94 protein-coding genes, 3 tRNA genes, 5 pseudogenes and 1 riboswitch are annotated in these 110,060 nt (G+C 71.2%); of the genes and pseudogenes, 67 read left to right on the top strand and 35 right to left on the bottom strand.

What is annotated here, in order from left to right; genetic code table 11:
- The 3 genes from ACFWBT_RS02835 to ACFWBT_RS02825 all read right to left on the bottom strand — a co-directional run.
- The coding region (locus ACFWBT_RS02835) for a Tex family protein (RefSeq protein WP_385694992.1) at positions 1-2,313 on the bottom strand (2,313 nt) is incomplete at its 3' end.
- Positions 2,314-2,515: 202 nt separating this feature from the next.
- The gene (locus ACFWBT_RS02830; RefSeq protein ID WP_266764083.1) at positions 2,516-2,647 is read right to left on the bottom strand and encodes an LPFR motif small protein; all 132 of its coding nucleotides are present in this window, start codon (positions 2,645-2,647) and stop codon (positions 2,516-2,518) included.
- An 80-nt stretch (positions 2,648-2,727) separates the two neighbouring features.
- Positions 2,728-3,594 (bottom strand): hypothetical protein, encoded by an 867-nt coding sequence (locus ACFWBT_RS02825; protein ID WP_385694989.1) that lies wholly within the window; start codon positions 3,592-3,594, stop codon positions 2,728-2,730.
- Between the two features lie 112 nt (positions 3,595-3,706).
- Between ACFWBT_RS02825 and ACFWBT_RS02820 the strand changes: the two genes are divergently transcribed.
- Positions 3,707-4,660, top strand: a complete 954-nt coding sequence (locus tag ACFWBT_RS02820; protein WP_385694986.1) for a GlxA family transcriptional regulator — start codon at positions 3,707-3,709, stop codon at positions 4,658-4,660.
- Between the two features lie 137 nt (positions 4,661-4,797).
- The gene (locus ACFWBT_RS02815; protein WP_385694983.1) at positions 4,798-5,433 is read left to right on the top strand and encodes a DJ-1/PfpI family protein; all 636 of its coding nucleotides are present in this window, start codon (positions 4,798-4,800) and stop codon (positions 5,431-5,433) included.
- A gap of 61 nt (positions 5,434-5,494) precedes the next feature.
- Here ACFWBT_RS02815 and ACFWBT_RS02810 read toward each other — a convergent pair whose 3' ends face one another.
- Positions 5,495-6,238 carry an enoyl-CoA hydratase/isomerase family protein gene (locus tag ACFWBT_RS02810; RefSeq protein ID WP_385694980.1) on the bottom strand — a complete coding sequence of 248 codons (744 nt, stop codon included), beginning with the start codon at positions 6,236-6,238 and terminating at the stop codon, positions 5,495-5,497.
- 303 nt (positions 6,239-6,541) lie between these two features.
- On the opposite strand from ACFWBT_RS02810, the gene ACFWBT_RS02805 reads away from it, so the two are divergent.
- Positions 6,542-7,042 carry an ATP-binding protein gene (locus ACFWBT_RS02805; RefSeq protein ID WP_385695013.1) on the top strand — a complete coding sequence of 167 codons (501 nt, stop codon included), beginning with the start codon at positions 6,542-6,544 and terminating at the stop codon, positions 7,040-7,042.
- An 8-nt stretch (positions 7,043-7,050) separates the two neighbouring features.
- Here the strand turns inward: ACFWBT_RS02805 and idi are convergent, their stop codons facing one another.
- The 4 genes from idi to galE form a co-directional block, all read right to left on the bottom strand.
- Positions 7,051-7,644 carry an isopentenyl-diphosphate Delta-isomerase gene (idi, locus tag ACFWBT_RS02800; RefSeq protein ID WP_385694978.1) on the bottom strand — a complete coding sequence of 198 codons (594 nt, stop codon included), beginning with the start codon at positions 7,642-7,644 and terminating at the stop codon, positions 7,051-7,053.
- 124 nt (positions 7,645-7,768) lie between these two features.
- Complete coding sequence (locus ACFWBT_RS02795) at positions 7,769-8,314, bottom strand: GNAT family N-acetyltransferase (RefSeq protein WP_385694976.1); 546 nt, start codon at positions 8,312-8,314, stop codon at positions 7,769-7,771.
- Between the two features lie 187 nt (positions 8,315-8,501).
- On the bottom strand, positions 8,502-9,440 hold the full coding sequence (locus ACFWBT_RS02790) for a cation diffusion facilitator family transporter (protein ID WP_385694974.1): 939 nt from the start codon (positions 9,438-9,440) through the stop codon (positions 8,502-8,504).
- 135 nt (positions 9,441-9,575) lie between these two features.
- Positions 9,576-10,556 (bottom strand): UDP-glucose 4-epimerase GalE, encoded by a 981-nt coding sequence (galE, locus tag ACFWBT_RS02785; protein WP_385694971.1) that lies wholly within the window; start codon positions 10,554-10,556, stop codon positions 9,576-9,578.
- Between the two features lie 319 nt (positions 10,557-10,875).
- Between galE and ACFWBT_RS02780 the strand changes: the two genes are divergently transcribed.
- From ACFWBT_RS02780 to ACFWBT_RS02685, 20 genes are all read left to right on the top strand, one after another.
- On the top strand, positions 10,876-12,672 hold the full coding sequence (locus ACFWBT_RS02780) for a DUF5941 domain-containing protein (protein ID WP_385695010.1): 1,797 nt from the start codon (positions 10,876-10,878) through the stop codon (positions 12,670-12,672).
- On the top strand, positions 12,669-13,421 hold the full coding sequence (locus tag ACFWBT_RS02775; protein ID WP_385694968.1) for a sugar phosphate nucleotidyltransferase: 753 nt from the start codon (positions 12,669-12,671) through the stop codon (positions 13,419-13,421). The genes ACFWBT_RS02780 and ACFWBT_RS02775 overlap by 4 nt, the downstream gene beginning before the upstream one ends.
- The gene (locus tag ACFWBT_RS02770) at positions 13,409-14,470 is read left to right on the top strand and encodes an iron-containing alcohol dehydrogenase family protein (RefSeq protein WP_385694964.1); all 1,062 of its coding nucleotides are present in this window, start codon (positions 13,409-13,411) and stop codon (positions 14,468-14,470) included. Before ACFWBT_RS02775 ends, ACFWBT_RS02770 begins: the two co-directional genes overlap by 13 nt.
- Complete coding sequence (locus ACFWBT_RS02765; RefSeq protein ID WP_385694961.1) at positions 14,448-15,227, top strand: CDP-alcohol phosphatidyltransferase family protein; 780 nt, start codon at positions 14,448-14,450, stop codon at positions 15,225-15,227. The genes ACFWBT_RS02770 and ACFWBT_RS02765 overlap by 23 nt, the downstream gene beginning before the upstream one ends.
- A complete protein-coding gene (locus tag ACFWBT_RS02760; protein WP_385694958.1) occupies positions 15,224-16,108 on the top strand; it encodes a glycosyltransferase family 2 protein in 885 nt (294 codons plus the stop codon). Before ACFWBT_RS02765 ends, ACFWBT_RS02760 begins: the two co-directional genes overlap by 4 nt.
- A gap of 98 nt (positions 16,109-16,206) precedes the next feature.
- Complete coding sequence (locus tag ACFWBT_RS02755; protein ID WP_385694956.1) at positions 16,207-17,136, top strand: ABC transporter permease; 930 nt, start codon at positions 16,207-16,209, stop codon at positions 17,134-17,136.
- Positions 17,129-17,908, top strand: coding sequence for an ABC transporter ATP-binding protein (locus ACFWBT_RS02750; protein ID WP_385694954.1), 780 nt, complete (start codon positions 17,129-17,131; stop codon positions 17,906-17,908). The genes ACFWBT_RS02755 and ACFWBT_RS02750 overlap by 8 nt, the downstream gene beginning before the upstream one ends.
- A gap of 358 nt (positions 17,909-18,266) precedes the next feature.
- Positions 18,267-19,169 (top strand): squalene synthase HpnC, encoded by a 903-nt coding sequence (gene hpnC / locus ACFWBT_RS02745; protein ID WP_385694951.1) that lies wholly within the window; start codon positions 18,267-18,269, stop codon positions 19,167-19,169.
- A complete protein-coding gene (gene hpnD / locus ACFWBT_RS02740; protein WP_385694948.1) occupies positions 19,166-20,116 on the top strand; it encodes a presqualene diphosphate synthase HpnD in 951 nt (316 codons plus the stop codon). Before hpnC ends, hpnD begins: the two co-directional genes overlap by 4 nt.
- Positions 20,116-20,256 (top strand): DUF6380 family protein, encoded by a 141-nt coding sequence (locus tag ACFWBT_RS02735; RefSeq protein WP_385694945.1) that lies wholly within the window; start codon positions 20,116-20,118, stop codon positions 20,254-20,256. Before hpnD ends, ACFWBT_RS02735 begins: the two co-directional genes overlap by 1 nt.
- Positions 20,253-21,659, top strand: a complete 1,407-nt coding sequence (hpnE, locus tag ACFWBT_RS02730; RefSeq protein WP_385694943.1) for a hydroxysqualene dehydroxylase HpnE — start codon at positions 20,253-20,255, stop codon at positions 21,657-21,659. The genes ACFWBT_RS02735 and hpnE overlap by 4 nt, the downstream gene beginning before the upstream one ends.
- The gene (locus ACFWBT_RS02725) at positions 21,656-22,786 is read left to right on the top strand and encodes a polyprenyl synthetase family protein (protein ID WP_385694941.1); all 1,131 of its coding nucleotides are present in this window, start codon (positions 21,656-21,658) and stop codon (positions 22,784-22,786) included. The genes hpnE and ACFWBT_RS02725 overlap by 4 nt, the downstream gene beginning before the upstream one ends.
- A 152-nt stretch (positions 22,787-22,938) precedes the next feature.
- Positions 22,939-24,939, top strand: a complete 2,001-nt coding sequence (gene shc, locus ACFWBT_RS02720; RefSeq protein ID WP_385694939.1) for a squalene--hopene cyclase — start codon at positions 22,939-22,941, stop codon at positions 24,937-24,939.
- Entirely contained in the window at positions 24,939-25,580 is a 642-nt protein-coding gene (locus tag ACFWBT_RS02715; RefSeq protein WP_385694936.1) for a 1-hydroxy-2-methyl-2-butenyl 4-diphosphate reductase, read from the top strand. Before shc ends, ACFWBT_RS02715 begins: the two co-directional genes overlap by 1 nt.
- A gap of 5 nt (positions 25,581-25,585) precedes the next feature.
- Entirely contained in the window at positions 25,586-26,608 is a 1,023-nt protein-coding gene (hpnH, locus tag ACFWBT_RS02710) for an adenosyl-hopene transferase HpnH (RefSeq protein WP_261706226.1), read from the top strand.
- Between the two features lie 4 nt (positions 26,609-26,612).
- Positions 26,613-27,770 carry a flavodoxin-dependent (E)-4-hydroxy-3-methylbut-2-enyl-diphosphate synthase gene (gene ispG, locus ACFWBT_RS02705; protein WP_385694933.1) on the top strand — a complete coding sequence of 386 codons (1,158 nt, stop codon included), beginning with the start codon at positions 26,613-26,615 and terminating at the stop codon, positions 27,768-27,770.
- A 27-nt stretch (positions 27,771-27,797) separates the two neighbouring features.
- The gene (dxs, locus tag ACFWBT_RS02700; protein ID WP_385694930.1) at positions 27,798-29,750 is read left to right on the top strand and encodes a 1-deoxy-D-xylulose-5-phosphate synthase; all 1,953 of its coding nucleotides are present in this window, start codon (positions 27,798-27,800) and stop codon (positions 29,748-29,750) included.
- Complete coding sequence (locus ACFWBT_RS02695; protein WP_385694927.1) at positions 29,747-31,147, top strand: aspartate aminotransferase family protein; 1,401 nt, start codon at positions 29,747-29,749, stop codon at positions 31,145-31,147. The genes dxs and ACFWBT_RS02695 overlap by 4 nt, the downstream gene beginning before the upstream one ends.
- Positions 31,148-31,255: 108 nt before the next feature.
- Positions 31,256-31,891: a helix-turn-helix domain-containing protein gene (locus tag ACFWBT_RS02690; protein WP_385694924.1), complete on the top strand. Its 636-nt coding sequence runs from the start codon at positions 31,256-31,258 to the stop codon at positions 31,889-31,891.
- A gap of 29 nt (positions 31,892-31,920) precedes the next feature.
- A complete protein-coding gene (locus ACFWBT_RS02685; protein WP_356166334.1) occupies positions 31,921-32,037 on the top strand; it encodes a DUF6126 family protein in 117 nt (38 codons plus the stop codon).
- Between the two features lie 83 nt (positions 32,038-32,120).
- Here the strand turns inward: ACFWBT_RS02685 and ACFWBT_RS02680 are convergent, their stop codons facing one another.
- Positions 32,121-32,918, bottom strand: a complete 798-nt coding sequence (locus ACFWBT_RS02680) for a tyrosine-protein phosphatase (protein ID WP_385694922.1) — start codon at positions 32,916-32,918, stop codon at positions 32,121-32,123.
- Positions 32,919-33,767: 849 nt separating this feature from the next.
- Positions 33,768-33,925, top strand: a riboswitch (cyclic di-AMP (ydaO/yuaA leader).
- Between the two features lie 4 nt (positions 33,926-33,929).
- On the opposite strand from ACFWBT_RS02680, the gene ACFWBT_RS02675 reads away from it, so the two are divergent.
- Together ACFWBT_RS02675 and ACFWBT_RS02670 are read left to right on the top strand one after the other, a co-directional pair.
- Complete coding sequence (locus ACFWBT_RS02675; protein ID WP_385694919.1) at positions 33,930-34,838, top strand: peptidoglycan DD-metalloendopeptidase family protein; 909 nt, start codon at positions 33,930-33,932, stop codon at positions 34,836-34,838.
- A gap of 325 nt (positions 34,839-35,163) precedes the next feature.
- Positions 35,164-35,949 carry an SGNH/GDSL hydrolase family protein gene (locus tag ACFWBT_RS02670; protein WP_266765948.1) on the top strand — a complete coding sequence of 262 codons (786 nt, stop codon included), beginning with the start codon at positions 35,164-35,166 and terminating at the stop codon, positions 35,947-35,949.
- A 337-nt stretch (positions 35,950-36,286) separates the two neighbouring features.
- On the opposite strand, the gene ACFWBT_RS02665 is transcribed toward ACFWBT_RS02670, so the two are convergent.
- The 3 genes from ACFWBT_RS02665 to ACFWBT_RS02655 form a co-directional block, all read right to left on the bottom strand.
- Positions 36,287-36,907 carry a TetR/AcrR family transcriptional regulator gene (locus ACFWBT_RS02665; RefSeq protein ID WP_385694916.1) on the bottom strand — a complete coding sequence of 207 codons (621 nt, stop codon included), beginning with the start codon at positions 36,905-36,907 and terminating at the stop codon, positions 36,287-36,289.
- A gap of 427 nt (positions 36,908-37,334) precedes the next feature.
- Entirely contained in the window at positions 37,335-38,513 is a 1,179-nt protein-coding gene (locus ACFWBT_RS02660; protein WP_385694914.1) for a Glu/Leu/Phe/Val dehydrogenase dimerization domain-containing protein, read from the bottom strand.
- Entirely contained in the window at positions 38,510-40,129 is a 1,620-nt protein-coding gene (locus ACFWBT_RS02655; RefSeq protein ID WP_385694911.1) for a thiamine pyrophosphate-dependent enzyme, read from the bottom strand. The genes ACFWBT_RS02660 and ACFWBT_RS02655 overlap by 4 nt, the downstream gene beginning before the upstream one ends.
- 400 nt (positions 40,130-40,529) lie before the next feature.
- Here ACFWBT_RS02655 and ACFWBT_RS02650 point away from each other — a divergent pair, with 400 nt between their 5' ends.
- From ACFWBT_RS02650 to ACFWBT_RS02585, 14 genes and pseudogenes are all read left to right on the top strand, one after another.
- A complete protein-coding gene (locus tag ACFWBT_RS02650) occupies positions 40,530-41,747 on the top strand; it encodes an MBL fold metallo-hydrolase (protein WP_385694908.1) in 1,218 nt (405 codons plus the stop codon).
- A 346-nt stretch (positions 41,748-42,093) separates the two neighbouring features.
- Positions 42,094-44,172 (top strand): ATP-binding protein, encoded by a 2,079-nt coding sequence (locus tag ACFWBT_RS02645; protein WP_385694905.1) that lies wholly within the window; start codon positions 42,094-42,096, stop codon positions 44,170-44,172.
- 68 nt (positions 44,173-44,240) lie between these two features.
- A complete protein-coding gene (locus ACFWBT_RS02640; protein ID WP_266847992.1) occupies positions 44,241-44,675 on the top strand; it encodes a roadblock/LC7 domain-containing protein in 435 nt (144 codons plus the stop codon).
- 2 nt (positions 44,676-44,677) lie between these two features.
- Positions 44,678-45,049, top strand: a complete 372-nt coding sequence (locus ACFWBT_RS02635) for a DUF742 domain-containing protein (RefSeq protein ID WP_385695007.1) — start codon at positions 44,678-44,680, stop codon at positions 45,047-45,049.
- Positions 45,027-45,626 (top strand): ATP/GTP-binding protein, encoded by a 600-nt coding sequence (locus ACFWBT_RS02630; RefSeq protein WP_385694901.1) that lies wholly within the window; start codon positions 45,027-45,029, stop codon positions 45,624-45,626. Before ACFWBT_RS02635 ends, ACFWBT_RS02630 begins: the two co-directional genes overlap by 23 nt.
- Positions 45,623-46,210 (top strand): GAF domain-containing protein, encoded by a 588-nt coding sequence (locus ACFWBT_RS02625; RefSeq protein WP_385694900.1) that lies wholly within the window; start codon positions 45,623-45,625, stop codon positions 46,208-46,210. The genes ACFWBT_RS02630 and ACFWBT_RS02625 overlap by 4 nt, the downstream gene beginning before the upstream one ends.
- Positions 46,211-46,548: 338 nt before the next feature.
- On the top strand, positions 46,549-47,577 hold the full coding sequence (tdh, locus tag ACFWBT_RS02620) for an L-threonine 3-dehydrogenase (protein WP_266764120.1): 1,029 nt from the start codon (positions 46,549-46,551) through the stop codon (positions 47,575-47,577).
- Between the two features lie 19 nt (positions 47,578-47,596).
- Positions 47,597-48,790, top strand: a complete 1,194-nt coding sequence (locus ACFWBT_RS02615; protein WP_266765949.1) for a glycine C-acetyltransferase — start codon at positions 47,597-47,599, stop codon at positions 48,788-48,790.
- 180 nt (positions 48,791-48,970) lie between these two features.
- On the top strand, positions 48,971-49,876 hold the full coding sequence (locus ACFWBT_RS02610; protein WP_266764121.1) for a LysR family transcriptional regulator: 906 nt from the start codon (positions 48,971-48,973) through the stop codon (positions 49,874-49,876).
- Positions 49,877-49,919: 43 nt separating this feature from the next.
- Entirely contained in the window at positions 49,920-50,492 is a 573-nt protein-coding gene (locus ACFWBT_RS02605; RefSeq protein WP_385694895.1) for a helix-turn-helix domain-containing protein, read from the top strand.
- Positions 50,489-51,023, top strand: a pseudogene (locus tag ACFWBT_RS02600) (GNAT family N-acetyltransferase). The gene ACFWBT_RS02605 and the pseudogene ACFWBT_RS02600 overlap by 4 nt, the downstream one beginning before the upstream one ends.
- A gap of 298 nt (positions 51,024-51,321) precedes the next feature.
- Positions 51,322-51,681 carry an MmcQ/YjbR family DNA-binding protein gene (locus ACFWBT_RS02595; protein ID WP_385694893.1) on the top strand — a complete coding sequence of 120 codons (360 nt, stop codon included), beginning with the start codon at positions 51,322-51,324 and terminating at the stop codon, positions 51,679-51,681.
- Positions 51,682-52,176: 495 nt separating this feature from the next.
- A complete protein-coding gene (locus ACFWBT_RS02590; protein ID WP_385695005.1) occupies positions 52,177-53,487 on the top strand; it encodes an MFS transporter in 1,311 nt (436 codons plus the stop codon).
- 144 nt (positions 53,488-53,631) lie between these two features.
- A tRNA-Pro gene (locus ACFWBT_RS02585) sits at positions 53,632-53,705 on the top strand.
- A gap of 192 nt (positions 53,706-53,897) precedes the next feature.
- Here ACFWBT_RS02585 and ACFWBT_RS02580 read toward each other — a convergent pair.
- A complete protein-coding gene (locus tag ACFWBT_RS02580; RefSeq protein WP_385694890.1) occupies positions 53,898-54,767 on the bottom strand; it encodes a hypothetical protein in 870 nt (289 codons plus the stop codon).
- 524 nt (positions 54,768-55,291) lie between these two features.
- On the opposite strand from ACFWBT_RS02580, the gene ACFWBT_RS02575 reads away from it, so the two are divergent.
- Positions 55,292-56,410, top strand: coding sequence for a glycosyltransferase (locus ACFWBT_RS02575; RefSeq protein WP_385694888.1), 1,119 nt, complete (start codon positions 55,292-55,294; stop codon positions 56,408-56,410).
- A 576-nt stretch (positions 56,411-56,986) separates the two neighbouring features.
- Positions 56,987-58,804 carry an ABC transporter ATP-binding protein gene (locus ACFWBT_RS02570; RefSeq protein ID WP_385694885.1) on the top strand — a complete coding sequence of 606 codons (1,818 nt, stop codon included), beginning with the start codon at positions 56,987-56,989 and terminating at the stop codon, positions 58,802-58,804.
- A gap of 112 nt (positions 58,805-58,916) precedes the next feature.
- Here ACFWBT_RS02570 and ACFWBT_RS02565 read toward each other — a convergent pair whose 3' ends face one another.
- The 3 genes from ACFWBT_RS02565 to ACFWBT_RS02555 form a co-directional block, all read right to left on the bottom strand.
- Positions 58,917-59,192: a sensor histidine kinase gene (locus ACFWBT_RS02565; protein ID WP_385695002.1), complete on the bottom strand. Its 276-nt coding sequence runs from the start codon at positions 59,190-59,192 to the stop codon at positions 58,917-58,919.
- A gap of 56 nt (positions 59,193-59,248) precedes the next feature.
- Entirely contained in the window at positions 59,249-60,061 is an 813-nt protein-coding gene (locus ACFWBT_RS02560) for an SAM-dependent methyltransferase (RefSeq protein ID WP_385694882.1), read from the bottom strand.
- Between the two features lie 148 nt (positions 60,062-60,209).
- Entirely contained in the window at positions 60,210-60,557 is a 348-nt protein-coding gene (locus tag ACFWBT_RS02555; RefSeq protein ID WP_385694880.1) for a DUF3140 domain-containing protein, read from the bottom strand.
- Positions 60,558-60,833: 276 nt separating this feature from the next.
- Between ACFWBT_RS02555 and ACFWBT_RS02550 the strand changes: the two genes are divergently transcribed.
- From ACFWBT_RS02550 to ACFWBT_RS02540, 3 genes are all read left to right on the top strand, one after another.
- Entirely contained in the window at positions 60,834-62,021 is a 1,188-nt protein-coding gene (locus tag ACFWBT_RS02550; RefSeq protein ID WP_385694877.1) for a thiolase family protein, read from the top strand.
- A 302-nt stretch (positions 62,022-62,323) separates the two neighbouring features.
- Positions 62,324-63,832, top strand: coding sequence for a long-chain fatty acid--CoA ligase (locus ACFWBT_RS02545; protein WP_385694874.1), 1,509 nt, complete (start codon positions 62,324-62,326; stop codon positions 63,830-63,832).
- Between the two features lie 66 nt (positions 63,833-63,898).
- Positions 63,899-64,672: a sulfite exporter TauE/SafE family protein gene (locus ACFWBT_RS02540; RefSeq protein ID WP_385694872.1), complete on the top strand. Its 774-nt coding sequence runs from the start codon at positions 63,899-63,901 to the stop codon at positions 64,670-64,672.
- A 29-nt stretch (positions 64,673-64,701) separates the two neighbouring features.
- On the opposite strand, the gene ACFWBT_RS02535 is transcribed toward ACFWBT_RS02540, so the two are convergent.
- Positions 64,702-65,487, bottom strand: a complete 786-nt coding sequence (locus ACFWBT_RS02535) for an HAD-IIA family hydrolase (RefSeq protein WP_385694869.1) — start codon at positions 65,485-65,487, stop codon at positions 64,702-64,704.
- Positions 65,488-65,558: 71 nt separating this feature from the next.
- On the opposite strand from ACFWBT_RS02535, the gene ACFWBT_RS02530 reads away from it, so the two are divergent.
- Positions 65,559-66,305 (top strand): cobalt-precorrin-6A reductase, encoded by a 747-nt coding sequence (locus ACFWBT_RS02530; RefSeq protein ID WP_385694866.1) that lies wholly within the window; start codon positions 65,559-65,561, stop codon positions 66,303-66,305.
- Positions 66,306-66,424: 119 nt separating this feature from the next.
- On the opposite strand, the gene ACFWBT_RS02525 is transcribed toward ACFWBT_RS02530, so the two are convergent.
- The 3 genes from ACFWBT_RS02525 to ACFWBT_RS02515 all read right to left on the bottom strand — a co-directional run bounded on the left by ACFWBT_RS02525 (position 66,425) and on the right by ACFWBT_RS02515 (position 70,074).
- Positions 66,425-68,509 (bottom strand): MDR family MFS transporter, encoded by a 2,085-nt coding sequence (locus ACFWBT_RS02525; protein ID WP_385694863.1) that lies wholly within the window; start codon positions 68,507-68,509, stop codon positions 66,425-66,427.
- Positions 68,510-68,633: 124 nt separating this feature from the next.
- Positions 68,634-69,404, bottom strand: coding sequence for a precorrin-6A synthase (deacetylating) (cobF, locus tag ACFWBT_RS02520; protein ID WP_385694861.1), 771 nt, complete (start codon positions 69,402-69,404; stop codon positions 68,634-68,636).
- A gap of 145 nt (positions 69,405-69,549) precedes the next feature.
- Positions 69,550-70,074 (bottom strand): DUF309 domain-containing protein, encoded by a 525-nt coding sequence (locus ACFWBT_RS02515; protein WP_385694858.1) that lies wholly within the window; start codon positions 70,072-70,074, stop codon positions 69,550-69,552.
- Positions 70,075-70,173: 99 nt separating this feature from the next.
- On the opposite strand from ACFWBT_RS02515, the gene ACFWBT_RS02510 reads away from it, so the two are divergent.
- The 5 genes and pseudogenes from ACFWBT_RS02510 (at position 70,174) to ACFWBT_RS02490 (ending at position 74,130) form a co-directional block, all read left to right on the top strand.
- Positions 70,174-70,247: transfer RNA gene (locus tag ACFWBT_RS02510), tRNA-Pro, on the top strand.
- 81 nt (positions 70,248-70,328) lie between these two features.
- A pseudogene (locus tag ACFWBT_RS02505) lies at positions 70,329-71,996 on the top strand (CaiB/BaiF CoA transferase family protein).
- A gap of 40 nt (positions 71,997-72,036) precedes the next feature.
- Positions 72,037-72,930, top strand: a complete 894-nt coding sequence (locus ACFWBT_RS02500; protein ID WP_385694855.1) for a hydroxymethylglutaryl-CoA lyase — start codon at positions 72,037-72,039, stop codon at positions 72,928-72,930.
- A gap of 70 nt (positions 72,931-73,000) precedes the next feature.
- Positions 73,001-73,663 carry a GntR family transcriptional regulator gene (locus tag ACFWBT_RS02495; RefSeq protein WP_385694853.1) on the top strand — a complete coding sequence of 221 codons (663 nt, stop codon included), beginning with the start codon at positions 73,001-73,003 and terminating at the stop codon, positions 73,661-73,663.
- 41 nt (positions 73,664-73,704) lie between these two features.
- On the top strand, positions 73,705-74,130 hold the full coding sequence (locus ACFWBT_RS02490) for an enoyl-CoA hydratase-related protein (RefSeq protein WP_385694850.1): 426 nt from the start codon (positions 73,705-73,707) through the stop codon (positions 74,128-74,130).
- Positions 74,131-74,312: 182 nt separating this feature from the next.
- Here ACFWBT_RS02490 and ACFWBT_RS02485 read toward each other — a convergent pair whose 3' ends face one another.
- Entirely contained in the window at positions 74,313-74,849 is a 537-nt protein-coding gene (locus ACFWBT_RS02485; protein WP_266764141.1) for an NUDIX hydrolase family protein, read from the bottom strand.
- A gap of 446 nt (positions 74,850-75,295) precedes the next feature.
- Here ACFWBT_RS02485 and ACFWBT_RS02480 point away from each other — a divergent pair, with 446 nt between their 5' ends.
- The 4 genes from ACFWBT_RS02480 (at position 75,296) to ACFWBT_RS02465 (ending at position 80,106) form a co-directional block, all read left to right on the top strand.
- Positions 75,296-76,159 carry an intradiol ring-cleavage dioxygenase gene (locus tag ACFWBT_RS02480; protein ID WP_385694847.1) on the top strand — a complete coding sequence of 288 codons (864 nt, stop codon included), beginning with the start codon at positions 75,296-75,298 and terminating at the stop codon, positions 76,157-76,159.
- The gene (locus ACFWBT_RS02475; RefSeq protein ID WP_385694845.1) at positions 76,156-77,250 is read left to right on the top strand and encodes a maleylacetate reductase; all 1,095 of its coding nucleotides are present in this window, start codon (positions 76,156-76,158) and stop codon (positions 77,248-77,250) included. Before ACFWBT_RS02480 ends, ACFWBT_RS02475 begins: the two co-directional genes overlap by 4 nt.
- Positions 77,251-77,525: 275 nt before the next feature.
- The gene (locus tag ACFWBT_RS02470; protein WP_385695000.1) at positions 77,526-78,965 is read left to right on the top strand and encodes a hypothetical protein; all 1,440 of its coding nucleotides are present in this window, start codon (positions 77,526-77,528) and stop codon (positions 78,963-78,965) included.
- Positions 78,966-79,338: 373 nt separating this feature from the next.
- Positions 79,339-80,106 (top strand): NPP1 family protein, encoded by a 768-nt coding sequence (locus ACFWBT_RS02465; RefSeq protein ID WP_385694842.1) that lies wholly within the window; start codon positions 79,339-79,341, stop codon positions 80,104-80,106.
- Between the two features lie 635 nt (positions 80,107-80,741).
- Here the strand turns inward: ACFWBT_RS02465 and ACFWBT_RS02460 are convergent.
- Positions 80,742-81,950, bottom strand: a complete 1,209-nt coding sequence (locus ACFWBT_RS02460) for a hypothetical protein (RefSeq protein WP_385694840.1) — start codon at positions 81,948-81,950, stop codon at positions 80,742-80,744.
- Positions 81,951-82,058: 108 nt separating this feature from the next.
- On the opposite strand from ACFWBT_RS02460, the pseudogene ACFWBT_RS02455 reads away from it, so the two are divergent.
- Both ACFWBT_RS02455 and ACFWBT_RS02450 read left to right on the top strand, forming a co-directional pair.
- Positions 82,059-82,309 (top strand): annotated as a pseudogene (locus ACFWBT_RS02455) (transposase family protein); the annotation flags it as partial.
- A 215-nt stretch (positions 82,310-82,524) separates the two neighbouring features.
- On the top strand, positions 82,525-83,094 hold the full coding sequence (locus ACFWBT_RS02450) for an SMI1/KNR4 family protein (protein WP_385694837.1): 570 nt from the start codon (positions 82,525-82,527) through the stop codon (positions 83,092-83,094).
- Between the two features lie 87 nt (positions 83,095-83,181).
- Here the strand turns inward: ACFWBT_RS02450 and ACFWBT_RS02445 are convergent.
- Together ACFWBT_RS02445 and ACFWBT_RS02440 are read right to left on the bottom strand one after the other, a co-directional pair.
- Positions 83,182-83,346 (bottom strand): annotated as a pseudogene (locus ACFWBT_RS02445) (transposase family protein); the annotation flags it as partial.
- Positions 83,347-83,376: 30 nt separating this feature from the next.
- Positions 83,377-84,264, bottom strand: coding sequence for an SDR family NAD(P)-dependent oxidoreductase (locus ACFWBT_RS02440; RefSeq protein WP_385694834.1), 888 nt, complete (start codon positions 84,262-84,264; stop codon positions 83,377-83,379).
- A gap of 71 nt (positions 84,265-84,335) precedes the next feature.
- Between ACFWBT_RS02440 and ACFWBT_RS02435 the strand changes: the two genes are divergently transcribed.
- The gene (locus ACFWBT_RS02435) at positions 84,336-85,259 is read left to right on the top strand and encodes a LysR family transcriptional regulator (protein WP_385694831.1); all 924 of its coding nucleotides are present in this window, start codon (positions 84,336-84,338) and stop codon (positions 85,257-85,259) included.
- Positions 85,260-85,428: 169 nt separating this feature from the next.
- Positions 85,429-85,502: transfer RNA gene (locus ACFWBT_RS02430), tRNA-Pro, on the top strand.
- A 129-nt stretch (positions 85,503-85,631) separates the two neighbouring features.
- On the opposite strand, the gene ACFWBT_RS02425 is transcribed toward ACFWBT_RS02430, so the two are convergent.
- A complete protein-coding gene (locus tag ACFWBT_RS02425; protein ID WP_385694828.1) occupies positions 85,632-87,344 on the bottom strand; it encodes an FAD-dependent oxidoreductase in 1,713 nt (570 codons plus the stop codon).
- 235 nt (positions 87,345-87,579) lie between these two features.
- Here ACFWBT_RS02425 and ACFWBT_RS02420 point away from each other — a divergent pair, with 235 nt between their 5' ends.
- From ACFWBT_RS02420 to ACFWBT_RS02390, 7 genes are all read left to right on the top strand, one after another.
- Positions 87,580-88,704 carry a SchA/CurD-like domain-containing protein gene (locus ACFWBT_RS02420; RefSeq protein WP_385694826.1) on the top strand — a complete coding sequence of 375 codons (1,125 nt, stop codon included), beginning with the start codon at positions 87,580-87,582 and terminating at the stop codon, positions 88,702-88,704.
- Positions 88,705-88,771: 67 nt separating this feature from the next.
- Positions 88,772-89,251: a cupin domain-containing protein gene (locus ACFWBT_RS02415; RefSeq protein WP_385694824.1), complete on the top strand. Its 480-nt coding sequence runs from the start codon at positions 88,772-88,774 to the stop codon at positions 89,249-89,251.
- Positions 89,248-90,516: a beta-ketoacyl synthase gene (locus tag ACFWBT_RS02410; protein WP_266764155.1), complete on the top strand. Its 1,269-nt coding sequence runs from the start codon at positions 89,248-89,250 to the stop codon at positions 90,514-90,516. The genes ACFWBT_RS02415 and ACFWBT_RS02410 overlap by 4 nt, the downstream gene beginning before the upstream one ends.
- On the top strand, positions 90,513-91,775 hold the full coding sequence (locus ACFWBT_RS02405) for a ketosynthase chain-length factor (protein WP_385694821.1): 1,263 nt from the start codon (positions 90,513-90,515) through the stop codon (positions 91,773-91,775). The genes ACFWBT_RS02410 and ACFWBT_RS02405 overlap by 4 nt, the downstream gene beginning before the upstream one ends.
- Positions 91,776-91,788: 13 nt before the next feature.
- Positions 91,789-92,049 carry a phosphopantetheine-binding protein gene (locus ACFWBT_RS02400; protein WP_385694819.1) on the top strand — a complete coding sequence of 87 codons (261 nt, stop codon included), beginning with the start codon at positions 91,789-91,791 and terminating at the stop codon, positions 92,047-92,049.
- A gap of 1 nt (position 92,050) precedes the next feature.
- Entirely contained in the window at positions 92,051-92,530 is a 480-nt protein-coding gene (locus ACFWBT_RS02395) for an SRPBCC family protein (RefSeq protein WP_385694816.1), read from the top strand.
- Positions 92,531-92,553: 23 nt separating this feature from the next.
- Positions 92,554-92,886: a TcmI family type II polyketide cyclase gene (locus tag ACFWBT_RS02390; protein ID WP_266764159.1), complete on the top strand. Its 333-nt coding sequence runs from the start codon at positions 92,554-92,556 to the stop codon at positions 92,884-92,886.
- Positions 92,887-92,973: 87 nt separating this feature from the next.
- Here the strand turns inward: ACFWBT_RS02390 and ACFWBT_RS02385 are convergent, their stop codons facing one another.
- From ACFWBT_RS02385 to ACFWBT_RS02360, 6 genes are all read right to left on the bottom strand, one after another.
- The gene (locus tag ACFWBT_RS02385) at positions 92,974-94,002 is read right to left on the bottom strand and encodes a methyltransferase (protein WP_385694815.1); all 1,029 of its coding nucleotides are present in this window, start codon (positions 94,000-94,002) and stop codon (positions 92,974-92,976) included.
- 131 nt (positions 94,003-94,133) lie between these two features.
- Entirely contained in the window at positions 94,134-95,192 is a 1,059-nt protein-coding gene (locus ACFWBT_RS02380) for a nitrous oxide reductase family maturation protein NosD (RefSeq protein WP_385694812.1), read from the bottom strand.
- 137 nt (positions 95,193-95,329) lie between these two features.
- A complete protein-coding gene (locus ACFWBT_RS02375) occupies positions 95,330-95,980 on the bottom strand; it encodes a hypothetical protein (protein ID WP_385694809.1) in 651 nt (216 codons plus the stop codon).
- A gap of 58 nt (positions 95,981-96,038) precedes the next feature.
- Positions 96,039-96,269, bottom strand: coding sequence for a DUF397 domain-containing protein (locus ACFWBT_RS02370; RefSeq protein ID WP_385694807.1), 231 nt, complete (start codon positions 96,267-96,269; stop codon positions 96,039-96,041).
- Positions 96,266-97,129 (bottom strand): helix-turn-helix domain-containing protein, encoded by an 864-nt coding sequence (locus tag ACFWBT_RS02365; protein ID WP_385694805.1) that lies wholly within the window; start codon positions 97,127-97,129, stop codon positions 96,266-96,268. The genes ACFWBT_RS02370 and ACFWBT_RS02365 overlap by 4 nt, the downstream gene beginning before the upstream one ends.
- Positions 97,130-97,362: 233 nt before the next feature.
- A complete protein-coding gene (locus ACFWBT_RS02360) occupies positions 97,363-99,582 on the bottom strand; it encodes an NADP-dependent isocitrate dehydrogenase (protein WP_385694802.1) in 2,220 nt (739 codons plus the stop codon).
- Between the two features lie 293 nt (positions 99,583-99,875).
- Here ACFWBT_RS02360 and ACFWBT_RS02355 point away from each other — a divergent pair, with 293 nt between their 5' ends.
- Complete coding sequence (locus ACFWBT_RS02355) at positions 99,876-101,426, top strand: M1 family metallopeptidase (RefSeq protein WP_385694800.1); 1,551 nt, start codon at positions 99,876-99,878, stop codon at positions 101,424-101,426.
- Positions 101,427-101,487: 61 nt separating this feature from the next.
- Here the strand turns inward: ACFWBT_RS02355 and ACFWBT_RS02350 are convergent, their stop codons facing one another.
- From ACFWBT_RS02350 to ACFWBT_RS02340, 3 genes are all read right to left on the bottom strand, one after another.
- Positions 101,488-102,573: a mechanosensitive ion channel family protein gene (locus ACFWBT_RS02350; protein ID WP_385694797.1), complete on the bottom strand. Its 1,086-nt coding sequence runs from the start codon at positions 102,571-102,573 to the stop codon at positions 101,488-101,490.
- A gap of 240 nt (positions 102,574-102,813) precedes the next feature.
- A complete protein-coding gene (locus ACFWBT_RS02345) occupies positions 102,814-103,578 on the bottom strand; it encodes a crotonase/enoyl-CoA hydratase family protein (protein WP_385694794.1) in 765 nt (254 codons plus the stop codon).
- 105 nt (positions 103,579-103,683) lie between these two features.
- Positions 103,684-104,640: a YbhN family protein gene (locus ACFWBT_RS02340; protein WP_385694997.1), complete on the bottom strand. Its 957-nt coding sequence runs from the start codon at positions 104,638-104,640 to the stop codon at positions 103,684-103,686.
- Positions 104,641-104,859: 219 nt separating this feature from the next.
- On the opposite strand from ACFWBT_RS02340, the gene ACFWBT_RS02335 reads away from it, so the two are divergent.
- Positions 104,860-106,761, top strand: a complete 1,902-nt coding sequence (locus ACFWBT_RS02335) for an ABC transporter ATP-binding protein (protein WP_385694994.1) — start codon at positions 104,860-104,862, stop codon at positions 106,759-106,761.
- Positions 106,762-106,840: 79 nt separating this feature from the next.
- Here the strand turns inward: ACFWBT_RS02335 and ACFWBT_RS02330 are convergent.
- Positions 106,841-110,045, bottom strand: a pseudogene (locus tag ACFWBT_RS02330) (alpha-L-rhamnosidase).
- Between the last annotated feature and the right edge of the window lie 15 nt (positions 110,046-110,060).

The following is a 110,060-nucleotide window of genomic DNA, read 5'->3' as shown; positions in this document are numbered from 1 at the left end:
GCCTCCGCCCCCGGCCCCGCCGGCGGCGCCGCCGGCGCTGCCTCCGCGACCACCCTGGCGCTGCCCACGCTGCTGCGGCGGCCGCCCGCCGCTCCGCTGGGGCCGTCCGCCGCCCTCGGCGGCCGGGGCCGCCGCTTCGTCGTCCAGCCGGAGCGTCAGCGAGATCCGCTTGCGCGGGATGTCGATCTCCAGGACCTTCACCTTGACGATGTCGCCGGACTTCACGACGTCCCGCGGGTCCTTGACGAACGTCTTGGACATCGCGGAGACGTGCACGAGCCCGTCCTGGTGGACGCCGATGTCCACGAAGGCGCCGAACGCGGCCACGTTCGTGACGACCCCCTCCAGGACCATCCCGGACGCCAAGTCGGAGATCTTCTCGACGCCATCCTTGAAGGTGGCCGTCTTGAAGGCGGGTCGCGGGTCGCGTCCAGGCTTCTCCAGCTCCCTCAGGATGTCCGTGACGGTCGGCAGACCGAACTTCTCGTCGACGAAGTCGGCCGGCCTCAGCGTGCGCAGCACACCCGTGTTGCCGACCAGCGACGCGACCTCGCTGCCCGCCGTCTTCACCATCCGCCGCACCACGGGGTACGCCTCGGGGTGCACGCTGGACGCGTCCAGCGGGTCGTCCCCGCCCCGGATCCGCAGGAAGCCCGCGCACTGCTCGTACGCCTTGGGGCCCAGCCGGGCCACGCTCTTGAGAGCCGTACGGGAGGTGAAGGGACCGTTGGCGTCACGGTGCGCCACGATGTTCTCCGCGAGGCCGGAGGTGATGCCGGAGACCCGGGCCAGCAGCGGGGTGGAGGCGGTGTTCACGTCCACGCCCACGCCGTTCACGCAGTCCTCGACCACCGCGTCCAGCGACCGGGACAGCTTCACCTCGGACAGGTCGTGCTGGTACTGCCCGACACCGATCGACTTCGGGTCGATCTTCACCAGCTCGGCCAGCGGGTCCTGGAGCCGGCGCGCGATGGAGACGGCGCCGCGCAGCGACACGTCCATGTCGGGCAGTTCCTGGGAGGCGAAGGCCGAGGCCGAGTACACCGACGCCCCCGCCTCCGACACCATCACCTTGGTGAGGCCGAGCTCCGGGTGCTTGGTGATGAGCTCACCGGCGAGCTTGTCGGTCTCGCGGGACGCCGTGCCGTTGCCGATCGCGATCAGCTCGACCGCGTGCTCCTTGGAGAGCCGGGCGAGCTTGGCGATCGCCTCGTCCCACCGGTTGGCCGGGACGTGCGGGTGGATGACGTCCGTCGCGACGACCTTGCCGGTCGCGTCGACGACGGCGACCTTCACCCCCGTGCGGAAACCGGGGTCCAGGCCCAGCGTCGAGCGGGTGCCCGCCGGGGCGGCGAGGAGCAGGTCCCGCAGGTTGGCCGCGAAGACGTTCACCGCCTCGTCCTCGGCGGCGGTGCGCAGCCGGAGGCGCATGTCGATGCCGAGGTGCACGAGAATGCGGGTGCGCCAGGCCCAACGTGCGGTCTCCGTCAGCCACTTGTCGCCGGGACGGCCGCGGTCGGCGATCCCGAAACGATGGGCGACGATCCCCTCGTACGACGAAGGCCCCTCGGTGGGCTCCTCCGGCTCCAGGACGAGATCGAGGACGTCCTCCTTCTCGCCGCGCAGCATGGCGAGGATGCGGTGCGAGGGCAGCTCCTTGAAGGGCTCGGCGAAGTCGAAGTAGTCGGCGAACTTGGCACCCGCCTCCTCCTTGCCCTCGCGCACCTTGGCGGCGAGCCGTCCGCGCACCCACATGCGCTCGCGCAGCTCGCCGATCAGGTCGGCGTCCTCGGAGAACCGCTCGGTGAGGATCGACCGGGCGCCGTCCAGGGCGGCCTGCGGGTCGGCGACGCCCTTGTCGGCGTCGACGAAGGCCGCCGCCGCGGCGAGCGGGTCGATCGTCGCGTCGCCGAGCAGGCCGTCGGCCAGCGGCTCCAGGCCCGCCTCGCGCGCGATCTGCGCCTTGGTGCGCCGCTTGGGCTTGAACGGCAGATAGATGTCCTCGAGACGCGCCTTCGTCTCGGCGGCCCTGATCTGCGCTTCGAGCTCGGCGCCGAGCTTGCCCTGCTCGCGCACCGAGTCGAGGATCGCGGCGCGCCGGTCCTCCAGCTCCCGCAGATAGCGCAGCCGCTCCTCGAGGGTGCGCAGCTGCGCATCGTCGAGCATCTCGGTCGCTTCCTTGCGGTAGCGGGCGATGAAGGGAACCGTCGACCCGCCGTCGAGCAAGTCGACGGCGGCCTTGACCTGCCGTTCCCGTACGCCGAGTTCCTCGGCGATCCTGCCTTCGATGGACCCTACGAGGGGTGTCGTCACGATCCCGTACCGCCTTCTCCACTGAGGTTGCGCGGCAATTGTGGCAGGTGACACGGACAACGGGGGATCAGGGCGGCACTCGGAGGGGTCGCGCGCCGCGGGTCCGGCCCCAGGGACACGGAACCCCGCGGGACCCGCGGTATTCCGTGCCTCTCGGTTCCTGCGGGCGGCGGCGACCCCCGGCCTCCGAGTGCCGTGTTCCTCAGGCCCCGCGGGCCCGCCCGGAGCGCGAGGCCCCTCCGAAGAGCCGGGCCAGGGCCCGGAAAGGCAGCGTCACGACCGTGGCGATCGCCCCGCCGATCTGCCGCAGCACGTCCGCGATGGCACGCAGCATGTGTCTCCCCTTTCGTCTCCCGGCACGGAGAGCCGGGAGACGTCCGGGTACCTCAACTCTCGCCGGTCATTCCTCGCCGGTCATTCCTTGCCGATCATTCCGTCCGGGAAGGCGCCCGCGGCGAACGCCGTCATCAGCAGGTTCCTGGCGATCTCGGTGAGCCGCTCCACCCCGGCGGCGCCCAGGTGCTCGTAGGGGGCGCGGTCGAGCCGGTCCGTCCGGACCTCGATGTCCTGGCGCAGGTCCACGCCCGCCTGCGTCAGCTCGCCCCGCGCGTCGAGCAGCCCACGCTCCCGCAGTCGCCCGGACGCCGTCTCCCAGTCCTGCCGCGACCAGCCGCGCGTGCCCAGGGCCCACTTGGGAGCCATGCCCTTGCCGGTCGCGGTGTGGCTCACCAGGGCCTCCACCGGGTCGAGCTCCGCGTCGAGCAGCACCGCGAGGTGCCCGTCGCCGCGGTGCTCGCGCAGCAGGGTGGCCGCGTGCCAGAGCGCCAGGTGGGGCGCCTCGGGCACGGGGAGGTCCGCGTGCGCGGCGTAGAGCGGGCGGGCGGTCGAGCCGCAGGCCTCGGCCGCGCGCAGGGCGAGTTCCGCGGCCTCGGCCACCTCCTTGGAGGCGATGAGGTCTTCGCCGAGCAGCCGCCTGAGTGTCGCGTCCACGGCACGCGCGCGGGCCGCGAGCACGGTCTCCGGAGAGGCGGCCCGCCACACGGCCGGCACACGCGCGGCCACCAGGTCGTGCCGGAAGTTGTAGAACGTCGCCGTCACGGTGCCCGCGCCGACCGCGCCCATCGCGGCGGCCCGTGCCGCGAAGTACGCGGCCCGTTCGTCCTCGATGCCGACGGCGGCCAGCTCACGCCCCAGATCGGGCGAGAAGTAGTGCGTCGAGTGCAGCGGGTTGAGGACGTTGTGGCAGCGGCGCCCGGCGCGCTCCGGCAGTGGAGGGGTCATGCCCCGCACATTACCGACTGGTTGGTACGTCGTGAACAGTGAGATCCGCGATGGCAGGAAAGGTGGGATCCATGTCATTGCGGCCATCGGTGCGCCGGTCGAGAATCGAGCCATGCGAACGGTGCTGATCGTCCTCTTCGACGGGGTGCAGAGCCTCGACGTCACCGGCCCCCTGGAGGTGTTCGCGGGCGCCGAGACCTACCGCGGCGGCTCGTACCGCATCCGCACGGCCTCCCTCGACGGCGCCCCGGTGCGCACCTCCAGCGGCCTCGTCCTGGTCCCGGACCAGGCGCTCGCCGACGCTCCCGCCGCGCACACCCTGCTGGTTCCCGGCGGCCGCGGCACCCGGCGCCCGGACCCCCGCCTGGTCGACTGGCTGCGCGCGCACGGTCCGCGCGCCGAGCGCCTGGTCTCGGTGTGCACCGGCGCCGGACTGCTCGCGGCGGCGGGCCTCCTCGACGGCCGCCGCGCGACGACCCACTGGGCGTACTGCGACCAGCTCGCCCACGACCACCCGGCGGTCGCCGTCGACCCCGATCCCATCTACGTACGCGACGGCAACGTGTCCACCTCGGCGGGCGTCACCTCCGGCATCGACCTGGCCCTCGCCCTCGTCGAGGAGGATCTGGGCCGCGACGCCGCCCTGACCATCGCCCGTCACCTCGTCGTCTTCCTCCGGCGTCCGGGCAACCAGGCCCAGTTCAGCGTCCAGCTCGCCGCCCAGACCGCGCGACGCGAACCGCTGCGCGAGGTCCAGCACTGGATCTCCGAGCACCCCGGCGACGACCTGAGCATCGAGTCGCTCGCCGCCCGTGCCCGCCTCTCGCCCCGCCATTTCGCCCGCGCCTTCCAGAGCGAGACGGGCACGACGCCCGGCCGGTACGTCGAGCGGGTCCGCGTCGAGCACGCCCGCCGTCTCCTGGAGGACACCACCGACGGCATCGAGGAGATCTCCCGCGCCTGCGGCTACGGCACGCCCGAGGGCATGCGCCGCGCCTTCGTGAAGATCCTCGGCTCGGCACCGGCCGAGTACCGGCGCCGCTTCCGGCCGGCGCCCACGGGCTGACGGCGGCCCACCCCACTCGCCGGTCCCGCCGCGGTCCGGCCGCCTCACCGTCCCGCGTGCCCCGGCCTCTCCTCGGCTGGCTCGCGACTCCCGCTCACCCAGGGGCCGCCACCGCACCCCTCGCCGAAAGGAACCCGATGCAGATCGCCATCGTCCTCTTCGACCGCTTCACCGCCCTGGACGCCGTCGGCCCGTACGAGACCCTCGGCCGCCTGCCGGACGCGGACACCGTCTTCGTCGCCGAGCGCACCGGTCCGGTCCGTTCCGACACCGGCCGGCTCGCGCTGACCGCCGACAGGAGCCTCGCGGAGGTGCCGAACCCGGACATCGTGGTGGTACCGGGAGGGCCGGTCCAGAGCGCGGAGATGGACAACCGGGTCCTCCTGGACTGGCTGCGGGACGCCGACGGCACCAGTGTCTGGACGACTTCGGTGTGCACCGGTTCCCTGCTGCTCGCCGCCGCGGGGCTCCTGGACGGCCGCCGGGCCACATCCCACTGGCTGGCCCTCGGCCACCTGGCACGGTTCGGAGCCGAGCCCACGGGGGAGCGCGTCGTGTTCGACGGCAAGTACGTGACCGCGGCCGGTGTCTCCGCCGGCATCGACATGGGGCTCACCCTGCTCGGCCGGATCGCGGGGGACGAACACGCCCAGGCCGTACAGCTGCTGACCGAGTACGACCCGCAGCCACCCTACGACGCCGGGTCCCCGGAGAAGGCGCCCGCGCACCTGGTCGCGGAGTTCCGGAGCAAGAGCCGTTTCATTCTGACGTAGGCGCGCAGACCACCCGCCTCGCACGCCCCGAAGAGCCGTGCCCCGAACGGCCGTCGTGCCCTCACGGAGCCCAAGTGAAGCGCGGCTGCCTGCGCTCCAGGAACGCGGCGACCCCCTCCGCGGTGTCGCCGCCGCCGCGCGCCTGTTCCGCCCAGTACGCGTCACGGTCGGTGCGCCCGTTCGCGAACTCCTTCGCCGACGCCTGCGTCAGCAGGGAGCGCGAGGTCAGGATGCGGGTGAACTCCGCCACCCGCTTGTCGAGTTCGCCCTCGGGCAGCACCTCGTCCACCAGACCTGTGCGCAACGCGCGCTCACTGTCGATCAACTCGCCGGAGAAGAGCAGGTACTTGGCGGTGGACGGGCCCACCAGTGCCGCCAACCGCCGTGTGGAGGAGGCCGGATAGACGATCCCGAGCTTCGCCGGAGTCACCCCGAACAGCGATCCCTCCTGGGCGAACCGCAGATCGCAGGCGGCCGCGAGCTGGGATCCGCCGCCCACGCAGTAGCCGCGAATCGCGGCCAGCGTCGGCTTCGGGAACGCGGCCAGGGACTCCTCGGCGAGCACGGCCAGGCCCTGGGCCTCGTCCGGCGAGCCGCGCAGCGTCGAGATGTCGGCTCCGGCGCAGAACGTCCCGCCCTCACCGGTGAGCACCAGGGCGTGCACATCGGCGCGAACGGTCAACTCGTCCAGCAACGGTGGCAGCGCTCGCCACATCCGCGTCGTCATGGCGTTCCGCTTGGCGGGGTGATGGATGACGACGGTGGCGACTCCGTCGCCGACGTGGTGCGACAGCTGCGGCTCCATGCGACGGATGCTATCTGCACCTACAGCGGACTCCGGATCGCGGGCACCCCCCCGGGCCGTCTCGTGGGCTCCGGAAAGGCGGGGAACGAATCGGGTCAGCTGCGGGGCAAACCCGTACAACCCGAAGAGTTTCCGAAGTCGGCACAAGGTGGACAGGAGCTGTCGTAGAACTGACTGTGTCATACGCAAACGATCAGAAATTATCGATAATTGCTGACTTCTGTTCAGTCAACCGGTACGGACCGGCGCATTACCAACACTCAATGTGTGGTGACAATCGAGCGCAAGGGTGGCGACCGGACGATGGAGAACCCCGGGCCGGGGTCCGACCCCAGCCCTGAAGGCGGAGGCACGACCTCCGGCGTCAGATCGCCGGGACCGCTGCCGTACGAGGGGGTGTGGCGGTTCACCGCCACCGCCGTCGACGCCTCGGTGCCGCAGGCGCGGCACGCCGTCCGTGATCTGCTGGTCCGCCAGGGGGTACCGGTCTCGGACGATCTCGTTCAGGGACTGCTGTTGATCGTGTCCGAACTGGTCACGAACGCCGTCAAGCACGCGGCGGTTCTGTCGCCGATGCTCGCGGTGGAGGTCGCGGTCGGCGCCGAGTGGGTGCGGGTGTCCGTCGAGGACAACCACCCCTACCGGCCGACCGCCCTGGAGGCCGACCACGGGCAGACCGGGGGCCGGGGCCTGCTGCTGGTGCGTGAGGTCACCAGGGAGTACGGCGGCGTGTGCGACGTCGAGCACACCGCGAGCGGCGGCAAGGTGATCTGGGCCGCCCTGCCGCTCGCTCCGGGTGTGTAGAGACCGGCCTACCAGCCCGCGGACGGGGCCGTCAGCTCCCGGATCGCCGGACGGGCGGCGTCCAGCACCGTCATGAACCACGCCGAGAAGGGGTCCTTCGCGTGCCGCTCCGCCAGCTCGGCGGCGGTCACGAAGGCCGTCGAGCCGACCTCCTCCGCGTCGGGCCGCAGCGCCGACTGCACCATCCCGACGAACAGATGGTTGTACTCCTGCTCCACCAGGCCCGAGTCCGGGTCCGGGTGGTTGTAACGGACCGTGCCCGCCTCGGCGAGCAGGGTCGGCGACACCCCGAGCTCCTCGTAGGTCCGCCGGGCCGCCGCGGCGAACGGTCCCTCGCCCGGGTAGGGGTGGCCGCAGCAGGTGTTCGACCACACACCGGGGGAGTGGTACTTGCCGAGGGCGCGCTGCTGCAGCAGCAGTCGGCCCTGCTCGTCGAAGAGGAACACCGAGAACGCTCTGTGCAACTGCCCCGGGGCCTGATGAGCCGCGAGCTTCTCGGCCGTACCGATCGTGTTGCCGTCCTCGTCGACCAGTTCCAGCAAGATCGCTTCAACGGTGCCGTTCGACGAACTGTGCGTCGCGGTGGCAGGTGTGATCGGCATACCCATCCTTCGCATCGGTCTTCAAGCCCCAGTCTGCCGTACGAAACCGGCACTCCCGGCACTTCGCGGCTCCCGCATGTCCCGCCCAGGGAAGCCCCGGGGCGGGTCACGCGGCCGACGTGGGTCAGACGCCGAAAGCCGCCGGATACCTGAGCGTGCCCGGTGCCACCGACACGGAATCGTCGAGGACGAGGGCCATCAGGTGTTCGGACGGCACGTCGAATCCGGGCCGGATGCCGTAGGCGGCGGCGGGCCCGAAACCGAACCTCGGGTAGTACCCGGGATGCCCGAGGACGAGGACGAGCTCCTCACCCCGCGCGCGTGCCGCCTCCAGCACCGCGCGTACGACAGCCGATCCGGCGCCCCGGCGCTGCCGGTCCGGGCGGACGGCGACCGGCGCCAGCGCGGCCGCGGGGACGCCGTCGACGTGACAGCGGGTGATCAGCGCGTACGCCGCGATCGTGCCGTCCGGTGCCTCGGCGACGTACGACAGGCCGGGCAGCCACGCCCCGGGGTCGGCGCGCAGCGCGTCCACCAGATCGGCCTCCTCCGCCCTTTCGAAGGCGGCGGCGGTGACGGCGTACACCTCCGCGAAGTCGGCGGAGGTCTCCCGGCGGGTGCGCCAGACAGCGCTGTGACCGGTGCTGTCACCGGAGATGTGTTCGGTCAACGTGGAAACCCTTGATGAGGGGCCCGGCCGACGCGTCGCCGGAACGGCGGGTCAGCCCCGGGCCCGGGAAACGGGGACGACGAGATCGCTGCGCGTGGCAGCGCCGAGAGCGGCCGTCATCAACCCACCTCCAGGGATCGCCGGCCACGCTAACAGGCGGCGCCGCGGTGCCGCCTCCGGATTTCCGTCAGTGGCAGAGCTTCGCCTCGTGTTCCGCGTGTCCGCTCGGCTCCAGCTGGAAGGTGCAGTGCTCGACGTCGAAGTGGACGCCCAGGCAGCCCTGGAGCTCGTGAAGGATCTTCTCGTGCCCGATCGCGTTCAGGACGTCGGAGCTGACGACCACGTGCGCGGAGAGGACCGGCATGCCCGAGGTGATGGTCCAGGCATGCAGGTCGTGGACGTCCTCGACACCGTCGAGGGCCAGGATGTGGGCGCGTACGTCCGCCATGTCGACGCCCTTGGGCGCCGCCTCCAGGAGCACGTCGAGCGTCTCGTGGAGCAGCTTCCAGGTGCGCGGCACGATCATCAGGGCGATGGCGATCGAGGCGATCGGGTCCGCGGCCTGCCAGCCCGTGGTCATGATCACCACCGCGGAGATGATGACCGCCACCGAGCCCAGCGCGTCCGCGGCCACCTCCAGGAAGGCGCCGCGCACGTTCAGGCTGTCCTTCTGCCCGCGCATCAGCAGTGTCAGCGACACCGTGTTGGCGACCAGACCGATCACACCGAACACGATGGTCAGTCCGCCCTCGGTGTCCGCGGGCGTCACGAAGCGCTGGATCGCCTCGACGAGCACATAGCCGCCGACCACGAGCAGCAGCAGACAGTTGGCGAGCGCGGCGAGGATCTCGGCCCGCGCGAGGCCGAAGGTGCGGTTCTCGCTCGGCGGGCGGGCCGCGAAGTGGATCGCGAGGAGGGCCATGCCCAGCCCCAGCGCGTCCGTCGCCATGTGCGCCGCGTCCGCGACGAGCGCCAGCGAATCGGCGAGCAGGCCACCGAAGATCTCGACGACCATGACGGTGAGCGTGATCGCCAGCGCGACACGCAGCCTCCCGCGGTACGCGGCTGCCGCCGTACCGGTCGGGGGAGCGCCGTGCGCGTGCCCGTGGTCGTGCCCAGCCCCCATGAAAGCCGCCTCCCGTGTTCCGCTCGGTCGTCACAGTGAACTACGGGCGGGGGGTACCGGGCAACGCGGCACTGAACACCGTTGTCATATGCTCTGACCTGCGGAAACGAACAGCAGGTCAGAGCACCGGCAGGGTCACGCGGAGGTGGTCTCCGGGTGGTGCAGCAGCCAGCCCCGCCAGGCCGACTCCACCATCTCGCGCACCTCGCGCCGCGCGCGCCAGTCCAGCTCGTCCGCCGCCAGGGCGGCCGAGGCGACCGCGCGCGGGGCGTCACCCGGGCGGCGCGGCTCGACGAGCGGCTGCCGGGTGTCCCCGGTGACCTCGGCGACGAGCGTCATGAGCTCCCGCACGGAGACCCCTTCGCCGCGGCCGATGTTCACCGTCAGATCACCGCTCGCACCGTCCGCCAGCCGCCGGGCCGCCGTGAGATGCGCCTCGGCGAGGTCGGCGACATGGATGTAGTCGCGCACGCAGGTGCCGTCCGGCGTCGGGTAGTCGTCGCCGAAGATCCGTGGGGCCTCGTCACGGGTGAGGCGGTCGAACACCATCGGGATGATGTTGAAGACGCCCGTGTCGGCGAGTTCCGGCGAGGCCGCGCCCGCCACGTTGAAGTAGCGCAGGCACACGGTGGCGATGCCGTGCGCCCGGCCGGCCGCCCGCACCAGCCACTCGCCGGCGAGCTTCGTCTCGCCGTAGGGGCTCAGCGGGGCGCAGGGAGTGCCCTCCGTGATGAGGTCCACATCGGGGTTGCCGTAGACGGCCGCCGACGAGGAGAACACGAAGCGCTTGACGCCCGCCCCGGCGACCGCCTCCAGGAGCGTCGCGAGACCGCCCACGTTCTCCTGGTAGTAGCGCGTCGGTTCGGCCACGGACTCACCGACCTGTTTGCGCGCGGCGAGGTGCACGACGCCCGTCACCGCGTGCTCCGCCAGGACCCGCTTGAGCAGATCCCCGTCCAGCGACGACCCCTGAACCAGCGGGATGCTCTCCGGAAGCCGGTTCGGAATCCCGGACGAGAGGTCGTCGAGGGCGACGACCCGCTCTCCGGCCTCCGCCATCGCCCGGGCCACGTGTGCCCCGATGTATCCGGCTCCGCCTGTGATCAGCCATGTCATGGAGCACCACCCTATGCCGGTCCCGCGCGGCGTCCGCCGTGCCCCGCTCCCGGGGGTGAGGGGCGTGCTGCGCACCGTGCCGAGAATGCGCCGGTCTGTGAACCCGGGTTTGTGACCCGGGCCCGGAATCCCCGATGATGATCGCGGTGTCTGCAAGGCAAAACCGGTTGATCGGGCCGTGAACGGGCGGTGAACGCTGTCTTCCGTTCATCGGATACCCTCTGCCGACATGCCGCCGGGCCCGCCGCCGCGGGCCGGGGCCATCCCATCACGTACACGCCAGGCGTCAGGCCGCGCCAGCATTCAGGGAGTGAGTTCGCTGTCGACCGCCATCCTCACCGGCCAGCCGGTCCCCGGATCGTCGCTCGAAGGCGATCTGCGGTCACTCGGCTTCGACGTGCGGCTCGCCTCTGACACGGGCGAGACCGAGGCACTCCTCGCCGCCGCGCCGGCGAACGAACGGGTAGCCGTCGTCGACGCCCGCTTCGTGGGCCACGTACACGCCCTGCGCCTCGGCCTCACCGACCCCCGCTTCGCGGCCTCCGCACTGCCCGGCGCCGTATCCGTGCAGCCCGAGGCCCGGCGGGCGCTGGCCCGCGCCATGGCCCAGGAGGCCGGCGCCGCGGGCGGTGTGGCCGTCACCACGGAGAACCTCGTCGACCGCCTCGGCGCGGATCTCGACGCCGACGGCCTCGCCGTCCACCGCCCCGAGCTCGGCAGCCTCGTCGCCGCCGTCCCCGCCGATCCGCAGGAGCACAACGAGGTCCGGCAGTCCGTGCTGGCCGTCGACGACGAGGCCGTACGGCTGCGCAGCGCCGTCAAGGCCCGCGACGGCTTCTTCACCACGTACTGCATCAGCCCGTACTCGCGCTACATCGCCCGCTGGTGCGCCCGCCGCGGTCTGACCCCGAACCAGGTCACCACCGCCTCGCTGATCACCGCGCTGATCGCCGCGAGCTGCGCCGCCACCGGCACCCGCCTCGGCTTCGTCGCGGCCGGGCTGCTGCTCCTGTTCTCCTTCGTCCTGGACTGCACGGACGGACAGCTCGCCCGCTACTCCCTCCAGTACTCGACGCTCGGCGCCTGGCTGGACGCGACCTTCGACCGCGCCAAGGAGTACGCCTACTACGCGGGCCTCGCGCTCGGCGCGGCCCGCGGCGGCGACGACGTATGGGCGCTCGCGCTCGGCGCGATGATCCTGCAGACCTGCCGGCACGTCGTGGACTTCTCCTTCAACGAGGCGAACCACGACGCCGAGGCCAACACCAGCCCCACCGCCGCCCTCTCGGGCAAGCTCGACAGCGTCGGCTGGACGGTCTGGGTGCGCCGGATGATAGTTCTGCCCATCGGCGAACGATGGGCGATGATCGCCGTTCTCACGGCGCTGACGACCCCCCGTATCACCTTCTACGCGCTGCTCGCCGGCTGCGCCTTCGCGGCCACCTACACCACGGCGGGCCGGGTGCTGCGCTCGCTGACCCGCAAGGCGCGCCGCACGGACCGCGCCGCCCGAGCGCTCGTGGACCTCACCGACTCCGGCCCGCTCGCCGAGTACCTGACGCGTTTCGCCGGCCGCCTCCCGCGGATCGGCCCGGCTCCTGTCGCCTTCGTGGCCGGGGCGATCGTCGTGACGTCCGCCGCACTCGCCCCCTACGGCAGCTGGTGGCCCGTCCTGGGTGCCGCCGTGTACGTCCTGCTGTCGCCGGTCGCCCTGGTCAGGCCCCTGAAGGGCGCCCTCGACTGGCTGGTGCCGCCGTTCTACCGCGCGGCCGAGTACCTCACCGTTCTGGTCCTGGCGGCCAACGCCGACGTGAACGGAGCGCTCCCGGCGGCTTTCGGCCTGGTGGCCGCGGTCGCCTACCATCACTACGACACGGTGTACCGCATCCGCGGCAACGCCGGAGCCCCCCCGCACTGGCTGGTGCGGGCGATCGGCGGGCACGAAGGCAGGACGCTGCTGGTCACCGTCCTGGCCGCGCTGCTCGCCGCCTCACAGTTCAAGGTCGCGCTCACGGTGTTCGCCGTGGCCGTCGCCCTACTGGTGCTCGCCGAGAGCATCCGCTTCTGGGTGTCCACCGGGGCGCCCGCCGTACACGATGAAGGAGAACCCGCATGATCGGCCTTGTACTGGCAGCCGGCGCCGGACGGCGTCTGCGCCCCTACACCGACAGCCTCCCGAAGGCTCTCGTGCCGGTGGGCCCCGCGGGCGCAGAGGACTCCCTCACCGTCCTGGACCTGACCCTCGGCAACTTCGCCGAGATCGGTCTGACCGAGGTCGGCATCATCGTCGGCTACCGCAAGGAAGCCGTGTACGACCGCAAGGCGGCCCTTGAGGAGAAGTACGGCCTCAAGATCACGCTCATCGACAACGACAAGGCCGAGGAGTGGAACAACGCCTACTCCCTGTGGTGCGGCCGTGACGCCCTCAAGGACGGCGTCATACTCGCCAACGGCGACACCGTGCACCCGGTCTCCGTCGAGCGGACGCTGCTCGCCGCCCGCGGCGAGGGCAAGAAGATCATCCTCGCCCTCGACACGGTGAAGAAGCTCGCCGACGAGGAGATGAAGGTCGTCGTGGACCCCGACAAGGGCGTCCAGAAGATCACCAAGCTCATGGACCCGTCCGAGGCCACCGGTGAGTACATCGGCGTGACCCTCATCGAGGGTGCCGCCGCCGACGAGCTGGCCGACGCCCTGAAGACGGTCTGGGAGACGGACCCGCAGCAGTTCTACGAGCACGGCTACCAGGAGCTCGTCAACCGCGGCTTCCAGATCGACGTCGCGCCGATCGGTGAGGTCAAGTGGGTCGAGATCGACAACCACGACGACCTGGCCAAGGGACGTGAGATCGCGTGCCAGTACTGACGAGGCTCATCCCCTCGCCGGTCGTCGTCGACATCCGTCCGGGTGCCCTGGACGACCTGGCGAGCGTGCTCAGCGACGAGCGCATCTCGCACTCGGGCAAGCTGGCCATAGCGGTCAGCAACGGCTCGGGCGCGAGGCTGCGCGAGCGGATCGCCCCGACCCTGCCGGGCGCCACCTGGTACGAGGTCGGCGGCGGCACGCTCGACGACGCGATCCGGCTGGCCGGCGACATGAAGTCCGGGCACTACGACGCCGTCGTGGGCCTGGGCGGCGGCAAGATCATCGACTGCGCGAAGTTCGCCGCGGCGCGGATCGGGCTGCCCCTGGTCGCCGTGCCCACGAACCTCGCGCACGACGGTCTGTGCTCGCCGGTCGCCACCCTCGACAACGACGCGGGCCGCGGCTCGTACGGCGTGCCGAACCCGATCGCCGTGCTCATCGACCTCGACGTGATCCGTGAGGCGCCGGTCCGGTTCGTCCGGGCGGGCATCGGAGACGCGATCTCCAACATCAACGCGATCGCCGACTGGGAGCTGGCCAACCGGGTCAACGGAGAGAAGATCGACGGGCTGGCCGCCGCCATGGCGCGCCAGGCGGGCGAGGCCGTGCTCCGGCACCCCGGCGGTGTCGGCGACAACGGCTTCCTCCAGGTGCTCGCGGAGGCGCTCGTCCTCACCGGCGTCGCGATGTCGATCTCGGGCGACTCCCGCCCGGCCTCCGGCTCCTGCCACGAGATCAACCACGCCTTCGACCTCCTCTTCCCCCAGCGCGCCGCGAGCCACGGCGAGCAGTGCGGCCTGGGCGCGGCCTTCGCGATGTACATGCGCGGGGCGCACGAGGAAGCGGCGTTCATGGCCGAGGTGCTGCACCGGCACGGACTGCCGGTACTGCCCGAGGAGATCGGCTTCACCGTGGACGAGTTCGTGCAGGTCGTGGAGTTCGCTCCGCGGACCCGGCCCGGCCGCTACACGATCCTCGAGCACCTCGACCTGAAACCCAACCAGATCAAGGACATCTACTCCGACTATGCCAAGGCCATCAGTAGCTGAACTCCGCCCCGTCGTTCACCCCCCTGGGGTGAAGGACCGGCGCAGCGGTGAGCACTGGGCGGGACGCCTGTACATGCGAGAGATCTCGCTGCGCTGCGACCGCTACCTGGTGAACACCAGGATCACGCCCAACCAGCTCACGTACCTGATGACCCTGTGCGGCGTGCTCGCGGCCCCGGCACTGCTGGTGCCGGGGATCGCGGGCGCCGTGCTCGGCGTGGTGATGGTCCAGCTGTATCTGCTGCTCGACTGTGTCGACGGCGAGGTCGCGCGCTGGAAGAAGCAGTACTCCCTCGGCGGGGTCTACCTCGACCGCGTCGGCGCCTACCTGACCGACGCGGCCGTCCTCGTCGGCCTCGGTCTGCGCGCCGCCGACCTGTGGGGCACGGGCAGCGTCGACTGGCTGTGGGCCTTCCTCGGCACACTGGCCGCCCTCGGCGCGATCCTGATCAAGGCCGAGACCGATCTCGTCGGCGTCGCCCGCCATCAGGGCGGCCTGCCACCGGTCAAGGAGTCCGCCTCCGAGCCCCGCTCCTCGGGCGTGGCGCTGGCCCGCAGGGCCGCCGCGGCCCTCAAGTTCCACCGGCTGGTCCTCGGTATCGAGGCCTCCCTGCTGATCCTCGTCCTCGCGATCGCGGACCAGATCAGGGGAGACCTGTTCTTCACCCGGCTCGGCACCGCCGTGCTCGCCGGCATCGCGATCCTGCAGACGGTGCTGCACCTCGTGTCCATCCTCGCTTCGAGCAGGCTCAAGTGAGTACGGCGACGAAGGTCGGCGCGGTGATCATCACCATGGGCAACCGTCCCGACGAACTCCGGGCCCTTCTCGACTCCGTCGCCAAGCAGGACGGCGACCGCGTCGAGGTGGTGGTCGTCGGCAACGGCTCACCCGTCCCGGACGTCCCCGCGGGCGTCCGCACGGTCGAGCTGCCCGAGAACCTCGGCATCCCCGGCGGGCGCAACGTCGGTATCGAGGCCTTCGGCCCCGGCGGCACCGACGTGGACGTTCTCCTCTTCCTGGACGACGACGGACTGCTGGCCCGCCACGACACGGCCGAGCTGTGCCGCCGGGCCTTCGCCGACGACCCGGACCTCGGCATCATCAGCTTCCGCATCGCCGACCCCGAGACCGGCGAGACCCAGCGCCGCCATGTCCCGAGGCTGCGCGCCGCCGACCCGATGCGCTCCTCGCGCGTCACCACGTTCCTCGGCGGCGCCAACGCGGTCCGCACGAAGGTCCTCGCCGAGGTCGGCGGGCTCCCGGACGCCTTCTTCTACGCCCATGAGGAGACCGATCTGGCCTGGCGGGCCCTCGACGCCGGCTGGATGATCGACTACCGGTCCGACATGGTGCTGTACCACCCGACGACCGCCCCCTCGCGGCACGCGGTGTACCACCGCATGGTGGCCCGCAACCGCGTCTGGCTCGCACGCCGCAACCTGCCCGCGCCGCTCGTCCCGGTCTACCTCGGTGTCTGGATGCTCCTGACACTTCTGCGCCGCCCCTCGCGAGCGGCCCTGCGTGCCTGGTTCGGCGGATTCAGGGAAGGCTGGACCAGTCCGTGCGGACCCCGCAGTCCCATGAAGTGGCGTACGGTGTGGCGGCTGACTCGACTGGGCCGACCTCCCGTCATCTGACAAGCTCGATTCTGAGAGCATTCGGGCCGTACCCGGTCCCCGGCTCATGCCCAAGCCCGACCCGGCTGTGTGCATCTTGAAGACGAAAGTTTCCACTTGTGAGTGAGACAACGCATGACGGCGGAGTCGCGGTGAGCGACCGACCGTCGCCCGATGACGGGCTTTCCGCGGCCGAGATGGCCGCCAAGTACGGGCTCGCGGTCAGCGGTGCCCGGCCCGGGCTCGTCGAGTACGTTCGTCAGCTCTGGGGCCGGCGGCACTTCATCCTCGCCTTCTCGCAGGCGAAGCTCACCGCCCAGTACAGCCAGGCCAAACTGGGCCAGCTGTGGCAGGTGGCGACGCCGCTGCTGAACGCGTTCGTCTATTACCTGATCTTCGGCCTGATCCTGAAGGCCAACCGCGGTATGTCGAACGACGTGTACATCCCGTTCCTGGTGACCGGCGTCTTCGTCTTCACCTTCACGCAGAGCTCGATCATGGCGGGCGTCCGGGCGATCTCGGGCAACCTCGGACTGGTGCGCGCGCTGCACTTCCCGCGCGCCTCGCTGCCGATCTCGTTCGCCCTCCAGCAGCTCCAGCAGCTGCTCTTCTCGATGATCGTGCTGTTCATCGTGGTGATCGCCTTCGGCAGCTACCCGGGCCTGTCCTGGCTGCTGATCCTCCCGGTGCTGTTCCTGCAGTTCCTCTTCAACACCGGCCTCGCGCTGATGGTGGCGAGGATGGGCGCCAAGACACCGGACCTCGCGCAGCTGATGCCGTTCATCCTGCGCACGTGGATGTACGCCTCCGGCGTCATGTTCTCCATCAGCACCATGCTCGCCGGCCGCCCCGAATGGATCGCCCGCGCGCTCCAGGCGAACCCGGCCGCCGTCTACATGGACCTGATGCGCTTCGCGCTCATCGACGGCTACGGCTCGTCCAACCTGCCGCCGCACGTGTGGGGCATCGCCGTCTTCTGGGCCGTGGTCGCGGCCGTCGGCGGGTTCGTGTACTTCTGGAAGGCTGAAGAGAGGTACGGCCGTGGCTGAGACCGAGAAGAGGTCGCACATCCCGACCGTCATCGCGGACGAACTGCACATCGTCTACCGCGTGAACGGCGCCAAGACCGGCAAGGGCAGCGCCACCGCCGCCCTCAGCCGCATCCTCAAGCGCGGCGAGGAGCGCGGAGTGCGCAAGGTGCACGCCGTCAAGGGCGTCTCCTTCACCGCGTACCGGGGCGAGGCCATCGGCCTCATCGGTTCGAACGGCTCCGGCAAGTCCACCCTCCTGCGAGCCATCGCCGGCCTGCTCCCCGCGGAGAAGGGCAAGGTCTTCACCGACGGCCAGCCCTCGCTGCTCGGCGTGAACGCCGCCCTGATGAACGACCTGACCGGCGAGCGGAACGTCATATTGGGCGGGCTCGCGATGGGCATGTCCCGCGAGCAGATCAGGGAGCGCTACGAGGGCATCGTCGAGTTCTCCGGGATCAACGACAAGGGCGACTTCATCACCCTGCCGATGCGGACCTACTCCTCCGGAATGGCGGCCCGGCTCCGGTTCTCCATCGCGGCGGCCAAGGACCACGACGTCCTGATGATCGACGAGGCCCTCGCGACCGGCGACCGCTCCTTCCAGAAGCGGTCCGAGGCCCGCATCCGCGAGCTGCGCAAGAGCGCGGGCACGGTGTTTCTGGTCAGTCACAACAACAAGTCGATCCGCGACACCTGCGACCGGGTCCTGTGGCTGGAGCGCGGCGAGCTGCGCATGGACGGAGCGACCGATGAGGTCCTCAAGGAGTACGAGAAGTTCACGGGCAAGTAGCCCGTTTCGCCCAGGGCCCCGCCGGAACTCTCCGGCGGGGCCCTGCGTCTGCAAAGGAAACGCCAACTCCCGTCGGCCTTAGGAATCTTGACGCCAATCGGTGTGTTGTTGTGATGTGCAGGACACCCCGACGGACTGTGCCGCGTTGTACAACGTAAGCTGTACCGGTGCTGAATCGCGGCAAGTAGGGCGATAATACGCGACACCCGGCACCGTCGCGCTGTGCGGATCTCCGGGCGGCGTGTCCGAAATGGGCAGTGTTGGGTCGGCAGTGTAGAACGGGAGATGTGACGGCAATGGCTACGGTGACTCTCCAGCTCCGCGATGCGTGTGCCGTCCTCGCGCCGGGCGGCGAGCGGTGACCGAAGCCGGGACGGTCCGCACCGGTGATCCGGTGCGCGGCACCCTCGACAAAGCCGCGGACGAGAACTTCCCCGTCGCCCCGTTCTTCCTGCCCAGGGCCTGGCGCGACGATCTGATGGCCGTGTACGGCTTCGCCCGCCTCGTCGACGACATCGGTGACGGCGACCTCGCCCCCGGCGGGGCGGACGCCCGCCTCCTCGGCGTACCGGCCGCCCGGGCGGAGGACCGCATGGCCCTCCTGGACGCCCTCGAAGCCGATCTTCACCGTGTGTTCGACTCGGCCCCGCGCCACCCCCTGCTGAGCCGGCTCCAGCCCACCGTCCGCCGCGCGGGCCTCACCCCCGAGCCCTTCCTCGCCCTGATCGCGGCCAACCGCCAGGACCAGCTGGTCCAGCGGTACGAGACCTATGACGATCTGCTCGCCTACTGCGAACTCTCCGCGAACCCCGTCGGCCGCCTGGTCCTCTCGGTCACCGGAACGTCCACGCCCGAGCGGGTCCGCCACTCCGACGCGGTGTGCACGGCGCTGCAGATCGTCGAACACCTTCAGGACGTCGCCGAGGACCTCGGCCGCGACCGCGTCTACCTGCCCGCCGAGGACATGAAACGTTTTCATGTCGTCGAAGCGGACCTTGCCGTCCTCACAGCAGGCGCATCGGTGCGAGCACTGGTTGCATACGAAGCAGAACGCGCCTTGAACCTCCTGAATGAAGGCACCCCCCTCGTGGGTAGCGTCCACGGCAGGCTGAAACTGCTGCTCGCGGGGTTCGTTGCGGGGGGAAGGGCGGCAATCCGTGCGATTGCCGCCGCCGAATACGACGTACTTCCCGGCCCGCCCAAGCCCGGCAAGCTCCAGTTGCTGCGCGAGGTGGGAGTGACTCTGCGAGGAGAGGGGTGATCCGGACCGTGGAGTCGGAACAGCACGTGTCCGCACCGGTACTCGCCGCGTACAGCTACTGCGAGGCAGTGACCGGTCAGCAGGCCCGTAATTTCGCGTACGGCATCAGGCTTCTGCCGACGCCCAAGCGCCGTGCGATGTCGGCGCTCTACGCGTTCTCGCGACGCGTCGACGACATCGGCGACGGCACGCTGGCGCCGGACGTGAAGGCCGTGCGCCTCGAGGAGACCCGGGCCGTGCTCGCCCGCGTCCGCGCGGGCACCGTCGACGAGGACGACACCGACCCGGTCGCCGTCGCCCTCAGTCACACCGCCGAGTACTTCCCGGTACCCCTCGCGGGCCTGGACGAACTCATCGACGGCGTGCTGATGGACGTACGCGGCGAGGCGTACGAGACCTGGGACGACCTGAAGGTCTACTGCCGGTGCGTGGCCGGGGCGATCGGGCGGCTCTCGCTCGGGGTCTTCGGCACCGAACCGGGGGCGCGTGGCGCCGAGCGCGCGCCGGAGTACGCCGACACGCTCGGGCTCGCGCTCCAGCTCACCAACATCCTGCGGGACGTCCGCGAGGACGCCGAGGGCGGGCGCACCTATCTGCCCGCCGACGACCTGGCCAAGTTCGGCTGCTCGGCCGGGTTCGACGGGCCGACTCCGCCGCCGGGCTCCGACTTCGCGGGGCTCGTGCACTTCGAAGTACGCCGGGCCCGCGCCCTCTTCGCCGAGGGCTACCGGCTGCTGCCCATGCTGGACCGGCGCAGCGGGGCGTGCGTCGCGGCCATGGCGGGCATCTACCGGCGTCTCCTCGACCGCATCGAGCGCGAGCCGGAGGCCGTGCTGCGCGGCCGGGTCTCGCTGCCGGGCCGTGAGAAGGCGTACGTCGCCGTGCGCGGCCTCTCCGGTCTGGACGCCCGGCACGCCTCCCGCCGTACCGTCCGGAGGCGCGTCTGATGGACAATATGGGCCAAGGTGACTCCACCGGAGAAAAGCGGCACGCAACCCTCCGGAGCCGGGCGGCGTCCCTGACTGCAACGGCCTGCCGTGCATCGTTCAATCAACACGGCGGGGCCGCAGGGGAGGGTGCACGATGAGCGAGGTCGAGTCCACGGACGACTCCGGCCGGGCCACCGCCGTGGTGATCGGCGGCGGGCTCGCCGGGATCACCGCCGCGCTCGCGCTGGCCGACGCCGGGCTGCGGGTGACGCTGCTCGAAGGCCGGCCGCGCCTCGGCGGTCTCGCGTTCTCCTTCCAGCGCGGCGCGCTCACCGTGGACAACGGACAGCACGTCTATCTGCGCTGCTGCACCGCCTACCGCTGGTTCCTCGACCGCGTCGACGGAACCTCGCTCGCACCCCTGCAGGATCGTCTCGACGTGCCCGTTCTCGACGCGGAGGCGGCTCCCGGACGACGGCTCGGCAGAATCGGCCGCAGCGCTCTGCCCGTGCCGCTGCATCTGGCGCGCAGCCTCGCGACGTATCAACATCTGTCGCTCGCCGAGCGTGCCAACGTCGGCCGTGCCGCGCTCGCGCTCAAGGGCCTGGATCTCACCGATCCGGCACTCGACGCGCAGAACTTCGGCGACTGGCTCGCCGGGCACGGTCAGTCGGAACGTGCCGTCGAAGCACTGTGGGACCTCGTGGGGGTCGCCACCCTCAACGCGGTGGCCCAGGACTCCTCGCTCGGGCTCGCCGCGATGGTGTTCAAGACGGGTCTGCTGTCCGACCCGGGCGCGGCCGACATCGGCTGGGCGCGCGTCCCGCTGGGCGAACTGCACGACACCCTCGCCCGCAAGGCGCTCGACTCCGCGGGCGTGCGTACCGAGATCCGTACACGCGTCACCTCCATCTCCTCCTACGAAAACGGACGTTGGAGCGTTCAGGTTCCCGGCGAGCGCATCGAGGCCGACACCGTCGTGCTGGCCGTACCCCAGCGCGAGGCCCACGATCTGCTGCCGGAGGGTGCGCTCGACGCCCCCGAGCGGCTTCTGGAGATCGGCACCGCGCCGATCCTCAACATCCACGTCGTCTACGACCGGAAGGTCCTCACCGCGCCGTTCTTCGCCGCGCTCGGCTCCCCGGTGCAGTGGGTCTTCGACCGCACCGAGGCGTCCGGACTCCGGGAGGGCCAGTACCTGGCCCTGTCGCAGTCGGCGGCGCAGGACGAGATCGACAAGCCCGTCTCCGCGCTGCGGGAGCGGTATCTGCCGGAGCTGGAGCGGCTGCTGCCCGGTGCGCGCGGCGCCGAGGTGAAGGACTTCTTCGTGACCAGGGAGCGCACCGCGACGTTCGCTCCCGCCCCGGGCGTCGGGCGGCTGCGGCCCGGTGCCCGCACCAAGGCCCCCGGCCTGTACCTGGCCGGAGCGTGGACCGCCACAGGGTGGCCCGCGACCATGGAGAGTGCGGTTCGCAGTGGCGTCGTCGCGGCGGGCGCCGCGCTGGACGCCCTGGGCCGGCCCCGCGACCACCTTCTCGGAGTCTTCGAGGAGGCGGCATGACGCTCGACCGGAGCATCGCGGGCCCCCGCACCCCCGGTACCGCAACAAGAGGAGAGATTGTGCCCACTGTGCCCCCGGCCGAAGCGGCTGCCGACGCGGTGGACGTGACCGCGCTCCTGGAGCGCGGCCGGACCCTGGCCACACCGGTGCTGAAGGCGGCCGTCGACCGTCTGGCGGCGCCCATGGACACCGTCGCCGCCTACCACTTCGGCTGGATCGACGCCGAGGGCAACCCCGCGGACGGCGACGGCGGCAAGGCGGTGCGCCCCGCGCTCGCCGTGCTCTCCGCGCAGGCCGCCGGTGCCGAGCCCGAGGTGGGCGTCCCCGGCGCGGTCGCGGTCGAGCTGGTGCACAACTTCTCGCTCCTGCACGACGACCTGATGGACGGCGACGAGCAGCGCCGCCACCGCGACACCGTGTGGAAGGTGCACGGCCCCGCCCAGGCCATCCTGGTCGGCGACGCCCTGTTCGCGCTGGCCAACGAGGTCCTCCTGGAGCTCGGCACCGTCGAGGCCGGCCGCGCCACCCGGCGTCTGACCACCGCCACCCGGGCCCTGATCGACGGCCAGGCCCAGGACATCTCCTACGAGCACCGCGACCGCGTCAGCGTCGAGGAGTGCCTGGAGATGGAGGGCAACAAGACCGGCGCCCTGCTCGCCTGCGCCTGCTCGATCGGCGCGGTCCTCGGCGGCGCCGACGACCTCACCGCCGACACGCTGGAACGGTACGGCTACCACCTCGGCCTCGCCTTCCAGGCCGTCGACGACCTTCTCGGCATCTGGGGCGACCCGGAGGCCACCGGAAAGCAGACCTGGAGCGATCTGCGCCAGCGCAAGAAGTCCCTGCCGGTCGTGGCCGCGCTCGCCGCGGGCGGTCCCGCCTCGGAGCGGCTCGGTGACCTGCTCGCCGAGGACGCCAAGGCCAGCGACTTCGAGAACTTCTCCGAGGAGGAGTTCGCCGCGCGCGCCGCGCTCATCGAGGAGGCGGGCGGCCGCGAGTGGACCGCCCAGGAGGCGCGCCGCCAGCACGCGATCGCCATCGAGGCGCTGGACGCCGTTCCGATGCCCGAACACGTACGGGCCCAGCTCGTGGCGCTCGCCGACTTCGTCGTCGTACGAAAGAGATGATCGTTATCGGTCGAATAAACCTCGCGTAGTCGCCGGCCGGTGCCTTTCCCAAGCTTCGAACCTCGTTCGAGCGGGGGGATATCCATCCGAACGAACGCACCGGCCGACGGCGGACCCACAGCAGAGACGTACCACTGCACGAAGGGGAAGCCATGACAGCGACGACCGACGGAAGCACCGGGGCTCTGCCTCCCCGCGCTGCCTCGGCCAGCGAAACCCAGCACGAGACGACGCCCGAGGCGGCCGGGACAGTCGAGACCCGAGACGCCGCCACGCGCGCCATCGAGCGTGCCACGGACTTCCTGCTCGCGCGGCAGGACGCCCAGGGCTGGTGGAAGGGCGACCTCGAGACGAACGTCACCATGGACGCCGAGGACCTGCTTCTCCGTCAGTTCCTGGGAATCCGCGACGAGCCGACCACCCGCGGCGCCGCGCTGTTCATCCGCGGCGAGCAGCGCGAGGACGGCACCTGGGCCTCGTTCTACGGAGGTCCGGGCGAGATCTCCACCACGATCGAGGCGTACGTCGCCCTGCGGCTGGCCGGGGACGCCCCGGACGAGCCGCACATGGCGAAGGCGTCCGCGTGGATCCGCGAGCGCGGCGGCCTCGCCGCGGCCCGTGTCTTCACCCGGATCTGGCTCGCCCTCTTCGGCTGGTGGAAGTGGGACGACCTGCCCGAACTGCCGCCGGAGCTCATCTACTTCCCCAAGTGGATGCCGCTGAACATCTACGACTTCGGCTGCTGGGCGCGGCAGACGATCGTGCCGCTCACCATCGTCTCGGCGAAGCGTCCGGTGCGGCCCGCGCCGTTCCCGCTCGACGAGCTGCACACCGATCCACGCCATCCCAACCCGGCCAAGCGCCTTGCCCGGGTGGCCAGTTGGGACGGTGCCTTCCAGCGCCTGGACAAGGCGCTGCACCAGTACCGCAAGGTCGCGCCGCGCGCTCTGCGCAGGGCGGCGATGAACACGGCGGCCCGCTGGATCATCGAGCGCCAGGAGAACGACGGTTGCTGGGGAGGCATCCAGCCGCCCGCCGTCTACTCGGTCATCGCCCTCCATCTGCTGGGTTACGACCTCGAACACCCGGTGATGCGCGAGGGGCTGGCCTCACTGGACCGTTTCGCCGTGTGGCGCGAGGACGGTGCCCGGATGATCGAGGCGTGCCAGTCGCCGGTGTGGGACACCTGCCTGGCGACCATCGCGCTGGCCGACGCCGGGGTGCCGGCCGACCATCCGCAGCTCGTCAAGGCCGCGGACTGGATGCTCGGGGAGGAGATCGTCCGGCCCGGCGACTGGTCGGTCAAGCGGCCCCAACTGCCGCCCGGCGGGTGGGCGTTCGAGTTCCACAACGACAACTACCCCGACATCGACGACACCGCGGAGGTCGTCCTCGCGCTGCGCCGCGTCCGGCACCACGACCCGGACCGCGTCGAGAACGCCATCGGACGCGGGGTCCGCTGGAATCTCGGCATGCAGTCCAAGGACGGCGGATGGGGCGCGTTCGACGTCGACAACACCAGCGCCTTTCCCAACCGGCTGCCGTTCTGCGACTTCGGGGAGGTGATCGATCCGCCGTCCGCGGATGTCACCGCGCACGTGGTGGAGATGCTGGCGGTGGAGGGGCTCGCGCACGACCCGCGCACCCGCCGGGGCATCGCATGGCTGCTCGCCAACCAGGAGCCGAACGGGTCCTGGTTCGGGCGCTGGGGTGTCAACTACGTGTACGGCACGGGGTCGGTGGTCCCGGCTCTCGTGGCGGCCGGGCTGCCCGGCTCGCACCCGGCGATCCGCCGGGCCGTGGCCTGGCTGGAGGCCGTGCAGAACGACGACGGCGGCTGGGGCGAGGACATGCGCTCCTACGACGACGTCGGGTGGAGCGGGCGCGGCGCCTCGACCGCCTCCCAGACCGGCTGGGCGCTGCTCGCCCTGCTGGCCGCGGGGGAGGGCGACTCCAAGGCGGTGGAGCGCGGGGTCGTCTGGCTGGCGGAGACCCAGCTGTCCGACGGCTCCTGGGACGAGCCGTACTTCACGGGGACCGGCTTCCCGTGGGACTTCTCGATCAACTATCACCTCTACCGGCAGGTCTTCCCGCTCACCGCGCTCGGTCGCTACGTCCACGGAGAGCCCTTCTCCGCGGCCGAGGGGGGCTGATGGACAGGCCGCCCGCACCGGCCCCGCTGCTGATCGCCTGCGCGCTCGGCATCGAGCACCTCGCCCTGCGCATCGGCGACCGGAGCGGCGCCGGCGGGCCGGTCACCGTGCTGCGTACGGGCATGGGGCCCAAGGCCGCCGACCGGTCGGTCACCCGGGTGCTCGCCGACCCGGCGCTGACCGCGGCTGCCGTGCTGGCCACCGGCTTCTGCGCGGGGCTCGCCCCGGGCATGCACCCCGGTGACCTGGTCGTCGCCGAGGAGACCCGGGACCCGAGCGGCACCACGCCGTGCGTGGGCACCGATCTCCTGGTCAAGGAACTCGTGCGCGCCGTTCCCGGCCGCACCGTCCACACGGGGCCGCTCACCGGCTCCGATCACGTCGTCCGCGGTCACGAGCGTTCCGATCTGCTCGCGACCGGCGCCATCGCCGTCGACATGGAGTCCGCGGCCACCCTGCTCGGCGCGGTCCGCACGGGGCCGCGTCCCGTTGCGGCCGTACGGGTGGTCGTGGATGCTCCAGAACATGAACTCGTCCGTATTGGCACAGTGCGCGGTGGAATATCGGCTTTCCGCGTTCTTCGTGCCGTGCTTCCCGCTTTCTTTGAATGGCACCGTTCTTTGTTGCTCCCTCGGAGGTGAGCCGTATGGCCATGCCGCTTCGGCAGTCCATGAAGGTCGCTGCGTACCTGTTTGAACAGAAGCTCAGGAAGCGGGACAAGTTCGCCCTGCTCGTCGAGTTGGAACCGCTCTTCGCGTGCAACCTCGCGTGCGAGGGCTGCGGCAAGATCCAGCATCCCGCGGGTGTGCTCAAGCAGCGCATGCCCGTGGCCCAGGCCGTGGGAGCAGTCCTCGAATCCGGTGCGCCGATGGTGTCCATCGCCGGTGGCGAGCCGCTGATGCACCCTCAGATCGATGAGATCGTCCGGCAGTTGGTGGCCAAGAAGAAGTTCGTCTTCCTCTGCACCAACGCGATGCTGCTGCGCAAGAAGATGGACAAGTTCAAGCCCTCGCCGTACTTCGCCTGGGCCGTGCACATCGACGGGCTGCGTGAGCGGCACGACGAGTCCGTCGCGAAGGAAGGGGTCTTCGACGAGGCGGTCGCGGCCATCAAGGAGGCCAAGCGCCGCGGCTTCCGGGTCACCACCAACTCGACCTTCTTCAACACCGACACCCCGCAGACCATCATCGAGGTGCTCAACTACCTCAATGACGACCTGAAGGTCGACGAGATGATGCTCTCGCCCGCCTACGCCTACGAGAAGGCCCCCGACCAGGAGCACTTCCTCGGCGTCCAGCAGACCCGGGAGCTGTTCAAGAAGGCCTTCGCGGGCGGCAACCGGCGCCGCTGGCGGCTCAACCAGAGCCCGCTCTTCCTGGACTTCCTGGAGGGCAAGGTCGACTTCCCGTGCACCGCGTGGGCGATCCCGAGCTACTCGCTCTTCGGCTGGCAGAAGCCCTGCTATCTGATGAGCGACGGGTACGTGCAGACGTACAAGCAGCTCCTGGAGGAGACCGACTGGGACTCCTACGGCCGAGGCAAGGACGACCGGTGTGCCAACTGCATGGCGCACTGCGGCTACGAGCCGACCGCGGTCCTCGCTACCATGGGCTCCCTCAAGGAGTCGATCCGGGCCGCCCGCGAGACCTTCACGGAAAGCCGCGGGTGACGTCGTGACCGCCGTTTCCCTGGGCCTCCCCGAAGTGCCGGTCCGCCCGATCGCGGAGCGCCGTGTCTCGCGGCGGATCCAGGTCGGACCGGTGGCGGTCGGGGGCGGGGCGCCCGTGTCGGTGCAGTCGATGACCACGACCCGTACGTCGGACGTCGGCGCCACCCTGCAGCAGATCGCGGAACTGACCGCGTCCGGCTGTCAGATCGTCCGCGTCGCCTGCCCCACGCAGGACGACGCGGACGCCCTCGCGACCATCGCCCGCAAGTCGCAGATCCCGGTGATCGCGGACATCCACTTCCAGCCGAAGTACGTGTTCGCGGCGATCGAGGCGGGCTGCGCGGCGGTGCGGGTGAACCCCGGGAACATCAAGCAGTTCGACGACAAGGTGAAGGAGATCGCGCGGGCCGCGAAGGACGCCGGGATCCCGATCCGTATCGGGGTGAACGCCGGCTCGCTCGACCGGCGGCTGCTCGAGAAGTACGGGAAGGCGACGCCCGAGGCGCTCGTGGAGTCGGCGCTGTGGGAGGCGTCGCTCTTCGAGGAGCACGGGTTCCGGGACATCAAGATCTCGGTCAAGCACAACGACCCGGTGATCATGGTCAACGCCTACCGGCAGCTGGCCGCCCAGTGCGACTATCCGCTGCACCTCGGCGTGACCGAGGCCGGGCCGGCGTTCCAGGGGACCATCAAGTCGGCCGTGGCGTTCGGGGCGCTGCTCTCCGAGGGCATCGGCGACACCATCAGGGTCTCCCTGAGCGCGCCGCCCGCCGAGGAGTGCAAGGTCGGCATCCAGATCCTGGAGTCGCTGGGGCTGCGGCAGCGGCGCCTGGAGATCGTCTCCTGCCCGTCCTGCGGGCGTGCCCAGGTCGACGTGTACAGGCTGGCCGACGAGGTCACGGCCGGTCTGGAGGGAATGGAGGTCCCGTTGCGCGTCGCGGTCATGGGCTGCGTCGTCAACGGTCCCGGCGAGGCGCGGGAGGCGGATCTGGGGGTCGCCTCCGGCAACGGCAAGGGGCAGATCTTCGTCAAGGGCGAGGTCATCAAGACCGTCCCCGAGTCGAAGATCGTCGAGACCCTCATCGACGAGGCGATGAAGATCGCCGAGCAGATGGAGAAGGACGGCGTCGTGTCCGGAGAACCGGCCGTCACCGTGAGCTGATCAGCACGGACCGAGAGGGGGCCCGACGTGACGATTCTGGAGAACATCCGGGGACCACGCGACCTGAAGGCGCTGTCCGAGGCGGAACTCGGTGAACTGGCCGAAGAGGTGAGGGAGTTCCTGGTGCACGCCGTCGCCAGGACCGGCGGTCACCTCGGACCCAACCTGGGAGTGGTGGAGCTGTCCATCGCCCTCCACCGGGTCTTCGAGTCGCCCGTGGACCGCATCCTGTGGGACACCGGCCATCAGAGCTACGTACACAAAATGCTGACAGGACGTCAGGACTTCTCCAAGCTGCGCAGCAAGGGCGGCCTGTCCGGCTATCCCTCGCGCGAGGAGTCCGAGCACGACGTCATCGAGAACAGCCACGCCTCCACGGCGCTCGGCTGGGCGGACGGGCTCGCCAAGGCCCGCCAGGTGCAGGGCGAGAAGGGCCACGTCGTCGCGGTCATCGGCGACGGCGCGCTCACCGGCGGCATGGCCTGGGAGGCGCTGAACAACATCGCCGCCGCCAAGGACCGGCCTCTGATCATCGTCGTCAACGACAACGAACGCTCGTACGCGCCGACCATCGGCGGCCTCGCGAACCACCTCGCGACCCTGCGGACCACCGACAGCTACGAGCAGATCCTCGCCTGGGGCAAGGACGTCCTGCTGCGCACCCCCGTCGTCGGCCACACGATCTACGAGTCCCTGCACGGCGCGAAGAAGGGCTTCAAGGACGCCTTCGCGCCGCAGGGCATGTTCGAGGACCTCGGGCTCAAATACGTCGGACCGATCGACGGCCACGACCTCGGCGCCGTGGAGTCCGCCCTGCGCCGGGCGAAACGCTTCCACGGGCCCGTGCTCATCCACTGCCTGACGGAGAAGGGCCGTGGCTACGAGCCCGCGCTCGCCCACGAGGAGGACCACTTCCACACGGTCGGGGTGATGGACCCGCTCACCTGCGAGCCTCTCGCACCGTCCAACGGCCCCTCCTGGACCTCCGTGTTCGGCGAGGAGATCGTCCGGATCGGCGAGGAGCGCGCGGACGTCGTGGCGATCACGGCGGCCATGCTGCATCCTGTGGGGCTCGGGAAGTTCGCCGAGAGGTTCCCCGACCGGGTGTGGGACGTCGGCATCGCCGAGCAGCACGCCACGGTCTCCGCGGCCGGACTCGCGACCGGCGGTCTCCACCCCGTCGTCGCCGTCTACGCGACCTTCCTCAACCGGGCCTTCGACCAGCTCCTCATGGATGTCGCCCTGCACCGCTGCGGCGTGACCTTCGTCCTCGACCGGGCCGGGATCACCGGTGTCGACGGCGCCTCGCACAACGGCATGTGGGACATGTCGATCCTCCAGGTCGTGCCCGGCCTCAGGATCGCCGCGCCGCGCGACGCCGACCAGCTGAGGGCCCAGCTGCGGGAGGCGGTCGCCGTCGACGACGCGCCGACGATGATCCGCTTCCCGAAGGAGTCGGTCGGCCCCGCGATCCCCGCGGTGGACCACGTGGGCGGGCTCGACGTCCTGCACCGGGGCGAGCGCCCCGAGGTGCTGCTCGTCGCCGTGGGGGTGATGGCCCCGGTCTGCCTCCAGGCAGCCGACCTGCTGGAGGCCCGCGGCATCGGCTGCACCGTCGTCGACCCCCGCTGGGTCAAGCCCGTCGACCCGGCGCTGCCGCCGCTCGCCGCCGAGCACCGGCTCGTCGCCGTCGTCGAGGACAACAGCCGGGCGTCGGGCGTCGGCGCGGCCGTCGCGCTGGCCCTCGGGGACGCCGAAGTCGACGTGCCCGTCAGGCGGTTCGGCATCCCGGAGCAGTTCCTCGCGCACGCCAAGCGCGCCGAGGTGCTGGCCGACATCGGGCTCACGCCCGTGGAGATCGCCGGGCGGATCAGCGCCGGCCTGGCGGTCAAGGACGAGCGGTCCAAGGCCGCCCACGAGCTGTCGAAGGCCGCCGACGTGCCGGCCGAGGATGAGTTGTCCAAGGAGAAGAAGGAATGACCGACCCTGCGGAGAAGGGGGAGTTCGACCTCGGCGCGCTCCTCGCCGAGCGTGGAGCCGAGCGCTACGAGCTGCACTCGAAGTACCTGAACCACCAGCTCCCGCGCATGCTGCACACCATCGGATTCGACAAGGTCTACGAGCGGGCCGAGGGCGCGCACTTCTGGGACGCCGACGGCAACGACTACCTCGACATGCTCGCCGGATTCGGGGTGATGGGCCTCGGCCGCCACCACCCCGTCGTCCGGCAGGCGCTGCACGACGTCCTCGACGCCTCGCTCGCCGACCTCACCCGCTTCGACTGCCAGCCGTTGCCGGGTCTGCTCGCGGAGCGACTGCTCGCCCACAGCCCGCACCTGGACCGGGTGTTCTTCGGCAACAGCGGAACGGAAGCGGTCGAGACCGCGCTGAAGTTCGCCCGGTACGCCACCGGCAGGCCGCGGATCCTGTACTGCTCGCACGCCTTCCACGGACTGACCACCGGCTCCCTGTCCGTGAACGGAGAGGACGGCTTCCGCGACGGCTTCGCACCGCTGCTGCCCGACACCGCCGTCCCGCTCGGTGATCTCGACGCCCTGGCCAGGGAGCTGAAGAAGGGCGACGTCGCCGCGCTGATCGTGGAACCGATCCAGGGCAAGGGCGTCCACGAGGCCCCGCCCGGCTACCTGCGCGCCGCCCAGGAACTGCTGCACCGGCACAAGGCCCTGCTCATCGCCGACGAGGTGCAGACCGGCCTGGGCCGGACCGGGGACTTCTACGCCTACCAGCACGAGGAGGGCGTCGAACCGGACCTGGTGTGCGTGGCCAAGGCGCTCTCCGGAGGCTATGTGCCGGTCGGCGCGACCCTCGGCAAGGACTGGATCTTCAAGAAGGTCTACTCCTCGATGGACCGGGTCCTCGTGCACTCGGCGAGCTTCGGTTCCAACGCGCAGGCCATGGCGGCGGGCCTCGCCGTGCTCTCCGTCATGGAGAACGACCAGATCGTCGCCAACGCCCGGGTCACCGGCGAGCAGCTGAGGTCCCGGCTGGCCGCGCTGATCGACCGGTACGAGCTGCTCAGCGACGTACGCGGCCGGGGCCTGATGATCGGCATCGAATTCGGCCGGCCCAAGTCGCTCAAACTGCGCAGCCGCTGGACCATGCTGCAGGCCGCGCGCAAGGGCCTGTTCGCACAGATGGTCGTCGTCCCGCTGCTCCAGCGGCACCGCATCCTCACCCAGGTCTCCGGCGACCACCTCGAAGTGATCAAGCTGATCCCGCCGCTGGTCATCGACGAGCACGATGTCGACCGGTTCGTGGAGGCCTTCACCGCGGTCATGGAGGACGCGCACAGCGGCGGCGGGCTGATGTGGGACTTCGGGAAGACGCTGGTGAAGCAGGCGGTGGCGAACCGCTGAGGCCCGCCAGGCCCGCCCTCACCGGCGGGCCGACGGAGAAGGGGCCGGACTCTTTGCCTCTGGGGCAAGAAAATTGCCTCGGAGGCAATCATCGGGCTCAATGGACCTATGAGCACCGATCCAGGGACGGTCGACGAGCCGTCCGACGAGCTGCACGCCGTGGCGCCCCGGCTCCGCGCGCTGCGCCGCGCCGGCTCCCTCACCCTGGAGGCCGCGGCCCGTGCCGCGGGACTCTCACCAGCCCATCTCTCCCGTCTGGAGACCGGGCAGCGCCAGCCCTCGCTGCCGATGCTGCTCACGCTGGCCCGCGTCTACGGTACGACGGTCTCCGAACTGCTCGGCGAGACGGTCGCCGACCGTGACGCGATCGTGCGGGCCGCCGACATGGACCCGGCCCCGGCGGGCGGCTGGACCTACTGGCAGGCCGGCGCGGCCGGCCGCGGCATGCAGGCGCTGCGCGTGCACGTCCCGTACGGCTCGCAGGGCGACATCGTGCGCGTCCACCCCGGCGAGGAGTGGCTGTATGTTCTCCAGGGGCGGCTCAGGCTGCGCCTCGGGGACGCCGCGCACGTGCTCGCGCCGGGGGACAGCGCCCACTTCGACTCGCTCACCCCGCACCGCATCGCGGCCGTCGAGCGCGACGGGGCCGAGCTCCTCTTCGTACACACCCTCTTGCAGAGCCCCGTCGCCGCGCTGTGCCTCGGCCCGGCGACCGCCCACCCCACCTCGGGAGAGACGTCATGACCGAACCCACGGAACCCCGCCGGCCCTCCATGGAGGAGAAGTTCCCGCGCGCCCTGTGGGTGCGGCTGATCATCTATGTCGCCGTCGGCCACCTCTTCGCGGCCTTCATCTACCTGCTCTTCACGCTGGGCGCGCAGAACCAGTAGCGCACCGGCCGGGCGCGCGGGACAGGCCGACGCCCGGGCCCGGCGCGGGGAACCGGCGGACGTGCCCGGGCCCGGCGCGCGGCTCAGTCCAGCAGTCGCTCGCGCAGGCGCTCCCGCAGCTCCGGCGTCATGCCCAGGCCCTGCTCCAGGTAGACGTCGACGCTGCCCCAGGTCTCCTCGATCGCCTCGAAGGCGGCCGTCAGGTACTCCGCGCGCGCGTCGAACAGGGGGCTGAGCAGCTCCATGATCTCGGGGGAGTACGCGGAGGCCGAGGAGTTGGTGCGGTGCACCCTGTAGCGGCGGTGCGCGGCGTTCGACTCCAGGTAGTCGGCCACGATCGCGTCCTGCTCGACACCGAGGGCGAGCAGGGTGATGGCGATGGACAGTCCGGCGCGGTCCTTGCCGGCCGCGCAGTGCATCAGCGCGGGCACGCTGTCCTCGGCCATCGCGCGCAGCACCTGGGAGTGCTCGGCCGTGCGCTCCTTGATGATCCTGCGGTACGAGCCGATCATGCGGTTCGCGCCCTTGCCGTCGCCGAGGATCGCGTGCAGCTGGTCCAGGTCGCCGTCGCGGACCATCTTCCAGAACTCGCTGCCGTCGGCCGGGTCGGACAGGGGCAGATTCACGTTCCGCACGCCCGGCAGCTCGACGTCCGGGCCCTCCAGCTTCTGATCCGCGGCGTTGCGGAAGTCGAAGATCGTGTGGAGCCCCAGGGAGGCGAGGAACGCGGCGTCCTCCTCCGTGGCGTGCGCGAGGTGGCCGCTGCGGAACAGGTGCCCGTAGCGCACTCGTCGGCCGTCCGCGGTGGGCAGTCCGCCCACGTCGCGGAAGTTGCGCACTCCGCCGAGCTCGGGCTCGGTCGACGGGACCTGCTGCGTCACGGGGGCTCCTCCCATTCGGCCGTCGGCGTCGCCCGGCTGGACTCGGGCGACTCGTCGGCGGTTGTCTTCGGCTCGCGCTCTCGACGATACGACATGGGTTCCTGAGGCAATGAGTTGTCCACAGCCGCAGGCTTCAGGACGAGGCACCCATGATCATGTCGACCCCGATCGGGCCTGTTCGACGCCGCCGGGGCCGATGACCGAGATCGGCGCGGATGCCCGGACCTGGCCTCGTTCCGGGGTGAGTGCCGGTCACGCGACACACGTCTCCGACCGTGCGGCGGCCACGGCGCGCGTCACCGAACGCTACGAGCCGCCGCGCCCGCACCGGGCCCGGGGATCACGCGCGGCGCCCCCGCCGCGCCGAGGGGGCGCCATGCCGGTCCGGCCGCATGGCTCCGGATGGGCGAGCTGGTTTCCGACATAAGTGCACAAGTGCTACTAAAGCCGTCAAATCGTCCTAGATGGGGCGTCGTCGCATCACGGCGTGCGGATCGGACTCCGCGAGGGGCTGGATGTGATGGATATCCACCGACGTCGCATGTGACTGTTCTGTCCGAAATAGCGCCTTCATTCCAACTGTCCCTGAAATAAGGCACCGTGGGACGAGTCGCGTGAGGAGCGTCATATTCGTGACGATGCGTTGCCGTCCCCATTTCTCAACCCGCCCGCATTCCCGGGCGGGTTGAGGGGCCGTAAAGATCGTCATTCCACAGAGGGTGACGGCAATTCCCGCATGGATCAAGAAAGGTGAGCGCACAGAAACCGCACATAGTTGTCGACGCGCTCTCATCTCGCTTACGTTCTGCCTCAATCCGGACGGACGCCCAATCCTGCCGCCGCCCGGAATCCGCACACTCACCCGTACATGGCAGGAGCGGGGGACCCACAGGTTCCGTGCCTGGTCCGGTCTCCGGAACAGGCTAGGGGTACAGCCGCGCAGCAGCGTGGCCGGGCATCTCCAGCCCGCACCCGACAGCTCACCTCGCAGGCGCCGGAGAGGAATTCGTCATGCCCGCCAAGGGTAAGCACCGCCGTCCGAAGTCCCTGCGTTTCACCCGCTCGATCGCCGTGGCCGGCACCGGTGGCGCCGCGCTCGCGCTGCCTCTGATGGGAGCCACGGGCGCCCACGCCGCGACCCCGGCCACCGCCGTCGCGCAGCACGTCGAGAAGGCCGCGACCGCCGCTCCCGCGGCCAAGAAGGTCGCCACGACGAAGACGTACGCGGTGAAGTCCGGCGACTACCTCTCGAAGATCGCCGACGATCAGAACGTCACCGGCGGCTGGAAGAAGATCTACTCCGACAACCGCTCGGCCATCGGCAGCGACCCGTCGCTGATCCACCCCGGTCTGAAGCTGTCGCTCGGCAAGAAGGCCGCCTTCGCCGGCGCCACCCACTCGTCCACCCGGACGAAGGCCCCTGCGACGAAGGCCCCTGCGGCGAAGGCCCCCGCGGCCAAGGCCGAGAAGGTGACCACGGCTACCAACGCGGCCTCCGCCAGCAGCAGTTCCGGCTACACCCTGCCCGTCGACGGCGCCACCCTCGGCACCAGCTACAAGCTGGCGGGCAGCATGTGGTCCAGCGGTTACCACACGGGCGTGGACTTCGTGGTCCCGACCGGCACCACGATCAAGTCCATCGCCGCGGGCACGGTCGTCTCCGCGGGCTGGGGCGGCGCCTACGGCAACCAGGTCGTCATCCAGCACGCCGACGGCCGGTACTCCCAGTACGCCCACATGTCGTCCCTGTCCGTCTCGGCGGGGCAGAGCGTGACCGAGGGCCAGCAGGTCGGCCTCTCCGGCGCGACCGGCAACGTCACCGGACCGCACCTGCACTTCGAGGTCCGCACCACGCCGGACTACGGCTCGGACGTCGACCCCGTCGCGTACCTGCGCGCGCACGGTGTCACCGTCGGCTGACGCCCAGCCCTGCTCCTGAAGCCAAGCCCTGCTCCTGACGGCAGGACTGTCTCCGAAGGCCGGACCCCACGATCCCCGGGGTCCGGCCTTCGGAGTTTCCCGTACAAGGCGCGTGACCGCCGCGCGGCGATTCCCATGATTTCCGCTGCCCGTGGGTGGTCGCTGCCTCAACAGCCTTGATCGGAGCCCTATTCCGGAGTTGACCAATACTTGGCCAGTGGCCTATCTCACCGCACGTCAACCCCTCCCTACGGTCGCGTAGCTCACATCCGAGGGTGAATCATTGCTCGATGTGGCAGACGATTCGAAGAGTGACAACAGATCAGTGATCGGGTCGTACGTGGCGGTGGGGGACAGCTTCACCGAGGGCGTCGGCGACCCTGGGCCCGACGGGGCCTTCGTCGGTTGGGCGGACCGGTTCGCGGTCCTTCTCGCGGACCGGCGTCCCGAGGGCGATTTCACCTATACCAATCTCGCCGTGCGCGGCAAACTGCTCGACCAGATCGTCGAGACCCAGCTCCTGCGGGCGAAGGAACTCGGCCCGGACCTGGTCTCGTTCTGCGCGGGCGGCAACGACATCATCCGGCCCGGCACCGACCCCGACGAGGTCGCGGAGCGCTTCGAGCGCGCGATCATCGACCTCACCTCCGCCGTCGGCACCGTCATGGTGACCACCGGCTTCGACACCCGTGGCGTCCCCGTGCTCAAGCATCTGCGCGGCAAGATCGCCACGTACAACGGACATGTGCGGGCCATCGCGGACCGCTACGGTTGTCCCGTCCTCGACCTCTGGTCCCTGAAGACGATCCAGGACCGCCGTGCCTGGGACGGCGACCGCCTGCACCTCTCGCCCGAGGGCCACACCCGGGTCGCGCTCCGTGCCGGACAGGTGCTCGGCCTCGAGGTGCCCGCCGACCCGGATCAGCCCTGGCCGCCCCTGCCGCCGCGCGGCACGCTCGAGATGCGGCGCGACAATATCCAGTGGGCGCGCGAGTACCTGGTGCCGTGGATCGGACGGCGGCTGCGCGGGGAGTCCTCGGGCGACCACGTGGCGGCCAAGGGTGCCCTGTCACCGGACGACATCAAGATGCGCATCGAGTCGGTGGCCTGAGCCGCGACGACCTCCGTCGCGGCGCCACAGGCGGCGAGGGTACGGGCCGACTCGGCCGGTCGGGCGCAGGCCGGGCGACGGCGCCCGGGACGGACCGGGCCGACCGGTGAGGTGACGGCGACGGAGTGGCGCGGACGGGGCAGCGGGGCTGGGCACACGAGAACGGGCACCGGCACACGGAAGTGGGGCACGGGCACGGGCGCACAGGAGTGGGGCACAGACACCGGCGCACGGAAGTGGGTCGCGGGCACCGGCGCACAGGAGTGGGGCACACACACGGGCGCACGGAAGTGGGGCACGGGCACCGGCGCACGGAACTGGGGAACCGTGCCCTGCCCTAGCGCACCGCCGCCACCAACGCCTCGCGTTCGAGGCCCAGTTCGCGGGCGAGGGCCTCGTCCGCCCACTCCTGGGTCCGCGCCCGTGACACGGCGCCGTCGTACGCCGTCATCTGGACGGCCAGGCCGTCCAGCAGCGCCGTGAGCCGGAGGGCCGCACTCGTGGGGTCCGGGCAGCGGAACTCGCCCGCGGCCACGCCCTCCGCGATGACCTCGGTGATCGCGGCCTTCCACTGCCTGTCCAGATCGCGGGTGACCTCGCGCAGCGCGGGCTCGCGCAGGGCGGCGGCCCAGCCCTCGATCCACAGGCGCCAGCCCTTTGCCTGGCCGGTCGGGGCGTACCAGCGCACGGCCGTACGGAGGCGTCGCAGGGCGGTCGTACGGCGGCCGAGCAGCTTGCGGAGATGGGCGAGGTCGTCCTCGGCCGCGTAGGTGAACGCGGCGGCGACCAGCTTCTCCTTCGTCGAGAAGTGGTACAGCACCAGCGCGTTGCTCACCCCGAGGGACGAGGCCACGTCGGCGATCCGTACCGCCGCCACGCCCCGCGCCTCGATCTGTTCGACGGCGGCCCGCAACAACTCCTCACGCCGCTCCGCCACGCTCAACCGCACTCTCGCCACGCGGCAACCCTACACAGAGCCCCCTCGGGAGAGACCCCGAGGGAGTTGACGCCTTCCTCGGCTCCCTCGGCGGTCCGGCCCGTTCGGGCGGCTGCGGCCGGCCTCAGGACGGCTCCGTGCGCCCGACACGTCCGTACGCGGACGTCTGAAGGCCTGGGGCCGTCCTTCACGCCGCACCGTGAGCACACCCCTGGCCGGTGGGTTCGGAGCGGCCGATCCGGCGGAGGGCAGGCCCGTACCGGGCGGCCTCCCGTATCGGGCGGCCTCGTACTCCAGCGTCGACCCGAACGCGGACCATCCGGCGTCGTGGACGGACTTGGGCAGGCGCGTACGGGCGAGCCAGTCGACCGCCAGGTCCTCGACGGCACCCCGACGACGGGACGCGGGGCGGGTGTTCAGGGGCTACGCGGCCGTGGCTACGCGGCCGTCATCCGTACCACCCGAACCGCTCCGCGATGACCGGCAGCCGGTCGGTGACGATGGCGTGGGCGGCGGCCCGCGGCGTCGTGCCGTCGGCCTCGGCGCGGGCGAGCGTCTGGTCGATCAGGGCGCGCATCGAGCGCCGGGTGTGGGCGAACGCCTCGTCCGCGTCGGCGCCGATGTCGCCGAACAGCGTCCACCACCACCAGGCGTTCGTGCCGGAGTTGACCACCACGTCCGGCAGGACGGTGACCCCGCGCGCGGCGAGCAGGGTCTCCGCGTCCGCCAGGACGGGCATGTTGGCCGCCTCCACGATCCAACGGGCCCTGATCGCCTGCTGGTTCGTCGTGTCGATCGCGTACGACACGGCGGCGGGCACCAGAACCTCGGCATCGGCGGACAGCCAGGCGTCACCGGGGAGTTCACGGTCGGCGGCGCGCAGCACCCCGCGGTCGACCGTCCCGTACGCGTCCCGCCCGGCGAGCAGCGCCTCGACGTCGAGGCCGTCCGGGTTCGCGATCGTTCCCTTGACGTCGGCGACGGCCACGATGCTGAGCCCCGCACGGGACAGGAAGCGCGCCGTGGCCCCGCCCATGGTGCCGAGGCCCTGCACGGCGACGCGTGTACCGGCGTACTCCACCCCGGCCCGGTCCAGGGCCGCGAGGACCGACTCGGCGACGCCGCAGCCGCCGACCAGTTCGTCGAGGCCGATGCCGTCCACCTCGACCGCGAAGGCGTCCGCGAGCCGTCCGCGGGCCGCCGTCTCGTCGTCGAGCAGCGGGTACACGGCCTGGATGGACGAGACGAGCCCGGCCTCCTCGGCCGCCCGGTCGACCAGGTCCTGGGTGAGCCCGAGGTCCTCGCCGGTGGTCCAGAAAGCCTCGATGTACGGGCGCATGGCGCGCAGGTAGCGCACCAGCAGGCCGTACGCCGCCGGGTCCTGGGGATCGCAGTCGATACCGCCCTTGGCGCCGCCCAGCGGGATGTACCGGCCCTCGGGGTTGTAGTGCAGAGCCTCTTTCATGGTCATGCCCCGGGCGAGCCCGGTGACCTCCTCCAGCGTGCAGCCGGGCCGCATCCGCAGACCGCCGCTGGAGACGCCGCGCACGAGCCGGTCGACGACGAGGAAGCCCGGGCGGCCGGTGACATGGTCCGTCCAGGTGAGCGTCATCAGGGGGGCGGTCATCGGGTCTCCTCGGGGATGGCGATCAGGGTGGGGCCGGGGGTGCGCAGTGCCTCGGTGAGCGCGGCGGTCAGCTCGTCCGGGCTGCACGCGTGCGTGCCCTGTCCTCCGTAGGCGCGGGCCAGGGCGGGCAGGTCGACCGGTGCGAGGTCGACCGCCGTGGGGGTGTCGCCCCGGGCGGCCATCTCGTCGCGGATCTCCCCGTAGCCGCCGTTGTCGAACACCACGACGGGCAGCGGGAGGTGGAGCTGTGCCGCGGTCGCCAGTTCCTGCACCGTGAACTGGAGGCCGCCGTCCCCGCTGAGTGCCACCACCTGGCGGTCGGGGCAGGCGGTCCTGGCGCCGATCGCCGCGGGCAGCGCGTAGCCGAGTGTGCCGAAGCCGGTCGGGTGAAGATAGCGGCCCTCGGGGCCGAGCGGGAGGTGCGGGAGCGCTCCGTAGTAGCAGCACTGGGCGCTGTCCGAGGTGATCACGGCGTCTTCGGCGAGGACGGAACGGACGGCCCGCAGGTACGGGATCCAGCGGGCGTCGCGCCGTGCGGTCTCGGCGTTCCGCGCCGCCCGCAGGACTCCGGCCCGCAGGACGGGGTCCTCGTCCGCCACGCGCGCGTGGCGGCGCGGGCCGCCGGGCCCCTCCACGGCCGCGAGCAGGGCCGTCAGGGAGACCCGGGCGTCGCCGACGACGGCGATGTCCGCGGGGAGGCCCGCGTACATCTGGTCCGGGTCCAGGTCCACGCGGATCAGCGTGCCGTTCAGGGCGGGCGGCGCGGTCCACAGATCGGACTCGGCGAGTTCGGTGCCGACGGCGAGCACGGCGTCGCGTTCCGCGAGCCAGCCCAGGACCGAGGGGCTGTGGAGGGACACGCCGAGGGACAGCGGGTGGGTCTCGGGGACGATCCCCTTGCCGTTGGCCGTGGTGAGGACGGGAGCGCCCAACTCCTCGGCGAGGGCGAGGCCCGGGACGGCCGCGCCGCGCGCTCCGCCGCCGAGCACGAGCGCCGGACGGCGTGCCCCGCGCAGGGCTTCGGCGGCCCGCTCCACGGCCGCCGCGTCGGGGGCGAGGGGGAGCACGGGAGGGGTGACGCGGACGGGGCCCGTCTCCTCGGCGGCCTCCAGGAGATCGAGGGGTATCTCGATGTGCGCGGGGCGCGGCCGGCGGGTGCGGAACAGGGTGAAGGCGCGCGCCACCGCCGCGTCGATCTCCGCGATCGAGGACACGCGGTGGCTGAAGGCGGCCACGCCCCGCAGGGTCTCCGTCTGGCTGCGCGTCTCGTGCAGCAGACCGGTCGCGAGACGGGGGTGGCGCAGGGGCATCCCGGGGGAGACGACGAGCAGCGGCACGCTGTCCGAGTAGGCCTGGCCGACGGCTGCCGCCGCGTTCAGGAGGGCGGGTCCGGTCGTCGTGATCACGACACCCGGGCGATGGGTCACGCGCGCGTAGGCGTCGGCGGCGTATCCGGCTCCCTGCTCGTGGCGCGTCAGGAGGTGCCGGATGCCGTACGCGGACAGGTGCCGGTAGATCTCCAGGTTGTGCGTTCCGGGGATGCCGAAGACCTGGGTCACGGCGTGGCCGCACAGGGCGCGCACGAGGGCCTCGCCGCCGGTGATCGTCTCGCCCATCACGGGCTCCGCGCGATGACGCGCCGCACGATGTCCGGGACGTCCCCGGTCACCGTCGGCCCGGCGTGATGGTCGGACACGGTGCCTCCAGGGAGCGGACGGGCGGACGCGACCCGTGGGCCACGGGTACGAGTCCCAGACTACTGAATCATGAGTCAGTATCGGAATGAGGGTCGGGTCATGTCAACGCACGGGATCGACCACCGGGTGGGGGCGCCCGGGGAGGCTCGTCGCGCGGTGGTGTACGAGAACGTTTCGCTTCCGAGGAAGAACCGCGTGCGCGCCGGGGTTGAGCACTTACAGACCCGGGGCCGCGGACATCGCGCTGTGACCGGGGGACCGGCGCTGTCAGAGGCGACGACCATAATGAAAGCCTGACCGACTCCTTCTGGAGGTATCCGTGACCGGTTTCCGTACCCTGAGCTCCGGGCTCCGCGCGCTGCGGCCCGCCGCCTTCGGCGCGGATCCGGGGGGTGCGCGCATGGAGCGCATCCGCAACTCACCGAACTTCGCGGACGGTGTCTTCCAGAACCCGGAGCCTGCCCGGACCCGCCCCGACGGCTCGATGGTGGAGTTCGCGAAGGTCTACTTCCGCAGTGAGGAGCGCGCCCACCGCGCCCCGATCGGCACGGTGCCGGTGCACGCCACGACCCTCGCCGACCTGGCCAGACCCGCCCCGACCGGGCTGCGGCTCACCTGGATGGGGCACTCCAGCGTCCTCGCCGAGATCGACGGCCACCGCGTGCTGTTCGACCCGGTCTGGGGTGAGCGCTGTTCTCCGTTCGCCTTCGCCGGTCCCAAGCGGCTGCATCCGGTGCCCCTGCCGCTGGCCGCGCTCGGCCCGGTCGACGTCGTGGTGATCTCGCACGACCACTACGACCACCTCGACCTGCCCACGATCAAGGCGCTGGCCGACACGGACACGGTGTTCGCGGTGCCGCTCGGCGTCGGCGCCCACCTGGAGCACTGGGGCATCTCGGCGGACCGCGTGCGCGAGCTGGACTGGCAGGAGTCGACGAAGGTCGGCGGGATCACCCTGACGGCGACACCGGCGCGCCATTTCTGCGGTCGCGGACTGCGCAACACGCAGCACACCCTGTGGGCCTCCTGGGTCGCCGAGGGCGATGCCCACCGGATCTACCACAGCGGTGACACCGGCTACTTCGGCGGCTTCAAGGACATCGGCGCCGCCCACGGCCCGTTCGACGCCACGATGATCCAGATCGGCGCCTACAGCGAGTTCTGGCCCGACATCCACATGACGCCCGAGGAGGGCATGCGTTCCCACCTCGACCTCCAGGGCGGGCGGCCCTCCGGAGTGATGCTGCCGATCCACTGGGCGACGTTCAACCTCTCGACCCACGCCTGGGCCGACCCGGGAGAGGGCACGGTGGCCGCCGCCCGCGCGGTCGGAGCGCGTGTCGCGCTGCCGCGGCCCGGCGAGCCCTTCGAGCCCACGGCCGAGACCGTCCCCTCGGAGCCGTGGTGGCGTGGTGTGGCCCGTGCGCCGAAGGGCGGCTGGCCGGTCGTCGAGGAGACCGTCGCCGACACGCCGGGTGACGTCGGGAGCACCCCTGCGGAGGGCACCGGAGAGCCGGAAACGGTCCCTGCGGGCTGATCACGCGATCTACGGCGAGGGCCGAGGAGCGAAATGCTCCTCGGCCCTCGCCTTTGTTTGCGACCGCTTCTGACCAGCTCCGATCGAATTCAGCTGCGGTGTGAACGGGTGTCCGACGGCGTTATCGGTCAGTCGTACGACGGCTCATACCAGGGCGGGATGTCGGCCGGGGGAGTTTGTCAACAGCCCACCGCACATGACGCGTTGGCGACTACTGTCAGTTGCCGTCGGGCGACGCAGGGCCGATTTTTTCGGCTCTCTCGACCGGCACCGCGATGGCACATGCCCGAGTCGCGCAGACCCGCGGGAGCCCCGTGCCCCCGACGCATCCAGTACGAGGACGCCGATGTCTCACCTTCGCGCACCGGCCGCACGCGCAGACCGCCGTGAGGGCGGACGGCACGGACGACCGGTCGCCCGTGCCACCTCTTCGCTGCCCGAGACGCACCTGCGGCCCCAGCTGCTGCGCCTCGCGGTACTGCCGCCGACCGCGGTGGCCCTCAGCGCGTGCGCCGCCGTACTGTTCACCGTCCGCTCCACCGGCGCCCGGCCCGGCCTCACCCTGTGGGCCGTCCTGGCCGGCGCCGTGAGCGTGGCCCTGGCCGGCATCCTGATCGCCGCCGTGGCAGCCGATCGCGCCGCCACGTCCGTCCGGGAACGCGTAGGAGCCCTGCGTCGCGCCAGCGCCCGCACCGAGACCGATCTGCGCGCCGTCGTCGAGGCGCTGCGCCGCGGCGAGAACCCGCCCGAGCGCAAGACGCGCCCCCGGGCTCCCGCGGACGCCGACGAATTCGAACTGCTCGCCGCGGACATGTCCCGTGCCCACGACGGCGCCGTCGCCGCCGTCGTGCAGGCCGCGCAGCTCTCCAGCCCCACCGGCAGCGAACAGAAGGTCGAGGTCTTCGTCAATCTCGCCCGGCGCCTGCAGTCCCTCGTGCACCGCGAGATCTCCATCCTCGACGAGCTGGAGAACGAGATCGAGGACCCGGACCTCCTCAAGGGGCTCTTCCACGTCGACCACCTCGCCACCCGGATCAGGCGCCACGCCGAGAACCTGGCCGTGCTCGGCGGCGCCGTCTCACGCCGACAGTGGAGCAACCCCGTCTCCATGACCGAGGTGCTGCGCTCCGCGATCGCCGAGGTCGAGCAGTACTCGCGGGTCAAACTCGTGCCCCCGATCGAAGGCACCCTGCGCGGCCACGCGGTCGCCGACGTCATCCACCTGCTCGCCGAACTCGTCGAGAACGCCACGGTGTTCTCCGCCCCGCACACCCAAGTGCTGCTGCGCGTCAATCTGGTCACCTCGGGACTGGCCATCGAGGTGGAGGACCGCGGGCTCGGCATGCAGCCGGGCGAACAGAACACGATGAACGCCCTGCTCACCGACCCCGACCAGGTCAGCGTCGCCGGCCTGCTCCAGGACGGGCGCATCGGTCTGTTCGTGGTCTCGCAGCTCGCCCGCAGGCACGGCATCCACGTCCGGCTCCAGAGCAACATCTACGGCGGTGTCCAGGCCGTACTCGTCGTCCCGCAGGCGCTGTTGGGCGCGAGGCCGGGTGCTCCGGGAGACGGGGGCGTGACGCAGGGGCCGCCTCAGGAGACGGGCGGCGGGACCCGGCCGTCCCTCGGACCCGGGCCCACACAGCCCGCACCGGCGCAGATCCCGGCCGCTCCCGCGGGCCGCATGGTCGCCCCCGTGCCACGGCAGTCGCAGCGGGAGCCGGTGCGGGGGGAGCGGACACCTCCGCGCGTCGCCCCGGGCGAGCCGGTCGCGGGACGCGGCGGTCCCACGCCGCTCCCCGTGCGCGGCGCCCGCGCGGAGCGGCCCAATCCGGCCGAGGCCGTGCCCGGCATCCGCCCCGAGGACCGGCTCACCGCCGCCGAGAACGCGGCCATGCCGCCCACCCCGCGCTCCGGCGCCGTCCGCGGCACCATGGGCAAGCCCCATCTGCCCAAGCGGCGGGCTCAGGAGCACCTCGTTCCCCAGCTGCGCGAAGGGCCCGCTCCCCGCCAGGACTCGGAGTACGTCGTCGGGCACGACCCGGGTCTCATGGCGGCGTTCCAGCGCGGGATCGGGCTCGCCGAGGCCGTCCACGCGGACACGGCGGGCCGGGAGGAGCCGGAGCCGGCCCGGGGGGCGTCGGCGTCGGCCGCCCCGGCGTCGTTCCCCGACCGGGCGCGCCTGGAGCGGCCGCGCCTGGAAGCACCGCGCGCGGACGGTGCGGCGCGGGTCCACGGGGAGTCCTCCACGGACACCCCTCTCAGCGGCGGCGACCCCAGCGACGTACCCCTGAAGTACGGCACCCCGACGGCGTTCCTGGGCGAAGCCCGCACGACGCACGCGCCCGCGCCGCACGCAGAGCGCGACACCACGTCCGGACACGACCGCACCACCCGGCACGACGGGAGCGCACCGGCCGGATGACCACCCCCACCCCCACCCCCACCCCCACCGCTCCCGCGGACCTTCGTACCTCAAGGAGTCGATCCCCCATGGCGAGCGATGCGCCGACCGGCCACGTATCCGATCTCGACTGGCTGATGAGCGGCCTCGTCCAGCGCGTACCCCACACCACGAGCGCGGTGCTGCTCTCCTGCGACGGTCTCGTGAAGTCGGTCCATGGCCTGGACCCGGACAGTGCCGACCACATGGCCGCGCTGGCCTCCGGCCTCTACTCCCTCGGGCGCAGCGCGGGCGTGCGCTTCGGGGACGGCGGCGAGGTGCGCCAGGTCGTGGTCGAACTCGACTCGACCCTCCTGTTCGTCTCCACGGCAGGCTCCGGTACCTGTCTCGCCGTGCTCGCGGGCCGCGAGGCCGACGCGGCCGTGCTCGGCTACGAGATGGCGATGCTGGTCAAGAGCGTCCGCCCCTATCTGATCACCGCGCCCCGGCAGCACACCGTCGAACCCCCGGCGATGAGGCCTTGAGCGTGGCCGCGGCCGGTGACGGGCCCTGGCTCGATGACGCGGCAGGACGCCTGGTGCGCCCCTACACCGTCAGCAACGGCCGGACCAGGCCGACGACCGCGCTCGACCTCCTCTCCCAGGTCATGGCCACCGGAGCAACACCCCTCGGCTACTTCGGCCCCGAACACAGCCAGGCACTCGAACGCTGCCGGGCACCGGTCTCGGTCGCAGAGATCTCCGCCCATCTGAAGCTTCCGGCGGCGGTCACCAAGGTGCTGCTGTCCGACCTCGTCGACTGCGGGGCGCTCACCACGAAGCCCCCGGAGTTCCACCACAACCCCACTGACCGGTCCCTTCTGGAGGCAGTGCTCGATGGATTACGACGACACCTCTGACCTCTTCCCCACCGCACTGAAGATCTTGGTGGCGGGCGGGTTCGGGGTCGGCAAGACAACCTTCGTCGGCGCGGTGAGCGAGATCGCGCCGCTCAGTACGGAGGAGCTGCTCACCACGGTCAGCGCCGCGACCGACAACCTCGACGGCATCGAGAACAAGGTCGAGACGACCGTCGCGATGGATTTCGGACGCATAACCCTCGATCCGGAACATGTGCTCTATCTGTTCGGCACACCCGGGCAGGAGCGGTTCTGGTTCATGTGGGACGAGCTCTCCGAGGGCGCGCTCGGCGCGGTGATCCTCGCCGACACACGGCGCCTGGAGGACTGCTTCGCCGCCGTCGACTTCTTCGAGCAGCGCGGTCTCGGGTTCATCGTCGCGGTCAACGAGTTCGACGGCTCGTACCGCTACGACCCGGCCGAGGTCCGCGCGGCCATCGACCTCGACCCCGAGATCCCCGTCGTGCGCTGCGACGCCCGGATCTCCAGCTCGGGTGTGCAGACCCTGCTCACCCTGGTCCGCCACCTCCTGGCCCACGCGCCGGCCCACTCCCCGAGCCACGGAGCCCGTACATGAGCTACGACCCGCCGCGGCCGGCCGGTCGTCTGCTGCTCACGCCGGAGGACAAGGACGCTCCGGCCCGGGTGCGGCGGCTGCGCCGACTGGGGCTGGGGGAGCGCGCGGAGCCCGCCTTCGACGCCTTCGCGGACCGTCTCGCGGAGGTCGCCGCGGCGCCGTACTCGATGGTCAACTTCATCGACGAGGAACAGCAGTTCTTCGCGGGTCTGCACACCCCTGACGGCGGCGCCAAGGGCAGCGACCTCGCCGCGACCGCGGACGGGGCCGAACTCGAGGTGGGCCGCTACATGGCCCGGGACCACGGCTTCTGCCCCCATGTGGTGGTGCGCCGCAAGGCGCTCGTCCTGGAGGACGTCTGCGACTACCCGCGCTTCGCCGGAAATCCGGTCGTCGACGATTTCGGCGTCCGCTCCTACCTCGGTGCCCCGCTGATCGACCGCACCGGCATCGCCCTCGGCACGATCTGCGTCGTCGACGTCGAGCCGCGCCCCTGGGGAAAGGCGGGCCTGGAGACCATCAAGTCGATGGCGGCCGAGCTGGTCGAGCGGCTCGAACGGCGGGAGGGCGTCCAGGGGTTCTGACGACGTGCCGGGACGCGGAAGCCGGCCCTGCCGGCCGCCCCGGGACGTGCCCTTGATGTATGTGATGGGCCCCCATGGGACGGCGATCACGCATGTCCACGTAGTCACCTCCGACACCGCGGTCCCCCTCTTGGGCCACTCCGGCGGCCCGACATCCGACCCCGGGCAGGGCTAGGGAGAACTGGGGTGTGAAGGAAAGCTGGGGCCGCGCTTAAGAAATCCTCGATGGACCGGGGGCACCGTCGTACGGCAGATTTCTGGGTGAATTCACCCCTCTCCCCGGTGCGGGCCCCTTCGGCGTGCCCGTTCCCCGGGACCTCACGCACAGGAGCCGTCGAGTGAAGGCGCTGGTCAAGGAGAAGGCGGAGCCCGGACTCTGGCTCACGGACGTTCCGGAGCCGCAGGCCGGCCCCGGTGATGTACTGATCAAGGTCCTCAGGACCGGGATCTGCGGCACCGACCTGCACATCCGCAACTGGGACGGCTGGGCGCAGCAGGCCATCAAGACGCCGCTCGTCCTCGGGCACGAGTTCGTCGGCGAGGTCGTCGAGACCGGCCGCGACGTCGCCGACATCAACATCGGCGACCGCGTCAGCGGTGAGGGACACCTGGTCTGCGGCAAGTGCCGCAACTGTCTCGCCGGGCGCCGCCACCTCTGCCGTGCCACCGTCGGCCTCGGCGTCGGCCGCGACGGCGCGTTCGCCGAGTACGTCGTGCTGCCCGCCCAGAACGTGTGGGTGCACCGCGTCCCGGTCGACCTCGACGTCGCCGCGATCTTCGACCCGTTCGGCAACGCCGTGCACACCGCTCTCTCCTTCCCGCTGGTCGGCGAGGACGTCCTGATCACCGGCGCCGGACCGATCGGCCTGATGGCCGCGGCGGTGGCGCGCCACGCGGGCGCCCGCAACGTCGTCATCACCGACGTCAGCGAGGAGCGCCTGGAACTGGCCCGCAAGATCGGCGTCAGCCTCGCCCTCAACGTCGCGAGCTCGACCATCGCCGACGGTCAGCGCACCCTCGGCCTGCGCGAGGGCTTCGACATCGGCCTGGAGATGTCCGGCCGCCCCGAGGCGATGCGCGACATGATCGCCAACATGACGCACGGCGGACGGATCGCGATGCTGGGCCTGCCGTCCCAGGAGTTCCCGGTCGACTGGTCCCGGATCGTCACCTCCATGATCACGATCAAGGGCATCTACGGCCGCGAGATGTTCGAGACGTGGTACGCGATGTCGGTCCTCCTGGAGGGCGGCCTCGACCTCGCCCCCGTGATCACCGGCCGGTACGGATTCCGTGACTACGAGGAAGCATTCGCCGACGCGGCCAGCGGCCGCGGCGGCAAGGTCATTCTCGACTGGACCCTCTGAGGACTCTAAGGAACTGATGATGTTCGACTCCGTCCGTGACGACCTCCGCACCACCCTCGAAGAGATCCGCGCCGCCGGGCTGCACAAGCCCGAGCGGGTCATCGGCAGCCCGCAGTCCGCGACCGTGAACGTCACCGCGGGCGGCCGCCCCGGTGAGGTCCTCAACTTCTGCGCGAACAACTACCTCGGCCTCGCCGACCACCCCGAGGTCGTCGCCGCCGCCCACGAGGCGCTCGACCGCTGGGGCTACGGCATGGCCTCCGTGCGCTTCATCTGCGGTACGCAGGAAGTGCACAAGGAGCTGGAGGCGCGGCTGTCCGCGTTCCTCGGCCAGGAGGACACGATCCTCTACTCCTCCTGCTTCGACGCCAACGGAGGCGTCTTCGAGACCCTGCTCGGCGCCGAGGACGCGGTCATCTCCGACGCCCTCAACCACGCCTCGATCATCGACGGCATCCGGCTGTCCAAGGCGCGCCGCTTCCGGTACGCCAACCGTGACATGGCCGACCTGGAGGCCCAGCTCAAGGAGGCCTCCGACGCGCGCCGCCGTCTGATCGTCACCGACGGCGTGTTCTCCATGGACGGCTACGTCGCTCCGCTCAAGGAGATCTGCGACCTCGCCGAGCGCTACGACGCGATGGTCATGGTCGACGACTCGCACGCCGTGGGCTTCGTCGGCCCCGGCGGCCGCGGAACCCCTGAGCTGCACGGCGTCATGGACCGCGTCGACATCATCACCGGCACGCTCGGCAAGGCCCTCGGCGGCGCCTCCGGCGGTTATGTCGCCGCCCGCGCCGAGATCGTCGCCCTGCTGCGCCAGCGCTCCCGCCCGTACCTCTTCTCGAACACGCTCGCCCCGGTGATCGCCGCGGCCTCCCTCAAGGTCATCGACCTGCTGGAGTCCGCCGACGACCTGCGCGTCCGGCTCGCCGAGAACACCGCGCTGTTCCGGTCCCGGATGACCGCGGAGGGCTTCGACATCCTCCCCGGCGACCACGCGATCGCTCCCGTCATGATCGGTGACGCGTCCGTCGCCGGCCGCATGGCGGAGCTGCTCCTGGAGCGCGGCGTGTACGTGATCGGCTTCTCCTACCCGGTGGTTCCGCAGGGGCAGGCCCGTATCCGGGTCCAGCTGTCCGCGGGACACTCCACCGAGGACGTCAACCGGGCCGTGGACGCCTTCGTGGCGGCGCGGGCGGAGCTCGACGCCTGACGGGCGCGCACCCTCGGCCCGACAGCGGCCCGCACCGCCGGTGCCCGGACGGCCCCGGGCGGCGGGCGGCGCGCGCGTGTTGGCGGACATGCACGGCCGACCGTTCGTGCGCCCTCGCGCCCGGGGGCGCACTCCGGCCTGATGGCCGGGAAAGGCGTGTGACCTGAGAGAATCGGTCGCATGATCGAAGCGCGGCGGCTCCACATCCTTCGTGCGGTGGCCGACCACCGCACGGTGACGGCGGCAGCCGCCGCGCTCTATCTCACGCCCTCGGCGGTCTCGCAGCAGCTGACCGCCCTGGAGCAGGAGACGGGCCACCGGCTCGTCGAACGCGGTGCCAAGGGCGTACGGCTGACAGCCGCCGGCGAGATCCTGCTCGGACACACCAACGCCGTCCTCGCCCAACTGGAGCGCGCGGAGGCCGAGCTGGCCGCGTACAGCTCGGGCTCCGCCGGTACGGTCACCGTGGCCTCCTTCGCGACCGGCATCGGCCTGGTCGTGGCCCCCGCGCTGGCCCGCCTCGCCGTCACGGCCCCCGGCATCCGCCTCCGGGTCCACGACGCCGAGGGCGACGCCAGCCTGCCGATGGTGCTGGACCGGCAGGTCGACATCGCGGTGGCCGTCGAGTACCGGGGCGCCCCGGACGCGGACGACCCGCGGCTGACGCACGTCCCGCTCTACGCCGAGCCCTTCGACGCGGTCGTCCCTGTCAGCCACCGCCTGGCCGACGCCGAGGAGGTGCCGCTCGCCGAACTGGCCAAGGATCCGTGGATCGGACCGTACCCGGGCAATCCCTGCCATGACGTGGTGGTCCTGGCCTGCGAGAACGCGGGATTCCAGCCGCGCCTCGAACACTCCTCGGACGACTTCCGCGCCGTCGTCGCCCTCGCCTCCGCCGACGCCGGCGTCGCCCTGGTGCCCCGCTCCGCGCTGCGCGGCATGGAGCTCACCGGTGTCGTCGTCCGCCCCGTCGACGGCGTCGCGCCCACCCGCCGCGTCTTCGCCGCCGTACGCCGTGGCGCGGAGGACCATCCGCTGATCCGGCCCGTCCTGGACGCTCTGACCCGAGCGGCGACCGTGGACTGAGCCCGACAGCTCGGCTTCTCTTATCTGGGATAGGATCCCGAATATGGGAAGTGAAGACGATGCCGCCGTCGACGCCCGGCTCGGGGCCCGACTGGCCGAGCTGAGGGCCGAACGGGGCTGGACCCTGGGCGAGTTGGCCGAGCACAGCGGGATCAGCCGGTCGACCCTCTCCCGTGCCGAGCGCGCCGAGATCAGCCCCACGGCCTCCCTCCTGAACCGCCTCTGCCATGTGTACGGGCGGACCATGTCGCATCTGCTCAGCGAGGTGGAGGGAGAACCCGCCCTGCTGGTCCGCGCCGCCGACCAGGCGGTCTGGACGGACAAGGCCTCCGGCTTCGTCCGGCGATCGGTGTCGCCGCCGCATCCGGGACTCCGCGGTGAACTGGTCGAGGGACGGCTCACGGTGGGCGCGGACATCGCGTACGACAGGCCTCCCGTGCCCGGCCTGGAGCAGCACATCTGGGTCCTCGACGGAACGCTCGACGTGACCGCGCAGAATGTCGAACACCGCCTCGGTGCCGGCGACTGCCTCCGGCTGCGGGTGTGGGGCCCGACGCGCTTTCGCTGTCCCGGCCCCGCGGACGTGCGGTACGCGCTGGCGGTGGTGCTGCCGTGAGCACCGTCGCCCGCCTCACCGCAGCCGAAGTCCTTGCGGCCGTCGACGAGTTGGCGGACCTGCTCATCGACACCGTGGAGGGCGGCGCCTCGATCGGGTTCCTCGCCCCGCTCGACCGCGCTGCGGCCGTCACCTGGTGGCGGGAGCGCGCGGCCGCGGTCTCGGCGGGGCACCTCGCGGTCTGGGTGGCCCACGGCGGTGACCGGCTGCTCGGCACCGTCGCCCTCGCGTTCCCGGACAAGCCCAACAGCCGTCACCGCGCCGAACTCGTCAAGCTGATGGTGCACCGGGACGGCCGCGGGCAGGGACTGGGCCGGACGCTCCTGGCGACCGCGGAGGAGGAGGCGGCCGCCGCCGGAGTCACCCTCCTCCACCTGGACACCGAGACCGACAGCCCCGCCGAGTCCCTCTACCTCGGCGGGCTGGACCCGACTCGGGGCCATACCCGACTACGCGGCCACGCCCTCGGGTGAACTGCGTCCGACGACGATCTTCTACAAGCGGCCGGGAGCGCCCGCCGGCGACGTATGACCTGCCTCGGTCCCGGCGGGCGGCGCGGGCACCCGTGATCTCACGAGTGCCCGTGTCGCCCGATCGGGCCTGTCGAGGACCCGCCCTCCGGCTTGTCGCGTCGCGCGCACGAGTGACGTCGCGCGCCGTCGTGTCGAGTGCGCCGCCGAGGTCGTGCTCCGTCGTGTCGAGTGCGCCGCCGAGGTCGTGCTCCGTCGTGTCGAGTGCGCCGCCGAGGTCGTGCTCCCTCGTGTCGAGTACGCCGCTGACGTCGTGCTTCGACGCGTCGATGTCAGTGCCGTTGGCTACCGTGCGTCTCATGCCGGATGCCGAAGACGTACGCCGTATCGCCCTCTCCCTGCCGGACACGACGGAGAAGATCGCCTGGAGCATGCCCACCTTCCGGGTCGCGGGAAAGATGTTCGTCACGCTGCCCGAGGCGGAGACGTCCATCGCCGTGCGCTGCCCGAAGGAGGAGCGCGACGAACTCGTCCTGGCCGAGCCCGGAAAGTTCTGGATCGCCGACCACGAAGCCGGTTTCGCCTGGGTCCGAGCCCGGCTCTCCGCCGTGGAGGACGACGACGAACTCCGTGACATCCTCGCCGACTCCTGGCGCCAGGCGGCCCCGCCCCGACTGATCGACGCCCACCCCGAGTTGGGGCTCCCGTCCGCCGACTGAAACGGCCTCGGCGCTGTCGGAGGCCCGTGGCATGATCCGGAAACGGGAGTGGGGAGCGGGACGGGCGGCTTCGTGGGGGAGCCGCGGGGCGGGGCCAGGGGAGGGGCGAGCGGGGTGACCATGACGTCATCGGGCGAGGAGCCGCCGTACGGGGAGCGGTCGGACCGCACGGCAGCGGACGACTCGGCTGGGCACAACTCGGCCGAGGACCGGTCGGCGGAGCGCAGTTCGGCGGGCGACGGTGCGGCAGGGCGCGGCTCGGCCGAGGACGGGTCGGTTGGGCTCAGTTCGGCGGGTGTCTGTGTGGCTGGGCGTGTTTCGGCGGGTGACGGTGTGGCGGGGCGTAGTTCGGCCGACGGGTCGGCGGGGAGTAGTTCGTTCGGGGACGGGTCGGTTGGGCGTAGATCGACCGGCGTCTGCGTGGCCGGGGGCAGATCGAGCGGCGTCGGCGGGGCCGGGGGCGGGGAGGTCGAGCCGTGGAGCGAGGCGTCCACGGTGGCGGGCTCGGGCCCCGTCCGGCCTGACATCGTTGCCGACCGGCCGCCGCGGCCGGTCTGGTCGCGCGACTTCGCCCTGTTCTTCGTCGCCCGCGCCATGGCCCGGCTGGGCGACACCATGCTGCCGGTGGCCCTCGCCGCGGGATTGCTGCAGTACGGGTACGGGGTGGGTGCCGTCGGCGTCGCCATGGCCGCGTCGGCCGCCCCTTTCGCCGGACTGGTGATCTTCGGCGGAGTGATCGCCGACCGGTTCAGCACCCGCAAGCTGATGATCGGCGCCGACCTCGTGCGGCTGGTGGCCCAGGCGGCCGCCGCCGCCCTGTTCTTCGCCGACCACGTGGTCCTCTGGCAGATTTGCGTGATCGGTGCGGCCAACGGTGTGGCGGGCGCGGTCTTCCAGCCGGGCGTCGCCAGCACCGTCCCGCGCCTCGCCACCGACGTGCAGGGGGCCAACGGCGCCATCCGGATCGCCGAGTCCTCCGCCCAGCTCGCCGGCCCCGCCCTGGCGGGTCTGCTGGTCGCGTTCGCCTCCGCCGGCGGGGTCTTCGTGGCCCATGCGGCCACCTTCGCGCTCAGCGCCCTGTGCCTGCTGCTGCTCCGCCTGCCCCCGGCCGCTCCCGGAAGCCGGGCCCACAGCGGCAGCTTCAAGGCCGATCTCGCCGAGGGGTGGCGGGAGTTCAGATCCCGTACCTGGATGTGGGCCGTCATCGTCATCTGGTGCGTCTACATGATCTCCATCTGGGGCCCGACCGTCCCGCTGGTGGCGACCGAGGTGGTGCGGGAGCACGGCCCGCGCGCCTACGGCCTGATCAACTCCGCCCTCGGCGCCGGCACCGTCATCGGCGGGCTCGTCGCGCTGCGACTGCGTCCGCGCCGCATGCTGCGCGCCGGTTCCTTCGCCCTCTTCGCCTTCGCGTGCTTTCCCGCGTCCGTCGGGGCGGGGCTCGGTGTGGCCGCCATGTCGGCGGGAGCGGTGATCGCCGGAGCGGGCATGTCGCTGTGGGGCGTGATGTGGGCGACCAGTGTGCAGACGCAGGTCGCGCCCGACGTCCTCAACCGCATCCACGCCTACGACGTCGCCGGTTCACTGGCGATGATGCCCGTCGGCCAGGCACTAGCGGGACCGGCCGCCGCGGCCCTCGGCGCCGACCATGTCCTCCTCATAGCCGGAGTCATGACCCTCGTCGTCTCCACGGCCCTGCTGTCGGTGCCCGCGATCCGCCATCTGGTGCGCGTCGACGGCCCCGTGCCCCTGGGACAGCGGGAACCGGTCACCCCGGTCCGTGCGGGTCGGGGCAGGTCGGGCTAGTTACGGCCGTACGTCGCCGGGATCGTCGTACGGGGATCTCGGCGACCGCCCGGCCGGCGGAAAACGGGTGCGCGACCACCGTCACGAGTGCGGTATCGTTTCCATGCACGTCCAGCCAGGGGAAACCCCAGGTCAGGCGGGCATCGGGACGTGGCGCAGCTTGGTAGCGCACTTGACTGGGGGTCAAGGGGTCGCAGGTTCAAATCCTGTCGTCCCGACTCGTGAGAGTCGCAGATCCGGGGCCGTTTCAGAGCAATCTGACACGGCCCCTCGATCGTTTTTGGGGACCGATCGGGGACCACCCCTCTTCTCCGCCGCACCGAGCCGAGGCGGAATCTCAGCGCGCATGAGTCCCCGCCGGAAGACCGGCGGGGACTCATATGTGCGAAAGGCAGTTGTGAGGTGTGCGGTCAGCTGCAGACCGCGTAGACCGTAATGGTGGTGATGGCACCCGCCGTCGCGGTCACGGTCCAGTGGTCTCCGTTCGGGAAGCTCTGCCCGAGGACGGTGGCGAGCCCAACGGCAGACAGTCCTCCGGAGATGGGAGAGGTGCCGGTCGGACATGCCGGGGAGTTGTAGGACGCGTTGACGCCCAACAGGACGTTGTAGTCCTGGGAGACGATCTGCGCATCCAACGGTCCGGCGGGTCCGGTGGCACCCGCAGGCCCGGTGGCGCCGGCAGGTCCGGTGGCACCCGCAGGTCCCGTGGCGCCCGCAGGACCGGTGGCCCCGGCGGCACCGTCCGCACCCGCAGGTCCCGTGGCGCCCGTGGCGCCGTCGGCACCCGCAGGACCGGTGGCCCCGTCGGCACCCGCAGGTCCGGTGGCGCCCGCAGGCCCGGTGGCCCCGTCGGCACCCGCAGGTCCGGTGGCGCCCGCAGGTCCGGTGGCACCATCGGCACCGTCAGCGCCGGTCGGTCCGGTCGGGCCGGTGGCCCCGTCGGCACCCGCGGGTCCGGTGGCGCCCGTGGCGCCATCGGCACCGTCTGCGCCGGTCGGTCCGGTCTCACCGTCGGCACCCGCAGGGCCGGTCGGCCCCGTCGGTCCGGTCGGCCCCGTGGGGCCGGTCTCGCCCCTGTGGCCGTGATCGCCCTTGTGACCGTGGTCGCCCTTGTGGCCGTGCTGGCCCTTTTGGCCCTGGTCGCCGTGCTCGCCGTGGTGGCCCTTGTGGCCCTGGTCGTCGCAGCGGTCGTCGCGGCAACCGTCGGCACGCGGGTTGGTGGCAGCGGCGATGTTGGCGACCGTCTTCGTGTGCTCCATCGCGAGAGCCGGGCTGGCCATGCCCGTGAGTACGAGAGCGAGGGACGCAAGGCTGCTGCCCGCAATCCAAGTGCTCCGCCTGGGGAGCGGGAGCGGTCCGAGTGAGGAACGTGTCCTGGAGTCAGGACTCATGCGGTCTCCTGATGTCGCGAAGTCGATAAGTCACGCCACCCCGGCAGGGGCGACACTCGCATCATTACCGTGTGCGACTGATCGTGCACGTTGAGTGATATGGCCCTGGTCGGACCACCTGCGCTCCCCTTGCCGTGTCCATGGCATCTTCTGGCGCCTTCGCGTGAGCGGCTGGCTTCATGGCGCCTGCTGGGCGGATCCCCTCCGTGCATCCCCTCCGTGAGGCAAGGCCGGCAGCCGCTCCCACCGGCACCCGCCCGCTTCCTGTCGCCCGGCTCGCTCATAACGAGAATCGGCGTTGCGCCGACAATCCTTGGGATGAAGTGTCTAAAGTGATTACGGCGACTTCCTCCCATGTGATGCAGGCTTTTATCGTCATGCCCGATTGGAAACTCGAAGGTAGGGCCAGAACAATGAAGCCGACCATCTGCCTCTGTATGATCGTAAAGAACGAATCAGCCGTAATCGAGCGGTGCATCGCCTCGGTACGCGACATCGTCGACACCTGGATCATCTCTGACACGGGCTCGACGGATGGCACCCAGGATCTGATTCGAAAAGCCTTCGCTGGTGTCCCCGGTGAGCTGCACGACGACCCCTGGGTTGACTTCGGGGCCAATCGCACACTCAACATCGAACGCGCCCGCGGAAAAGCCGACTACCTGCTTCTGATGGACGCCGACATGACCATTCGGCAGGAAGGGCCATTGCCTTCGCTGTCCTGTGCGTCCTACATGATCCCGCACGCCGGCAGTCTCGCCTACCGGATCAAGCGTCTCGTCCGCGGCGATCTGCACTGGCGCTACGAAGGCGTGACACACGAGTACCTGACTGCCGACGAGGAGCACGAACAGGAGAACCTCGACGCCCTCGTGATCGAGCACTTCGCCGACGGCGGCTCCCGGCACGACAAGTTCGAACGGGACATGGCCCTGCTGAGCGCGGAGCTCGAACGTGATCCCACGAACGCGCGCAGCACGTTCTACCTGGCCCAGACCATGCGTGACATGGGGCGCACCGAAGAGGCGATCGCCCTTTACGAACGCCGTGCGGAGATGGGCGGCTGGGGAGAGGAGGTCTATTACGCACTCCTGCAGGCAGGAATCCTCAAGGATGAGTCCGGTGACTGGCCGGGAGCCATGGATACCCTCTCAAGGGCATGGGAGCAGCGGCCGCAGCGCCTTGAAGCATGCTTCGAATTGGTATCACGGCTGCGGAAGCGTGGAAACTATCGTGCCGGGCATGCCTTCGCGTGTGCGGGGATCAATCGCGCGGAGCCCGACGACATTCTTTTCACGCACCCATGGGTCTACACGTGGGGGCTGCTCTTCGAATATTCCGTCGTTTCCTACTGGGCAGGGGATATTCGGGGTTCCCTCGAAGCGTGTGACCGCCTCCTGGCCATTTCCGACCTGCCGGAAGCGCATCGTCTTCAAACACTGCGGAATCGTGAGTTTGCCGTGGCCCGGCTAGCCGAAGAAGCGAACAGTATCGAGGGGGAAACGTCCCGGCAGTCCGGGGCCGAAGTTTAGACGCGGTCACTTGCGTCCGGCGTTCTTGACCACGCTGGACTTGAGTTGTTCGGGCCGAAGCCGTCGATCTCGCGGTCGATGTCGTGGCCGTCGCTCCTGGGGGTCAAGGGGGCGCAGGTTCACGTCCTGTCGTCCCGACGGGATATTGCTCCATCGTCGTAGACAAGGGCCTTGTTCCACGAAAGTGGAACGGGGCCCTCGATCATTTCCGGAACGCGCCTCCGCCCGTGGGGCGTTCGCGCGCACGCCCGTCGGCACGAGCGCGCCCGGCGAAGCCCGGCAGGGCTGTGCGGCGCCCGGTGGCCGAGAAAAACGCGTGGACCGCGCGGACACCGTCACAGGACACTGAAGCTCCTGGCCTGCCGGTACGCGCACCTCGGCGTCGCCCCCTGCACCCCGGTGTCACCGTGGACCGCGCGGGGAGACTTTCGCCGCGACCCGGTCGGACGCGGGAGGACCCGGGCGAGCCAGGCACGTGCAGCACGCACGCGAACCGCACTCCGTACGCACCTCGGGCAACGGCGTCTCCCCGCAGCAGTCTGCGGCCGGCCGCCGTACGACGACACAGGGTTGGGGATGGCATCACCTGAATCGGGCAGCGCCTTACCGGGCAGGGGCTCTGTGCTCCTCGCACTCCGTTACTACGGAAGGGAGTTGGGCCGGCTCCGGCGGCTGACGGCGCCCGCCATGCTGCTGCCGGCGCTGGGGAACATCGGCATCAGCTATGTCGCGCCGCTCATCGTCGCGAAGCTCGTCGGCCGCATCGCGGGCGACGGCAGCGGTATCTCCATGGGCGCGGCCCTGCCCTACGTCCTCGGCTTCGGCGGCGTGCTGCTGCTGGCGGAGGCGTTCTGGCGCCTCGGTCTGCACTGCCTGAACCGTCTGGACGCCCTGGGCATCGAGCAGTTGTACGTGATCGGCATGGACGAACTGTTCGCCAAGGACGCCTCGTTCTTCCACGACAACTTCGCCGGATCGCTGACCAAGCGGGTGCTGAGCTTCGCCTCCCGCTTCGAGGAATTCGTCGACACGATGACGTTCCAGGTCGTCGGGAGCCTGGTGCCGCTGGTGTTCGGGTCGGTGGTGCTGTGGCGCTACGAACCGCTGCTCGTCGTCGGGCTCCTGGTGATGATCGCCGTGACGGGCCTGTGCGTGGTGCCCCTCATCCGCCGTCGCCAGGCACTCGTCGACCAGCGCGAGGAGGCGATCGCCCGGGTCTCGGGCCACGTCGCCGACAGCCTGATGAACATGGACACCGTCCGGGCCTTCGCCGCCGAGGAACGCGAGGCGGCCGAACACCGGTCCCGCGTCGCGGCCTCGCGGCGGCTCACCCTGCGGTCGTGGGACTACGGCAATCTGCGCATCGACACCCTGGTCGCGCCGATGTCCGTGCTCACCAACGCGCTCGGTCTGCTGCTCGCGGTCGCCCTCGGAGGGGGCGGGCACGGCGTGGAGGCGGTCGTGGTCGCCTTCACCTACTACGCCAACGCGACACGGATCATGTTCGAGTTCAACCAGATCTACCGCCGTCTGGAGAGCTCGATGACGGAGGCCGCCCAGTTCACCGAACTGCTGCTGACGCCGCCGACCGTGCTCGACCCGGTCGCTCCGGAGCCCCTGCTGCCCCGCGACGCCGACGTCCGCTTCGAGCGGGTGACCTTCACCCACGGGGGTGCGAAGCCGCTCTTCACGGAGCTCGAACTGGCCGTGCCCAGCGGGGCGAAGATCGGTCTGGTCGGCCGGTCCGGCGGGGGCAAGACCACGCTCACCCGGCTGCTGCTGCGGATGACGGACATCGACGACGGCCGCATCCTGATCGGCGGCCAGGACATCAGCAAGCTGCGCCAGGCCGACCTGCGCAGCCTGATCGCCTACGTGCCCCAGGACCCGGCGATGTTCCACCGCACGCTGCGGGACAACATCGCCTTCGCCCGGCCGGACGCCGGCGAGGCCGAGATCCGCCGTGCGGCCGAGGCGGCGCACGTCACGGAGTTCGCCGACGCGCTGCCCGACGGTTTCGACACCATGGTCGGAGAGCGCGGCATCAAGCTGTCCGGCGGCCAGCGCCAGCGGGTCGCCCTGGCCCGCGCGATCCTGCGCGACGCGCCGATCCTGCTGCTCGACGAGGCGACCAGCGCCCTGGACTCGGAGAGCGAGATCCTCGTCCAGGAGGCGCTGTGGCGGCTCATGGAGAAGCGCACGGCGCTCGTGGTGGCGCACCGGCTGAGCACGGTCGCCACCATGGACCGGCTCGTCGTCCTCGACCGGGGGCGCATCGTCGAACAGGGCACGCACCAGGAGCTCCTCGCGTCCGACGGCGCCTACGCGAAGCTGTGGCGGCACCAGTCGGGCGGCTTCATCGACGACAGCCCCGCACCGGCCGACCAGCACTGAACGCGGGCGCCCCGGGCCCGGGCGCGGTGACCTCAGGGTCCGGGGCGGCCCGTGACGGGGGGTGCCGGGCGCTCGCGGAACCGCCACACGGCAGGGGAGCGCGCCCCGAAGGTCAGGCCGGATCGGCGGGGCGCAGCGGCACCGTCCACTTCAGGACGGTGCCGCTCGGCGCGTCGGCTGTCAGGGCGCACGCGCCGCCGAGGTTCTGGTCGCGGATGCGGAGATTGCCGAGACCACTGTGGCGGGCGGCGCCCGGACCGATGCCACGGCCGTTGTCCGCCACCCGCAGCCGCGGTGTGCCGGCGGTGACCCCGACCGTGACCTCCACGGCGGTGGCGTGGGCGTGCCGGGCGGCGCTCGACAGGGCCTCCCGCACCACCGCGAGCAGGTGTTCGCGGTTCGAGGCGGGTGCGAACGGCGCCGAAGGCGCTCGGGCAGACGACGCTAGCCCTTGAAGCCGACCCCGCCGTACAGGGACACCGGTTCGTCGCCGATCGGGGTCTCGCCCTCCGCGAGTTCGGGGCGCCAGTCCTTCACGGAGACCACGCCCGGCTCGACCAGGTCAAGTCCCTTGAAGAAGCGGCTCACTTCGGCGTGCGAACGGCCCACCAGGGTGACCCCGCCGCGCGCGTAGTGCTCGATACCCCGCCGTACGTTCTCCGGCTCGAAATCGGCGGTCATCGCGGACAGCGCCAGACAGCTGCCCGGCGCCAATGCGTCGACCAGGGTCTCCACCAGTTCGTACGCGCCGCTGTCATCGGCGATGAAGTGCATCAGCGCGATCAGTGACAGGGCCACGGGGCGGTCGAGGTCGAGCACCCGCGCGGCTTCTTCGAGGATCTTCCCCGGCTCGTGCGCGTCCGCCTGGACATACCGCGTCACGCCCTCCGGCGTACCGCGCAGCAGCGCCTCGGCGTGGGCGAGGACGATCGGGTCGTTGTCGACGTACACCACCCGTGCGTCCGGAGCGGTGGTCTGCGCGATCTGGTGGAGGTTGGGCTCGGTGGGGATGCCGGTGCCGATGTCGAGGAACTGGCGAATTCCCGCCGTACGGACCAGGTGGCGGGTGGCCCGCTGCATGAACCAGCGGTTGCTGCGCGCGGCCCGTCGGGCGCCGGGATCGAGCGCGGTGATCTGCTGCCCGAGCCGCTCGTCGACGGGGTAGTTGTCCTTGCCGCCCAGGTACCAGTCGTACACCCGTGCCGGATGTGGCTTGCTGGTGTCGATCCGGTCCACGGTGGACTCCGTCCCCGTCATACGGCAACTCCCTGCTCCGCTGGGCTGGTTCACCCCGTCAACCCCTGTCCGGCGGGGTGCGTGAGCAGTGTGCCATCCGCGTGGAGTGCGGGGCCTTTGACAGTCGATCCTCGGCCACCGGGCGTTCGGGGCGGTCGCGGAGCGGTTCTCACCGGTCCGGTTTCAGCGGATCGTGGCCCAGCGCCATGAGACGGTGGCGCAGCCGTACGTCTCCGGCCCCGGGTCCGCCGTCCCCGTTCTCCCCGTCCTCCTCGGCGGAGACGATGTCCACCACCTCGTACATGGTCCGGATGTCGTCGTCGGTGAGATCCGTGCGGCGCTTCTGCAGGATCGCGAGCACATGACGGCCGGTCGACGGATCCGCCTCGGCGGGCGGCGGCTCGCTCCGCTCCCCGGCGTCGCCGACCCGCAGCCAGGCCGCGAGTTCCTGGGAGGTCATGTTCACCACGCGGTGGAACTCGTCCCACAGCGCGTCGAGCTCGACGGCGTCGGTCATGGCGTGCCCCCTTCGGTGTTCCCGTGGGTCCGATTCGAGACGAGGAGCGGCGCCGAGGGTCCCCCGAGCCGCCCCGTCCTCACGTCTGCCCGTGGTGCCCCCACTCCATACGGATGTAGGGGTGGGGGTGGGCCGGGTGAGGGGGGAGGGTGCGGGTGTCCGGGGACGGATGGGTGGATACCGGCCGCCGGGGGATCTTCCCAAGGGCCCGGCGCGGGGTTATAGTCCAAAACTAGCAGTGCTAATTAATCTCGGTGTTCCGTCAGGAGTCCTGTCGTGCGTCCCGTCCACTTCGCGGCCGCCCGCCGCACACCCATCGGCAAGCTGCGCGGAGCCCTGTCCTCCGTGCGGCCCGACGACCTCGCCGCGAGCGTCATCCGCGGTCTCGTCGCCGAGGTGCCCACGCTCGACCCGGCGCGCGTCGACGACGTCTACTGGGGCGCCGCCAACCAGGCCGGTGAGGACAACCGCAATGTCGCCCGGATGGCCGCGCTGCTCGCCGGACTGCCCGACAGCGTGCCCGGCGCCACCGTCAACCGGCTCTGCGCCTCCGGCCTCGAGGCCGTCACGACAGCGGCCCGCGCCATCGCCTCCGGTGAGGCCGAGATCGTGCTCGCCGGCGGCTCCGAGTCGATGAGCCGGGCCCCCTTCGTCCTGCCCCGCCCGGACGAGGCACTGCCGCACCGCATCGAGACCGTCGACACCCGGCTCGGCTGGCGCCTGGTCAACCCTGCGATGAAGGAGCTGCACGGCGTCCTGTCGATGGGGGAGACCGCGGAGCAGGTCGCCGAGCGGTACGGCGTCTCGCGCGAGCGTCAGGACGCGTTCGCGCTCCGCAGCCACCAGCGTGCGGCCGACGCCCGCAAGAACGGGTACTTCGACGCCGAGCTGCTTCCCGTCGAGCGCCCCGACGGTGTGGTCGTCGACAGTGACGAATGCGTACGGGAGGACACCTCGCTCGACAAGCTGGCCCGCCTCAAGCCGGTGTTCCGCGCCGGCGGCACGGTCACCGCGGGCAACGCCTCGCCGATGAACGACGGCGCCGCCGGTGTGCTGCTGGTCAGCGAGGAGGCCCTGGACGAACTCGGCCTCGAATCGCTCGGACGGTATGTCGCCGGCGCCTCGGCCGGCGTCGATCCCGACGTCATGGGCATCGGCCCCGTGCCCGCGACCCAGAAGGCGCTCGGGCGCGTCGGCTGGAGCGTCGGCGACATCCAGGAGGCCGAGTTCAACGAGGCGTTCGCCGCCCAGGCCCTCGCCTGCGTGGACCGCCTCGGCATCGACCCGGATCTCGTCAACGCGACCGGCGGCGCCATCGCCCTCGGCCACCCGCTCGGCGCCTCGGGAGCCCGCATCCTCACCACCCTGCTGCACCGCATGCGCCGCACGGGTGCCGAGCGCGGCCTGGCCACGATGTGCGTCGGCGTCGGGCAGGGCAGCGCGGTCCTGGTCGAACGGCACTGACGCCCAGACCGCCCCGACCCGCCTTCGTACGCGCGGGGCGCGTGGAGCGCATGGGTCGGCGTACGCCGTCACGCGTGCGCGTCGGCCACTCCGGCCGTCATGGGTCGGCGTGCGCCGTCACGCGTGCGCGTCGGCCACTCCGGCCGGCATGGGTCGGCGTGCGCCGTCACGCGTGCGCGTCGGCCACTCCGGCCGGCATGGGTCGGCGTGCGCCGTGCGCGTCGGCCACCTCGGCCCGTTCGCGCTCCCGACGCGCCCCACCTGGTTCAGAGCCGCACCAGCAAGAAACGGAGCACTCCTCCATGGCAACCCTGTCCCTCGCCGCGATCCTCGCCGAGAACGCCCGGCGCCGTCCCACGAAGACGGCACTCGTCGAGGGCGACCTGCGCCTCACCTTCGCCGAGGTCTGGCGGAGCGTTCTGGCCCAGGCCGGCGCGCTCGTCGGGCTCGGCGTCCGGCCCGGGGACCGGGTGGCCCTCATGGCGCCCAACACGGCGGAGTTCCCGCACGCCTACTACGCGATCGCGGCGGCGGGCGGCGTGGTCGTCCCCGTGCACCTGCTCCTGTCGGCGTCCGAGGTCGAACACGTCCTGATGGACAGTGACGCCACCCTCCTGCTCTGCCACCCGGCGCAGGCCGGGACGGGCGCCGCGGCCGCGCGGGCCCTCGGCGTCCGGACCGTCACGCTGGGAGCCGAGTTCGAGCAGCTCGCCTCGCACGCCGAGCCCCTCCCCTCGTACGTCACCCGCGACGCGGACGACCCGGCCGTCGTCTTCTACACCAGCGGCACCACCGGCGTCCCCAAGGGCGCCGTCCTCAGCCACTTCAACCTGGTGATGAACGCGACGGTCAACGCCTTCGACGCCAACGACATCCGCCCCGACGACATCGCGCTCGGCGCGCTGCCCCTCTTCCACGCCTTCGGCCAGACCGTCTCCCTCAACTCGACCTGGCGCGCGGGCGCCACCCTCGTCCTGCTGCCGCGCTTCGACGCCGCGCGCGCGATCGAGCTGATGGTGAAGGAGGGCGTGAACACCTTCCACGGCGTCCCCACGATGTACGTCGCCCTGGCCGCCGCGGCGGCTGACGCGGGGGCCCTCCCGGAGCTGCGCGTCTGCATCTCCGGCGGAGCCTCGCTGCCCGTCGCGGTCCTGGAGCGGTTCGAGGCGGCGTTCGGCGCGAAGATCTACGAGGGGTACGGACTGTCGGAGACCTCGCCGACCGCGTCCGTCAACCAGCCCCTCTTCGGCACGAAGGCGGGCACCATCGGACACCCGCTCTGGGGCGTGGACGTGGAGATAGCGCGGGCGGATGTCGAAGGACGCGTCGAACTGCTGCCGCCCGGCGAGCTGGGCGAGGTCGTCATCCGCGGCCACAACGTCTTCTCCGGCTATCTGGGCCGGCCAGAGGCGACCGCGGAGGCCGTGGTCGACGGCTGGTTCCGCACCGGTGACCTGGGCACCAAGGACGACGAGGGCTTCCTCTCCATCGTCGACCGGAAGAAGGACGTCATCATCCGCGGCGGCTACAACGTCTACCCGCGCGAGGTGGAGGAAGTGCTGATGCGCCACCCCGCGGTCGCCCAGGTCGCGGTGATCGGACTGCCGGACGAGCTGCACGGCGAGGAGGTGTGCGCGGTCGTCGTACGCGCCGGGGACGCCTCGGCGGAGGCGGCCGACATCACCGACTGGTCCAAGGAGCATCTGGGCCGTCACAAGTACCCGCGCCGTGTGGAGTTCACCGACGCCATGCCGCTCGGCCCGAGCATGAAGGTCCTCAAGAGGGAGCTGCGCGCCCGGTACACGGTGTGACCTCGGGAGGAGCGGCGGGACCCCGCGTACGCGGGGGAGTCGCGTGGGCATAGCATCGGCCCCCGCATGAACACGATGACGCTCTGGCACATAGCCACCTGGGAGTTCGCCGCTCTCGCCGCCGCGGCTCTGCTCGTCGGCTTCTCCAAGACCGCCGTCAGCGGCGCCAACACGGTGAGTCTGGCGATCTTCGCGGCGGTGCTGCCCGCCCGCGCCTCGACCGGTGTCCTGCTGCCCCTCCTGATCGTCGGTGACGTGCTCGCCGTCCTCACCTACCGGCGCCACGCCCACTGGCCCACGCTGTGGCGGCTGTTCCCGGCGGTCGCCGCCGGCGTCGTCCTCGGCACGCTGTTCCTGGTGTGGGCCGACGACGGTGCCGTACGGACCTCGATCGGCGCGATCCTGCTGCTGATGACCGGGGTCACCCTGTGGCGCCGCCGGGCCGCCGGCCAGGACGAGGAGCCCGACTCGGTGGTGACCCGCACGGGCCGCGTCAAGGCCCGTTCCTACGGTGTGCTCGGCGGCTTCACCACGATGGTCGCCAACGCGGGCGGCCCGGTGATGTCGATGTATCTCCTCTCGGCGGGCTTCCGGAAGCTCGGCTTCCTCGGCACCTCCGCCTTCTTCTTCCTCATCGTCAACGTCTCCAAGGTGCCCTTCAGCGTGGGCCTCGGTCTGATCGACGGCCGTTCCCTGCTGCTGGACGCGGCCTTGGCGGCCTTCGTCGTGCCGGGTGCGTTCATCGGGAAATGGGCGGTGAACCGCATCGACCAGCTGCTCTTCGAACGCCTGGTGATCGGGGCGACGGTCGTCGGGGGAGTGCAGCTGCTGCTGCACTGAGTCCGGGGCCTCCGGGACGCGCCCCGGTGCTAGCGGGGAGCGGCGGAGGCCAGCAGGCGCGGGAGGTCCGCGAAGGAGTCCAGAACGTGATCGGGCGTGCCGTCGGCCGCCCGATGGCTCTCCGGCAGGTACTTCCCGGTCCTGACCAGGACGCCGGTGATGCCGGTGCGCTGCGCGGCGAGGACGTCCGAGTCGATGTCGTCGCCGATCATCAGCGCCTCGCCGGGACCGACCCCGAGACGTGCCAGCGCCGTCTCGAAGAACGCGGGCGACGGCTTCCCGGTGATCTCCGCCTCCGTGCGCGCCGCCCGTTCGAGCCCCAGCAGGAACGCGCCGCCGTCGAGCTGGAGCCCCCGGTCCGTCCGCCAGTACAGATTGCGGTGCATGGCGATCAGCCGGGCACCCCGCTGGAGACGGCCGAAGGCCCGGTTCACCGCCGCGTAGCCGAACTCGGGACCGGCGCCTCCCACCACGACGACATCAGCGTCCTCCTCGACGAGGTGCACGCCTTCGAGATCCTCACGGATGTCGCCGCTGTTCAGCAGGGCGCACCGGGCGCCCGGATGATGCTCGGCGAGATACGCGGCGGTGACGGCGGGCGCGGTGAGGATGTCCGCGGCGTCCACCGGGAAGCCCGCTCCGGCCAGCGTGGCGGCGAGGGAAGCGCGGGTGCGGGACGTCGTGTTGGTGACCAGGGCGACACCGAGGCCGGAGTCGCGGATCTGCCGCAACGCCTCGACCGCGCCGGGAATCGGCTCCCACGAGACGGTGAGGACGCCGTCGATGTCGATCAGGACCGCACGCACCGCATCCATGCCAGGACCATACCGAGCCGCGGCGACCGGGGCATGCGCACAGCCGTTCCCGTACCCCGTACGCTCGCTCCATGTCCCCGCACGTCCTCCTCCTCGGCGGCACCACCGAGGCCCGCGAGCTCGCCGCCGAGCTGGCGACGCGCCCCGGCGTGCGGGTGACGACCTCGCTGGCGGGCCGGGTGTCCCGGCCGGGAGCGCTCGAAGGGGACGTACGGACCGGCGGGTTCGGCGGGGCGGACGGACTCGCGCGCTGGCTGCGCGAGCACCGGGTCGACGCCGTGGTCGACGCGACGCACCCCTTCGCGTCCGGCATCACCGCGAACGCGGCACGGGCCGCGGCGGCGACCGGGATTCCCGCCGTGGTGCTGCGCCGCCCCGGCTGGAGCCCGGGCCCCGGCGACCGCTGGCACCCGGTGGACTCCCTCGCCGAAGCCGCCGCGCTGTTGCCCGCGCTGGGCCGCCGTGTCTTTCTCACCACGGGCCGCCTCGGTCTCGCGGCCTTCGCGGATCTGGCCGGTCTGCACTTTCTCGTACGTTCGGTGGAGGCGCCCGAGCCACCGTTGCCTGCGGACACCGAAGTGCTGCTCGCGCGCGGTCCCTTCACTCCGGACGACGAGACGCGCCTTCTCCGCGGGCATCGCATCGACGTCCTGGTGACCAAGGACAGCGGTGGAGCCGCGACGGCGGCGAAACTGACGGCCGCCCGCGACCTCGGCCTCCCCGTGGTCGTCGTACGCCGGCCGCCCCTCCCGAAGCACGTGAGCGCGGTACCGGACGTCGCGTCGGCACTGGCCCTGCTCGACCTCGGCCCCGGCTGACCGGCCTCCGGGGCCGGCGCACGGCCCCGTGACACCGTTCGGGTGTCCCGCCCCGGCTCTCGGCCGGGACGGTGCGGGGCGTACCGCTCCTCGCGGTGGGCGGCCCGGGCACCGACCGGTCAACTCGTCGTGGCCGAGGCCGGTTCCGGGGGCCGGCCGGGCAGGCCCTGCGTCAGGTCCTCGACGAGCAGACGCTTGGCGATGGTGTCGACGGCGGCGCGCAGTTCCTCGCCGGACGGGCGGCCGAGATCCCGCTCCACACGTCCGGCGAGCCAGCGGCCCCAGGCCTCGCTGATCACCCGTGCCTCGCGCTCGCCCGCCGCGGTGTGCGAGAACAACGCGCCGTGCCGGGTCAGATAGCCCTCCTCGACCATGCGGTTGAACACCGGGACGAGCACCTCGGGCGGCAGATGGCGCCGGGCGGCGATCAGCGCGAGATTGGCGTGGCCGACCATCCGGGTGAACAGCTCCACCTGCATCACGGCCCAGGAGCCCGCCACATCCAGCCGGGTGTCGGACTCGGCGACGATCCGGCGCGCGGTATCCATCTCCGTGGTGCCGATGATCTTCGCGACCGCGAACTCCAGCAGCCGCTGGGAGTCCGCGGTGGACGGCGACGCGAAGCCCTCGCCCATGTCCGTCGACCCCATCCGCGCGCTGTCGCGCAGCTCCACCTGCTTGAGGAAGAGCGCGACGACGAAGCCGAGGACCGCGACCGGAACCGTCCACAGGAACACCGTGTGGATGGTGTCGGCGTACGCGTCGATGATCGGCTGGGCCGCCTCCGGCGGCAGTCGGTGCAGGCCTTCCGGACTCTGCGCCGCCTTGGCGATGACGGCCGGTCCGGCCGCTCCGGTCTCCGCGGCGGATCTGACCCCCTCGGCCAGGTTCGGTTTCAGCGCGTTGGTGTAGATCGTGCCGAAGACCGCCGTACCGAACGAACTGCCCAGCGTACGGAAGAAGGTGACACCGGACGTCGCGGTGCCGAGGTCGGTGTACTCGACGGTGTTCTGCACGGCGATCGTCAGCACCTGCATGCACAGCCCGATCCCGGTGCCGAGCACGAACATGTACAGGGACTCCAGCCAGGCCCCGGTGTCCGGTCCCATGCGCGACATCAGATAGAGCCCGACCGCCATCACCAGGGAGCCGACGATGGGGAAGATCCGGTACTGCCCGGTCTTGCTGACCACGTTGCCGCTGAAGATCGACGCGATGAGCAGCCCCAGGACCAGGGGCAGGGTGCGCACGCCGGAGATCGTGGCCGAATCCCCGTCGACGTACTGCAGATACGTCGGCAGAAACGTCATCGCGCCGAGCATCGCGAAGCCCACGATGAAGCTGAGGATCGAGCAGACCGTGAAGACCGGGTTGGAGAACAGCCGCATCGGCAGCATGGGTTCGGCCGCACGCGTCTCCACCAGGCAGAACAGACCGAGCGCGACCACACCGCCGACGAAGAGGCCGATGATGGTCGGTGATGCCCAGGCGTACTCGTTGCCGCCCCAACTCGTCGCCAGGATCAGGGCGCTGGCGCCGACCGCGACCAGCGCGATGCCCAGATAGTCGATGACCGGCCGGGTCACCGACTTCACCACGGGGATGGTGCGGGCCGCCGCGATCACCACCACGATCGCGAGGGGCACGTTGATGTAGAACGCCCACCGCCACGACAGATGGTCCGTGAACAGTCCGCCGAGCAGCGGCCCGATGACCGTGGCCACACCGAACACGGCGCCGATCGCGCCCTGGTACTTGCCCCGCTCACGCAGCGGAATGACATCCGCGATCAACGCCATGGAGGTCACCATCAGACCGCCCGCGCCGATGCCCTGCAACGCCCGCCAGGCGATCAGCAGCGACATGTTCGTGGCGAGCCCGCACAGGAACGAACCCGTGATGAAGATGATCGCCGACACTTGGAAGACCACCTTGCGGCCGAACAGGTCGCCGAACTTGCCGACCAGCACCGTCGCCACGGTCTCGGCCAGCAGGTACGCGGTCACCACCCACGACATGTGCGCCGCGCCGCCCAGATCGGACACGATCGTCGGCAGCGCGGTGCCCACGATCGTCTGGTCGAGCGCGGCGAGAAGCATGCCCAGCACGATCGTCGCGAAGACGATGTTGCGGCGCCGGCTGTCCAGCACCGGCGGCCCGGGCGCCCCCGCCGCGGGTGGCGCGGAATCCTCCGTGATCGTCACAATCGCCACCCTCACACCGGTGGGCACCCCGTGCATGCGGGGCCACCCGCCCGGTGTACCGGCGGGGAGGCCCCTCCTCCGGGCCCGGAGGAGGACCCGGGTCCGCGGCGTCACACCCGGCGAACTACGCCCGCGGATTCCTGCGCAGCAGGTAGGTGTCCATGATCCAGCCCTTGCGTTCCCGGGCCTCGGCGCGCAACCGCTCGATACGGGGGGCCGCCTCGGCCAGCGGACCGGAGGCGAGGATCTCGTCGGGCGTGCCGATGTAGGCACCCCAGTAGATGTCGATGTCCTCGTCCGCGTACCGCCGGAACGTCTGGTGGGCGTCGAGCATCACGACCACGTCGTCCACCCCCTCGGGGAAGCCCTCGGCGAGGCGCCGCCCGGTGGTGATCTGCACGGGCCGGGCGACCCGGTTCAGTCCCGTGCGGTGCCGGGCGACGAGCGCCGAGACGCTGCTGATGCCGGGCACCACGTCGTACGAGAACGCCACCGTGCCCCGGTCCAGGATCTCCTCCAGGATGCCGAGCGTGCTGTCGTACAGGGCGGGATCGCCCCAGACGAGGAACGCGCCGCTCTCGTCCTCGCCCAGCTCCTCGGCGATCAGCCGCTCGTAGATCGCGGCTCGGGCGCTGCGCCAGTCCCCGACGGCCGGCGAGTAGGCCTGGCCCCCCGCCGTTCGGTCCCGGTCCGGGTCGCGGGCCTCGACCAGGCGGTACGCCCCCTCGGGTAGGTGCGCGTCGAGGATGTCGCGGCGCAACTGGACGAGGTCCGACTTCACCTCGCCCTTGTCCAGGATGAAGAACACGTCCGTGCTCCTCAGCGCCTTGACCGCCTGCAGCGTGAGCTGATCGGGGTCGCCCGCACCGATGCCGATGACATGAATCTTTCGCACACCCAGAGTCTGCCGCACGCCACTGACCGTGGACGCACCGCACCCGGCGGAGCCCGGTCCGGCACCCGGCGGGTGCCTGGTCGGGGGCGACGGCAGGCAGGGCCGGGCACCCGACCCGTACCGGGGCGGGTGGGGCGCGCACGCGTCAGGCGGCCCGGCCGCGCAGCCGTGGCGACGCCGCCGCCGCGTCGACCGGCCCGCCGTCGCGCTCTACGACGGCCGCCAACTCCCGTGCCCAGACGACGAGTTCCGCGAGGTCCAGGTCGTGGGGCCGCGGCCGGCCGGTTCCCGCCGTCCACTCCTCGACCGCCCCGGCGCCGCGGCGCAGCAGCCGTGCACCGCCGGTCGTGTTTCCCCGGGCCGCGTGGGTGAGCCCCACGGCGAGCTGGGCCAGCCCCCGCCAGAGCCCGCGCTCGTCCGGCGGACCGGACTTCCAGGCGTCCTCGAAGACCTCGTGCGCGTGGAACGGCCTGCCCGCGTCCAGCAGCGTCTGCGCCTCGGCGACCGTCGCCCCGGGACCGCGCACGACACCCTCCGGCTGCCGTTCCACGCCGTTCGCGCCGTACGGCAGGGGACGCCCCAGTCCGTCGCGGGGACGGGCGTTCCGCGCCCGTCCCTCGGTGTCCCGATCACGTCCGCCGTACTGTCGCGTCTCCGATGTCCCGGTCATACGCCGATTGTCGCGCGCCCCGTCCCCCTGCGGAGCAGCCCCCGGCGTGGGGTAAGGTTCTGTTCGCACGATCACGCGGGTCACCGCGGGTGAACGCACCGGGACGTGGCGCAGCTTGGTAGCGCACTTGACTGGGGGTCAAGGGGTCGCAGGTTCAAATCCTGTCGTCCCGACTTGCACGAACGCAGGTCGTAGGCCGTTTCCGCTTCCGCGGGAACGGCCTTTTCGCTGTTCCGCCGACTGATCGCCACCCGATGTCCCGGGGCGGGTCGGGCAGGATCCTGACGGTGTGTCCCTCGCCGCCGCCGGTGCGCCCTCTCCTTCCCACCTTCCTCCCCTTCCGGCCCCCTCTCGTCCGGCGCCGTCGGCCTCCTCGCTGCCCGGTGCCGTGGTGCCGTCGCGCGTGTCCCGTCCGTCCGGCTGCCGATGGCGCCGACTCCGACCAGCCCCCACCCCCACCTCGACGCCGACTTCTGCCTCGGCCCCGACTTCGACCACGGCCCGGGCTCGCCGAGCCCGGCAGGCTGACCGCACCAAAAATTGGACACAATCAGCCGTGCCATTCAATCAGGGAACGACTATGGTGCCTGCACAGAGACGCTGAGGCCTGGATGGCGAACCGAAGTTGTGTACAAGTTGGCGACAGGCTCCCGAGGTGCACGATGCGGGCGAGAGGTGGACATCCCATGGCTGACGACCGGCCGAGTGACTGCCGTACGGCGGCGGCTGCCCAGGGACCCTTGGCGGGGGTGCGGGTCGTCGAGACGGGCTCGCTGATCGCGGGGCCGTTCTGCGGACAGCTGCTCGGCGACTTCGGGGCCGAAGTGATCAAGGCCGAGGACCCCGGCAACGGCGACCCGATGCGGCAGTGGGGGAGCAACCTCCCGCAGGGACTCTCCCTGACCTGGCCGATCATCGCCCGCAACAAGAAGTCGATCACGTGCGACCTGCGCAGGCCCGAGGGGCTGTGACTGCTGCGGGACCTGCTCGCGACGGCCGACGTCCTCATCGAGAACTTCCGGCCGGGCACCCTGGAGCGGTGGGGGCTCGGCCCGGCCGAACTCGCCGAGCTGAACCCCCGGCTCGTGGTCACCCGGGTCACGGGCTACGGCCAGGACGGGCCGTACTCCCGGCGCGCCGGATTCGGCTCCATCGGCGAGGCGATGGGCGGCCTGCGCCACATCACCGGGGAACCCGATCGCGCACCCAGCCGCACCGGCATCTCGATCGGCGACTCGCTGGCCGGCACGTTCGCCGCGCTCGGCACCGTGATGGCCCTGTTCTCCCGTGAGCACACCGGCCGTGGTCAGGTCGTCGACTCCGCGATCTACGAAGCCGTACTGGCGATGATGGAGTCGATCCTGCCGGAATGGGAGCTGAGCGGGTCGCGGCGCGAGCGCACCGGGTCGGTCCTGCCGGGCGTCTCGCCCAGCAACGTGTATCCCACCCGCGACGGCTCGTCCGTCCTCATCGCGGCCAACCGGGACACGGTGTTCAACCGGCTGGCCGCGATGATGGGCAGGCCGGAGTGGCAGACCGACGAGCGGTTCGGGACCCACGCCGCCCGCGGGGAGCACCAGGCCGAGCTCGACAAGCTGGTCTCCGAGTGGACCGAGGGCCAGGACGCCGAGGCGCTGCTGGAGCTCCTGCACGACAGCGGGGTGCCGGCCGGGCTGACGTACACCGCGCAGGACATGTTCGCGGACCCGCACTTCGAGGCGAGGCAGACGATCGTCCGGCTGATGCACGGCAAGCTGGGCTCGTTCCCGATGCAGAACGTCGCCCCCAGGATGTCCGGAACCCCCGGCGCGGTGCACACGCTCGGCCCGGAACTGGGACAGCACAACGACGAGGTGTACGGCGGAATCCTCGGCCTCGACACGGCGGCCTGCGCCCTGCTGCACGAGCAGGGCGTCATCTAGCGGTCCGGCCGTGGACACCGGGCAAGGAGAGGAGACACCCGTGAACGTCAGAATCTGTGAAGTGGGGCCGCGCGACGGCCTGCAGAACGAACCCGAACACCTGAGCCCGCGGCAGCGCGCGGACTTCGTCGACCGGCTGTCCGCCACCGGCGTCGCCGGCATCGAGATCGCCAGCTTCGTCAACCCCGCCCGCGTGCCGCAGATGGCCGGCGCGGAAGAGGTCTGCGCCGCGGTGAAGCCCGCCGAGGGGGTCGGCCTCGCGGCGCTCGTGCTCAACGGCCGCGGTTACACCCGGCTGGCGGAGACCCGGTGCGTGGAGGCCCGGATGGCCTTCTGCGTCACCGAGACCTTCAACGAGCGCAACCAGGGCCGCAGCGTCGAGCGGTCGATCGCGGAGGCCGCCGACATCGTCGCCGCGGCGCACGCGGACGGCCGCCGGGCCACGGTCACCCTGGCCGCGTCGTTCGGCTGCCCGTTCGAGGGGGCGGTCGACCCCGGCCGGGTGCTGGCCATCGCCGAGCGGGTCGCGGCCAGCGGCGCCGACGAACTCGTCTTCGCCGACACCATCGGCGTCGGAGTACCCCGCCAGGTGACCCGGCTCCTCACCGGCGCGGCGGGGCTGGGCATCCCGCTCGGCCTGCATCTGCACAACACGCGCAACACCGGCTACGCCAACGCCTACGCGGGGGTGGAAGCCGGCGTGTCGGTCCTGGACAGCTCCGTCGCCGGCATCGGCGGCTGCCCCTTCGCTCCGAAGGCGACCGGTAACATCGCCACCGAGGACCTCGTCTACCTGCTCGAAGGGCAGGGCGTGGACACCGGCATCGATCTCGACGCGCTGCTGTCCACCGCAGCGTGGATCACGGAGGTTCTCGGCAGGCCGCTGCCGGGACAGCTGCTGCGCGCCGGACGGTTCCCCGCGCCCGCGCGATGACCCCACGGAACGGTGGCGCGGAGGTGTCCGGCCGCGCGCAGGTCATGGCGCCGTACCGGGAGCAGAAACGATGACGAAGCCGTCGGTGAGGGTCTACGAGGACCTGCGCAGGCGCATCCTGACCGGCGAGCACGCGTCGGGCGCGTGGCTGCGCGAGGAGAACATCGCGACCACCTACGAGGTGAGCCGCACTCCCGTGCGCGACGCGCTGCGCCGGCTCCAGGCGGACGGGCTGGTCACCCTGCACCCCAACCGCGGTGCGCAGGTGACCGGATTCGACGCCGCCGACCTCGACGACATCTTCAGCCTGCGGGCGCTGCTGGAGGGCTACGCGGCGCGTCGTGCGGCCGAGCGCGACGGGTCGGAGGCCGAGCGCGAGGAGTTGCGCGCGCTGTGCGACGCCATGGACGAGGTGGCGAGCGCCGGCGGCGACGACGCCGACGACAGGATCACCGAACTCAACCTGGAATTCCACCGCGCGCTGCACCGGGCGGCCGGCAACGCGCTGCTCCCCGGAATCCTTTCCGGGGTCATCGAGATCTCCCTCGTACGGCATACGTTCCACAACTACTCCCCGGAGGAGATGCGGCGCAGCCTGCGTCAGCACCGTGAACTGGTCGACGCCCTCACCGCCCGCGACGGGTTGTGGGCGCAGTCGGTCATGACGGCGCACGTGCTCTCCGCGCGGGCGTCCCTCAGCCGGCACCGGGCCGACCAGCCGCCCGGGAAGTGACCGGGCGCCCCTGCTGCATCCTTCTCGAGAGTGGCAGGTCAATGGCCCCCAAGTCACCTCAGAAAGCTCGGATTCCGCGTGCCGCTGCGGAGTTGTTCGCCGAGCATGGTTACCACGGCACCGGAATGGCCCAACTCGAGCCGGCTGTCGGGCTCCAGAGAGGTGCGCTCTACCACCACATCGGGCACAAGGAAGCCCTGCCCGCGGAGGTGGGCCTGGTCAACCGGCTGGTGCCGGCCGGAACGGCGTTGGAGGCCGCGCTGGACCTGGCCGCCAAGGTGGCCTCGGCCGGTCCGCTCGCGGTCGCCGCGACGAAGCGGATCGCGCGTTCCAGCGCCGACTGGACGCTCGCCGAAGGCTGGGAGGAGCAGGAGAGGATCATCGCGCCGGTGTTCGTCTCCGAGGACGCGCGTGAGGGTGCCGCGGCGTTCGCGGAGAAGCGCGGCCCGGTGTGGAGCGGCCGGTAGGTCAGGACGCGACGGCCCGTCGGTTTCCTCCGTGGACCGCCCTCCCGGTCCTCCCGGTCCTCCGGTTCCTCGCGTGGACCGTCTCGGTCCGCCGGGCGGCGCCGGGCGGAGGGTGGCCCGGCGGCCGCGACGGGCGGGACGTCGGCCCTCCCCGGTTCCGGGGCGTCCGGCGGGGTCGCGCGTCAGGAAAGGCGTCCGACATGCGCCAGCGCCTGCCTCAGCAGCACGCCCTGGCCGCCGGGCATGTCGTCCGCGACCACCGGTGACGCGGCCTCTTCGGGGCTGAACCAGACCAGGTCGAGGGCGTCCTGCCGGGGGCGGCAGTCACCGGTCACGGGGACGATGTAGGCCAGGGACACGGCGTGCTGGCGGGGGTCGTGGAACGGCGTGACACCCAGCGTCGGGAAGTACTCGGCGACGGTGAAGGGCTGCAGGGAGGCCGGGATTCGGGGGAGTGCCACCGGGCCGAGGTCCTTCTCCAGGTGGCGCAGCAGGGCGTCGCGGACCCGCTCGTGGTGCAGCACTCGGCCGGAGACGAGCGTGCGGCTGACCGTCCCGTCCGGACCGATACGGAGCAGCAGCCCGATGTGGGTGACTTCGCCGTTGTCGTCGACGCGCACCGGTACGGCTTCCACGTACAGGATCGGCAGGCGGGCGCGGGCCGATTCCAGTTCGTCACGGGACAGCCAGCCGGGCGTGGTTTCGGTCAAGTCAGACATTGCTTGATCATACTTTCCGTGCGTCCGCTGCGGGCGTGATGCTCCAGGTCAACGATGCCCCACGGCAGGGGCCATCGCGCATCCCTCGGCGTCAACCAGGCGGTGTCGCCCCGGAGAGCCGTCGACGGAATCCGGTCCCGGCAGCGCGCGTCGCGCGCACTCGGTCGTCGAACCGGGCTCCACCAGCGGCGCAGGGCACGACCACCGACGAGATCGCCGTCGCCCGCATCCTGGATCACGGCGGCGACGGGAAGGACCTCGTCTTCAACTACGGTGCCGGGCGGCGACGTGGGAGGTCGCCGGGATCGGGAACCGGTTCGCCTGCACGGTGACGGCCCCGGGGCCCGACGCGGCGGACGGGTTCGTCAGCTTCGAACTGTGAGCCCCGGCAGCCTCGTAGCCTGGTGCACGCCCGGCAGGACGCCCGGCGGGACCACGGGAGCGGCATGGCCACGGAATGCACCACGGACATCACCGAAGCGGTCGTCGACAGCTTCGTGGGCACGGCCGACCCGAGACTGCGCGAGCTGCTCGGCGCGCTCTCCCGCCACCTCCACGCCTTCGCCCGCGAGACACGACCGACGACGGGGGAGTGGGAGCGCGCCATCGACTTCCTGACGGAGACCGGCCGGATGTGCACGGACACCCGGCAGGAGTTCATCCTCCTGTCGGACGTGCTCGGCGTCTCCATGCTCGTGGAGGCCCTGAACGGCCACCGTGACCCGGGCGCGACGGAGTCGACGGTCCTCGGCCCGTTCCACATGACGGCGTCGCCCGTACGGGAACTCGGCGCGACCATCGACCTGGTGGGCACCGGCGAGCCGTGCGTGGTCAGCGGCCGGGTGCTGTCCCGGGACGGCACCCCGCTGCCCGGCGCGGTCCTCGACGTGTGGCAGGCGGACGGCGAGGGCTTCTACGACGTCCAGCGGCCGGACGTCCAGCCGCCCGGCAACGGACGCGGGCTCTTCACGGCGGACGGCGAGGGCCGCTTCCGGTTCCGCACCTGTGTGCCGAGCCCGTACCCGATCCCCACCGACGGCCCGGTCGGCGCCCTGCTCAGGGCCACCGGCCGCCACCCCTACCGGCCCGCCCACATCCACTTCATCGCCTCGGCCGAGGGGCATGCCCCCATCACCACGCACCTCTTCGTGGCGGGCAGCCCGTATCTCGGCTCCGACGCCGTCTTCGCCGTCAGGAAGAGCCTCGTCCAGGACTTCGCCGAGACCGACGACTCCTCCCTGGCACGGGAGTTCGGCGTCGCGAACCCCTTCCGGCACGCCCACTTCGAACTCGTACTGGAGTCGGCATGACCACCCCACCGAGCGCTCCGCTCGACTTCTCCTACGAGACCCGGCCCGCCCGGGTCGTCTTCCGGCCCGGCGCCTCGGTCACCGCGACACCGGGGGAGGCCGCGCGGCTCGGGCTGCACCGGGTCCTCGTGGTGTGCGGCAGCCGGGGCGTGGAGGCCGCGCGGTCGGTGGCGGACGCGCTCGGCGACAGCTGCGTCGGCCTGCACGACGGAGCCCGGATGCACGTACCCGTGGAGGTCGCCGACCGGGCGGTCGAGGTGGCGCGCGCGGCGGGCGCCGACGGCTGCGTCGCCGTCGGCGGCGGCTCCGCGATCGGCCTCGGCAAGGCGATCGCGCTGCGCACCGGCCTGCCGCTGATCGCCGTCCCGTCCACCTACTCGGGCTCCGAGATGACGCCCGTGTGGGGCCTGACCGAGCGCGGGGTCAAGCGCACCGGCCGCGACCCCTCCGTACAGCCCCGCTGTGTCGTCTACGACCCCGACCTCACCCTCGGCCTCCCGGTCCCGCTCTCGGTGACCAGCGGCGTCAACGCGCTGGCGCACGCGGTCGAGTCGCTGTACGCCCCCGACGCCTCCCCGCTGGTCTCCCTGATGGCCGAGGAGGGCGTACGGGCGATGGCCGGCGCGCTGCCCGAGGTGGCCGCCGCCCCCGCCGACCCGGAGGCGCGCGGCCGGGCCCTCTACGGCGCATGGCTGTGCGGTGCCTGCCTCGGCGCGACGACCATGGGCCTGCACCACAAGCTGTGCCATGTCCTCGGCGGCACCTTCGGCCTGCCGCACGCCGAGACGCACACCGTGGTCCTCCCGTACGCCCTCGCCTTCAACGCGGCGGCCGCGCCGCGGGCGATCGCCGTCCTGTCCCGCGCCCTGGGCGCCGACGACGTCCCCCGCGCCCTGCGCGAGCTCGCCGGCGGTCTGGGAGCTCCCCGCACACTCGCCGAACTCGGCCTGAAGGAAGCGGACTTGATGCCGGCGGCGACCCAGGTCGCCGCCGAGTCCTATCCCAACCCCCGCGAGGTCACCGCGAACGGCGTCCTGGGGCTGCTGACGGCGGCGTACGAGGGATGGGAGCCGCGGAGCGAGGTCTTCTAGGGGCGCTGGGGCCGGTTCCACCGCCGCCACGAGTGACCGGCCGGGTCCGTCTGGCCACCCTCCCGACAGGTGCTGACGCACCATCATGTGCCTTGCTGTACAGGTCAGTTGAACAGTTGACGACTTATCGGGCCGTTCCGGTGGGCGTGGCGCACATCACCCCGGCGGGCGTCGAAAGGTGAAGCGCGGCTTCACGGGTTCATGACACCCTCACCTCTGGTTACCCACCGGTAATCCCACGCCACCCCCCACCCCCCTCAGGACTGACCTTGCGTATCCGCAAGCGGCCCTCGCGCGCCGTCGTGCCCGCGCTCGCCGCATCCGCCCTCTTCCTCGCCGCCGGCTGCTCCGCGAGTCCCGCGGACTCGCCCTCCCGGGCCGATCGTGCCCGGCCCGCCGCGGCCTCCGCCTCCGCCAGCGCGGACACCGGGCAGCCGCTCGCCGTCGCCGCCGCCCCGGAGGCCGCGGCCACCTCGACCGCCGTCGCCCGTCCGGGTGCGTCCGGCGGCCGGGCCCACCGGGCCGCGCTCAAGGTGGCCTCGTACGACAGCAGGACCCGACGTGCCGTCATATCACCCATTCGCAAGGGTGGTTCGGGCGGGAGCGCGTCGGAGTCGCCGTCCCCGTCCGCCGGGAGCACGGCGAAGCCACGCGGCACCGCCGTGGGAGACGTCATCGCCAGCGCACCCGCCCCCGGCGCCCCCGACGGCCTCCTCGCCAAGGTGACCTCGGTGATCGGCGAGCACGGCGACGGCACCGAGGTGCAGACCGCGCCGACGACCCTGGACGCGCTGCTCGGCGACGACGACGCGAAGGGCTCCGTCCCCGTCGACCCGGCATCCTTCGACATCGAGAAACTGCTGCCGGACGTGCGGGTCTCCTGGGCGAAGGCCGGAGACGTCCACGTCGGTCCCGAGGGAGCGAAGGTCCCGCTCGGCAGCCTGCGGATCGATGTCGGCGCGAAGGTGGCCACGGCTCCCGGGGCACCGGCGTCGGCCTCCGCGTCCGTGTCCGGGTACGTACAGGTCGCGCCCGACGTCGACTTCTCCTACGGCGGCGACGGGGCCGGCTCCGGTCCGGGTGCCGCGTACCTGGGCGTCTCCGGCGACTGGGACGCGCAGTGGACGGTGAAGGGGCGCGCCGCCGCCTCCGCGCGGCCCCAGCGGGTGGCGTTCGCGAAACTGCACGCCGACCCCGTGCTCCAGGTCGGCCCGATTCCCGTCGTGGTGAACCTCGATCTGACCTGCTACTTCCAGGTCGCCGCCGACGGAACCGTCAGTGTCGACGTCGAACAGCGCCTGAAGGGCGACTTCAAGGCCGGTGGCACGTTCGGTACTGCCCAGGGGTGGACACCGGTCGACGAGTCGCACATGACGAGCAGTCCGGTGCACACCTCGGTCAGCGCGGCGGGGCAGCTGAAGGCGGCCCTCGGCGCGGAAGCCACGGTCGGCCTGTACGGCGCCGTCGGTGTCACCGCCGACCTGGCGCCGTATCTGCGCGGCGAGGCCGCGGGCTCGGCCGACGCCGCGACCGCGACCGGGTCCAAGGCGAAGCCCGACGCCACCGCGACCGGCGCCTGGGCTCTCTACGGAGGTGTCGACCTGACGGGCACCCTGCGGATGCAGCTGTCCGTCTTCGGTACGCCCGTCTTCCAACGCGCCATCCCCTTGGGCGCGTTGCACCGCGAGTGGAAGCTGGCCGACGGCCGCGTGTAGCTCGAACACCTCCTGTGCCCGGCGTTCGCGTGTAGTTCAGGCGCATCCTGCGCCCAGCCATCACGTGTAGTTCAGGCGCATCCTGCGCCCAGCCATCTGTAGTTCAGGCGTGTCCTGTGCCAACTATCAGGTGTGGTTGCGACGCACCCTGTGTCCGGCGGCAACCCGGCCGCCGGGCACGGGAGTCGAGCCCCGGACGGGCCCGGCGTTCTCCCAACTTCCCTTCCTGCGATCCCCATTGGTAGATCCTTCATCGCTCCGACACCCGCGACCTCTGGTGTTTTTCGCGCCCACCCGAAAGGCTGACCTGGGCATGCCAAGACGACCGCCTGGCCCGCCCCGCCCCCACGTCGCGGTCGATCTGGAGGAAGCAGTGAAAAGAAGCTCGCGGATCCGCAAGGTCTCGGTGATTCTCGGCAGCGCCGTCGCGCTGGTCGTCGCCTTCCCGGGCAGCGCCCTCGCCGACCCGCCGAAGGCCTTGCCCGCGAACGCGGACGGACTGGAGCAGACGTTCCAGCCGGCCTTCGACTACGACACCGACGGCTGTTACCCGACGCCCGCCATCGGCCCCGACGGCACCGTCAACGGCGGTCTCAAGCCCTCCGGGGCCCTGAACGGCCAGTGCCGCGACTCCTGGGACCTTGACAACACCAACGGGTACTCCCGCGAGAAGTGCAACAACGGCTGGTGCGCGATCATGTACGGCCTCTACATGGAGAAGGACCAGGCCGTCGCCGGCAGCGGCCTCGGCGGGCACCGCAACGACTGGGAGCACGTCGTGGTGTGGGTCCAGGACAACGAGGCCAAGTACGTGTCCACCTCGGCCCACGGCAACTTCAACATCTACGGCCGGGACCAGATCCGCTGGGACGGCACGCACCCCAAGGTCGTCTACCACAAGGACGGCATCCGCACGCACTGCTTCCGGCCCGCGAACACCAATGACGAGCCGCCGGAGAACCACCACCACACCTGGCAGTTCCCCACCCTGGTCGGCTGGAACGGCTACCCCGCCGGGCTGCGCGAGAAGTTGAGCGCGTACGACTTCGGCAGCGCCGTGTTCGGACTCAAGGACGGCAACTTCAACGCCCACTTGGTGAAGGCCAAGCCGGCCGGTATCACCTTCGACCCCAACGCCTGACCCGCGGCCCGGTGGTGGGTGACGCGCCCGGCGTCACCCACCACGGCCCGGTGCCGCGACAGAAGCGGCCGGTACCGTGCCGGGCGCCCGCGGGGGTGTGGCCGGCTCTCGCTCCGGTACATCCCAGGACGCGAGAGCCGTGTTCCGTGGCACGGGGTGCACTTCGGAGCATGGGCGTTGCCGGTAGCGTGATCGCCTGCCGCATGGAAGGTCCATGTGTCCGGCCGGCCCGTGCGAGGGATTTCGGTGACGAGCGATGGGACCGCGATGAGCGAACTGACGAAGCCCGGAATCGAGGTTCCGGAGGGTGAAGCGCCCTCCGAGCTGCGGGGCGGAAGGCAACTGCTCACCGGTATTTCAGAGTAGCGTTTTCAGAGTGGCCCCAGAATGCGTACCGCACCACCGGGCAGTTCAGCGGTACGCCGCGGGCCCGGCACGTCGGCAACCAGAAGGACCTCGCGTCATGGCGCACCACGTCGGTTCGCATTGAGACCGCGGCGCTGCCCCCCCCGCCGGCCATCCGGCAGGGGCGCTGTCGTCTTCGTCAATCACTGTCGTTCGGCGGCATGGCCCCGGCTGCCACGGCATTCCGGCCGGGGCGTCTCCGCGGGCACAGCCGTTCCCGGCCGACGGCGTCAGCCGCCGCGCTTCAGGCGAACGACGGCGGGGGCGTTGAAGGGGGCGCCGGACTGGTTGACCTGGACCTGGCCGGCGCCCAGCCACTCGTCGGTGCCGGGTATCCGGTGGACCTCCTCCAGCCACAGCGACTGCTTCGACCCCTTGCGGGCACCGGTCGACAGGGGGAGGCGATGGCTTTTGATCTTCACGCACCGGCCGTCCCCGGTCAGGAACCAGTTGCGGTCGAGGAACAGGCCCGCGTCGTCCTGCGCCACCGGGATCCGCTGGGCGCACCCGCCGGGTGCGGGCCGCTGCGCGACCCACTTGGAGCCGTCCCGGCGCAGCTGGATGAACCCGTCCGCGGGTTCCTCCCCGCCCTCGCCGTGGTTGAAGCTGTTGATGCCGTATGCGAGCACCTCACCGCTGTCGAGCGCGATGACCCGGCTGAGTCTTGCGCCGGCCTCCGGCGGTATGGGCTCCTCGAAATGGGCTTGCGGAGTCTCCACCGGCTTCCAGGACGTACCGTCCCAGTGCATCGAGGCGGGCTGGCTGTAGCGCTCGCCGGAGCCCTGTTCGGTGCCCGGCCCGGTGGAACGGCTGCCGACTGCCCAGACGTCGTCGGGTCCCGCCACCGCCAGGTCGGATGCGGCGTACGGCAGCCGCGTCGGGGTCCAGCGAGTGCCGTCCCAGTGCTGAGCGGTCCCGTTCCCGAGGAGGACCCAGATGTCCTCCGGACCCGCGGCCGCGAGGCGCACGACACCGCCCGGCGGAGGGTTCGGCACCGCTGACCAGCGGACGCCGTCCCACAGCGCCCAGGAGTTCACGCCGAATTCCGTTCCTGAGATGTGCCATTCCATCCACAGGGCCTTCTCGCCGACCTCGTGGAGCACAGGTTCCGAGTCGAGGGTGCCGAACGCCTCGGGGAGGGGCCCTCGTTGCCAGCGCGTGCCGTCGTAGTGCTGCAACGGGCCGTTGGAGTCGCCGTCGCTGTCGAGCGCGACAGCCCAGATGTCGTCCTCGGCCAGGACGGCGAGATCCGCAAGACGTCCATGGAAGTCGAAGACACGCTCGAACTCCCAACTCGCGGAGCCCATCGTGCCGGCAGGGCCCGTGGTCCGGGAGTCGGTAGGCTCCGAGCCCGCACCGCACCCCTCAGCCGCGAGCACACCGGCCAGCACGGCAACGGCCACCAGCCCTCTGCGGATGATGCCCCTGGCTCTGCGCACGCCCACTCCCCTTGTCGCTCCCCAACCGGCGGGAAGGGTACCCGGTTCGGCACACGCACCTCACGGCGTCACTCCGTCGACGTCTAGCGGTCCTTCACCGAAGAAGAGGTGTTCGTCATTCTGGACGGAACCCTGCTGCCGATCGACCGCATCGCCGTCGACACCCCCTACTACTCTGGAAGCGCAAGCGCCATGGCAGGAACGTGCAGGTCCTGACCGATCCGTTCGGACGGCTGCTCTGGGTCTCGCGTGCTCTGCCCGGCTCGACTCAGGACCTGGCTGCCGCGCGACAGCACGGGATCATCGAAGCCCTCACTGATGCCGGACTCAAACGTTGGCCGGACAAGGCGTATCAAGGCCAGCACCAACCGAATGACCGACGTCGTGAAGGCAGTCCGCGTCCTTCACCTCGCTGAGCGGCCGGTCCTGCACTTCGGTCCGGAAGGTGGTCGTAGGGGAGGGGGCAGAAAGCCTGCTCGGAGTACCATCCCCGCGAGGTCCTTAAGGCCGGCGCACCGCAACCCCCGCAGTGGCGCAGTCGTATGGGGCATCCATGGAGAGAGGGCAGAGGGGAATGAGCGTGGCGGAGAGCTGGTCCCGCGTGATGAGTCTTCTTCGGCAGCACGCCCCGGCCGATCACGCGGATCTGCCTGGGCCCGCTACGGAACAGATGCTCGCGGCCGCCGAGGAACGGATGGGTATCTCCCTCCCTCAGGATCTGCGGGCGTGGCTGTTGCAGAACAATCTGGATCTTCCTGAGGAAGATGTGGACGACGATGTGGCGTGTTGCGGCTTCGCCGGGTTCCCGGAAGAGGGAAGCTTCTTTCTGGGCATACGGGCGATGGAGAAGCTCTACGCGAACCGCTCCATGCCCGGTGGATTCGACCCTCCGGACCAGCCGGACAATCCGTTCTGGCGTAATGAGTGGATCCCGTTCCTGTCGGATCAGGACGGCTGGACGGGAAAGTTCATCGACGTGCGGGACGGGCGTGTCGGCAGGTGGTTTGTGGGTGAGATCACGATCACGGGCGAGTACGAATCGCTGGCTCACTATTTCGACTCCGTGGCGGAGCTGCTGACGAAGATCGCCGATGGAAACGATCCGGTCTGTGAGGTCGCCGAAGGGCGACTCGTCTGGTTGTGAAACGAAAGATCCGCCGCGTCGGTCCCACTGGATGACCGTCATCGCCAAAGCCGTCCTCCCTGGAGTGGCGACGGTGAAGAAGCATTTTCAGCGTTGACGCTCCAGGGTGAGAACGGCCGCGGCCGTCATGCGGTTGGGACTGACGCGGGCTTTGCGGAAGACGTGCCAGGACTTCAGTCTCGCGACGCTTCGTTCGACTGGTGCTCGTGCCGCTGACAGGGCCCGGTTGACCGTCCGCTGGGTCGGGCTGAGGTCCTGGTGCGGAAGTCGCCGGGCCACGTCCTAGGAGCCGAGAACCCGTTCCTGGTGACGCGGTGGCCTGCCCGTGTGCCACGGCACCACCTCCCCGAACCGCACGAGTTCGCCGTACAGTGCCGGATCGGCCTTTTCGCGCAGCAGCAGGTCGAGCACCGCGACCGCGGCCCGCGCCGGGGTCTGGGCCTGGCTGAAGTCGGTGAACCACGGCCGGGACAGCGGTGTGTCAACGAGCCCCGGGCAGACCGCCGCGACCAGGGTGCCGCGGGCCAGGTCGGCGTCCCGGCGCTCGGCCGCGACCGCCCGTACGGCGGCTACCTGGGCCACCTTGGACGGCACGTTGATCCACTGGGGCCAGCCGAACTCCTGCTCGGTGCCCGCGTGCACGGCGGCCCGCCAGGACGCGACCGCGGCCTCCACCTCGTCGAGCGAGGCGCCGTCGAAGAGCGGGTGGAGCCGGGCGTCGAGACGACCCAGCGTGCCCAGCGAACTGGCCACCACGATCAGCCGCCCACCGGGACGCAGCACCGGGCCGAACGAGCGCAGCATCGCGTGCGCGCCCCCGTTCGCGACATCGATGAACGCGTCGGCCTGCTCGGCCTGCGACCGGTCCGGCGTCAGCATGGCGCTCGCGTTGGACACCACGATGTCCACCCCGCCGTGGCGCGCGCCGAGTTCGGCCGCCAGCTCCGCCACGGCCCGCGCGTCGGTGACGTCGAGGACGCGGCCCTCGACCCTGCTGGTGGTGTCCGCGGACCCGGTGACCCGGGTGACGGCTTCGGCGACCCGGTGGGCGTCGCGCCCCGTGAGCAGGACCAGGTCGTCGCGGTCCATCCGGGCGGCGAGACCTTCGACGAGCGCGAATCCGAGCCCCTGATTGGCGCCGGTGACGAGAGCGATGCGTGCGACAGTCATGCCCACCACGCTAGGAACGCCTCCGGCATGCGTCCAACGAAACCTGCTCACATCTGGTATGCGTCATCGTCATGGACTTCACCGACGTCTCGCTGGTCGCCCTGCGCGTTTTCCGTGAGGTGGCCGAACGCGGCACGTTCACCGCGGCGGCCGGTGCTCTCGGTTACACGCAGTCCGCGGTGTCCCGGCAGATCGCCTCCCTCGAACGGGCCGCGCGGGCCCAGCTGTTGGAGCGGCGCAGAGACGGCGTGCGGCTGACCGCGGCCGGGCACGTCGTGCTGCGCCGGGCCGTCGCGGTGCTCGACCAGATCGACGCGACCGCGCGGGAACTCGCCGGGCTGCCGGCCGAGGCCGGGACCGTCCGTCTTGGCTGGTTCGCCAGCGCGGGCGCCGTCCTGTTGCCCCGAGCCGTCGCCGCACTGCGCCGCAGCCATCCGGCGATCACCGTCAGCACCCGGGAGGGCAGCACACCCGCGCTGGTGCGCGCGCTGCGGGCCGGCACCCTGGACCTCGCCCTGCTCGCCTCGGCGCCACCGTTCCGGCCCTTCGACAGCGAGTCGCCCCCGCTGACGGTGCGGACGCTCGGTGAACGCAGTCTGCGGCTCGCGGTGCCCGCGGCCCATCCGCTCGCCGCCGGTGACTCGGTCGACATCGCCGACCTGCGGGGGCAGCGCTGGATCGCCGGTTCCCCCCTCGGCGACGAGAGGCTGATGGGCGTCTGGCCGGGACTGGACGAGCGTCCCGTGATCGCCCACACCGCCCGTGACTGGCTGGCCAAACTGCACCTGGTGGCCGAGGGCTGCGGCCTGACGACCGTTCCGGCCTCGCTGGCCCCCGCCGCGCCGGCCGGCGTACGGATCGTGTCCGTGCGCGGGGGCCCCGAGGAGCGGCGCCGCGTCGTCCTCGCCCGCCTTCCGGGGCCCTTGCCGGAACCGGCCGCCCGGCTGGCCGACGCGCTCCGGGCGGCGGCGGCCGACCTGAGCGAACCGTCCTGACGCGACCCCTCCCGGCCTCGGACGGCATCCCCTCCCGCGCTCGGACGATGTCTCCTCCCGGACGGCGACCCCGGTTGCGCTGGGACGATGACAATGCGTGCGCGGTCATCCACCGACGTGCGGTAGGGTTTGGATGCGCGATCGCGCGGGGAACCGCGAGGTGACGCATCGGGACGTGGCGCAGCTTGGTAGCGCACTTGACTGGGGGTCAAGGGGTCGCAGGTTCAAATCCTGTCGTCCCGACTGAAGAAGTCGTGGCCGGAGGCCGTATCGGAATTCCGATACGGCCTCCGGCTGTTTTTCGCGCTCCTCGGGGGACGGTGGCCGGCCTCCCGGCCGGGCGATGTCCCGGGCCCGCCCGGAACAGGCAGGTCAGGCCTGGTCCAGCAGGGAGATCAGGGCCTCCCGCAGGGTTGTCCGGGGATCCTTGACCGGCCCCTCGGACCGCCAGGCGACGAATCCGTCGGGGCGTACCAGCACCGCACCGTCCGCGGTCACGCCGTGGATCTCCGCCCAGTCCGCGTCACCCGCGGGGACGAGGTCCGCCTCGGGCCCCGTGCCGATCCGGTGGGAGTCGAGCGGGACGGACATCTGCCGGGCCAGGTCCCTCGCCGCGGCGTCCCATCCACCGGCGCCGTCCGCCGCGCTCAGCAGCACCATGGACCGCTCGTACAGGTCGAGGGTGGAGATCCGGGCACCGGCGCGGGTCAGCCACAGGTGCGGCGCCCGGGTTCCGGGCTCGCCCGTCAGCCGTACCCCCTCGGGCACGACCGGACCGGCCGGATCGGCGCCCAGGACCGCGCCCCGCGGGTAGCGGTAGGCGAGCGCCACGTTGAGGATCCCGCCCTTCCTGCCGCCGGGGCCGCCCTGGCCGCCGCGGCCGCCTTGACCACCGGGGCCGCCCTGGCCGCCCTGACCGCCGGCTTCGGGACCGGGGGTGTACCCGGGGTGGCTGTGCTCGACCGAACGCGACGAGGCCCGGGCGCTCGTCGCCTCGGCCACCGGCCGACGCTCGGCGTCGTAGGACTCCAGCAGTCCCGGACCGGCCCAGCCGGCCAGCACGGCGGACAGCTTCCAGGCCAGGTTGTGCGCGTCCTGGATACCGGTGTTGGACCCGAACGCCCCGGTGGGGGACATCTCGTGGGCCGAGTCGCCGGCCAGGAACACCCGGTCCCGCGCGTACCGTTCGGCGACCCGCTCGGCGGCGTGCCAGGCGGCCCTGCCGGTGATCTCCACATCCAGATCCGGCACGCCGATGGCCCGCCGGATGTGTTCCACACAGCGCTCGTCGGTGAACTCCTCCAGGGTCTCGCCGTGTTCGGGGTGCCAGGGAGCGTGGAAGACCCAGTGCTCCTTGTTGTCGACCGGCAGCAGAGCCCCGTCGGCCTCCGGGTTGGTCAGGTAGCAGACGATGAACCGCCGGTCACCGACGACCTCCGCGAGACCGCGCGAGGTGAACGTGACGCTCACGTTGTGGAACAGGTCGCCCGGCCCGGTCTGCCCGATGCGCAGCGCGTCACGGATGGGGCTGCGCGGACCGTCCGCCGCGACGAGGTAGTCCGCGCGGATCGTGGTGTGCTCGCCGGTCTCCCGGCTCTTGACCTTCGCGGTCACGCCCTCGGCGTCCTGCTCGAACGACATCAGCTCGGTGGAGAACCGCAGGTCGCCGCCCAGCTCCCGGGCGCTCTCCAGCAGGACCGGCTCCAGGTCGTTCTGGCTGCACAGGCACCATGCGCCCGGGCTGAAACGGGCGAGTCCGTTGCCGGGGTCGATCTCCTTGAACAGCCACTCGCCGGCATCGCCCACCAGGGTCGGCGTCTGCAGGATGCCGTGGTTGTCCGCGAGGACCGACGCGGCCTCCTCGATGCGCCGCTGGACCCCGGCCACCCGGAAGACCTCCATGGTGCGCACGTTGTTGCCGCGCCCCCGCGGATGGATCGAGGTGCCCGCGTGGCGCTCCACGAGGATGTGCGGCACACCGAGCCGCCCCAGGAACAGCGAGGTGGACAGGCCCACCAGAGAGCCGCCGACGATGAGGACGGGCGTGTGGTGACCGATCTCTCCGGCCTCTTCGAATCGGTTCATTGATTGCCTCCAGCGTCGCCTGCGACGTGAGTGAGGGAAGGGGATGCAGGTTCCATGCCCCTTGTGGACCGGTTCGCGCGCCAGGGGCACCCGGATGGCGCGCGGTTCACTCGTCCGACCCGTGGGGCTCGCGCACTGGGGAGCTCGCGTCAACGATCAGCTCATGGCGGCCCCGGCGTTTCGGATACCGCGGTCGTTCCTGACTTTCCGTGACGAAAAGGAGAGGTGTGCCGGAATGACTCCCTCGGGACGTATCTCGCAGTCGGCGTTCGACGGCTCCAAGCTTCGGGTGATCCTGCTGCTCGACCTGTACGAAGGCGCTCAGCAGCAGTTTCTCGACGCGTACGAACTCATGCGCAACCAGGTCGCCTCGGTCCCCGGTCACATCAGTGACCAGCTGTGCCAGTCGATCGAGAACCCCTCGCAGTGGCTCATCACCAGCGAGTGGGAGAGTGCCCCGCCCTTCCTCGCCTGGGTGAACAGCGAGGAGCACGTCGAAACCGTCAGGCCGATGCACAGCTGCGTCCGGGACACCCGGTCGATGCGCTACAGCATCCTCCGTGAGACGAGCCCCGCCGAACCGCTCACCCCGGAGTCGGTCAGGGCGCCCAAGCAGGTCGAGGCCCGTGTCGGCAACGGTGTGGCACGCCACGCCCTCACCTTCACCGTCAAGCCCGGATCCGAGTCGAAGGTCGCCGAGATCCTCGCCGGCTACCAGTCGCCCCAGGCCCAGGTCGACGACACCACCCGGCTGCGCCGCACCTCGCTCTTCATGCACGGCAACCGCGTCGTGCGGGCCGTCGAGGTGGAGGGCGACCTCCTCGCGGCACTGCGCCACGTCTCGCGCCAGCCCGAGGTACGGGCGGTCGAGGAAGCCATCAACCCCTACCTGGAGCAGGACCGGGACCTGAGCGACCCCGACTCGGCACGGGTGTTCTTCACCCGGGCGGCGCTCCCGGCCGTGCACCACGTGGTCTCCGGCCGCAAGGAACCCGCGAAGGTGCGGCGGCACGCGCTGTACTACCCGGCCCGGCCGGGCTGCGGCATGGAACTCGCCCGGCTGCTGGCCCACCAGGACGAGGCCGCGGCCGACGACAAGAACAGCCCGGTGTACAGCAGCACCGTCTTCCAGCGCGACGACATCGTGGTGCGGCTCATCGACATCGTGGGCGAGCTCGACGGCGACCCCGTCGCCTCCCTCGGCCTCAAGGGCGCCAAGAAGGCCGCCGAGCTGGAGCGCCTCCTCGACGGTGCCGCGATCGGCGTCGAGGGCTCGCTGGAGACGGAACGCAACATCAACCGCCTCCTGTCGCACGCCGACATGCTGCCCATCACCGACCGCAGCGCGGCGGACTCCTGACGGACCGCCGCTGCCCGCGTCCCCGGACGTCCCATCCGACGTCCTCGCCCCACCCGGAGGTACAAGCATGATCAAGCACCATCCACGCATCGTGGACCTGAGCGAGACGGAACCCAACCGCAGGCGCGGAGGCGACATCCGGGCCCTGCTCACGCCCGCCACGGCGGGGTCCACCAGCGGCTTCATGGGCCTGGCCATCATCCAGCCCGGCGAGCGCATCGGCGAGCACTACCACCCGTACTCCGAGGAGTTCGTGTACGTGGTCAGCGGCGCCCTCGAAGTGGACCTGGACGGTGAGGCGTTCGCGCTCCGGCCCGACCAGGGCCTGTTGATCCCGATCGACATGCGGCACCGCTTCCGCAACGTCGGCGACGAGGAAGCCCGCATGGTCTTCCACCTGGGCCCGCTCGCCCCGCGTCCGAGCCTCGGCCACGTCGACACGGAGGCGACCGACGCCGCGCCCGGCCACGAGGTCGTCATCGGCGGCCCGGACCTGTCCGCGCCGGACCACGGACAGCCGTCCGAGCGAAGTGGGGCCATACAGTGACCCGGCGGGTGGCCGTCACCGGCATCGGTGTGGTCGCTCCGGGCGGCACCGGAACGAAGGCGTTCTGGGACCTCCTCGCAGGCGGCCGCACCGCGACCCGCGGCATCACGCTGTTCGATCCCGCGGGACTGCGCTCCCGCATAGCCGCCGAATGCGACTTCGACCCGCTCGACCACGGACTCGACCCGGAGCTGATCCGGGACGCCGACCGGTACATCCAGTTCGCGGTGGTCGCCGCCGGGGAAGCCGTCCGTGACTCGGGACTCGACGCCGGCAGCCAGGACCCCTGGCGCGTCGCCGTGTCCCTGGGCAGCGCCGTCGGCGGCACCACCCGCCTGGAGCACGACTACGTCAAGGTCAGCGAAGGCGGCCGGCGGTGGGACGTGGACCACCGGGCGGCCGACCCGCGACTGCACCTGGCGTTCGCGCCCAGCACGCTCGCCTCGGTCGTCGCCGAGCAGTTCGGGGCCCAGGGACCCGTGCAGACCGTCTCCACCGGCTGCACCTCTGGACTCGACGCGGTCGGATACGCCTTCCACACCATCGAGGAAGGCCGGGCCGACGTCTGCATCGCCGGGGCGTCCGACTCGCCGATATCCCCGATCACCATGGCCTGCTTCGACGCCATCAAGGCCACGTCGCCCAACAACGACGACCCCGAGCACGCCTCCCGGCCCTTCGACGCCAACCGCAACGGTTTCGTCATGGGCGAGGGCGCGGCCGTGCTGATCCTGGAGGAGTACGAGCACGCCAGGGCCCGCGGCGCGCACATCTACTGCGAGATCGGCGGCTACGCCACCTACGGCAACGCCTATCACATGACCGGTCTGACCAGCGAGGGCCTGGAGATGTCCCGGGCGATCGACAGCACGCTCGATCAGGCCCGCCTCGACCCGACGCTGATCGACTACGTCAACGCGCACGGCTCGGGCACCCGGCAGAACGACCGGCACGAGACCGCCGCGGTCAAGCTGTCCCTGGGCGAGCACGCCTACAACACGCCCATGAGCTCCATCAAATCCATGGTGGGCCACTCGCTGGGCGCGATCGGCGCGATCGAGGTCGTCGCCTGCGTCCTCGCCCTGAAGCACCAGGTGGTGCCGCCCACGGCGAACTACGAAACCCCCGACCCCGAGTGCGACCTGGACTACGTGCCGCGCACCGCACGCCCCCGGAAGCTCAGGAATGTGCTCTCCGTCGGCAGCGGGTTCGGCGGATTCCAGTCCGCGGTGCTCCTGACCGGGACGGGTGGGAGGACACGATGAGTACTCAGCGCCCCCGGCGCGCGGCCGTCACCGGCATCGGTGTCATCGCGCCCAACGGATTGCGTGCGGACGCGTACTGGAAGTCCGTCAGGGAGGGCCTCGGCGTTCTGGACCGGATCACCCGCGAGGGCTGCGAGCATCTGCCGCTGCGCGTCGCGGGTGAGGTCCGGGCCTTCGACGCCGCGGACCTCATCGAGGAACGGTTCCTCGTCCAGACCGACCGGTTCAGCCATTTCGCGATGGCGGCGACCGTCCTCGCCCTCGACGACGCGGGCCTCGGCGCGGTCGACCCCGAGGAGGCGTACGACATCGGTGTGGTCACCGCCGCCGGATCCGGCGGCGGCGAGTTCGGCCAGCGGGAACTGCAGAAGCTGTGGGGACAGGGTTCCCGGTTCGTCGGCCCGTACCAGTCCATCGCCTGGTTCTACGCCGCCAGCACCGGCCAGATCTCCATCCGCGGCGGCTTCAAGGGACCGTGCGGGGTGGTCGCGAGCGACGAGGCGGGCGGACTGGACGCCATCGCGCACGCCGCCCGCGCCGTACGCCGCGGCACCGGTGCGATGGTCGTCGGAGCCGCGGAGGCGCCCCTGGCCCCGTACTCGATGGTCTGCCAGCTCGCCTACCCCGAGCTCAGCACCGTCGAGGACCCCGATCGCGCCTACCGCCCCTTCACCAAGGGAGCCTGCGGCTTCGTGCCCGCGGAAGGCGGCGCCATGCTCGTCGTGGAGGACGAGGGGCGTGCGCGTGAGCGGGGAGCGGTCGTCCGGGCCGTCGTGGCCGGACACGGGGCCACGTTCACCGGCGCCTCGCAGTGGGAGCGGTCCCGGGAGGGACTCGCGCACGCGATCCGGGGCGCCCTCGCCGAGGCGGACTGCGCCCCGGAGGAGATCGACGTCGTCTTCGCCGACGCCCTGGGCGTCCCGGCGGCCGACCGCGCCGAAGCCCTGGCCATCGCCGACGCCCTGGGGGCGCACGGAACCCGCGTACCCGTCACGGCACCCAAGACGGGAATCGGCCGGGCCTACTGCGGGGCACCCCTGCTGGACACCGCGGCCGCGGTGCTCGCGATGGAGCACGGCCAGGTCCCGCCCACCCCGAACGTGTTCGACGTCTGCCACGACCTCGACCTGGTGACGTCGAACGCCCGCCCCGCCGAGCTGCACACGGCCCTGATCCTCAGCAGGGGACTCATGGGTTCCAACGCGGCGCTGGTCGTGCGCCGCGGCGGCGACTCCGCCCGGGAGCCCGGGCGCAAGTGAAGGGAACACCCGCATGATCACCACCGAAGTGACCTTCGACGAACTGGCCGCCCTCATGAAGAAGGCGGCCGGGATCACCGTCGACCCCAAGGAGCTCGCGCAGGCGTCCGACGCGCCGTTCGGGAGCCTCGGACTCGACTCGCTCGGGCTGCTCGGCATCGTCGGCGAGCTGGAGAACCGGTACAGCCGGCCCCTGCCCCCCGACACGGAGCGCTGCAAGACCCCCCGCGAGTTCCTCGATCTCGTCAACGACAACCTCAAGGCTGGAGCCTGAAGTGTCCGGACACACCGACAACAGCATCACGATCGACGCTCCTCTCGACCTCGTCTGGGACATCACGAACGACATCGAGAACTGGCCACAGCTCTTCAGCGAGTACGCGTCCCTCGAAGTCCTCTCCCGGGACGGCGACACGACCACCTTCCGCCTCACCATGCACCCGGACGACAACGGGAAGGTGTGGAGCTGGGTCTCGCAGCGAACCGTGGACCGGGCGAGGCGGACCGTCCGGGCCCGCCGCGTCGAGACGGGACCGTTCGCGCACATGAACATCCGGTGGGAGTACGAGGAGACCCCGGCCGGCACCCACATGCGCTGGGTGCAGGACTTCGCGATGAAGCCCGAGGCCCCGGTCGACGACGCGTGGATGACGGACAACATCAACCGCAACTCCGTCACGCAGATGGCGCTCATCCGGGACCGGATCGAGCAGGCCGCCCGGGAGCGCCGCAGCCCGGCCGCCATGCCCCGTTGACCCCGGCACAGGAAGGAAACCCGATGCATCACGCCCTGATCGTCGCCCGCATGGCGCCCGACTCGGCGCCGGCGATCTCCGACGTATTCGCCGCCTCCGACCGGGGTGAACTCCCGCACCTCATCGGAGTCAACCGGCGCAGCCTCTTCCAGTTCGGTGATGTGTATCTGCACCTCATCGAATCCGACCGGGACCCGGCACCCGCCATCGCGAAGGTGGTCGGGCACCCCGAGTTCCGCAGTGTCAGCGAGGAGTTGTCGGCGTACGTCAGCGCGTACGACCCGCAGACCTGGAGGAGTCCCAAGGACGCCATGGCGCACTGCTTCTACCGCTGGGAGCGGGACTCCGCCTCCTGAGCGAGCACCGTGACACAACCCGAGGCCGCCGGCTCCGCGAAGAAGCGGAACCGGCGGCCTCGGGTTTTCCTCGGCGTCGCGGACGGATCAGCCGGGGACGGTGCACTCGAAGGCGTGCAGATAGGCGTTCACCGGGCGGATCTCGCCGATGACCAGGCCCGCGTCCGTGAGCCGGTCGACCATGCTCTGCCGGGTGTGCTTGGCACCGCCGACGTTGAGGAGCAGCAGCAGGTCCATGGCCGTCGTGAAGCGCATCGACGGGGTGTCGTCCACGAGGTTCTCGATGACGACGACGCGGGCACCGGGCCGCGCGGCCTTGCGGATGTTCGCGAGCGCCCGGCGGGTGCTCTCGTCGTCCCACTCCAGGATGTTCTTGATGATGTACACGTCCGCCTGGACCGGGATGTCCTCACGGCAGTCTCCGGCCACGATCCGCACCCGGTCGGCCAGCGCCCCGCCGCTCCGCAGGCGAGGATCGGCGTTCTCCACCACGCCCGGCAGGTCGAGCAGGGTGCCGTGCATGCCGGGGTGCTTCTCCAGCAGGCTGGCCACGACGTGTCCCTGACCACCTCCGATGTCGGCGACCGCCTTCACACCCCGCAGGTCGAGCAGGTTCGCGACGTCCTGGGCCGACTGCGAACTGGACGTCGTCATGGCCCGGTTGAAGACGTGCGCGGACTCGGGGGCGTCTTCGTTGAGGTACTCGAAGAACTCCTTGTCGTACACGTCCTCGAAGACGTTGCGGCCGGAGCGCACCGCCTCGTCGAGCTGCGGCCAGACGTTCCACGTCCACGGCTCGGTGCACCACAGCGCGATGTAGCGCAGGCTGTGCGGGTCGTCCTCGCGCAGGAGCCGGGACATCTCCGTGTGCTCGAACGTGCCGTCGGGGCGCTCCACGAAGACGCCCTGGCAGGACAGGGCGCGCAGCAGCCGGCGCAGGGTCTTCGGCTGCGTCTTCACCGCCGCCGCCAGGTCCTCGGCGCTCATGGGCGTGTCGTCCAGGGCGTCCGCCACACCCAGGCGGGCCGCGGCGCGTACGGCGGCGGCGCAGGCCGCGCCGAAGACGAGTTCCCTCAGCCGCATGGGCGCCGGGGGAGTCTGATCAACAGTCGTCATGCAATGCCTCGCTTCTGATCTCGTGCTGTACGGGAGACCGGACCGGTCCGAACGCGGGCGGACCGGGCGGTACGGAGGCAGGACCGGGCTGTACGCGAGTGCAGACCCGGTCCTGTGGACGGGCCGGGACGTCAGCACATACCGGCGGGTTCGGAGACCGCGCAGGTGTTGCCCCGGAACTTGTTGTTCTTGCCGGTGTCGCGGTTGGCAAGATCCGACGGGCCGTTGCGCAGGACCACGTTGTCGCGCACCTCGTTGTTCTCGCTGAGCGCGCCCACGAAGCTCTTGAACAGCACGATGCCGCCCGACAGCGGGGACGTGCCCACGTTGTCCTCGACCCGGTTCCGGGTCACGTGCGTGTCCTCGGCGCCGGTGAGGACGATCCCCGAACCCTGGAGGGCGGGCAGCCGCGGGGTCTTGGGGCAGGACTTGTTGTTGGCGTGGATGTAGTTGCGGCGCACGCTGATCCCGCCGATACGTGGCTTGTTCTCGTCACCCACGACGAAGACCGCGGCGCAGTTGCCGGTGGCCTCGTTGTGCGCGACGGTCAGGTTCCGCAGCCGCCGGATCGTGACGCCGATCCGGTTGCCGCTCAGCTGGTTGTACGCGGCCAGCGTTCCCTTGGTGTCGCGGGCTCCCTCCTCGGTGTCGACCGTGTTGGAGATGAAGAGTCCGGCGTCGCCGTTGTTCCTCGCGATGTTGTGGACGAACTTTCCGCGGACGGACCTCTCCTGGGCGAGACCCCATTGGCCGTTCTTCTCGGAGGTCACCCCGCGGACCGTCAGCCGGTCGGTCCTCGACGCCCACAGGCCCTGCTTGGCGAAGCCCCTGAGGGTCAGTGAGGCCACGGTGACGCCCCGGACGGGACGGCTGTCCGTGCCCGTCACACAAATGCCGTTGCCCGCCTTGGCACACGCGTCGGCGGTGGCATTACCCGGCACGATGACGGTGGAACGGGCGTCGGTGCCCCGCAGCGTCAGGTCCGACACCGTGATGCGGACGCTCTCGCGATACGTGCCGGGACGGACGAGGACGGTGTCGCCCCGCTTCGCCGAGTCCACGGCCTTCTGGATGGATTCTCCGGCGCGCACCACGTGCACCGAACGGTGGTCGGCCGAAGGGGCTGCGCCCAGCCCTGAGGCCAGGACCACCGCGGTGCACGCGAGGTAGGCCATCTGTTGTTTGGTCATGGGCCGAAGCTATGAACGGGCGTTCAGGCCCGCCACCGGTGCTCCTCCAGGTGGCCCGCACCATCACCGTGACGCGCCGAAACGAAGTCACGGTGACGCGCGGGGGCGACGGAGCCGGACGGCCCGGCCTCCAGCTCTCACGGCCGCACGAGCGGCACCGCCCGCGGGGCGCGCCGCACCGGCGGGGCGGGTAATTCCGTGACCCTGACGTCGAGCAGCGAGTGGGTGCAGCGGTAGGTGGGGACGGTGTCGACGAGGAGCAGATACGTGATGGTCGTGCCGCAGCCGATCCGCCCCGGTCCGATGCTCAGCCGGGAGCCGTCCACCGAGGCCGGCGGGGGCTGCGCCGCGCTCGGCTCGGACTCCGTGCCGACCATCTCCGCGTAGGGCACGGCGAGGTCGACGCGGAACGGCTGTCCCTGGTCGAAGGCGCCGCTGGGGATGTCGCGGCGGCCGGGGTTGGTGAGCACGAGCCGCACCAGATGGGGATCGGTGAGCAGGGTGCCGTCGCGCCGGATCTCCAGCCGGCCGCCGACGAGCGGATCGACCAGCGGGTCGTGGCCCGTCGAGTAGGTCAGGCGCCGCCTCGGATGGGAGGCGCGCAGGGCGGCCCAGATCGCGCCGCCGCCCGTCAGGACGGCGACCGCGACCCCTGTCGCGGCCCAGAAGGTGCTCGCGGTGTAGAAGGCGCCGGACGCGACGGGCGCGAGATGGTGAACGTCGTACACGGGCAGCCCGACGCGCCGAGGGGCCGGCCGCGCGTCGTACTCCATTCGTACGTGCGGCAACTGATCCGGTTGTTCGCTCACCGCCCCGGCCCGCCGACGGTCCTGTGTCGACGGACGGTCAGGGCCGGCCGCGACAGCCGGGGCACGCCCCGTCGAGGAACGCGGTCCAGCCGGCCGCCGAGAAGACGAGGGCCGGGCCGCCGGTCTCCTTGGAGTCCCGGACGGCGACGACGCCCTCGACGAAGGCGACCTCGACGCACGCTCCGTTGCCGGAGCTGCGGCGGCTCTTGCGCCAGTGGGCGTCTCTCAGGTCGACGTGCCGGGCGGACCGCCCGTCGTGCCTGCTCATGTGCCGTACATCTCCCTTGAGATCGTCTCCAGTGCCGCGGGTGTCTCCTGCGGATCGGGAGCCGCCGCGCGCACCAGGTCGAAGGTCTGGACGAACGTCCGGACGTCGCGCTCCTTCTCCAGGTACACGTTTCCTGCGATGGAGTTGACGTAGACGACGGTGGGCGTACGGGGCTCGAACTCCAGGAGGGAGAACATCCCGGCCAGTGCCGCGTGCGCGCCCTTGGCGGTCGGCATGATCTGGATCGTCACGTTCGGCAATGCCGTCGCCTCGGCCAGATGGGCGAGCTGGGCCGCCATGACGTCCTTCCCGCCGACCGGTCGCCGCAGCGCGCTCTCCTCCAGCACCACCCACAGCTCCAGCGGTTCGGGCTCCCGGGTGAGCAGCGACTGGCGCTCCTTGCGGAAGCTCACCAACTGGTCGACCTCGTACGGTTCGTTGGGCCGGGCAGCGGCGATCACCGCGCGCGCGTACTCCTCGGTCTGCAGCAGGCCGTGCACGAAGGTCGGTTCGTACGAACGCAGGGCGCGGGCGTCGGACTCCAGGCCGGCGTAGGTCGCCATGCCCGACGGCAGTACCTCTCCGTAGTGCGCCCACCATCCCTGCTGCTGGGCGTCCTTGTGGATCTGCATGACGGTCTCGGTCTGCACCGGGTCCGTGACGCCGTACCACTCGAGCAGGTCCCGGACGTCGCGTGCCTTGATGGGGGCCTGGCCGGTCTCCACCCGGCTGATCTTGGACATCGAGCACTCCAGATGGGCCGCGGCGTCCTCGATCTTCTTGCCCGCGTGCTCACGCAGCCGACGCAGCTCGGATCCGAGCTGGCGGCGCCGGACGGTCGGCCCACCGGCTGGGGTCATGGCCCCTCCTCACACCAGACGTGGTGGCGTATTGCTCCACGCAAGTGTGCCCGTTCTCCAACTCCCTTGTCATCCAGTTCTGTTGCTCCGAGACATGTGGCTGACGCACTTGCATGGAGGAAGTCACTCCGTCACGCCCGGGCGTGCGCCCCCGGCACGACGACAGCCGCCCCGGCCGGAGGGATCCGGCCGGGGCTGCGTGCGCGGAGGGTGTCCGCGAGGTGATGCTCGGGTCAGGCGAGGATCGCCAGCGCCTCGTTCCAGGTGGCCGACGGGCGCATCACGGAGGCGGCCTTGGCCGGGTCGGGCTGGTAGTAGCCGCCGATGTCGGCCGCGTCGCCCTGGACCGCGATCAGCTCGTCCACGATCGTCTGCTCCTGCGCGGTCAGCACCTCGGCGAGCTGGGCGAACGCCTTGGCGAGGTCCGCGTCGTCGGTCTGCTGCGCCAGCTCCTTGGCCCAGTACAGGGAGAGGAAGAAGTGGCTGCCGCGGTTGTCGATGCCGCCCACGCGACGGGTCGGCGACTTGTCCTCGTCGAGGAAGGTCGCCGTCGCGCGGTCGAGGGTGTCGGCGAGCACCTGGGCGCGCGCGTTGCCCGTGGTGGTCGCGAGGTGCTCGAAGCTGGAGGCCAGCGCGAGGAACTCACCGAGGCTGTCCCAGCGCAGGTAGTTCTCCTTGACGAGCTGCTGCACGTGCTTCGGCGCGGAGCCGCCGGCGCCCGTCTCGAAGAGGCCGCCGCCCGCCATCAGCGGGACGACCGACAGCATCTTGGCGCTGGTGCCCAGCTCCAGGATCGGGAACAGGTCGGTGAGGTAGTCGCGCAGCACGTTGCCGGTGACCGAGATCGTGTTCTCGCCGCGGCGGATGCGCTCCACGGACAGCTTGGTCGCCTCGACCGGGGACAGGACACGGATGTCCAGGCCCTCGGTGTCGTGCTCCGGAAGGTACTGCTTGACCTTCTCGATGAGCACGGCGTCGTGCGCGCGGTCCTCGTCCAGCCAGAACACGGCCGGGTCGCCGGTGGCGCGGGCGCGGGTGACGGCCAGCTTGACCCAGTCGCGGATCGGGGCGTCCTTGGTCTGGCAGGCGCGGAAGATGTCGCCCGCGGAGACGGTCTGCTCCAGGACGACGTTGCCGGCCTGGTCGACCAGGCGGACCGTGCCGGTGACCGGGATCTCGAAGGTCTTGTCGTGGCTGCCGTACTCCTCGGCCTTCTGCGCCATCAGACCGACGTTCGGGACGGTGCCCATGGTCGACGGGTCGAAGGCGCCGTTGGCGCGGCAGTCGTCGATGACGACCTGGTAGACACCGGAGTAGCTGCTGTCCGGCAGGACGGCGAGGGTGTCGGCCTCCTGGCCGTCCGGGCCCCACATGTGGCCGGAGGTGCGGATCATGGCCGGCATCGAGGCGTCGACGATGACGTCGGACGGCACGTGCAGGTTGGTGATGCCCTTGTCGGAGTCGACCATCGCGAGGGCCGGGCCCTCGGCGAGCTCGGCGTCGAAGGACGCCTTGATCTCGGCACCCTCCGGCAGGGCCTCCAGGCCCTTGTAGATGCCGCCGAGACCGTCGTTCGGGGAGAGACCGGCGGCGGCGAGCGTCTCGCCGTACTTCGCGAAGGTCTTCGGGAAGAAGGCGCGCACGACGTGACCGAAGACGATCGGGTCGGAGACCTTCATCATCGTGGCCTTGAGGTGCACCGAGAACAGCACGTCCTCGGCCTTGGCCCGGGCGATCTGCTCGGTGAGGAACTCGCGCAGCGGCGCGACGTGCATGACGGACGCGTCCACGACCTCGCCCGCCTTGACCGGTACGGACTCGCGCAGCACGGTGGTGGAGCCGTCGTCGCCGACCAGCTCGATCTTCAGCGCGCCGGCCTCGGAGACCACGGCCGACTTCTCGGTGGAGCGGAAGTCGTCGATGCCCATGGTGGCGACGTTCGTCTTCGAGTCCGACGACCAGGCGCCCATGCGGTGCGGGTGGGTCTTGGCGTAGTTCTTGACCGACGCGGGGGCGCGGCGGTCGGAGTTGCCCTCGCGCAGCACCGGGTTCACGGCGCTGCCCTTGACCTTGTCGTAACGGGCGCGGATGTCGCGCTCCTCGTCCGACTTCGGGTCGTCCGGGTAGTCCGGCAGCGCGTAGCCCTGCGCCTGCAACTCGGCCAGCGCCGCCTTCAGCTGGGGGATCGAGGCCGAGATGTTCGGCAGCTTGATGATGTTCGCCTCGGGCGTCTTGGCCAGCTCACCGAGCTCGGACAGGGCGTCCTCGATGCGCTGGTCCTCCCGGAGGAACTCCGGGAACAGGGCGATGATGCGCCCGGCCAGCGAGATGTCACGGGTCTCCACAGTGACACCCGCCTGCGAGGCGTACGCCTGGACCACCGGCAGGAACGAATACGTCGCCAGGGCCGGGGCCTCGTCAGTGTGCGTGTAAATGATGGTCGAGTCAGTCACCGGGTGCTCCGCTCCACGTCTGCAACATTGCTCGACATCAAGATATCTCGTGAGCGACCCCGGCTCGACAGGGGTCCGTCCCGGGCCGGGCGAGCGCGTCGGAAAACCGCCCTTCGCGGCGGGCCGGGTCGGGCCGGATGTGAACAGGCGTACCCGAGTGAATGCGGAAATGCTGCGCCGGAGGCAACCGGGCGCCCCGCTCATGCGTAAAGGAAGGTGATCACCTCACGTGATCAACCACTGGATCCGGCGACGGGCCTCCAGGCTCCCCGCCGCCCGAACGAAAGCGAACCATGAGATATCGCACCAGAGTGACGGCCCCCGCGGCCGCGCTGATCGGCACGGCCGCCGTGCTCGCCGCCGGACCCGCGGCCTCGGCGCGCCCCCAGGCTTTAAGGCCTGAGGGCACCCCGGGGGCGGAGACCCTCGGCGACTCCGTCTTCCCGGCCCTCGGCAACGCCGGCTACCGCGTCGAGGCGTACCACCTCGACTTCTCGTACGACGCCACGACCCGTCTGGTCGACGCCAAGGCGACCTTGATGATCAAGGCGACCCAGAACCTCTCCCGCTTCTCGCTCGACGCGCTCGGCCTGGACGTGCGTTCGGTGCGGGTCGGCGGTGCGACCGCCACCTTCGAGCAGGTGGGCGAGAAGCTGCGCGTCACCCCGGCCCGGACCCTGCCGGAGTCCTGCGCCGTCGCGGTCAGCGTCGAGTACGGCGCCGACCCGGCCAGGACACTCGCGTACACCGCCTGGGTCCCCACCGTCGACGGATTCGCGGTGTGCCCCCAGCCGAACGCGGCGCACACCGTCTTCCCGTGCAACGACCACCCGACGGACAAGGCGGACTTCAGCTTCCGCATCACCGTGCCGAGCACCCTGCGCGGTGTCGCGAGCGGCACGCTGGTCCGCACGGAGCACCTGGCCGGCGACCGGACGGCGTACACCTACCGTTCGGCCTCGCCGATAGCCACCGAGCTGGTGCAGATCACGGTCGGCGACTACGTCGTCAAGGAGCGGCAGGGACCGCACGGGCTGGGGCTGCGGGACGTCGTCCCGACGGCGCGCGCCGCCGCGCTGGAGCCGGCGCTCGCGCTCACCCCCGGCCTTCTCGACTGGCTGGAGCAGCGGCTCGGCGCCTACCCGTTCGAGACGTACGGGCTACTGCCCTGCAACTCCGACGCCGCGAACGCCTTCGACTTCACGGGCCTGGAGACCCAGACCCTGACGCTCTACAAGCCGAACTTCCTGCTCCAGGAGGAGAAGAAGATCGGCTCGCACATGATGCACGAGCTGGTCCACTCCTGGTTCGGCAACAGCGTCAGCCCGGCCAACTGGGCCGATCTGTGGCTGAACGAAGGCCACGCGGACTTCTACGGGCTGCTCTACCGCTACGAGCGCGGCTGGGCCGACTCGCTCGGTCTGACCACCCTCGAAGCCCGGATGAAGGACACGTACGCCAAGGGCGACCAGTGGCGCAGGGACTCCGGGCCCGTCGCCGCGCCGAACGCCGTCAACCTCTTCGACAACCAGCGCTACGTGGGCGGTGTCCTGGTCCTCTACGCGCTGCGCGAGGCCGTCGGCGAGGACGTCTTCAACCGCATCGAGCGCACCTTCCTGGAGCGGTACCGCAACTCAGCGGCGACCACCGCGGACTACATCGCGGTCGCCTCGGAGATCTCCGGACAGGACCAGTCCGGCTTCCTGAACGACTGGCTGTACGGGACGAAGACACCGCGTATGCCGAACCACCCCGACTGGACGGTCACCCCGGTCGTGTCGAGCCTGGTCGCGCCCCGCCACCGCGAGCCCGGCCACTACCCGGACTCGTCCGCCACGCTCTGACGGGCCCGTCGAACGGCGAGGGGCCGGGCGGAAGTGTTCCGCCCGGCCCCTCGGCCCGTTCTCAGGTCTGCTTGGTGGCCTCGCGCTGATGCGGGATGGCGGACTCCAGGAGCCCCACACCGCCGGGTTGCAGCGCGACCGTCCGGGCGGGCGACGGAATCCGGATGCCCTCGTCCCGGTAGCGCCGGTGCAGGCGCTTGATGAACTCGTGCTTGATCCGGTACTGGTCGCTGAACTCGCCCACGCCGAGGATCACGGTGAGGCCGATGCGGGAGTCGCCGAACGTGTGGAAACGGACGGCGGGTTCGTGGTCCGGGATGGCGCCGGTGATCTCGGTCATCACCTCGGCGACGATCTCGTTGGTGACCCGCTCGACATGGTCCAGGTCGCTGTCGTAGCCGACGCCGACCTGCACGAGGAGCGTCATCTGCTGCTCGGGCCGGGTGAAGTTGGTCATGTTGGTGCCCGACAGCTGGGCGTTGGGGATGATGACCAGGTTGTTGGAGAGCTGACGGACCGTGGTGTTGCGCCAGTTGATGTCGACGACGTACCCCTCCTCACCGCTGCTCAGCCGGATGTAGTCGCCCGGCTGGATCGTCTTCGACGCGAGGATGTGCACGCCCGCGAAGAGGTTGGCGAGGGTGTCCTGGAGGGCGAGGGCGACGGCCAGACCACCCACACCCAGGGCCGTCAGCAGGGGCGCTATCGAGATCCCCAGCGTCTGCAGGACGATCAGGAAGCCGATCGCCATCACCACGACCCGGGTGATGTTGACGAAGATGGTGGCCGAACCGGCGACGCCCGAGCGGGACTGGGTCACCGACTGGACCAGGCCGGTGATCAGCCGGGCGGCGGTGATCGTCGTGACGAGGATGAGCAGGACGGTCAGCGACCGGTTGACGGTACGCCCGACCGGCGCGGTCAGCGGCAGCACCGCGGCCGCCGACGCCATGCCGGCCGTGATGGCCGCCCACGGCACCAGGGTGCGCAGCGCGGCCACGATCACGTCGTCGCCGCTCCAGCGGGTGCGCTCCGCATGCTTGCTCAGCCAGCGCAGCAGCATCCGCAGCAGGAACGCCGCCAGCAGCCCGGCTGCCAGGGCTATACCGGCGATCATCAGGTCGTCCACGGTGACGGAGCGCTTCATCGATGACCTCCTCGGAGACCAGGGCCGGGGTGTGGGCCCGCGGGCCGAATGTGCTGTGTCGTCACTTGCCACCTGCTCGAATCCGGGAACGCGCGATCACGCCCGGACGCGTGTTCGTCGCCGTCCGGGGAGACCGCTCATCCTGCCGTATCCGCCTGCCCTTCCGTCACCACGCCTGCGGGGAGCCGCCCTTGACGGACGGGGCGGCCGCCGGCCCCCGCGGCGCAGGGTTCGCGGGTGTCACAGCCCGCCGAACGAACCGTGCCGCCCGGCACCGGAGGCGAAGCGGGCGACGCCCTCCATGCTCTCGTCCAGCACGTCCATGCCGTACCGGAGTTCGGTGCGCATGGCCTCCTTCTCGACCAGTCCCTCCTGGTCGAGAACCGAGGCGCGGTCGCCGCGCAGACAGGACTGCGGGAAGTCGGCGATCTCGGCGGCGAGCCGCTCCGCCTCGGCGCGGGCCCGGCCGACCGGCACGAGACGGTTGGCGAGCCCCATCTCGTACGCCTCCGCGGCGGCGACCGGCCGACCGGTGAGGATCATGTCCATCGCCCGGCTCGTGCCGATGAGCCGGGGGAGCCGTACCGTGCCCCCGTCGATGAGCGGGACACCCCAGCGGCGGCAGAACACCCCGAAGACGGCGTCCTCCTCGGCGACGCGCAGATCGCACCAGAGCGCCAGCTCCAGACCACCGGCCACGGCATGCCCCGCGACCGCCGCGATCACCGGCTTGGTCAGCCGCAGCCGGGTGGGGCCCATCGGGCCGTCGCCGTCCTCGGTGACCTGGTTGCCGCGCTCGGTGCCGATGGCCTTGAGGTCGGCGCCCGCGCAGAACGTGCCGCCCTCGCCCCAGAGCACGGCGACACGCGCCGTCTCGTCCGCCTCGAACTTCCGGAAGGCGTCGGCGAGTTCGGCGGCGGTCGGGCCGTCCACCGCGTTCCGGGCCGCGGGCCGGGAGAGGACGACGGTGGTGACGTGACCCTGACGTTCGATCCGGACCGGCATCGTGCTGTCCCCTTCTCCGGCCGACGCGCCTCACCGCACGCCGTGGTTACTCCTCGGTATCACAGCACGCGAAGGAACGCACGACCCGGAGCGGGCGGACCCGGCTCAGATCACCTTCCAGCGGACCAGCGCACCGAGCGTCAGCGCCCCCGGCAGGAGCGGCAGCCACACCGTGATGATCCGGTACGCCAGCACCACCGCCGTCGCCACGGCCACCGGGCCGCCCGCCGCGACCAGCGCCACGATCAGCGCGGCCTCCACCGAACCGAGTCCGCCGGGCGTCGGCACCATCGCGACCGCCACCGTCGCCGCCAGATAGGCGATCACCATGTGCGCGGGCGACACCGCGAGGCCCAGCGCCCGCCCCACCGCGGCCAGTCCGGCCGCCTGGAGCAGGGGGAAGGCCAGCGAGCCACCCCACAGGGCGAACGCCCGGGACGGACGGGTGTGCACCGAGCGGGCCTCGCCGATCGCGGTGCGCAGGAAGGAGAAGACGGCCACGCGCAGCCGCCGTACGAGAGCGAGTGCCGCCACCGCGGCGCACAGGGCCACCCCGATGCCGAGCAGCAGCGGGCCGACGGCCCCGTCCGGAAGCAGTCCACCGAGCCGCAGCGCTCCGGGGAACGCGATCAGCAGACCGAGGAGCAGGCTCAGCCGGGCGACCGACTCGGCGAGCAGATACAGCGCGAGCGCGGCCGACGAGCGGGCGAGCGGCACCCCGCACACCGTCATGAACCGCAGATTGACCGCACCCGCGCCGAGACCCGTGGGCAGCAGATGGTTGGCCGCGCCCGCGGCGAACTGCGTGGCGAGCAGCCGGCGCGCCGGCAGCCGTTCCATGACCGCGCCCTGGCGGGTCACGGCCGCGGCGACCCAGGTCAGGCAGGTCGCGACGACCGCGGCCACCAGCCAGGGCCACTCGGCGGACTCCAGATGCCCGAAGCCCTCGATGAGTACCGAGCGGTGGCGCACGGCCACCACCACGACCAGGGCGAGCGGGAGGAGACACAGGACCGGCCGGACGGCGGGCCGAAGGGTGAGGCGCCGGGGGAGCCTGGGCAGGGCCCGGGGGAGTCGTGTGACTGTCACATCGGGAGAGGTTTTCCACACCGGACCAACGTGAGATTGCGGGCGCGGAGACGGCGGCTGACACGCCGGGCAAGGTGCGGGAGGGGCGGTCGTCGGGCGCGCGGCGCCGACGGGGTGCCGCCCGCGCGCATGCCACCGCCTCGAACCATTGACCTCAACAAAGCTTGAGGTCCTACTGTCACTCCTATGAGCATGGAGACCACAGCCTGGACACAGTTGCACAGTGTCATGAACGCCCAACAGGAGCGTCGTCCCTTCGACCGCGCGACGCTGCGCCGCATCGCCGCCTTCGCCCGCCCGCACCGCCGCCGAATCGTTCAGTTCGTCCTCCTGAGCGTGGTGACCGCGCTGCTGGCCGTCGCGACGCCGGTGCTCGCGGGGCACGTCGTGGACGCCATCGTGAAACACGGCGACGAGAGCACCGTCATCCGTCTTGCCGTGCTCATCGCCGTCATTGCGTTCGCCGAGGCGGCGCTCGGAATTCTGGGACGCTGGCTCTCGTCCACGCTCGGCGAGGGACTCATCCTCGATCTGCGGACAGCTGTCTTCGATCATGTGCAGCGCATGCCGGTCGCGTTCTTCACACGTACACGTACGGGCGCGCTCGTCAGTCGACTCAACAACGACGTCATCGGCGCCCAGCGCGCCTTCAGCAACACCCTGTCCGGAGTCGTGAGCAATGTCGTCACCCTGCTGCTCACCCTGGTCGTGATGCTCACCCTGTCCTGGCAGATCACCCTGCTCGCGCTGGTGCTGCTGCCGGTGTTCGTGCTCCCCGCCCGGCGGATGGGCAGCCGGATGGCCAGGCTCCAGCGCGAGGCCGCGGACCTCAACGCCGCCATGGGCACCCGGATGACCGAGCGGTTCTCCGCGCCCGGCGCCACCCTCGTCAAGCTGTTCGGGCGGCCCGGGGAGGAGTCCGCCGAGTTCGCGGCGCGCGCCCGGCGGGTGCGGGACATCGGGGTACGCACGGCGATGGCGCAGTCCGCCTTCATCACCGCGCTGACCCTGGTGTCGGCCCTGGCGCTGGCCCTCGTCTACGGGCTCGGCGGCTGGTTCGCCCTCCAGGGCACACTGGAGCCGGGTGCCGTCGTCTCGCTGGCGTTGCTGCTCACCCGCCTGTACGCGCCGCTCACCTCGCTCGCCGGGGCGCGCGTCGAGGTGATGAGCGCCCTGGTCAGCTTCGAGCGCGTCTTCGAGGTGCTCGACCTGAAGCCGCTCATCGAGGAGAAGCCGGACGCCCGCGCGGTCCCGGACGGGCCCGCCGCCGTCGAGTTCGACGACGTCCGCTTCGCCTACCCCTCCGCCGACAAGGTCTCCCTCGCCTCACTGGAAGAGGTCGCCGCCCTCGACACCCGGGGCGGTGCCGAGGTCCTGCACGGCATCTCCTTCCGCGCCGAACCCGGCCAGACCGTGGCCCTCGTCGGCTCCTCCGGCGCCGGCAAGTCGACCATCGCGCAGCTGCTGCCGCGCCTGTACGACACCGACGCGGGCACCGTGCGGGTCGGCGGGATCGACGTCCGCGAACTCAGCGCCGAGTCGATGCGCGCGACCCTCGGCATGGTCACGCAGGACGGGCACCTCTTCCACGAATCGGTCCGCGAGAACCTGCTCCTCGCCCGCCCGGGCGCGACCGAGGACGAGCTGTGGGACGTACTGCGCCGCGCGCGTCTCGACGCTCTCGTACGGTCCCTGCCCGACGGCCTCGACACCGTGGTCGGCGAGCGCGGCTACCGGCTCTCCGGCGGCGAGCGCCAGCGCATGACCATCGCCCGCCTGCTGCTCGCCCGCCAGCGCGTCGTCATCCTGGACGAGGCCACCGCCCATCTCGACAACACCTCGGAGGCGGCTGTCCAGGAGGCGCTCGCCGAGGCACTGGAGGGCCGCACCGCCGTCGTGATCGCGCACCGGCTGTCGACGGTGCGGGCCGCCGACCTGATCCTCGTCGTCGAGGCCGGCCGGATCGTCGAGCGGGGCACCCACGAGGACCTGCTGGCGGCCGAGGGGCGCTACGCGGAGCTGTACCGGACGCAGTTCAGGACCGAGCGCGAGAGCGCGGCGGAACTCGCGGTCACCGCGGACGCGACGCCGTAGCCGTCGTGCGGACGCCCGCCGTACCCCGGCGGGCGTCCACCGTGTCCGCTCCGGACCGCTCCTCGGAACCGGTCCAGGGCTAGGCGGTGAAGCGGTGGCTGCCGGAGCCGACCCGGTACACCGCGCAGCCGTCCTCGGTACGCAGGTACGTCGCGTGGCTGTGGGACACCTTGTCCGGCCCGCTCGCGGGGATCCACACCACGGCCGTGGTGTTGGCGGGCACGGCGCAGGTGAGGACGAACGCGTCGGAACGCTGCTGCCACCGCGTGGAGACCGGGCCGTACACGGAGGTGAACGTGGCGCGGGCCGAGGTGACGTCGCCGCCGGGCCTGGGGCGGACGACGATCTCCCGGTATCCGGGCCGGCCCGGCGAGATGCCGGCGATGTTGGCGTACAACCACTCGCCCACCGAGCCGTAGGCGTAGTGGTTGAAGGAGTTCATGTCGGGGGTCTGGAAGCCGCCGTCGGGCCGGATAGAGTCCCAGCGTTCCCACATCGTGGTGGAGCCCTTGTCGATCTGGTAGCCCCAGCTCGGGAAGGAGCGCTGCAGGAGCAGCCGGTAGGCGACGTCGGTGTGCCCGGTGTCCGTGAGGACGGGCAGCAGCCGGGGCGTGCCGAGGAAGCCCGTCGACAGATGCCAGTCCTTGGCACGGATCAGATCGACGAGACGGCCGGCCGCCGCCGTGCGCAGGGCGTCCGGCAGCAGGTCCATCGAGAGGGCCAGGACGTACGCCGTCTGGGTGTCGCCCTTCACCTTCCCGTCGGCGCCGACATAGGCGTCGCGGAACGCCTCGCGGACGCGCTCGAACAGCCCGGCGTAGGGCGCGGGGTCCTTGCCGAGCTCCTCGGCCATCCGGGCCGCGAGATCGGCGCTGTGCGCGAAGTAGGCGGTGGCGATGACGTCCTTGGGTGTCTCGTCCGAGACGTTCAGCCAATCCCCGTATCCGCCCGCCGGCCGGAGCAGGCCGTCGCTGTGGCGCTCCAGGTACGTCAGCCAGGCCTGGACGGACGACCAGGCGTCGGCGAGCACCTGCCGGTCCCCGTAGGCCTGGTACAGCGACCAGGGGACCGTGACACCCGCGTCGCCCCAGCCCGCGACGCCGTTGCCGACCGTCCCGACCATGGGCGCCACGTCCGTGAACGCGCCCTCCGCGGTCTGGCCGTCGCGCAGGTCCACGAGCCACTTGGACAGGAAACGGGCCGACTCCATCGTGTACGCGGCGGTGGGCGCGAAGACGTTGATGTCGCCGGTCCACCCAAGTCGCTCGTCGCGCGCGGGTGTGTCCGTCGGGACGGAGAGGAAGTTGCCGCGCTGCCCCCAGGTGATGTTGCTGTGCAGCTGGTTGAGCATCGGGACGTCGGTCTCGAACTCCAGGGTGAAGGGCGCCGACGTATGCATGACGCGCCCGGTCACGGCCCGCGCGGCGGGAGTGCCGGGGAACCCGGTGACCTCGACGTAGCGGAATCCGTGGAAGGTGAAGCGCGGCTCGTACGTCTCCTCGCCGCCGCCCTTCAAGGTGTACGTGTCCGTCGCCGCGGCCGAGCGCAGATTCGCGGTGTACAGCGTGCCGTCCGGGTTGAGGACCTCGGCGTGTCTCATCCGCACGGTCGTCCCCGCGTCGCCCGAGACGCGCAGCCGCACCGAGCCGACCATGTTCTGGCCCAGGTCGAACACGAAGACGCCCGGCGTCGGTTCGGTCACCTTCTCGGCCGCCCGTTCACCGGCCACCCGCACCGGGCCGTCCACCTGAGCGACGATCTGTGGGGGCGCGGCATCACCCGCGGCGCGGACCGCGAGCCACGTCCGGTCGTCGAAGCCGGGTGAGGTCCAGCCGGGGGTCTCCATGCGCGCGTCGTACGTCTCGCCGCCCAGCAGATCCGCGGCGACGATCGGCCCGGACGCGGCCCGCCAGTCCGTGCCCGAGGTGACGCGTTCGCTCGTCCCGTCGGCGTACTCGACCTCCAACTGAGCCAGCAGCGCCGGGCGTTCACCGTACTGGTGGGGACCGAACATGCCGACGTTGCCCGCGTACCAGCCCGGCGCCACGGAGGCGCCGATGGCGTTGGCGCCGGGCCGCAGGAGGGAGGTGACGTCGTACGTCTGGCTACTGGACGCGTTCGCGGTAGTCGGTCCAGCCGGGGGCGAGCTGGTCGCGGCCCACCCGGCGGCCGTTGAGGTGGGCCTCGTACAGGCCGAGAGCCGTGGCGTACAGGCGTGCGCGGGCCACCTTCTTGCGGGGCAGTGTGAACTCGTGCCGCAGCTGGTTGGCGGCGAACGACGCCGGGACGACCCTTCCCCAGGGACCCGATCCCCACGCGGCGGCCGGCTTGGCCGCGGGCCAGCCGCTGTCGTCGAAGTCGTCCCCGCGCCAGTCGGCCGCGGGCTGCGCGTCCGTCGCCTTCCAGGAGGCGTCGGTGACGATCCGCTGTTCGCCGGACGGCGTGCGCAGCGTGAGAACGGCGACCCAACCAGCGGGTCCCGCGGTCGCGTTGGCCGCCGCCACCGTGAGGACGTTGCGTCCCGGGCGCAGCCGGGCGAGGACGTCGACGACGGCGGGACGGCGCCAGCCCTCGTTGTCCGTCGCCAGGTCGGTGCGGGCCACCTCGGCGCCGTTCACCGAGAGTGAGAAAACGTTGTCAGCGCTGATGGCCACCTTCGCCGCCGTCACGTCGGCGGGGAGATCGACGACTCGCCGGAACCATCGGGTGCCCGCCGGAGCGCTGCTCGCCGGGTCTCCCTCGGGGAACCAGATCCAGGAACTGCCTTCGAGGGAGGGCGCGTCCGTGAGGACCGGGGGAGCGGATACCCAACTCGCCGACCATCGCGCCGAGTCCATGAGACCGGTCTCCCACCAGGACGGCGCGCTCCAGCCGGAGGCCGCGCCGTCGGTGTCCCAGACCCGCACGGACCAGAAGTAGCGCGTCTGCGGGGCGAGTCGGGGGCCCGCGTACGGGACCAGGACGGACTGGTCGGACGTCACCTTTCCGCTGTCCCAGACGTCCGGGTGGGACAGGCTCGACGCGCTGGTGGCGACGCGGACCTGGTAGGCGGCCTGGCGCATCCCCGGCTTGTCCGAGGCCATCGGCCAGCTCAGCCGGGGGTGTTGCGCGTCGAGACCCAAGGGGTGCTGGACGTATTCGACGGTCGGAGTGGTGATGCGCGGAGCTCCGCGCGGCGCGGTCCGGGCGGACGCCGGCGCGGCCCCCGCCCCGACCGGGGGCCCACCCCGGGGCCGGACGGCGACGGCGCCCCCCCCCCCCCCCCCGAACCCCCCCCCCCGAATACGTAACCCCCCGCG

This window comes from Streptomyces sp. NPDC060027 (assembly GCF_042737005.1).
Lineage (GTDB): Bacteria > Actinomycetota > Actinomycetes > Streptomycetales > Streptomycetaceae > Streptomyces.
This window is presented reverse-complemented; position numbering and strand designations above follow the sequence as displayed.

Excerpts from the sequence above, each read along its gene's own strand:
- ACFWBT_RS02485 (WP_266764141.1), bottom strand. The coding sequence starts at position 74,849 with ATGTCTGACTTGACCGAAACCACGCCCGGCTGGCTGTCCCGTGACGAA.
- ACFWBT_RS02420 (WP_385694826.1), top strand. The coding sequence starts at position 87,580 with ATGACTCCCTCGGGACGTATCTCGCAGTCGGCGTTCGACGGCTCCAAG.
- ACFWBT_RS02830 (WP_266764083.1), bottom strand. The coding sequence starts at position 2,647 with ATGCTGCGTGCCATCGCGGACGTGCTGCGGCAGATCGGCGGGGCGATC.
- ACFWBT_RS02595 (WP_385694893.1), top strand. The coding sequence starts at position 51,322 with ATGCCGGATGCCGAAGACGTACGCCGTATCGCCCTCTCCCTGCCGGAC.
- ACFWBT_RS02640 (WP_266847992.1), top strand. The coding sequence starts at position 44,241 with ATGGCGAGCGATGCGCCGACCGGCCACGTATCCGATCTCGACTGGCTG.
- ACFWBT_RS02725 (WP_385694941.1), top strand. The coding sequence starts at position 21,656 with ATGACGCTCGACCGGAGCATCGCGGGCCCCCGCACCCCCGGTACCGCA.
- ACFWBT_RS02790 (WP_385694974.1), bottom strand. The coding sequence starts at position 9,440 with ATGGGGGCTGGGCACGACCACGGGCACGCGCACGGCGCTCCCCCGACC.
- ACFWBT_RS02350 (WP_385694797.1), bottom strand. The coding sequence starts at position 102,573 with ATGAAGCGCTCCGTCACCGTGGACGACCTGATGATCGCCGGTATAGCC.
- ACFWBT_RS02530 (WP_385694866.1), top strand. The coding sequence starts at position 65,559 with ATGTCCCCGCACGTCCTCCTCCTCGGCGGCACCACCGAGGCCCGCGAG.
- ACFWBT_RS02560 (WP_385694882.1), bottom strand. The coding sequence starts at position 60,061 with ATGACGGGGACGGAGTCCACCGTGGACCGGATCGACACCAGCAAGCCA.
- ACFWBT_RS02365 (WP_385694805.1), bottom strand. The coding sequence starts at position 97,129 with ATGACCCCAGCCGGTGGGCCGACCGTCCGGCGCCGCCAGCTCGGATCC.
- ACFWBT_RS02605 (WP_385694895.1), top strand. The coding sequence starts at position 49,920 with ATGGGAAGTGAAGACGATGCCGCCGTCGACGCCCGGCTCGGGGCCCGA.
- ACFWBT_RS02655 (WP_385694911.1), bottom strand. The coding sequence starts at position 40,129 with ATGGGCGAGACGATCACCGGCGGCGAGGCCCTCGTGCGCGCCCTGTGC.
- galE (WP_385694971.1), bottom strand. The coding sequence starts at position 10,556 with ATGACATGGCTGATCACAGGCGGAGCCGGATACATCGGGGCACACGTG.
- ACFWBT_RS02575 (WP_385694888.1), top strand. The coding sequence starts at position 55,292 with ATGAAGCCGACCATCTGCCTCTGTATGATCGTAAAGAACGAATCAGCC.
- ACFWBT_RS02400 (WP_385694819.1), top strand. The coding sequence starts at position 91,789 with ATGATCACCACCGAAGTGACCTTCGACGAACTGGCCGCCCTCATGAAG.
- ACFWBT_RS02570 (WP_385694885.1), top strand. The coding sequence starts at position 56,987 with ATGGCATCACCTGAATCGGGCAGCGCCTTACCGGGCAGGGGCTCTGTG.
- ACFWBT_RS02580 (WP_385694890.1), bottom strand. The coding sequence starts at position 54,767 with ATGGCCAGCCCGGCTCTCGCGATGGAGCACACGAAGACGGTCGCCAAC.
- ACFWBT_RS02610 (WP_266764121.1), top strand. The coding sequence starts at position 48,971 with ATGATCGAAGCGCGGCGGCTCCACATCCTTCGTGCGGTGGCCGACCAC.
- ACFWBT_RS02385 (WP_385694815.1), bottom strand. The coding sequence starts at position 94,002 with ATGACGACTGTTGATCAGACTCCCCCGGCGCCCATGCGGCTGAGGGAA.
- ACFWBT_RS02715 (WP_385694936.1), top strand. The coding sequence starts at position 24,939 with ATGGACAGGCCGCCCGCACCGGCCCCGCTGCTGATCGCCTGCGCGCTC.
- ACFWBT_RS02435 (WP_385694831.1), top strand. The coding sequence starts at position 84,336 with ATGGACTTCACCGACGTCTCGCTGGTCGCCCTGCGCGTTTTCCGTGAG.
- ACFWBT_RS02440 (WP_385694834.1), bottom strand. The coding sequence starts at position 84,264 with ATGACTGTCGCACGCATCGCTCTCGTCACCGGCGCCAATCAGGGGCTC.
- shc (WP_385694939.1), top strand. The coding sequence starts at position 22,939 with ATGACAGCGACGACCGACGGAAGCACCGGGGCTCTGCCTCCCCGCGCT.
- ACFWBT_RS02615 (WP_266765949.1), top strand. The coding sequence starts at position 47,597 with ATGTTCGACTCCGTCCGTGACGACCTCCGCACCACCCTCGAAGAGATC.
- ACFWBT_RS02355 (WP_385694800.1), top strand. The coding sequence starts at position 99,876 with ATGAGATATCGCACCAGAGTGACGGCCCCCGCGGCCGCGCTGATCGGC.
- ACFWBT_RS02735 (WP_385694945.1), top strand. The coding sequence starts at position 20,116 with ATGGACAATATGGGCCAAGGTGACTCCACCGGAGAAAAGCGGCACGCA.
- ACFWBT_RS02515 (WP_385694858.1), bottom strand. The coding sequence starts at position 70,074 with ATGACCGGGACATCGGAGACGCGACAGTACGGCGGACGTGATCGGGAC.
- ACFWBT_RS02675 (WP_385694919.1), top strand. The coding sequence starts at position 33,930 with ATGCCCGCCAAGGGTAAGCACCGCCGTCCGAAGTCCCTGCGTTTCACC.
- ACFWBT_RS02405 (WP_385694821.1), top strand. The coding sequence starts at position 90,513 with ATGAGTACTCAGCGCCCCCGGCGCGCGGCCGTCACCGGCATCGGTGTC.
- ACFWBT_RS02685 (WP_356166334.1), top strand. The coding sequence starts at position 31,921 with ATGGAGGAGAAGTTCCCGCGCGCCCTGTGGGTGCGGCTGATCATCTAT.
- ACFWBT_RS02535 (WP_385694869.1), bottom strand. The coding sequence starts at position 65,487 with ATGGATGCGGTGCGTGCGGTCCTGATCGACATCGACGGCGTCCTCACC.
- ACFWBT_RS02335 (WP_385694994.1), top strand. The coding sequence starts at position 104,860 with ATGGAGACCACAGCCTGGACACAGTTGCACAGTGTCATGAACGCCCAA.
- ACFWBT_RS02765 (WP_385694961.1), top strand. The coding sequence starts at position 14,448 with ATGCCAAGGCCATCAGTAGCTGAACTCCGCCCCGTCGTTCACCCCCCT.
- ACFWBT_RS02805 (WP_385695013.1), top strand. The coding sequence starts at position 6,542 with ATGGAGAACCCCGGGCCGGGGTCCGACCCCAGCCCTGAAGGCGGAGGC.
- ACFWBT_RS02475 (WP_385694845.1), top strand. The coding sequence starts at position 76,156 with ATGACCACCCCACCGAGCGCTCCGCTCGACTTCTCCTACGAGACCCGG.
- ACFWBT_RS02490 (WP_385694850.1), top strand. The coding sequence starts at position 73,705 with ATGGCCCCCAAGTCACCTCAGAAAGCTCGGATTCCGCGTGCCGCTGCG.
- hpnH (WP_261706226.1), top strand. The coding sequence starts at position 25,586 with ATGGCCATGCCGCTTCGGCAGTCCATGAAGGTCGCTGCGTACCTGTTT.
- ACFWBT_RS02695 (WP_385694927.1), top strand. The coding sequence starts at position 29,747 with ATGACCGACCCTGCGGAGAAGGGGGAGTTCGACCTCGGCGCGCTCCTC.
- ACFWBT_RS02630 (WP_385694901.1), top strand. The coding sequence starts at position 45,027 with ATGGATTACGACGACACCTCTGACCTCTTCCCCACCGCACTGAAGATC.
- ACFWBT_RS02450 (WP_385694837.1), top strand. The coding sequence starts at position 82,525 with ATGAGCGTGGCGGAGAGCTGGTCCCGCGTGATGAGTCTTCTTCGGCAG.
- idi (WP_385694978.1), bottom strand. The coding sequence starts at position 7,644 with ATGCCGATCACACCTGCCACCGCGACGCACAGTTCGTCGAACGGCACC.
- ACFWBT_RS02555 (WP_385694880.1), bottom strand. The coding sequence starts at position 60,557 with ATGACCGACGCCGTCGAGCTCGACGCGCTGTGGGACGAGTTCCACCGC.
- ACFWBT_RS02345 (WP_385694794.1), bottom strand. The coding sequence starts at position 103,578 with ATGCCGGTCCGGATCGAACGTCAGGGTCACGTCACCACCGTCGTCCTC.
- ACFWBT_RS02415 (WP_385694824.1), top strand. The coding sequence starts at position 88,772 with ATGATCAAGCACCATCCACGCATCGTGGACCTGAGCGAGACGGAACCC.
- ACFWBT_RS02370 (WP_385694807.1), bottom strand. The coding sequence starts at position 96,269 with ATGAGCAGGCACGACGGGCGGTCCGCCCGGCACGTCGACCTGAGAGAC.
- ACFWBT_RS02480 (WP_385694847.1), top strand. The coding sequence starts at position 75,296 with ATGGCCACGGAATGCACCACGGACATCACCGAAGCGGTCGTCGACAGC.
- ACFWBT_RS02380 (WP_385694812.1), bottom strand. The coding sequence starts at position 95,192 with ATGACCAAACAACAGATGGCCTACCTCGCGTGCACCGCGGTGGTCCTG.
- ACFWBT_RS02540 (WP_385694872.1), top strand. The coding sequence starts at position 63,899 with ATGAACACGATGACGCTCTGGCACATAGCCACCTGGGAGTTCGCCGCT.
- ACFWBT_RS02645 (WP_385694905.1), top strand. The coding sequence starts at position 42,094 with ATGTCTCACCTTCGCGCACCGGCCGCACGCGCAGACCGCCGTGAGGGC.
- ACFWBT_RS02775 (WP_385694968.1), top strand. The coding sequence starts at position 12,669 with ATGATCGGCCTTGTACTGGCAGCCGGCGCCGGACGGCGTCTGCGCCCC.
- ACFWBT_RS02815 (WP_385694983.1), top strand. The coding sequence starts at position 4,798 with ATGCAGATCGCCATCGTCCTCTTCGACCGCTTCACCGCCCTGGACGCC.
- ACFWBT_RS02390 (WP_266764159.1), top strand. The coding sequence starts at position 92,554 with ATGCATCACGCCCTGATCGTCGCCCGCATGGCGCCCGACTCGGCGCCG.
- ACFWBT_RS02690 (WP_385694924.1), top strand. The coding sequence starts at position 31,256 with ATGAGCACCGATCCAGGGACGGTCGACGAGCCGTCCGACGAGCTGCAC.
- ACFWBT_RS02810 (WP_385694980.1), bottom strand. The coding sequence starts at position 6,238 with ATGGAGCCGCAGCTGTCGCACCACGTCGGCGACGGAGTCGCCACCGTC.
- ACFWBT_RS02820 (WP_385694986.1), top strand. The coding sequence starts at position 3,707 with ATGCGAACGGTGCTGATCGTCCTCTTCGACGGGGTGCAGAGCCTCGAC.
- ACFWBT_RS02425 (WP_385694828.1), bottom strand. The coding sequence starts at position 87,344 with ATGAACCGATTCGAAGAGGCCGGAGAGATCGGTCACCACACGCCCGTC.
- hpnE (WP_385694943.1), top strand. The coding sequence starts at position 20,253 with ATGAGCGAGGTCGAGTCCACGGACGACTCCGGCCGGGCCACCGCCGTG.
- ACFWBT_RS02495 (WP_385694853.1), top strand. The coding sequence starts at position 73,001 with ATGACGAAGCCGTCGGTGAGGGTCTACGAGGACCTGCGCAGGCGCATC.
- ACFWBT_RS02825 (WP_385694989.1), bottom strand. The coding sequence starts at position 3,594 with ATGACCCCTCCACTGCCGGAGCGCGCCGGGCGCCGCTGCCACAACGTC.
- ACFWBT_RS02625 (WP_385694900.1), top strand. The coding sequence starts at position 45,623 with ATGAGCTACGACCCGCCGCGGCCGGCCGGTCGTCTGCTGCTCACGCCG.
- ACFWBT_RS02545 (WP_385694874.1), top strand. The coding sequence starts at position 62,324 with ATGGCAACCCTGTCCCTCGCCGCGATCCTCGCCGAGAACGCCCGGCGC.
- ACFWBT_RS02660 (WP_385694914.1), bottom strand. The coding sequence starts at position 38,513 with ATGACCGCCCCCCTGATGACGCTCACCTGGACGGACCATGTCACCGGC.